Source organism: Variovorax sp. AC103, from assembly GCF_979254005.1.
This window is the reverse complement of the sequence record NZ_CEEDFC010000014.1, coordinates 56,643-171,985: the sequence shown is the minus strand read 5'-3', so window position 1 is coordinate 171,985 and position 115,343 is coordinate 56,643. Positions and strand designations below refer to the sequence as shown.

Annotated in this window: 94 protein-coding genes and 1 riboswitch (2 of these 95 cut by a window edge); of the genes, 46 read left to right on the top strand and 48 right to left on the bottom strand. The window is 67.6% G+C overall.

Going from position 1 to position 115,343, the window contains the following annotated elements:
• The 3 genes in view from AC0IYU_RS20955 to AC0IYU_RS20945 are tightly spaced (at most 37 nt apart) and all read left to right on the top strand, a layout consistent with a single transcriptional unit that may run on beyond the window.
• Positions 1-590: the 3' portion of an ABC transporter permease gene (locus AC0IYU_RS20955; protein WP_472120661.1), read on the top strand. It extends 406 nt beyond the left edge of the window; the window shows 590 of its 996 coding nt (coding positions 407-996); its start codon lies off the left edge, out of view; its stop codon occupies positions 588-590.
• Positions 591-627: 37 nt separating this feature from the next.
• Positions 628-1,569, top strand: coding sequence for an SMP-30/gluconolactonase/LRE family protein (locus AC0IYU_RS20950; RefSeq protein ID WP_435486357.1), 942 nt, complete (start codon positions 628-630; stop codon positions 1,567-1,569).
• 3 nt (positions 1,570-1,572) lie between these two features.
• Positions 1,573-2,634 carry a malate/lactate/ureidoglycolate dehydrogenase gene (locus tag AC0IYU_RS20945; RefSeq protein WP_472120659.1) on the top strand — a complete coding sequence of 354 codons (1,062 nt, stop codon included), beginning with the start codon at positions 1,573-1,575 and terminating at the stop codon, positions 2,632-2,634.
• A 194-nt stretch (positions 2,635-2,828) separates the two neighbouring features.
• On the opposite strand, the gene AC0IYU_RS20940 is transcribed toward AC0IYU_RS20945, so the two are convergent.
• The 3 genes from AC0IYU_RS20940 to AC0IYU_RS20930 form a co-directional block, all read right to left on the bottom strand.
• Positions 2,829-2,969 (bottom strand): hypothetical protein, encoded by a 141-nt coding sequence (locus AC0IYU_RS20940; protein ID WP_472120657.1) that lies wholly within the window; start codon positions 2,967-2,969, stop codon positions 2,829-2,831.
• 286 nt (positions 2,970-3,255) lie between these two features.
• The gene (locus AC0IYU_RS20935) at positions 3,256-4,311 is read right to left on the bottom strand and encodes a hypothetical protein (protein ID WP_472120655.1); all 1,056 of its coding nucleotides are present in this window, start codon (positions 4,309-4,311) and stop codon (positions 3,256-3,258) included.
• Positions 4,312-4,533: 222 nt separating this feature from the next.
• Positions 4,534-5,649, bottom strand: coding sequence for an acyltransferase family protein (locus tag AC0IYU_RS20930; protein ID WP_472120653.1), 1,116 nt, complete (start codon positions 5,647-5,649; stop codon positions 4,534-4,536).
• Between the two features lie 268 nt (positions 5,650-5,917).
• On the opposite strand from AC0IYU_RS20930, the gene AC0IYU_RS20925 reads away from it, so the two are divergent.
• On the top strand, positions 5,918-7,576 hold the full coding sequence (locus AC0IYU_RS20925; protein ID WP_472120652.1) for a hypothetical protein: 1,659 nt from the start codon (positions 5,918-5,920) through the stop codon (positions 7,574-7,576).
• A gap of 341 nt (positions 7,577-7,917) precedes the next feature.
• On the opposite strand, the gene AC0IYU_RS20920 is transcribed toward AC0IYU_RS20925, so the two are convergent.
• The 4 genes from AC0IYU_RS20920 to AC0IYU_RS20905 all read right to left on the bottom strand — a co-directional run bounded on the left by AC0IYU_RS20920 (position 7,918) and on the right by AC0IYU_RS20905 (position 11,771).
• Positions 7,918-8,529, bottom strand: a complete 612-nt coding sequence (locus AC0IYU_RS20920; protein WP_472120650.1) for a class I SAM-dependent methyltransferase — start codon at positions 8,527-8,529, stop codon at positions 7,918-7,920.
• Between the two features lie 453 nt (positions 8,530-8,982).
• Entirely contained in the window at positions 8,983-9,633 is a 651-nt protein-coding gene (gene slmA / locus AC0IYU_RS20915) for a nucleoid occlusion factor SlmA (RefSeq protein WP_435437917.1), read from the bottom strand.
• An 87-nt stretch (positions 9,634-9,720) separates the two neighbouring features.
• Entirely contained in the window at positions 9,721-10,614 is an 894-nt protein-coding gene (argB, locus tag AC0IYU_RS20910) for an acetylglutamate kinase (RefSeq protein WP_472120648.1), read from the bottom strand.
• 59 nt (positions 10,615-10,673) lie between these two features.
• A complete protein-coding gene (locus AC0IYU_RS20905) occupies positions 10,674-11,771 on the bottom strand; it encodes a glycosyltransferase family 4 protein (RefSeq protein WP_472120647.1) in 1,098 nt (365 codons plus the stop codon).
• Between the two features lie 45 nt (positions 11,772-11,816).
• Here AC0IYU_RS20905 and AC0IYU_RS20900 point away from each other — a divergent pair, with 45 nt between their 5' ends.
• Positions 11,817-12,575, top strand: a complete 759-nt coding sequence (locus AC0IYU_RS20900; protein WP_472120646.1) for a glycosyltransferase family 2 protein — start codon at positions 11,817-11,819, stop codon at positions 12,573-12,575.
• On the opposite strand, the gene AC0IYU_RS20895 is transcribed toward AC0IYU_RS20900, so the two are convergent.
• Together AC0IYU_RS20895 and AC0IYU_RS20890 are read right to left on the bottom strand one after the other, a co-directional pair.
• Positions 12,576-13,559: a glycosyltransferase family 2 protein gene (locus AC0IYU_RS20895; RefSeq protein WP_472120644.1), complete on the bottom strand. Its 984-nt coding sequence runs from the start codon at positions 13,557-13,559 to the stop codon at positions 12,576-12,578.
• Positions 13,559-15,421 carry a glycosyltransferase family 2 protein gene (locus AC0IYU_RS20890; RefSeq protein ID WP_472120642.1) on the bottom strand — a complete coding sequence of 621 codons (1,863 nt, stop codon included), beginning with the start codon at positions 15,419-15,421 and terminating at the stop codon, positions 13,559-13,561. Before AC0IYU_RS20890 ends, AC0IYU_RS20895 begins: the two co-directional genes overlap by 1 nt.
• 207 nt (positions 15,422-15,628) lie before the next feature.
• Here AC0IYU_RS20890 and AC0IYU_RS20885 point away from each other — a divergent pair, with 207 nt between their 5' ends.
• Genes AC0IYU_RS20885 through AC0IYU_RS20875 form a run of 3 tightly spaced genes read left to right on the top strand, consistent with a single transcriptional unit; the run spans position 15,629 to position 18,555 of the window.
• On the top strand, positions 15,629-17,047 hold the full coding sequence (locus AC0IYU_RS20885; protein WP_472120640.1) for a mannose-1-phosphate guanylyltransferase/mannose-6-phosphate isomerase: 1,419 nt from the start codon (positions 15,629-15,631) through the stop codon (positions 17,045-17,047).
• Entirely contained in the window at positions 17,044-17,847 is an 804-nt protein-coding gene (locus AC0IYU_RS20880) for an ABC transporter permease (RefSeq protein WP_472120638.1), read from the top strand. The genes AC0IYU_RS20885 and AC0IYU_RS20880 overlap by 4 nt, the downstream gene beginning before the upstream one ends.
• Before the next feature lie 3 nt (positions 17,848-17,850).
• A complete protein-coding gene (locus AC0IYU_RS20875; RefSeq protein ID WP_472120636.1) occupies positions 17,851-18,555 on the top strand; it encodes an ABC transporter ATP-binding protein in 705 nt (234 codons plus the stop codon).
• Between the two features lie 15 nt (positions 18,556-18,570).
• Here AC0IYU_RS20875 and AC0IYU_RS20870 read toward each other — a convergent pair whose 3' ends face one another.
• The 12 genes from AC0IYU_RS20870 to AC0IYU_RS20815 form a co-directional block, all read right to left on the bottom strand.
• Positions 18,571-22,530 carry a glycosyltransferase gene (locus AC0IYU_RS20870; RefSeq protein ID WP_472120634.1) on the bottom strand — a complete coding sequence of 1,320 codons (3,960 nt, stop codon included), beginning with the start codon at positions 22,528-22,530 and terminating at the stop codon, positions 18,571-18,573.
• Positions 22,531-22,610: 80 nt separating this feature from the next.
• Positions 22,611-25,151, bottom strand: a complete 2,541-nt coding sequence (locus AC0IYU_RS20865) for a glycosyltransferase (protein ID WP_472120633.1) — start codon at positions 25,149-25,151, stop codon at positions 22,611-22,613.
• 79 nt (positions 25,152-25,230) lie between these two features.
• A complete protein-coding gene (gene gmd / locus AC0IYU_RS20860; protein WP_472120631.1) occupies positions 25,231-26,268 on the bottom strand; it encodes a GDP-mannose 4,6-dehydratase in 1,038 nt (345 codons plus the stop codon).
• Between the two features lie 141 nt (positions 26,269-26,409).
• Complete coding sequence (gene rffA, locus AC0IYU_RS20855; RefSeq protein ID WP_472120629.1) at positions 26,410-27,552, bottom strand: dTDP-4-amino-4,6-dideoxygalactose transaminase; 1,143 nt, start codon at positions 27,550-27,552, stop codon at positions 26,410-26,412.
• 28 nt (positions 27,553-27,580) lie between these two features.
• Positions 27,581-28,030 carry a GtrA family protein gene (locus tag AC0IYU_RS20850; RefSeq protein WP_472120627.1) on the bottom strand — a complete coding sequence of 150 codons (450 nt, stop codon included), beginning with the start codon at positions 28,028-28,030 and terminating at the stop codon, positions 27,581-27,583.
• Positions 27,987-28,910 carry a hypothetical protein gene (locus AC0IYU_RS20845; protein ID WP_472120625.1) on the bottom strand — a complete coding sequence of 308 codons (924 nt, stop codon included), beginning with the start codon at positions 28,908-28,910 and terminating at the stop codon, positions 27,987-27,989. Before AC0IYU_RS20845 ends, AC0IYU_RS20850 begins: the two co-directional genes overlap by 44 nt.
• Positions 28,907-29,578 (bottom strand): acetyltransferase, encoded by a 672-nt coding sequence (locus tag AC0IYU_RS20840; protein ID WP_435445269.1) that lies wholly within the window; start codon positions 29,576-29,578, stop codon positions 28,907-28,909. Before AC0IYU_RS20840 ends, AC0IYU_RS20845 begins: the two co-directional genes overlap by 4 nt.
• Positions 29,575-30,213, bottom strand: coding sequence for a class I SAM-dependent methyltransferase (locus tag AC0IYU_RS20835; RefSeq protein WP_472120623.1), 639 nt, complete (start codon positions 30,211-30,213; stop codon positions 29,575-29,577). The genes AC0IYU_RS20840 and AC0IYU_RS20835 overlap by 4 nt, the downstream gene beginning before the upstream one ends.
• On the bottom strand, positions 30,210-31,007 hold the full coding sequence (locus AC0IYU_RS20830; RefSeq protein WP_472120621.1) for a class I SAM-dependent methyltransferase: 798 nt from the start codon (positions 31,005-31,007) through the stop codon (positions 30,210-30,212). The genes AC0IYU_RS20835 and AC0IYU_RS20830 overlap by 4 nt, the downstream gene beginning before the upstream one ends.
• Before the next feature lie 22 nt (positions 31,008-31,029).
• On the bottom strand, positions 31,030-31,866 hold the full coding sequence (locus AC0IYU_RS20825; protein ID WP_472120620.1) for a phytanoyl-CoA dioxygenase family protein: 837 nt from the start codon (positions 31,864-31,866) through the stop codon (positions 31,030-31,032).
• Complete coding sequence (locus AC0IYU_RS20820; protein WP_472120618.1) at positions 31,863-32,807, bottom strand: glycosyltransferase family 2 protein; 945 nt, start codon at positions 32,805-32,807, stop codon at positions 31,863-31,865. The genes AC0IYU_RS20825 and AC0IYU_RS20820 overlap by 4 nt, the downstream gene beginning before the upstream one ends.
• Positions 32,804-33,499 (bottom strand): WbqC family protein, encoded by a 696-nt coding sequence (locus AC0IYU_RS20815; protein ID WP_472120616.1) that lies wholly within the window; start codon positions 33,497-33,499, stop codon positions 32,804-32,806. Before AC0IYU_RS20815 ends, AC0IYU_RS20820 begins: the two co-directional genes overlap by 4 nt.
• 161 nt (positions 33,500-33,660) lie before the next feature.
• On the opposite strand from AC0IYU_RS20815, the gene AC0IYU_RS20810 reads away from it, so the two are divergent.
• From AC0IYU_RS20810 to AC0IYU_RS20795, 4 genes are all read left to right on the top strand, one after another.
• Positions 33,661-35,586 (top strand): hypothetical protein, encoded by a 1,926-nt coding sequence (locus AC0IYU_RS20810; protein ID WP_472120614.1) that lies wholly within the window; start codon positions 33,661-33,663, stop codon positions 35,584-35,586.
• 62 nt (positions 35,587-35,648) lie between these two features.
• Positions 35,649-36,632, top strand: coding sequence for a class I SAM-dependent methyltransferase (locus AC0IYU_RS20805; RefSeq protein WP_472120612.1), 984 nt, complete (start codon positions 35,649-35,651; stop codon positions 36,630-36,632).
• Positions 36,633-36,640: 8 nt separating this feature from the next.
• Positions 36,641-38,059, top strand: coding sequence for an MBOAT family O-acyltransferase (locus tag AC0IYU_RS20800; protein WP_472120611.1), 1,419 nt, complete (start codon positions 36,641-36,643; stop codon positions 38,057-38,059).
• Position 38,060: 1 nt separating this feature from the next.
• Positions 38,061-39,215 carry an alginate O-acetyltransferase AlgX-related protein gene (locus AC0IYU_RS20795; protein WP_472120609.1) on the top strand — a complete coding sequence of 385 codons (1,155 nt, stop codon included), beginning with the start codon at positions 38,061-38,063 and terminating at the stop codon, positions 39,213-39,215.
• 9 nt (positions 39,216-39,224) lie between these two features.
• Here the strand turns inward: AC0IYU_RS20795 and AC0IYU_RS20790 are convergent, their stop codons facing one another.
• From AC0IYU_RS20790 to rfbB, 14 genes are all read right to left on the bottom strand, one after another.
• Positions 39,225-39,992 (bottom strand): PIG-L deacetylase family protein, encoded by a 768-nt coding sequence (locus AC0IYU_RS20790; RefSeq protein ID WP_472120607.1) that lies wholly within the window; start codon positions 39,990-39,992, stop codon positions 39,225-39,227.
• A 17-nt stretch (positions 39,993-40,009) separates the two neighbouring features.
• The gene (locus tag AC0IYU_RS20785) at positions 40,010-41,356 is read right to left on the bottom strand and encodes an ANL family adenylate-forming protein (protein WP_472120605.1); all 1,347 of its coding nucleotides are present in this window, start codon (positions 41,354-41,356) and stop codon (positions 40,010-40,012) included.
• Between the two features lie 10 nt (positions 41,357-41,366).
• Positions 41,367-42,389 carry a 3-oxoacyl-ACP synthase III family protein gene (locus AC0IYU_RS20780; protein WP_472120603.1) on the bottom strand — a complete coding sequence of 341 codons (1,023 nt, stop codon included), beginning with the start codon at positions 42,387-42,389 and terminating at the stop codon, positions 41,367-41,369.
• Positions 42,379-43,041 carry an MBL fold metallo-hydrolase gene (locus AC0IYU_RS20775; protein ID WP_472120601.1) on the bottom strand — a complete coding sequence of 221 codons (663 nt, stop codon included), beginning with the start codon at positions 43,039-43,041 and terminating at the stop codon, positions 42,379-42,381. Before AC0IYU_RS20775 ends, AC0IYU_RS20780 begins: the two co-directional genes overlap by 11 nt.
• Positions 43,041-43,742, bottom strand: coding sequence for an SDR family NAD(P)-dependent oxidoreductase (locus AC0IYU_RS20770; protein WP_472120734.1), 702 nt, complete (start codon positions 43,740-43,742; stop codon positions 43,041-43,043). The genes AC0IYU_RS20775 and AC0IYU_RS20770 overlap by 1 nt, the downstream gene beginning before the upstream one ends.
• A gap of 2 nt (positions 43,743-43,744) precedes the next feature.
• Positions 43,745-44,032 (bottom strand): hypothetical protein, encoded by a 288-nt coding sequence (locus AC0IYU_RS20765; RefSeq protein WP_472120599.1) that lies wholly within the window; start codon positions 44,030-44,032, stop codon positions 43,745-43,747.
• A 15-nt stretch (positions 44,033-44,047) separates the two neighbouring features.
• Complete coding sequence (locus AC0IYU_RS20760; protein WP_472120597.1) at positions 44,048-45,205, bottom strand: hypothetical protein; 1,158 nt, start codon at positions 45,203-45,205, stop codon at positions 44,048-44,050.
• Positions 45,142-45,486: a hypothetical protein gene (locus AC0IYU_RS20755; protein ID WP_435445284.1), complete on the bottom strand. Its 345-nt coding sequence runs from the start codon at positions 45,484-45,486 to the stop codon at positions 45,142-45,144. The genes AC0IYU_RS20760 and AC0IYU_RS20755 overlap by 64 nt, the downstream gene beginning before the upstream one ends.
• A 59-nt stretch (positions 45,487-45,545) precedes the next feature.
• Positions 45,546-46,544 (bottom strand): glycosyltransferase, encoded by a 999-nt coding sequence (locus AC0IYU_RS20750; RefSeq protein ID WP_472120595.1) that lies wholly within the window; start codon positions 46,542-46,544, stop codon positions 45,546-45,548.
• Positions 46,541-48,964, bottom strand: coding sequence for a hypothetical protein (locus AC0IYU_RS20745; RefSeq protein WP_472120593.1), 2,424 nt, complete (start codon positions 48,962-48,964; stop codon positions 46,541-46,543). The genes AC0IYU_RS20750 and AC0IYU_RS20745 overlap by 4 nt, the downstream gene beginning before the upstream one ends.
• Positions 48,965-49,122: 158 nt before the next feature.
• Positions 49,123-49,671, bottom strand: a complete 549-nt coding sequence (gene rfbC / locus AC0IYU_RS20740) for a dTDP-4-dehydrorhamnose 3,5-epimerase (protein ID WP_472120591.1) — start codon at positions 49,669-49,671, stop codon at positions 49,123-49,125.
• Complete coding sequence (gene rfbA / locus AC0IYU_RS20735) at positions 49,668-50,564, bottom strand: glucose-1-phosphate thymidylyltransferase RfbA (protein WP_472120589.1); 897 nt, start codon at positions 50,562-50,564, stop codon at positions 49,668-49,670. Before rfbA ends, rfbC begins: the two co-directional genes overlap by 4 nt.
• A 27-nt stretch (positions 50,565-50,591) precedes the next feature.
• A complete protein-coding gene (rfbD, locus tag AC0IYU_RS20730; protein ID WP_472120587.1) occupies positions 50,592-51,482 on the bottom strand; it encodes a dTDP-4-dehydrorhamnose reductase in 891 nt (296 codons plus the stop codon).
• Positions 51,479-52,558, bottom strand: a complete 1,080-nt coding sequence (gene rfbB / locus AC0IYU_RS20725; RefSeq protein ID WP_472120585.1) for a dTDP-glucose 4,6-dehydratase — start codon at positions 52,556-52,558, stop codon at positions 51,479-51,481. Before rfbB ends, rfbD begins: the two co-directional genes overlap by 4 nt.
• 244 nt (positions 52,559-52,802) lie before the next feature.
• Positions 52,803-52,919, top strand: a riboswitch (glycine riboswitch).
• Between the two features lie 92 nt (positions 52,920-53,011).
• Here rfbB and AC0IYU_RS20720 point away from each other — a divergent pair.
• The gene (locus AC0IYU_RS20720; RefSeq protein WP_472120584.1) at positions 53,012-54,313 is read left to right on the top strand and encodes a D-amino acid dehydrogenase; all 1,302 of its coding nucleotides are present in this window, start codon (positions 53,012-53,014) and stop codon (positions 54,311-54,313) included.
• Positions 54,314-54,322: 9 nt separating this feature from the next.
• On the opposite strand, the gene AC0IYU_RS20715 is transcribed toward AC0IYU_RS20720, so the two are convergent.
• The 3 genes from AC0IYU_RS20715 to AC0IYU_RS20705 form a co-directional block, all read right to left on the bottom strand.
• Complete coding sequence (locus AC0IYU_RS20715) at positions 54,323-55,603, bottom strand: FIST signal transduction protein (protein WP_472120582.1); 1,281 nt, start codon at positions 55,601-55,603, stop codon at positions 54,323-54,325.
• 45 nt (positions 55,604-55,648) lie between these two features.
• Positions 55,649-56,386 (bottom strand): PhaM family polyhydroxyalkanoate granule multifunctional regulatory protein, encoded by a 738-nt coding sequence (locus tag AC0IYU_RS20710; protein WP_472120581.1) that lies wholly within the window; start codon positions 56,384-56,386, stop codon positions 55,649-55,651.
• 68 nt (positions 56,387-56,454) lie between these two features.
• Positions 56,455-57,900, bottom strand: a complete 1,446-nt coding sequence (locus AC0IYU_RS20705) for an aminotransferase-like domain-containing protein (RefSeq protein ID WP_472120579.1) — start codon at positions 57,898-57,900, stop codon at positions 56,455-56,457.
• Between the two features lie 134 nt (positions 57,901-58,034).
• Between AC0IYU_RS20705 and AC0IYU_RS20700 the strand changes: the two genes are divergently transcribed.
• The 10 genes from AC0IYU_RS20700 to AC0IYU_RS20655 are packed head-to-tail and all read left to right on the top strand — an operon-like array spanning position 58,035 to position 66,336.
• A complete protein-coding gene (locus AC0IYU_RS20700) occupies positions 58,035-58,634 on the top strand; it encodes a LysE family translocator (protein WP_435486393.1) in 600 nt (199 codons plus the stop codon).
• Complete coding sequence (locus AC0IYU_RS20695; RefSeq protein WP_472120578.1) at positions 58,631-59,614, top strand: DMT family transporter; 984 nt, start codon at positions 58,631-58,633, stop codon at positions 59,612-59,614. Before AC0IYU_RS20700 ends, AC0IYU_RS20695 begins: the two co-directional genes overlap by 4 nt.
• 51 nt (positions 59,615-59,665) lie before the next feature.
• On the top strand, positions 59,666-60,868 hold the full coding sequence (locus AC0IYU_RS20690) for an aminotransferase-like domain-containing protein (protein WP_472120576.1): 1,203 nt from the start codon (positions 59,666-59,668) through the stop codon (positions 60,866-60,868).
• Between the two features lie 40 nt (positions 60,869-60,908).
• A complete protein-coding gene (locus AC0IYU_RS20685; protein WP_472120574.1) occupies positions 60,909-61,547 on the top strand; it encodes a LysE family translocator in 639 nt (212 codons plus the stop codon).
• Between the two features lie 13 nt (positions 61,548-61,560).
• Complete coding sequence (locus AC0IYU_RS20680; protein WP_472120573.1) at positions 61,561-62,394, top strand: PhzF family phenazine biosynthesis protein; 834 nt, start codon at positions 61,561-61,563, stop codon at positions 62,392-62,394.
• Positions 62,395-62,423: 29 nt separating this feature from the next.
• On the top strand, positions 62,424-63,065 hold the full coding sequence (locus AC0IYU_RS20675) for a glutathione S-transferase family protein (RefSeq protein WP_472120571.1): 642 nt from the start codon (positions 62,424-62,426) through the stop codon (positions 63,063-63,065).
• A 5-nt stretch (positions 63,066-63,070) separates the two neighbouring features.
• Positions 63,071-63,994, top strand: coding sequence for a PhzF family phenazine biosynthesis protein (locus AC0IYU_RS20670; protein WP_472120569.1), 924 nt, complete (start codon positions 63,071-63,073; stop codon positions 63,992-63,994).
• A 26-nt stretch (positions 63,995-64,020) separates the two neighbouring features.
• A complete protein-coding gene (locus tag AC0IYU_RS20665) occupies positions 64,021-64,713 on the top strand; it encodes a VOC family protein (RefSeq protein WP_435486400.1) in 693 nt (230 codons plus the stop codon).
• A gap of 2 nt (positions 64,714-64,715) precedes the next feature.
• Positions 64,716-65,348 (top strand): LysE family translocator, encoded by a 633-nt coding sequence (locus AC0IYU_RS20660; protein WP_435486401.1) that lies wholly within the window; start codon positions 64,716-64,718, stop codon positions 65,346-65,348.
• 19 nt (positions 65,349-65,367) lie between these two features.
• Positions 65,368-66,336: a threonine dehydratase gene (locus AC0IYU_RS20655; RefSeq protein WP_472120567.1), complete on the top strand. Its 969-nt coding sequence runs from the start codon at positions 65,368-65,370 to the stop codon at positions 66,334-66,336.
• Here AC0IYU_RS20655 and AC0IYU_RS20650 read toward each other — a convergent pair.
• On the bottom strand, positions 66,333-67,160 hold the full coding sequence (locus AC0IYU_RS20650) for a creatininase family protein (protein ID WP_472120565.1): 828 nt from the start codon (positions 67,158-67,160) through the stop codon (positions 66,333-66,335). The two genes, AC0IYU_RS20655 and AC0IYU_RS20650, sit on opposite strands and share 4 nt — an antisense overlap.
• A gap of 453 nt (positions 67,161-67,613) precedes the next feature.
• Between AC0IYU_RS20650 and pgaA the strand changes: the two genes are divergently transcribed.
• The 5 genes from pgaA (at position 67,614) to AC0IYU_RS20625 (ending at position 74,865) form a co-directional block, all read left to right on the top strand.
• Positions 67,614-70,049 carry a poly-beta-1,6 N-acetyl-D-glucosamine export porin PgaA gene (pgaA, locus tag AC0IYU_RS20645; protein ID WP_472120563.1) on the top strand — a complete coding sequence of 812 codons (2,436 nt, stop codon included), beginning with the start codon at positions 67,614-67,616 and terminating at the stop codon, positions 70,047-70,049.
• A gap of 8 nt (positions 70,050-70,057) precedes the next feature.
• Positions 70,058-72,109 carry a poly-beta-1,6-N-acetyl-D-glucosamine N-deacetylase PgaB gene (pgaB, locus tag AC0IYU_RS20640; RefSeq protein WP_472120561.1) on the top strand — a complete coding sequence of 684 codons (2,052 nt, stop codon included), beginning with the start codon at positions 70,058-70,060 and terminating at the stop codon, positions 72,107-72,109.
• Positions 72,106-73,383 carry a poly-beta-1,6-N-acetyl-D-glucosamine synthase gene (pgaC, locus tag AC0IYU_RS20635; protein WP_472120559.1) on the top strand — a complete coding sequence of 426 codons (1,278 nt, stop codon included), beginning with the start codon at positions 72,106-72,108 and terminating at the stop codon, positions 73,381-73,383. The genes pgaB and pgaC overlap by 4 nt, the downstream gene beginning before the upstream one ends.
• Positions 73,373-73,954, top strand: a complete 582-nt coding sequence (locus tag AC0IYU_RS20630; RefSeq protein WP_472120557.1) for a PgaD family protein — start codon at positions 73,373-73,375, stop codon at positions 73,952-73,954. The genes pgaC and AC0IYU_RS20630 overlap by 11 nt, the downstream gene beginning before the upstream one ends.
• Before the next feature lie 113 nt (positions 73,955-74,067).
• Positions 74,068-74,865 carry an SDR family oxidoreductase gene (locus AC0IYU_RS20625; RefSeq protein WP_472120555.1) on the top strand — a complete coding sequence of 266 codons (798 nt, stop codon included), beginning with the start codon at positions 74,068-74,070 and terminating at the stop codon, positions 74,863-74,865.
• A gap of 387 nt (positions 74,866-75,252) precedes the next feature.
• Here AC0IYU_RS20625 and AC0IYU_RS20620 read toward each other — a convergent pair whose 3' ends face one another.
• Positions 75,253-76,167 carry a LysR family transcriptional regulator gene (locus tag AC0IYU_RS20620; protein WP_472120553.1) on the bottom strand — a complete coding sequence of 305 codons (915 nt, stop codon included), beginning with the start codon at positions 76,165-76,167 and terminating at the stop codon, positions 75,253-75,255.
• 85 nt (positions 76,168-76,252) lie between these two features.
• On the opposite strand from AC0IYU_RS20620, the gene AC0IYU_RS20615 reads away from it, so the two are divergent.
• Entirely contained in the window at positions 76,253-77,263 is a 1,011-nt protein-coding gene (locus AC0IYU_RS20615; RefSeq protein ID WP_472120551.1) for a zinc-binding alcohol dehydrogenase family protein, read from the top strand.
• An 18-nt stretch (positions 77,264-77,281) separates the two neighbouring features.
• A complete protein-coding gene (locus AC0IYU_RS20610; protein WP_472120549.1) occupies positions 77,282-77,854 on the top strand; it encodes a GNAT family N-acetyltransferase in 573 nt (190 codons plus the stop codon).
• A 19-nt stretch (positions 77,855-77,873) separates the two neighbouring features.
• On the opposite strand, the gene AC0IYU_RS20605 is transcribed toward AC0IYU_RS20610, so the two are convergent.
• Positions 77,874-79,247 (bottom strand): PQQ-dependent sugar dehydrogenase, encoded by a 1,374-nt coding sequence (locus AC0IYU_RS20605; RefSeq protein ID WP_472120547.1) that lies wholly within the window; start codon positions 79,245-79,247, stop codon positions 77,874-77,876.
• Positions 79,248-79,388: 141 nt separating this feature from the next.
• Between AC0IYU_RS20605 and AC0IYU_RS20600 the strand changes: the two genes are divergently transcribed.
• The 7 genes from AC0IYU_RS20600 (at position 79,389) to AC0IYU_RS20570 (ending at position 89,492) form a co-directional block, all read left to right on the top strand.
• Positions 79,389-80,156, top strand: a complete 768-nt coding sequence (locus AC0IYU_RS20600) for an alanyl-tRNA editing protein (RefSeq protein ID WP_472120545.1) — start codon at positions 79,389-79,391, stop codon at positions 80,154-80,156.
• Between the two features lie 43 nt (positions 80,157-80,199).
• Positions 80,200-82,437 carry a protein-disulfide reductase DsbD family protein gene (locus tag AC0IYU_RS20595; RefSeq protein ID WP_472120732.1) on the top strand — a complete coding sequence of 746 codons (2,238 nt, stop codon included), beginning with the start codon at positions 80,200-80,202 and terminating at the stop codon, positions 82,435-82,437.
• A 95-nt stretch (positions 82,438-82,532) separates the two neighbouring features.
• A complete protein-coding gene (locus tag AC0IYU_RS20590; RefSeq protein ID WP_472120543.1) occupies positions 82,533-83,225 on the top strand; it encodes a thioredoxin family protein in 693 nt (230 codons plus the stop codon).
• Positions 83,226-83,350: 125 nt separating this feature from the next.
• Positions 83,351-84,703, top strand: a complete 1,353-nt coding sequence (gene tcuC / locus AC0IYU_RS20585; protein WP_472120541.1) for a tricarballylate/proton symporter TcuC — start codon at positions 83,351-83,353, stop codon at positions 84,701-84,703.
• Between the two features lie 164 nt (positions 84,704-84,867).
• The gene (gene hemE / locus AC0IYU_RS20580; RefSeq protein ID WP_472120539.1) at positions 84,868-85,977 is read left to right on the top strand and encodes a uroporphyrinogen decarboxylase; all 1,110 of its coding nucleotides are present in this window, start codon (positions 84,868-84,870) and stop codon (positions 85,975-85,977) included.
• Between the two features lie 457 nt (positions 85,978-86,434).
• Positions 86,435-88,534: a primosomal protein N' gene (locus AC0IYU_RS20575; protein ID WP_472120730.1), complete on the top strand. Its 2,100-nt coding sequence runs from the start codon at positions 86,435-86,437 to the stop codon at positions 88,532-88,534.
• A 49-nt stretch (positions 88,535-88,583) separates the two neighbouring features.
• Positions 88,584-89,492 carry a hypothetical protein gene (locus tag AC0IYU_RS20570; RefSeq protein ID WP_472120537.1) on the top strand — a complete coding sequence of 303 codons (909 nt, stop codon included), beginning with the start codon at positions 88,584-88,586 and terminating at the stop codon, positions 89,490-89,492.
• An 11-nt stretch (positions 89,493-89,503) separates the two neighbouring features.
• Here AC0IYU_RS20570 and AC0IYU_RS20565 read toward each other — a convergent pair whose 3' ends face one another.
• Positions 89,504-89,713, bottom strand: a complete 210-nt coding sequence (locus tag AC0IYU_RS20565) for a hypothetical protein (protein WP_472120536.1) — start codon at positions 89,711-89,713, stop codon at positions 89,504-89,506.
• Positions 89,714-90,033: 320 nt separating this feature from the next.
• On the opposite strand from AC0IYU_RS20565, the gene AC0IYU_RS20560 reads away from it, so the two are divergent.
• On the top strand, positions 90,034-90,696 hold the full coding sequence (locus AC0IYU_RS20560; protein ID WP_472120534.1) for a hypothetical protein: 663 nt from the start codon (positions 90,034-90,036) through the stop codon (positions 90,694-90,696).
• A 15-nt stretch (positions 90,697-90,711) separates the two neighbouring features.
• Here AC0IYU_RS20560 and AC0IYU_RS20555 read toward each other — a convergent pair whose 3' ends face one another.
• A complete protein-coding gene (locus tag AC0IYU_RS20555) occupies positions 90,712-91,770 on the bottom strand; it encodes an AEC family transporter (RefSeq protein WP_472120532.1) in 1,059 nt (352 codons plus the stop codon).
• A gap of 166 nt (positions 91,771-91,936) precedes the next feature.
• Between AC0IYU_RS20555 and AC0IYU_RS20550 the strand changes: the two genes are divergently transcribed.
• Genes AC0IYU_RS20550 through AC0IYU_RS20530 form a run of 5 tightly spaced genes read left to right on the top strand, consistent with a single transcriptional unit; the run spans position 91,937 to position 97,996 of the window.
• Entirely contained in the window at positions 91,937-94,033 is a 2,097-nt protein-coding gene (locus AC0IYU_RS20550; protein ID WP_435437857.1) for an ATP-dependent helicase, read from the top strand.
• Complete coding sequence (locus AC0IYU_RS20545; protein ID WP_472120531.1) at positions 94,030-94,527, top strand: hypothetical protein; 498 nt, start codon at positions 94,030-94,032, stop codon at positions 94,525-94,527. Before AC0IYU_RS20550 ends, AC0IYU_RS20545 begins: the two co-directional genes overlap by 4 nt.
• Positions 94,524-95,696, top strand: a complete 1,173-nt coding sequence (locus AC0IYU_RS20540; protein ID WP_472120529.1) for a phospholipase A — start codon at positions 94,524-94,526, stop codon at positions 95,694-95,696. Before AC0IYU_RS20545 ends, AC0IYU_RS20540 begins: the two co-directional genes overlap by 4 nt.
• A 25-nt stretch (positions 95,697-95,721) precedes the next feature.
• Complete coding sequence (nadE, locus tag AC0IYU_RS20535; RefSeq protein WP_472120527.1) at positions 95,722-96,576, top strand: ammonia-dependent NAD(+) synthetase; 855 nt, start codon at positions 95,722-95,724, stop codon at positions 96,574-96,576.
• 4 nt (positions 96,577-96,580) lie between these two features.
• Positions 96,581-97,996 (top strand): coniferyl aldehyde dehydrogenase, encoded by a 1,416-nt coding sequence (locus AC0IYU_RS20530; RefSeq protein WP_472120525.1) that lies wholly within the window; start codon positions 96,581-96,583, stop codon positions 97,994-97,996.
• Between the two features lie 32 nt (positions 97,997-98,028).
• Here AC0IYU_RS20530 and AC0IYU_RS20525 read toward each other — a convergent pair whose 3' ends face one another.
• From AC0IYU_RS20525 to AC0IYU_RS20515, 3 genes are all read right to left on the bottom strand, one after another.
• Positions 98,029-99,393: a sigma-54-dependent transcriptional regulator gene (locus AC0IYU_RS20525; protein ID WP_472120523.1), complete on the bottom strand. Its 1,365-nt coding sequence runs from the start codon at positions 99,391-99,393 to the stop codon at positions 98,029-98,031.
• A complete protein-coding gene (locus tag AC0IYU_RS20520) occupies positions 99,390-101,255 on the bottom strand; it encodes a sensor histidine kinase (RefSeq protein WP_472120521.1) in 1,866 nt (621 codons plus the stop codon). Before AC0IYU_RS20520 ends, AC0IYU_RS20525 begins: the two co-directional genes overlap by 4 nt.
• A gap of 86 nt (positions 101,256-101,341) precedes the next feature.
• Complete coding sequence (locus AC0IYU_RS20515; protein ID WP_472120520.1) at positions 101,342-102,712, bottom strand: dicarboxylate/amino acid:cation symporter; 1,371 nt, start codon at positions 102,710-102,712, stop codon at positions 101,342-101,344.
• Positions 102,713-102,962: 250 nt separating this feature from the next.
• On the opposite strand from AC0IYU_RS20515, the gene AC0IYU_RS20510 reads away from it, so the two are divergent.
• From AC0IYU_RS20510 to AC0IYU_RS20500, 3 genes are all read left to right on the top strand, one after another.
• Positions 102,963-104,387: an MFS transporter gene (locus AC0IYU_RS20510; RefSeq protein ID WP_472120518.1), complete on the top strand. Its 1,425-nt coding sequence runs from the start codon at positions 102,963-102,965 to the stop codon at positions 104,385-104,387.
• A 188-nt stretch (positions 104,388-104,575) separates the two neighbouring features.
• Positions 104,576-104,824, top strand: coding sequence for a hypothetical protein (locus AC0IYU_RS20505; RefSeq protein WP_472120516.1), 249 nt, complete (start codon positions 104,576-104,578; stop codon positions 104,822-104,824).
• 62 nt (positions 104,825-104,886) lie between these two features.
• Positions 104,887-105,579, top strand: a complete 693-nt coding sequence (locus AC0IYU_RS20500) for an aspartate/glutamate racemase family protein (protein ID WP_435486434.1) — start codon at positions 104,887-104,889, stop codon at positions 105,577-105,579.
• Between the two features lie 36 nt (positions 105,580-105,615).
• Here AC0IYU_RS20500 and AC0IYU_RS20495 read toward each other — a convergent pair whose 3' ends face one another.
• Both AC0IYU_RS20495 and AC0IYU_RS20490 read right to left on the bottom strand, forming a co-directional pair.
• Positions 105,616-109,848 carry an OmpA family protein gene (locus AC0IYU_RS20495; protein WP_472120515.1) on the bottom strand — a complete coding sequence of 1,411 codons (4,233 nt, stop codon included), beginning with the start codon at positions 109,846-109,848 and terminating at the stop codon, positions 105,616-105,618.
• A gap of 38 nt (positions 109,849-109,886) precedes the next feature.
• Positions 109,887-115,343, bottom strand: the 3' portion of a protein-coding gene (locus AC0IYU_RS20490) for an SdrD B-like domain-containing protein (protein ID WP_472120513.1). 2,616 nt of this gene lie beyond the right edge of the window; the window shows 5,457 of its 8,073 coding nt (coding positions 2,617-8,073); the start codon falls outside the window, past its right edge; it ends in the stop codon at positions 109,887-109,889.

Genomic DNA, 115,343 nt, shown 5'->3' with positions numbered 1-115,343 from the left:
GCATTCCGCCGATCATCGCCACGCTGGCGGCCTCGCTGATCGTGATGTCGGTGGCCATCAACTTCGGACGCGGGCTCAAGGTGAAGCCGCCGGCGCTGTTCTCCGACCTGATGGCCCAGCGCATCCTCGGCGTGCCGCTGGTGGCGCTGGTGGCCGTGGTGGTCACCGTGCTGATCGCGGTGATGCTGGAGCGCACGGTGCTGGGCCGCTCGATTGCCGCGGTGGGCCAGAACCGCCGCGCCGCGCAGCTCGCGGGCCTGCGGGTGGAGCGCACGCGGCTGCTGGCCTATGTGATCTGCGCCGCGCTCGCGGGCTTCACGGGCGCGCTGATCGCGGGCTTCTCGGGCGGCAACTCGCTCGACCAGGGCGCCGAGTACCTGCTGATGACCATCGCGGTGGTCGTCATCGGCGGCACGGCGGTGGCGGGCGGGCGGCCGAGCGTGCCGGGCATCTGGGGCGCGGCCATGTTCATGTTCCTGCTGGTGGCGCTGCTCAACGCCGTCGGCGCCGGGCCGGGGCTGCGCACGCTGCTGACCGGCGTGATCATCATCGCGGTCATCGTGCTGGCAAGCTCCCGCCCCAGGCGCTGAGGCCGCACCCACATCTCACCCAAGGAAGACAACACCCATGGCCAACCGCCAAGACCTCCCCTTCGGCTTTCTGGACGGTACCGGTTTCGAACAGCTCGACCCGCGCTTCAAGGGCTGCATTCCCGGGCCCGAGCGCCTGGAGCGCCTGTGGACCGGCGCGCGCTGGTGCGAAGGCCCCGCGTGGTTCGGCGCGCACCGCACGCTGGTGTGGTCGGACATTCCGAACAACCGCATGCTGCGCTACGACGAGGTCAACGGCACGGTGGGCGTGTTCCGCGCGCCGGCCAACAACACCAACGGCCACACGGTGGACCGCCAGGGCCGGCTCGTGAGCTGCGAGCACCTCACGCGCCGGGTGACGCGCACCGAGCACGACGGCACCATCACCGTGCTGGCCTCGCACTGGCAGGGCAAGCGGCTGAACTCGCCGAACGACGTGGTGGTGCATTCGGACGGCGGCGTGTGGTTCACCGACCCGAGCTACGGCATCCTGTCGGACTACGAAGGCCTGCGCGCCGACAGCGAGATCGGCGCCTGCCATGTCTACCGCATCGACCCCGCGAGCGGCGAGGTGGCGCGCATGACCGACGACTTCGTCAAGCCCAACGGGCTGGCGTTCTCGCCCGACGAGTCGTTGCTGTACATCGCCGACACGGGCGCCAGCCATGCGGCGGACGGGCCGCGGCACATCCGCAGGTTCAAGGTGGGCGCCGACGGGCGCTCCCTGAGCGGCGGCGAGGTGTTTGCGGAATGCACGAACGGCCTGTTCGACGGCTTCCGGCTCGACACCGAAGGCCGCATCTGGACCAGCGCGGCGGACGGCGTGCACGCCTACCACCCCGACGGCACCTTGCTGGGCAAGATCCTCGTGCCGGAGCGCGTGGCCAATGTGTGCTTCGGCGGGCCGAAGCTCAACCGCCTTTTCATCTGCGCGACCTCGTCGCTCTATGCCATCACCTTGAACGCAAAGGGAGTCTGATCCATGTCCAGAACACTGCCGGCCGACAGCCTGCAAGCCACCGTCACCCGCATCCTCGAAGCCGCCGGCAGTTCGCCCGCCGAAGCCCAGCAGGTGGCGGCCAACCTGGTGCTGGCCAACCTGAGCGGCCACGACTCGCACGGCGTGGGCATGCTGCCGCGCTATGTCGATGCGGTAGCCGAAGGCGGGCTGAAACCCAACGCCGCCGTGCGCGTGAACCTCGACATCGGCACGCTGATGGGCCTGGACGGCCAGCACGGCTACGGACAGATCGTCGGCGTGCAGGCCATGGAGCTGGGCATTGCGCGCGCCAGGCAGCACGGCAGCTGCATCTTCACGCTCTCGCACGCGCACCACCTGGGGCGCATCGGCCACTTCGCCGAGATGGCGACGGCGCAGGGGCTGGTGGCCCTGCACTTCGTCAACGTGCTGTCTCGCCCCGTGGTGGCGCCCTGGGGCGGCGGCGACGGGCGCTTCGGCACCAACCCGTGCTGCATCGGCATTCCGCTGGCGGGCGCCGACCCCTTCGTGCTCGACTACGCGACCAGCCGCGTGGCGCAGGGAAAGATGCGCGTGGCCCACAACAAGGGCGAGCAGGTGCCCGACGGCTACCTGATCGACGAGAACGGCGCGCCCACCAACGACCCGGGCGTGGTGGTGGTGCCGCAGGGCAACGGGCTCTTCGGCGCGCTCATGACCTTCGGCGAGCACAAGGGCTACGGCATGGCGGTGGCGTGCGAGCTGCTGGGCGGTGCGCTGTCGGGCGGGGGCACCTGGCACCGGCCGGCGGACACGTCGCGCACGGTGCTCAACGGCATGCTGACCGTGCTGATCGACCCCGAGCGGCTGGGCACCCAAGCGTCGTTCGAACAGGAGGCGCGCGAGTTCGTCGATTGGCTGCGCCAGAGCCCGCCGGGACAGGGCTTCGAGGAAGTGCAGCTTGCGGGCGAGCCGGAGCGCAAGGCGCGTGCGGCGCGGCGCAAGGACGGGATCTGGGTGGACGACGCGACGTGGGGGGAGATCATGGCGGCGGGGGCCACGGTGGGTGTGAGCGTTTCGACCTGAGTGCGCCTAGTCCGATCGGGATAGGGGTCGGTCGACGAAGACCTGTCCCCTCCCACACCACCCCAGCATTCGGGTCCGCACCGGGCGGTTCGAGAAGTTGAGAAGTCAGCATCCGGGCCGGGCACGCCAAAGAGGTCGACGTACGCAACGGCGAGCATGCGGTTCAGCGCCAATGCTCAGCTGCACAACCAGCGTCAAACATTGGCCGCGATCCGCTCGGCCACATTGCGACTGACACACACGCCGCGCAGCTTACGCGACATGAGAATTGACCGCAGCACCGACCTGTCAGCGATTCGCTTGGTCAGCCGATCCATGAGGATGTCGTGGTTCACTCCGTCGAAGAATTTCTACAGATCAGGACATCCATGCTAAGGACCTGGCGCGCTTCCGAGGCGGCAAACCGGACTCTCGCAGGGTCTTCAAGTAGGCTTAGCCGCGGCGCTGAGTGATCCCGTCTTCGCTACGGCGCGGTCGGCGGGAACGCGACGCTTGCCACGACCGCGCTATGGAGGATGCGCTGCAGGTGCAGGGCCGCGTTGCTCCTTCTCCGACGCGCTGAGCTACTGAGGGTTCCGGGGTGCCCCCTGATTAGGGGTGAATCGGGACTAACTCCACGGACTACAAAAATGTGCCTATCGGCATGAGCAAGGCTGCCGAATACCAGATGGCCCCAAAGATCACGTGGAGCCCAAATGCCGCCCATGCCGGCCAAGCTCTACGCCAAGCCACAGCCGCAACTGCGATCGCGCTTTCGACATATAGCAAGAACGTCACGGTCTGCCCAGTCCACGCGAAATTTCCTTGCATCATGCGCCCGCCAGACTCAACGACGCAAATGCTGATCGTCATCCCAACAGCGTAGAGGAACCATGCGAACAGCAGCCGGTTGGCACCCGCGCGCTGGCGCCAGATGACCACGGCGGCCACAACTGGAAAAAGAAGCGAGCCCGGAAGCTTTTTGAGCAAGTCCGCCGCCCCGCCATAGACTACGAACGGTGCGAATCCGAGCCCTCCCCCCCCGGGGCTGCCGTTGAAGGTCATTCGGTACTGAAGCGCCAACACTATGCACGCTGGTATTGCGACCAACGTGAGGTTTCGCAGAGCCGCTTTCCAGGAGCCGGACAACGCACGATAAAACTCTACAGCGCACACGCACGGCAAGAACGCGATCAGGAATGATGGCTTCGCGATAGCGGAAAGGATCACGCCGACGGGCAGTATCACCACCCAAACTGCGCCCTTCTGTCCTTCGAAGACAACCCTAAAGTAGGCGAACAGAACCGCTATCGAGAGTGCCTTCGAGAGCACCTGAGTAGGGTTGTGGTAGACGGTTGGCGCGATGTAGCCATAGTAGAAGTTCAGCGCGAGCGCGGTCTGCACGAAGATGTGAGAGACCAGCAGTACCAAGACTGCGATGCTCAGTGCGCCCATCGGGCTCCCCCTCGGTGAAGACCGACGGATCTGGGCTCCGATCATCCCTGCCATACCTGCATAGCACAGCGACATCAGAACGATGGCCGCGGCCTCATAAGAAAGGCTGCTCGCCTTGGCGATCGCGATTATCAGCAGTTGGAACAGAAAGTGCGGCGAGACAACGTCGGACCACTGGTGGATCGACTTCGCATACTGGATGTGATTCCACAGGTCTGCCGGCTGCTGCAGGTAAGGGATCATGGGCATCGAGAACAACACAGCAGCAATCACTGCGGCCCAGCACACTACCGCCCATCGGCGATGCATCCCCCCCATTGCGTGGACTGAGGTGTCTGCGGCTACATTTTTCAATGTCTTCTCCTTCTTGCAACTTGCACCGCATTGTGACGGCAGCCAAAAAGCAGAAAATCTCCCAGCACAAACACGGACGAGACGGGTCGGACATTGAGTGGGAAAGATGCTTCACCGCGGGGTAGTACGGGCATCGTTCTTTGCTTGGCTTGGCGTCCCACTTGACCCCATCAGATATGCGCTGAAACGTTTCGCTGCCGCGATGCCCCAGCGATCTGTCGGGGCAAGCAATGTCGCACACGCGATGCTCACCGCAACCGTCGACAGGTTCAGCAACATCTTCTGCACATCCGTCGGCTCATCAATCCAGCGGTAGGCGTTGTTGCCGTAGGCGAGCATCAGCGGCCCGTGGATCAGATACAGCGGGAAGGATATTCGCCCGAGAAAGCGGCTAATGGGGCCGGAAAGAAGCCGTGCAGTGGGCGGGTTGAAGATGCAAGGTATGGTGAGCAGGATCGCGACCGTAAGGCTTGCGCCCCAAGGTTCCTCGCCAGCCTTGTGTAACAGGCTGGCGCCATACACACCTGGGATGAACAGTAGAAACGTGGCCGACGACCAGTTGCCCTTGCTGCGCTTCCACGAATCCGAGACGTAGATCTCTGCAAACACGAGGCCAACGATGAATGCCGTGTATATCGGGTGGACAAAGTACGATACGACCCCGACTGCGCTGTAGACGAGGAAGCGGCGCTCCAGCCGCCCAGCGACAAAAAGTACGCCTAGGACAAGACACGACCCCCAGAGCTCAAATCGCATGGTCCACAGAGGCGCAATCAGCGTAGTTGAGAAGCTGTAGTCGAAGAACGTGTCGAACAACGAGGATCTGAAGACCTGCCACAGGCTTGGGGCAACTGGCAGGAAAGTCTGAAAGGCGGGTAGCCGCTTTTCGGCAGGTAGAACCAAACCGACCGCGAAAAAGGCGTAAAGCACGAGCGTCACGCAGAGTACGGGGAGTGCTAGGCGGAAGTACCGTCCGAGGGCAATATTGGTCAGCCCGGCATAGTCAGGCCGCCGTAAGAACGCGATGGAGAGCGAGAAGCCGGAGACCAGAAAGAACACCCACACCGCAAGCACGCCATTGAACAGGAATATTGGTCGAAGGGTGTCGCTGACAGTTTGGTTGATCGAAAATCCGTCGAGAAACACGTGGTATAGCACCACTACAACCGCACCCCATCCGCGCAGGCCATCGAGGAAGTGCAGTCGGACGTCTGGAGCGGCTTTCATACACGTATTGTGCGCGGCCCGCGGTGGCCCAAATCAGCCTCCAGCGTGAACGCTGAGGGTGATTGATTAGCAGTAGCAAGACGTTGCCACGGCAGATGACCTGCAAGCGGCAGCCCGTGGTCGACCGGACCTAACCATCCCTCCATGGAAGGCTTCGCCGCACCTCGGCTTCGGGCAGACCCGGCGCTTGGCGCGTTTGGACGGTTACCATCCCCCCGCGCTCAACCTCGGCGGATTGCTCGCAACCGCCCCTCGATGCACGCGCTGCATGGCGTCGACCCATGCCATTCGTTTTTTGACTACATCACTGCGGGAATTGTTCATGGCTAGTTCAGCTCGGAATGACAGCGACGATTCGAGCTGGAAGGATCTTGCGATCGCGCTGCTCACAGCCGGGACAACGCTCATCCTGTTGTGCTGGCTCGCCGCCCCACGGTGGCAGACGAACGACGACGCATTCATGTCCATGGTGGCGCACGGCTACGGCGTCGTCTCTGGTGGCTCACCGCCCAACCTTATGTTCTCAAACCTGCTGTGGGGCTACTTCGTCCGCAGCTTACCGACACTGAACGGCACACCGGGCTATTCACTTGCTACGATGGCAGCGCTGCTGGTTTCAGGTTCGGCGATCGGCTTCGCGTTGCTGCGATTACGAGCTAGCGTTGCGGTTTGCGCCGCAGTGGTCGTTTTCGTCTTCACAGGACCAATCCTATTTCCGCAGTTCACGGTGAACGCTGGCTTGCTCATGGTCGCGTCCATCATGCTCTTGCGCGTGTATGCCAGAGACGGAAAGGCCAGTCTCTTGGCCGCCGCCTGCCTGCTCGCCTTTGCCAGCTACCTCATCCGCTCGCAAGAGTTTTTGTTTGTCTGCGCAGCGGGCTTGCCCTTCCTTCCAGTCGGCCAATTTCTCAGGGACCGACGGGCGCTGATGGGGGCTGGCGCTCTGGCTTGCGCCGTCGTTGCAAGTGCCGTTGTCGACTACCAGGCCTACCGAACACCAGAATGGCGCGATTTCAACGCCCTCAATCCCGTCCGTGCGCTGATGACGGATTTCGGCGCCGCTGAGCCCGTCAGAGCGCGTCCCGACGTGCTGTCCAAGCACGGCTTCAGCCTGAATGACGTCACGTTGATCGAAGGTTGGTTCTTCGTCGATCCGAAAGTGGCGAATCCTCCAGCACTTCAAGCGATGATCTTGGAAGCAGGCGGAAGCCCGATACAAGAGCACAAGTTCATCAATGCAGTGCTTGGCATTAAAGCTTTAGGTCAGCCATCCATCTGGCTGCTCACCTTGGTCGCGCTTGGGGTTTCCGCGACTGGCGCCAGACGCTCAACACTATGTGCTTGGGCGATTTTTCTCACCGGCATCGCCGCGATGGGATATCTTGGCCGACCTGGCGTTCTTCGCGTTTACGTTCCCGTGCTCGCCTTGCTCATCGTCGCGCCGTTGCCAGAATTCCGTTGGCGCCAACGATACAACGCCCTGTTCGCCAGCGTGCTCGGCATCGCAGCTGTAGTCAACATGGTCAACGTCGTTACTGAATCAAGAGCGCTCAGGAGCGCCGATGCACAAGTTCGCAAACAGGTCAGCGGCGTAGACGGCCAACCAGTCGTCCTGTGGGCCTCCAGCTTCCCGTTCGAAGCGGTCTACCCGGTGCTCGGAATTTCCGAGCGCGCAATGGCATACAGGCTGTACGGGCTGGGCGTGTCGACGTTGGCACCTTTTGCGGTCTCGCGATCAGAGAGCCTTGCCGGGCGCGACATGATTGTTCGCTTGCGCAGTCCGGAAGGCGTGCCCATATTTGCCACCAGCATTCAGATCAAGCTGCTGGAGGCCTACTGCCGTGAGCACTTTGCTGGGCAGCTCGAGGAGATCTCCACGCCACCCGCCGGATTGATCGCACCATCGTCGTATCGATGCAGCGCCTGACAAGACCGCAGGCCGAACGATAAACCGCCCCAGCCAGACGGCTTCGCTTGGTTAGCCGATTCATCAGGATGTCGCGGTTAATTCGGTCGAAGAAATATCTATCGATCAAGGTCAACCACCACGCGTCGCCCTTGCCCCAAACACTGCTTGGCTGATCGAACCGCTTGATACGCGCTGCGCCCCGGCTGAAGTCGTAGCTATGCTCGCCGAAGGTCGGATCGATGCGCGGCTTCAGCACCTGCAGCCGACCCTGTTAAATCGACCTGTCCACTGCGGAGTGAATTCCCAACTCCCGTGTCCCGGCGCCGGCTTGGGAATGCCCACGCGACGCACGTGCCTGATCACGCCCGCGTGTAAGGCTTCCTGGCCTCGAAGATCACCGTACCGGGGCCGATGATGCCGTGCGTCGGCTGGTCCAGGTCCCACTGCGTGGCCTCGAAGCCGAGCGCTCGCAGGCGGTCGAGCATGCTCAGGCCGAAGATCGTCCACACCAGCACGCCTTCGTCGGGCCGCACCGGGTCGCCGTGGAAGGCCTTCTCTTCGAGATAGACGATTTCGCCGTCGACGATCTTTGCGCGCACCTGGTCCTCGGCCAGCAGCGGGCTGTAGGGGACCGTGAAGATGTGTCGCCCGCCGGGCTTGAGCACGCGAAAGATTTCCGCATGCGCGGCATAGGGCTCGGGCATGTGCTCCATCACGTCGCTCGACATCACGAGGTCGAGCGAGCCGTCGGCGAAGGACAGCGCCTGAAGGTCTTCATGGCGACGCCCGTCGACCATCTGTCCGGAGGTGTACTCGTCGCCGAAGTACTCCGAGCACACATAGCCGGGCAGTTCGGCCAGCTGCAGGTGCAGCGCGCCCGTGGTCTCGGTGTTGTAGGTGACGAAGCCGGGGGGAAAGTGCCAGCCGCCGTCGTTCGGCAAGCCGAACTGCTGGCGAATCAGATAGGCCATCTGCCGCTGGCGGTTGAACGACTGGCAATTCGAGCACCGGCCCGATTCGCGCGGGTTGTCTGTGAACCCGGCAAACCGGCTGTGCATGCCGCAGACAGGGCAGACCCCTGAAAACACGGGGCCTTCATCGACGGGCTCGGCCATGGCTGGCGGCTCCACGACCGATGCGGACGTTGCGGAATGTGGCTGCGTTGCCGACGGCGTTGGCGACCCGGGTCGCGTGCGCCAACTCGATGCGGCCAGGCGCAATTTGCGCAAAGCCCTTTTCACGATGCTCATGTCCCTCGCTCCAATGTTTTTATGTTGGGAACCGCGCAGTCTAAGTCGTTGCGCGCAGCTTCGATACGGAAAAAAGGCGCGTCGTCGCCCTCTGCGCTCGCGCGGTGAGCCATGTCACCAAGGGCCCAACTGCCCGTCGGCTCGAAGCAGGCCGGCCGTGCCCTGCGATAGGCCTCAAACGATCAGCGCGATCGTCGCCTCGAGGTGTTCGGACGGCGCGCGCCGGAAGCCCGAACGCGCAAAGCGCTGCAGTTGCCCCACCACGAAGGCGGTGAGCGCCGCCGCGCGGACCTGCGCATCGACGCTGGGCGTGGCCGAGCCTTCGGCGGCGGCCGCGCCGCGCAGCACCTGGCGCAAGGTGGCTTCGATCTTGTCGAAGAACTGGTTCATGCGCTGCTGCAGGCGTTCGTTCTCGTAGACCAGCGCATCGCCCACCATGACGCGGGTCATGCCGGGGTTGCGCTCGGCGAACTGGACCAGCAGCGTGAGAATGCGGCCGGCCTGCTGGGCGCCGGTGGCACCCTCGCGCTCGAGGATCTGGTTGACCAGGGTGAAGACGCTCTGCTCGATGAAATCGATGAGCCCCTCGAACATCTGGGCCTTGCTGGCGAAGTGGCGGTACAGCGCCGCCTCGCTCACCTCGAGCCGCGCGGCCAGCGCCGCGGTGGTGACCCGCTCGGCGCCGGGCTGCTCGAGCATGGCGGCCAGCGCCTGCAGGATCTGCACGCGCCGCTCACCCGGTTTCGGGCGCTTGCGCGCCGGGGGGGTGGGCGGGTCTGCAGGGGTCTCTACGCCGGGAGCACTGGTCGTCTCTTCGTTCTGCATGGGAGCGCGTGCAAAGATGTAATCAATTGATTCTCGCACAGCGCAGTGAGCGCGCGCCCTCTGCGTTTCTTGCACGCGACCTGGGGCTCAGCGGGCCCGGATCATCGTCCCGTAGGCCTGGTCGGTCAGGATCTCGAGCAGCATCGCGTGCGGCACGCGGCCGTCGATGATGTGCACCGCATTCACGCCGCTCTTGGCCGCGTCCAGGGCGCCCTCGATCTTGGGCAGCATGCCGCCCGAGATGGTGCCGTCGGCGAACAGGTCGTCGATTTCGCGCGCGCTCAGGTTGGTAAGCAGCTTGCCGTTCTTGTCGAGCACGCCGGGCGTGTTGGTCAGCAGCATGAGCTTCTCGGCCTTGAGCACGATGGCCAGCTTGCCGGCCACGACGTCGGCGTTGATGTTGTAGCTCTCGTTGTCCTCGCCGAAGCCGATCGGGCTGACCACGGGAATGAACGCGTCGTCCTGCAGCGCCTTCACCACGCTGGGGTCGATGGAGACGATGTCGCCGACCTGGCCCACGTCGTGGAACACGGCGGGGTCGGTGCGGTCGGCCAGCTTGAGCTTCTGCGCGCGAATCAGGCCGCCGTCGCGCCCCGTGAGGCCCACGGCCTTGCCGCCGGCCTGGTTGATCAGGCCCACGATGTCCTGCTGCACCTCGCCGGCCAGCACCCATTCGACGACTTCCATGGTCTCGGCATCGGTCACGCGCATGCCCTGCACGAAGCTGCCCTTCTTGCCCAGCTTGTTCAGCGCGGCCTCGATCTGCGGCCCGCCGCCGTGCACCACCACCGGGTTCATGCCGACCAGCTTGAGCAGCACCACGTCTTCGGCAAAGTCGGCCTGCAGCGCGGGGTCGGTCATGGCATTGCCGCCGTACTTGATGACGATGGTCTTGCCGTGGAACTTGCGGATGTACGGCAGCGCCTGGGCCAGGATCTCGGCCTTGTCGCGCGGGGGAATGTTGAGGACGGGGTCGGTCATGGGCGGTCAGGCTCCGAAGCGTTGGACGATGAGGGGGAATTCTCGCAAGGCGGAGGCTGTCACGGGCGCAGCCAGCGGGGCACCTTGAAGCGCACGATCATGAGGTACGCACCCACATAGGTCGTGACAAACAGCAGGCAGAAGAACATCAGCACGAGCGTGTTGTTCCAGAACAGCACGGCCGGCACCACCGACATGGCGGCGAACATCCACAGGTAGGGCGAGGTGCGGTTGTTGCGGGCCAGCAGCTGGCGGGCCTCGTCATCGGCCAGCGCCACGCGCACGATGCGCCGGAAGATCAGCTGGTGGAAATGCAGCGCGTCGGCCGTGCCGGGCGACTGGCCGCGCGCCAGCTTGCGATAGATGGAAAACAGCGTCTCCCACACCGGGTAGATCAGCAACAGCATCGGGAACCAGGGCGAGACCACGCGGTGGCGCTGCACCAGCATGACCACGGCCACGGCAATCACCATGCCCCAGACGTAGGCGCCGCCGTCGCCCGCGAAGATCTTGCCGCGCGGGTAGTTCCACACCAGGAAACCCATGGTGGCGCCGACCAGGCAGACCATCATGGCCGCCAGTTGCCGGTCGCCCACCTGCAGCGCCACGTGCGAGATGGCCAGGCACACCAGCACGGCGACCGTGCCCGCCAGGCCGTTGTAGCCGTCGATGATGTTGAAGGCGTGCGGCAGGCCGCCGATGGCGAGCACCGCGAACAGCACGGTGGCGAAGGGAATCATCACCAGCCAGCCGTCGACGATCTCGAAGCCGGTGCGCGCCACGCCCAGCCCCAGCAGCCAGCACACCAGCAGCGCCGAGCCGATGGTCAGCCCGAGCCGGTAGCGCACCTTGACCTTCTGGGTGACGTCTTCGACGATGCCGCCCAGCACGGCGGGCAGGATGCACAGCAGCGTGAGCATCGAGGTCTTCGCGGGCCACGACACGTTGAACGGGTCGGTGCCGGTGATGCCGGCCGCCAGCCAGGCCACGCCCATGCCCAGCAGGATGCCCGCACCGCCCAGGCGCGGCACATGGCCCTTGTGGAAGCGTTGGGGCATGTCGGCGCCGTAGATGCGGGCATGCCTGCGCGCGCGGCGCATGAACACCTGGACCGAGAAGGCGGCGACGAAGAAACTGATGACGATCAGAGCAATCATGTGTGGGGGTTGGGGAACCCTAGAATTCCCGAGCGAAATTAGACCATGCCCACGCCCCCCTCCCCCTTCCCCACGCCGTTTCCCCCGATCACCATTTCAATCGTCAGCCACGGCCAGCTTGCGCTGGTGCTGCCGCTGCTCGATCAACTGGAGCGGCATTGCCGCGCCGCGATCGCCAAGGTCGTGCTCACGCAGAACATTCCGGAGCCTGACCTGCTCGCGGGGCGGAGCTGGGGTTTCGAGGTGGCGCGCATCACGAACGCAAGCCCCAAGGGCTTCGGCGCCAACCACAACCAGGCCTTCGCGCGCTGCAGCAGCCCGTGGTTCCTGGTGCTCAACCCCGACATCCGCCTCGACAGCGACGTGCTGACGCCCCTGCTCGCCCAGGCCGCGGCCGACGCCGGGCTGCTGACGCCGCGCATCCTGGAGCCGGGCAAGGCCGGGCCGGAGCCGCACCGGGCGCTGCTCACACCCTGCGAGATCGTCGGGCGCAAGAAGCCCGGCTACGTGCGGCCGAGGGTGCCGGCGTGGATTCCGGGGCTGTTCATGCTGTTTCGCAGCGAGGCCTACCGGCAGGTCGGCGGCTTCGACGAGCGCTTTTTCATGTACGGAGAAGATTTCGACATCTGCGCGCGCACCCGGCTCGCGGGCTGGAAACTGCAGGTGGGCGAAGACCTGGTGGCCCGGCACGACGCGCAACGCGACAGCCACCGGAGCAAGAAGTACCTGTACTGGCACGTCACCAGCCTGCTGAAGGTGTGGCTGTCGGGGTCGTTCTGGCGGTACTGGAAGCTGCGCCGCTAGTCAGCCGCGCTCGAGCAGGTCCTGCGCGATGGCATGCCCACCGCGGCCGAAGCGCGCATAGCGGCCGCGCGCCGCCTCCAGCAGGATCGGCAGCAGGCGCAAGGGCCGCGCCGCCGGCAGCTGCGCCCTGAACCGCTGGTGCGCGACCTTGGCTTGCTGTGCGTCCAGGTACCTGGCCGGCACACGCGCACCGAGCCGCTGCAGGCGCTGCAGCAGGGCCTCGGCCCGGCGCAGGCGAGCCACATGCTTGTCGCCGCGTTCGGCAAAGGCCTTGGCCACCTTCTCGGACAGCGTGAGCCGCCGGGCGCCGATCTGGTTGCTGGCGTGCTGACGGTAGTCGATGGTCGGCTCAGGCAGCACGTCCATGCGCCCGACGGCCGACGCCACCGCGGCCAGCCATTCGTCGTGCACCCACTCGGGCGCGAACGGCAGCGCCGCCTCGAGCAAGGTCTTGCGGAACACCGTGGTGGCGCCCGTCGCGAGGTTGCGCCGCAGCAGCACGCCGAAGGCCTCGCCGCCGGCGATGGCCGCCAGCTCGGCGGGCTGCACCTCCAGCGCATGGAACAGCGTGGAGCCCAGGGGTTTCAGTTCGGCGTTTACCAGGCGCGCATCGGTGTGCAGCAGCAGCAGGTCGGGACGCGCCTCGAACTGCGCCACCATGCGCGCGAGCCGGCCGGGGTGCCACACGTCGTCCTGGTCGCACAGGGCGATGAGTTCATGGCTGCAGGCGCTCACGGCCTGCTCGAAATTGCGCGTGACGCCCAGCGGCGGCACGTTGCTGAACACGCGCAGCGCGACCTGGTCGGCCATGCCGCATTGCACGAGGGTGTCACGCACCACGGCAACGGTGCCGTCGGTGGAGCCGTCGTCGGACAGCACGATCTCCCGCGGCAGCGGCGTCTGCGCGCAGATGCTGCGAACCTGCTCGGGGAGGTAGCGCGCGCCGTTGCGGGTGCACAGCGCGACGGACACGTCCAGGGCCATCAGACCGGCGCGAGGCGGGGCGGCCAGGCGTAGCTGAAGTCCTCGCGGGCCAGCATGAGGTTGGGGCTGTAGGCGGGGTCGTTCTGCAGGAGGTCGCCCCAGCGCTTGTGCATGTAGGCGGACTCTTCCTGGAACTGCGCCTGCCGTTTCGGGGACATGTTCTTCGAACGCGTCGCCGACTCGTAGTGGAAGAGTTCGGCGTACGGCGTCCAGACATTGCGCAGGCCGGCTTCGCGCAGGCGCAGGCAGAAATCGATGTCGTTGAACGACTCCCTCAGGTTCACCTCGTCCAGCCCGCCCACCGCCAGGTAATGCTGCTTCTGGATCACCAGGCAGGCCGCCGTGACGGCAGAGAACGACTGGATCAGCGCGGCACGGCCTGCGTAACCTTCGCGGCCGACCGGCATGCCGCGGTGCGCGTGCGCGGCGATGCCGCCAATGCCCAGGATCACGCCGGCGTGCTGCAGCGTCTTGTTGGGGTACCACAGCCGCGCGCCCACCGCGCCCACGCCCGGCTGCACGGCCAGGCTCACCATCTCGCTCAGCCAGTCCGGCGTGATGACCTCGATGTCGTTGTTGACCAGCGCCAGCAGCTCGCCCTTGGCCGAGGGAACCGCGCCGTTGTTCAGCGCCGAATAGTTGAAATCGCGATCGTCGCGCAGCACGCGCACGTTCGGCCTTTCAGCGGCAATCTGCTTGAACCAGGCCAGCGTGGCCGGGTCGTCGGAGCCGTTGTCGACGATGATGATTTCGTAGTTCGAGTAGGTGGTCTTCGAAAGAATCGACTCGACGCACTGGCGCGTGAGCTGCAGCGCATTGCGCGTGGGAATGATCACTGAAACCAGCGGCAAGACATCGGGCAAGGCGTAACGCACGCGATAGCCGAAGTCGAGGTGCTCGGCCGTGGCGCGCACGCCGGTGCGCTGGAAGTGCTCGTTCAGCGCCCGCTCGCCCGCGAGGGCCGCATACGGCTTGGCGCTCATCGAGCGCGCCGTGCTCTCGCTGTGCACGCGCCAGTGGTACAGCACGCGCGGAATGTGGCGGATCTGCCCGGCATCGATGCGCTCCATGCAACGCAGCACCAGGTCCCAGTCCTGCGAGCCTTCCATGCCCACGCGGAAGCCCCCGACCGAACGCATCAGTTCGGTCGACAGCACGCCCAGGTGGCTGAACATGTTCTGCGAGCGAAAGAGATCGACGTTCCAGTCGGGCTTGAAGTAGGGGCCGAAGCGGAAGCCGCTTTCGTCGGCCTTGTCCTCGTCCGAGTAGATCAGCTGCACGCCGGGGTTCGCTGCGATGCAGTCGGCCACCCAGAACAGCGCGTCGGCGGGCAGCAGGTCGTCGTGGTCCATGAGCGCCACCCAGGGGCCCGACACCAGCTCCAGCGCGCTGTTGGACGCGGCCGAAATGTGCCCGTTCTTCGGGCGGAAAAAGACCTTGATGCGCGGGTCGCTCTCGCTGTACGACTTGAGGACGTCGCGCACCTCGGTCGAGGGCGACGCGTCGTCGGCGATGCAGAGCTCCCAGTTCGGGTAGATCTGGGCGCGCACCGACTCGATGGCCTCGCGCAGCCACCCTGGGTTGGGGTTGTACGTGGGCATCACGACGGAGATCAGGGGCTGCTCTTTCAGGGCGGCCACGCGCTGCACGATGCGGTCGCGAATCTCGGGGGTCAGCGTGTCGTAGCGACGCACCCAGGTCGTGTAGTTGTTGTAGCCGCCGATGCGCCGTCCCATCTCCCAGCGGATGCCGGGCCAGCCCGACTTCTTGAACATGCGCCAGGCCCGCTGCAAGCGCCCCATCAGTCCGGGGCCTCGCCCGAAGGCGGCCAGTGCAAGAAGAAATCGGTAGAGAGCATGCATGGATTGCAGACCCGCAAGGCGGGTGGAACGAAACTTTGGGGCGGGAAAAGAAACAGACAGCGGCCATGCCGGGGAGATGGCGCCGACCGGGGATTATCTTCGCAACGGCCAGGGGCCAAGCCCCGTCGCCGCCAGCGCCGGGTGCCGCGCCGCCCGCGGAAGGGGCTGCCCGTAAAATTGGCCGGGTCAACAAGCAAAAGGAAAACAATGAGGTTGCTCTCAGTGGTGCTCTCGGGAGGCGCCGGCTCCAGGCTCTGGCCTGCGTCGCGTCAGGCGTTTCCCAAGCCGTTCATGAAGATCGGGGACTCCACGCTGCTCCAGCAAGCCATCGAACGCGGCCAGGCCTGCGGCACGGGCGACCTGATGATCGTGACCAACAAGGACCACCTGTTCCTGACGCGCGATGTGCTCCAGCAGATGTCGGACCCGCCGGCCACGTCCTTCCTGCTCGAGCCCAAGGGCCGCAACACGGGTCCGGCGATCGCGCTGGCCGCGCTTCAGTGCGCGCGCCAGTTCAGCGGTGACACGGTGATGCTGGTTCTCTCCGCCGACCATCTCGTGCCGGACGTGCACGCGTTCGTGGCCAGCGCCAGCGAAGCCTTCCGCCTGGCGCAGGAGGGCAAGCTCGTGGTGTTCGGCGTGAGCCCCACCAGTCCCGACACGGGGTTCGGCTACATCGAGGTCGAGCATGTCTCGCGCGAGAGCCAGGGCGTCAAGCGCTTCGTCGAGAAGCCCGATCTCGAAACGGCCCAGAGCTATCTGGCAACAGGTCGTTACTACTGGAACAGCGGCATGTTCGCCTTCACGGCGGACACCATCATTGCTGCGCTCGAAGAACACGCGCCCGAAGTCATCCGCGCGGCAAGGGCCGCGCTGGAAACCTCCAAGGCCACGGGCAACTGCATCAATTTCGAGCTGCACGCGTTCGGCCTGCAGCCGGACATCAGCATCGACTACGCCGTGATGGAGCGTGCCTCGAACGTTCACGTGGTGCCGGCGAAGTTCAGCTGGAGCGACGTGGGCTCCTGGCCCGCCGTGTCCAACGCGCTGATTCCCGACGCCAGCGGCAACACGCTGCCCGACGACGTGGTGGCGCTCGACACCACGGGCACGCACGTGCAGGTCGAGAGCTTCGGGCCCAAGGTGGTGGCGGTCGTCGGTGTGCACGACCTGGTCGTCGTCGACACGCCGGACGCGCTGCTGGTGCTGCACAAGGACAGCGCGCAAAAGGTGAAGCAGGTCGTGAACGCGCTCAAAGCCCGCAAGCACGATACGGTTCATCAGCCCACGCTGGTTCACCGCCCCTGGGGCACGTACACTTCGCTCAAGCAGGAAGAAGGCTACAAGGTCAAGCGCATCACGGTCAGGCCCGGTGAGGCGCTCTCCCTGCAATACCACCACGAACGTGCCGAGCATTGGGTGGTGGTACAGGGTCAAGGCCTCGTGCAGATCGGAGAGGTCGAGTACGAAACCTTCCCCGGGCAGTACCGCTACATTCCCTTGAAAGAAAAACACCGTCTCACCAACACCGGCGAAGATGAGCTCGTGCTCATCGAAGTCCAGTGCGGCGGCTATCTGGGCGAAGACGACATCGTCCGCCTTGCAGACACCTACGGGCGCACATGAGCCAAGTCCATTCCAATCTACATCGAAGCGCCCTGGCCGACTGGTGGCAGGGCACACGCCGCACCGACATCTGGCTGACCCTCGCATGGTTCGACATCGTGCTGCGCTACCGGCGCTCGATGCTCGGCCCCCTGTGGCTCACCCTGAGCATGGGCGTGATGATCGCCGGCATGGGGCCGCTTTACAGTTCGCTGTTCGGCACCGAACTGTCCCGGTTCTTTCCGCATCTGGCACTGGGCATCATCTTCTGGGCGTTCTTCTCCAGCGTAGTGACCGACGCCTGCAACGCATTCGTGGGGTCGTCCAACTACCTCAAGCAGGGCTACTTCCCGATCAGCCTGTTCGTCTGGCGCAGCCTGGCGCGCAACCTGATCCAGTTCGGCCACCAGATCGTGCTCTACATCCCGGTGGCGCTCTGGGCCGGGATTTCGCTGTCGTGGTCGGTGCTGCTCATCGTGCCCGCCTTCCTCATCCTCATCATCAACGCGCATGCGCTGGGGCTCCTTCTGGGGCTGATATGCACGCGCTACCGCGACGTCACGCAGATCGTCACCAGCGTGATGCAGATGCTGATGTTCCTGACCCCCGTGTTCTGGCTGCCCGAAAGCCTGCCGGGCCGCGCCAAGTACGTGCTGTGGAATCCGTTCGCGCAGATGCTGGACCTGCTTCGCACGCCGCTGATGGGCGGCGTCGCTCACCTGCACAGCTGGATCGGCATCATGGTCTGGACCGCGCTGTGCCTGGTCGCCGCCACCCTCCTGTTCTCGAAGTACCGCCGCCGCGTCGTCTACTGGCTCTGATCCATGGCATCCATTTCACTCAAAAACGTCGCCGTCAACTTTCCGATCTACGGTGCGGGCGCGGCCTCGCTGAAGAAGACGCTGGCGGCTTCCGTGACGGGCGGACGCTTCGGCAAGGAAACCGGCGTGACCGTCGTGCAGGCGCTCAGCGACATCAACCTCGAACTGAAAAGCGGCGACCGGCTCGGCCTGATCGGGCACAACGGCGCGGGCAAGTCGACATTGCTGCGCACGCTGGCTGGCGTGTACGAACCGTCGTCGGGCGAGTTCACGCGGCAAGGCTCGGTCGCCAGCCTGATCGACCCATCGCTGGGCATCGAAATGGATGCGACGGGCATCGAGAACATCATGCTGCGCGGACTCGTGATGGGCATGAGCAAGAAGGATCTCGACCGCCTCACGCCCGACATCTGCGAATTCAGCGGACTGGGCGAGTACGTCAACATGCCGGTGCGCACCTACTCGACCGGCATGATGATGCGCCTGGCGTTCTCGATCTCGACGAGCGTCGAAGCCGACATCCTGCTCATGGACGAGTGGCTGTCGGTGGGCGACGCCGAGTTCACGGAGAAGGCCGAGCAACGCATGCGCGACGTGGTGTCCAAGTCGGGCATCCTGGTGCTGGCCTCGCACTCGCCGGAACTCATCGCCAAGGAGTGCAACCGGGTGATCCACCTCGAGCATGGACGGATCGTCGAGGTCCCCTGACAGGGTGCGCGCCTGTCAGCGGCGCAGGCTGCGCCGCAGCGCTTGAATCTCGGCGAGCCGCCGTGCCACCTTCTCGCCCGCCACATCGACCGACAGCGCGGCCTGCGCGCTGGCCTTGGCCCGGCCCCCCAGTTCCGCGGCCCAGGCCTGGTTGTCGAACACACGCCGCATCAGTTCGGCCGCATGCGCCTCGGAGGGCTCGGCCCATTCGAAGTGCGCGTCGTAAGGCGGGATCGCCTTGCCGAGCTTGACGATCTCGTAGCGCACCGGAAGGCTGTTGCCTTCGTCCATGAAGTCGACGTTGCCCGAGAAGTCGGTGGCAATGACCGGCTTGCCCATCAGCATGGCTTCCGCCATCGTCAGGCCCAAGCCTTCGCTGCGATGCAGCGACACGTAGGCGTCGCAGGCGTCCATCAACGCCAGCACGTCGCCGGGGCTGTAGACCTCGTTGATGATCTTCACGTTGCCGACCTTGGCTGCCGCGTCCTTGAGCGCCTGGAACTGCTCCGGATGTCGCTCCGCGAACGAGGTCTTGAGCACGAGCTGCACCGGCTCGCCAGGCCGGAAAGCGCTTGCGAAAGCGCGGATCAGGCCGAGCGGATTCTTCCGCTCCATGACGCTCATCATGTGGAAGGTGAACAGGAACGTGTACGGCGCCGCCTCGAGGCCGAAATAGGCACGTGGGCGCCGCTCGAAGGGGCCGAGCTTCACGCCCGGGAAGAGCACGTGCACCGGCTTCGAAATCTTGGCACGCAGGCCACGCGCCACGAATTCGGTGGCGGCCCAGACCTCGTCGATCTCTTCGACATGCGGCAGCCAGGAATTCGGAATGACGTCGAACTCCCAATACCAGTAGGCGATGCGGTAGGTGCGCGGCGAGCGCTCGAAGAGGTCGCTGCGGCTGTAGGCCTCGCCGAAGAACGGCTCGGGCTGCACGTGGATCAGCGTGGTGTCGAAGTCCTCGAAACCCTGGAAGTCTGCATGCCGCGGGTCGTCCTTGCGGTCGGTCTTCAGGTCGCGCAGCGAGGTCTGCACGCCCACGCGTTGCGCACCTTCGACCAATGCCTCGATCGACACCCGCAGGCCCGAGGGGTAGGCGAAATGGCCGATCACGTTCAAGCCCGGCGCCACCAGTTCGGCCGCCACCTGCGCGACATCGAGCGCATCGACCCATTCCACGACCTCTGCAGGCTGCGCCGCCGCGGGCGTGGACAACCACTCGATCAGCGCCGAAGCGCGGCTTGCGTCGTCCAGCGCATGAGGATGAAGAAGGCGCCAGTCTTCACGCGCCCAGTAGGCACCGCGGATCTGGCGTGCGGGCGATGCATCCACCGGCCAGCATGCGGGATCGATCCAGCCCTCCTTCACGCGATAGGTCGCCGCCACCCATCCGGCGAAAGCGCGACGGCCGAAGACCGTGAGCCCGTCCGGGTAGAGCGCCTGCCAGGCCGGCGAGAAGGCATAGGCGCGCAACAGCTCGACGACCGGCTGTTCGGACGCCTCGCGAAACAGCCACCAGATCTCTTCGAGTCTCAGATTCGCCAGATGGCGACCGTTGCGCATGAACCAACCGAACAATGCAAGCTGCCCCATCGGCAAGAGGCCGTGCGGCAGCGCGTTCTTGATGTCTTCGTCGAACAGGTAGGCCTGCCGGGCGCGGGCGCCCAGGCCCGCGCCCAGGCAATGAGCCACCCATTCCCTTGCGCTTTCAGGCAACGCCAGCGCGGCGCCGCCTTCACCCGCGATCCAGCGGCCAAAGGCGCCGCCGGGGCCATCCGACAGCGCGGTGGGAAACCGCCGCGCGACATCGGGACAGGTTCGCAGCAGGTCCAGAACCCAGCGCGCGGCCGACCACGCGTCGACCACGCCGTGCGCGGGTTGCGGCATCCACAGCACGTCTTCGCGCGGCAAGCCTGCGGCCTCGAGGCAGGTGCGCTCCACCGAGAGATCGAGGGTCGACGAGGGCAGCATCATCGTGCCGAGCGCCCGCGTGTCGGCCTGGAGGCTTTCACGCGGGGAGCGGGCAGCGCCCACGCACAGCGTGGGAATCGGCCTGTGTCCGTCCAGCTCCGGATGCAGATAAGGGTCTTCGTCGATGCCCAGCAGGCGTACGTCATCGGCAAAGCGCTGCAGGTCCGGCGTGGGGTTGATGTCGCCCCGCGTGGCGCCTTCGTGATGCACCAGGCGGGCGTGCGGCGCATAGGCCGTGCGATATCCCGCACGCCAGGCCCGCAGGCACAACGCAACGTCGCTGAAGGCAAGCAGGTAGGCCTCGTCGAAGCCGCCGATCCGGTCGAAGGCTTCGCGCGACACCATCTGGCACGCCCCCATCACGGCCATCCAGTTGCGCGGATGCGCTGCCGAGCCGAACACGCCCCACGCATCGCTGTGATCGGCGTGGTACATCAGCCCGCAGAACGTTACTCCCAGCCCGACGCCGCCGTGCTGCAGTTCGCCGTCGGGATAGCGCAGCTGCGTGCCGACCACGCCCACGCCAGGGCGCTGCGCAAACCGCACCAGCTCCTGCAGCCAGTCCGCCGCAATCACCTCGGTGTCGTTGTTGAGAAACAGCAGCAGGTCGCCGCGCGCGAAGCCCGCACCGAAATTGCAGGCCGCGGAGTAGTTGAATTTCCTGCTGAAATGAACGATCGACACCTCGGGGCAGGCGCGCAGCTCTTCGTAGTACGCACGCGTGGCTTCCTCGCAAGACCCTGTATCCACAAGAATGATTTCCTTGTTGACGTAGTCGGTGCCTTGCAGTAGCCCTTGCACACACACCCGCAGCAGGTCGGCCTTGTCCTTGGTGGGGATGACAATCGACACCAGCGGCGGCGCCGCCAGCTCCCAGGTGGCGCGCTGCGTGCCGTCAAGTTGGGTTTCGACATTGGCCGCAATGCCCGCCCGCGCCCAGTGCGCCTGCAACGCCCTGCGATGGTCGGCAGCCGCCTCGGAGCCCGGCGCGGGCCGCTCGGACCCGCTGTCCGCGCTGCGGTGGCACAACACCTTTGGAATGCGCGTGACGATGCCGGCCCGATCGCTTGCGCGAAGATTCAGATCCCACTCCACGCCTTCGCCCATGGCAGCGTCGATACCGCCCGCGCCGACCACCAGGTCGCGCCGCAACAGCGTCAGGCGACCGAAATAGTTGAAGGCGTACAGCAGGTCGGGCGACCACCCCGGCTTGAAGTAAGGGCTCTGGCGCAACCCTTCACTCGAGAGCCGGTCCTCATCGCCATAAAAAATGTCACTGCTGGGCAAACGCCGAAGCGCGTGCGCCAGTTCGTTCAGCGCCCCGGCGGCCAGCATGTCGCCGGCGTCCAGCAATGCAACGAGTTCGCCGCGGGCCGATGCAAGGCACGCGGACAAGCCATCCGCACGCCCGCCGCCTGGCACAGGCACGCGCACGATGCGTGCGTCCTTCGCTACGCCGTCGAGCACCGACAGAACGGCGACTGGCGCGTCGGGCGACACCGCCACCAAGACTTCCCAAAGACCGACGGACTGGGAGCGCACCGATTTCAGTGTCTGCAGCAAAGCCTGCGAGCTGGCGCCCGCCGCAAGCAGAAACGACACACGCGTGCCGGGATAATCGGGCACAGCGGGCGAGCGGCGCTCGCGGGTTGCAATCCACACGCCGTAGGCATCGGAGGCGTCCAGCGTACCGCGCAGCGCCACCTCGTTCGGCGTGCGAAAGCGCATGGCGCGAAGCCGCGCAGGCATGCGCCATGGCGTCATTGCCCACCATGCGGCCTTGGCGACGCGGCGCAGGTTGGCGCGCAGGGGCTGCGGCACGGCGGTGGACACCTTGCGCAACGGCGCCGTGACGCGCCAGGACATCGAGGCGCGCATCGCACGCTCGCGCTCGAGCGCGGCTTGCGCACGCTGGTTGGCTGCGTCCAGCAGGACTTCGAACCCAGCGGTGTTTCCGCCTTGCGAAAACCCGGACTTGTCTGCGTCCGTCTCTGCGTGGGGCACGGAGCGATCCTGATCGGACCTGTCGTTGTTCATGGGACTCACCGTAGGGCCGGTAGAGAGAGCAAGGGGATGAGCTGCCCTCAGATGGGCGTCACCCGTTCGAATTCGCCGTTCTGCGCCATGATCTGCTCGAGCGAACGCCGGCACTGGAGCTCCTGCCGGGTCAACCAGGTTGCGTCGGCCACGTCCATCGCGCGCAGGCAGATTTTCGAGGTCGCGCTGCGCGAGTAGTTTTCCTCAACGTAAGACAGACCGGCTTCGCGCATCGCGTTCCAGGCCGCTTCGTCACGGTACAAGCGCAAGACCTCGGCCGCGAACTGCCGGGGATCGTCGGCCGTGGCCAGATGGCCGTCACCCGGATGCGCGATGCCTTCCGCCGCGATGGCCGTTGCCACGCTGGGCACACCGTGCGCCAACGCGGTGACGAGCTTGCCCTTGATGCCAGCGCCGTAGCGCAGCGGCGCCACAAACACGCGCGAAGTCTGGAAATACGGTGCCAGTTCTTCCACAAAGCCCGTGACCACGATGCGGTCCGACGCCAGGGACAGCACTTCGGGCGGCGGCTTGTTGCCCACCACCAGCAGCCTTGCGCCGGCAGGCAGTTCCCTCTCCAACTCAGGCCAGATCGACTTGACGAAGTAGAGAACCGAATCGACGTTCGGCGCGTGCGGGAAGTTGCCAAGGAACATGATGTCCGCGCGGCCGGCGAAGGCGGGCGTGTCGCGGTACACGTCGGCGATCCATGGCAGCACGACCATGTTGCCCAGCGGTGCCGGCAACGACTGCTGAATCACGTCGCGCTCGATCTCGGTGTGGACGAACGAAGCATCCGCCTGCGCGAACATCTCGAGCTCCAGCTTCTTCGTAACCTTGGCGGAGAACAGGGCCTCGGGTGTGTTCGAGGTCTCGGCGGCACGCGTCTCGCGCAGGAAATGCAGGTCGACGTTGGCGAAAAGGATGCGCGTGCTGGGCGCCTTCCTGCGCAGCATTGCATAGACAGGATGCGCAACGTTGTAGCGGTACAGCAGCGCGTAGTCGAACTGGCTGTCGATGTCGAGCAGCGCGTTCATTTCTTCGGCGTAAGGCTTGTAGTAGCAGCAGACACCGCGGCGCTGCAATGCCCCGGTGTACTTTTTCGACCAGTACGGCGAATGCAGCGGGAAGAAGCTCTCGCCAAAGCCGCACTCCCGGTAGGCGCTCATCACTTCATCGGTCACGATGGAGCCCGAGTCCTGGTCGGGGGTCGGCGTGAGCGCGTCCACCACCAGGATGTTGCGACGCACGCGCCAGCTGGCGGCGCGCATCGAACTCGTGCCCGGCTGCGGGTGCGCCTTGAGTTCGGCGCTGAAGCGCTTGGCGAACTTCTCGAGATTCGTCACCTGGTAGGCCTTGATGCCCTTGGTGGTGTCGCGCCCGTGGGTGATGCCTTCGTAGTGAATGGCACGCGAGGTCGGCACGAACCAGACCTCGTAGCCGACACGGCGCAAGCGAAACGCCAGGTCGGCGTCCTCGCAGTAGGCAGGCTTGTATTCGGGGTCGAAGCCGCCGAGCTCGTTCCACACCGTCTTGCGCAACGCGATGGACGCGCCGGAAATGAAATCGGCCTGGCGCGCGAAGCAGTACTGCGGCAGGTTCGGGTCCTGGTTGCGGCCGTAGTTGTGGGCCGAACCGTCGCGCCAGAAAATGCCGCCCGCTTCCTGCAAGGTGCCGTCGTCGTTGAAGAGCTTGGAGCCGACCATGCCGGCCTTGGGGAACAGCGTGAAGGCGTCGACCAGTTCGTCGAGCCAGCCTTCGACCACGCGGGTGTCGCTGTTCAGGAGAATGACGATCTCGCCGTTCGCCAGTTGCACCGCAGAGTTGCAGCACTCGAGGAACCCGCCGTTCTCGGCGCGCCGCTCGTAGCGGATCCACGGAATGACCTTCAGCACGTCCACGCGCGACGCCACCGGCGAGGCGTCGTCGGCGACGATGATTTCGACCGAGTGCTTCGAACGCAGCTTGGCGAGCGAGTCGAGGCAATTGAGCACGAAGTGCGTTTGCCCATAGACCGGAATGATGATCGACACCTTGGGCGCGGTGGTCGTCACCTGCAATGCAGGCGTCTTGGCGGCCATTGCCCTGGCGGCGGCCTCCACGGAGTCGCCCGCCTCGCGCTGCGCGAAGTCGAAACCCGCGCCGGAGAAGTAAGCCTTGCCGGCCATGAGTTCGAACTGCACCACGTCGTCGGGCAGCGGGAAGCGACGCCCCTCGTCATCTGACCAGAGCGGCTCGGCACGAGGCGCGCCGGGCAACACACGGCCTTCCTGGCGACCGAAGCGCACCCAATGCACGAGCGGATTCAGGTTCACCTTGCGCAGGTCGGGGTTCTCGGCCATGTAGGCCCGCACCGAAAAGTTGGGGGAAGGCTCGAGGCCGTCCTTCCAACCCTGCACCAGGTAGTGCTTGAGCGGATCCTTGCCACTCGACGCTACCGCAGGATATTCCTTGAGATAGAAGTCGGCATCGAAGAGGCGGCCCTCCTGGATCGCGCGGACGTCCGCCGCCGAGTGCCGCGCACTGATGCCGAGGACGCGCAGCGCCTTCTTGGAAAGCCGGACGGCCTGCTTGAGTTCGTTGATCAAATCTTCTCCACTGTGGGCGTCTTGGTGCGCCTGCTCCGTCCGATAAAAACTCGACGAGGCACGATCGGCGGTTAAGCCGTCAGAATGAGTAACCCAGCTTGTTGCGGCGAAGGTCCGCTTCGACCATCATCGCGCACAGTTCCTCGAGCGTGGTCTTGGGTTCCCAGCCGAGCTTTTCCTTGGCACGCGCCGGATTGCCGATCAGCAGTTCGACTTCGGCGGGCCGGTAGAACTTGGGGTTCACGCGCACCAATGTCTTGCCGGTGGCGATGTCGATGCCGACTTCGTTGTGCTCTTCACCCTCGAAACGCAGCTCGTAGCCCGCGGCCTTGAACGCCATGTCGACGAAGCGGCGCACCGTCTCGGTACGGTTCGTGGCAAGAATGAAGGTGTCGGCCACATCAGCCTGCAGCATGCGCCACATGCCTTCGACGTATTCTTGGGCAAAGCCCCAGTCGCGCTTGGCACCGAGGTTGCCGAGCTCGAGCACGTCGAGCTTGCCGAGCCTGATCTTGGCGGCGGCGTCGGTGATCTTGCGCGTGACGAACTCGCGTCCGCGCAACGGGCTTTCGTGGTTGAACAGGATGCCGCTGGCGCCGAAGATGTCGTAGCTCTCGCGGTAGTTGATCGTCATCCAGTGCGCGAACAGCTTGGCAACGCCGTAGGGGCTGCGCGGATAGAACGGCGTGTCCTCGACCTGCGGAATGGCCTGCACCTTGCCGAACATCTCGGAGGTCGAGGCCTGATAGAAGCGAATGCTTCGGTCGGTCAAGCGAATGGCTTCCAGCAGGTGCAGCGCGCCCATGCCGGTGATCTGCGCCGTGGCATCGGGCTGGTTGAAGCTCACGCCGACAAAGCTCTGGGCGGCAAGGTTGTACACCTCGTGCGGCTTGGCTTCCTTGATAAGGGTCAGGGAGCTGCCCAGGTCGGTCAGGTCATGCTCGACCAGCTTCAGGTCGGGGTGATCCTGGATTCCCAACTCTTCCATCCGCCAGAAGTTGACCGAGCTGGTGCGGCGGAACGTGCCGTGCACGACATAGCCCTTGTTCAGCAGGAGCTGCGCCAAATAGGCACCATCCTGACCAGTGACACCGGTGACAACTGCGATTTTCTTCATGGGTAATTGGAAATTTCTCTATATGGAAAACGTGCCGCGTAATTGTGCCGCAATGATTCAACCGACTTTTTATGGCAAACGCCTAAAAATCCCGCAATGGGCATTTACGCCACAGTTGTCCGCGACGCCCCGCGGGCAGAGTCACTTCAGCATGGCTTCCAGCACGGCAAGCACCCTGTCCTGCTGCTGCTCGGTCAGCCCCACCCACAGGGGAAGGCGGACCAGCCGCTCCGACTGTGAATCGGTAACGCGCAATGTGTCGCCATGGGTCCTCCCATAGCGCCGGCCGGCGGGCGACGAGTGCAATGGGACGTAGTGGAACACCGAATTGATGTCGTTCGCCTTGAATTCGTCGAGAAGTCGCTGCCGGTCGAAACCGTCTGCAAGCAGCACGTAATACATGTGTCCGTTGTGGACGCAATCCTTGGGCACGATCGGCCGGCGAAGCACGCCACGGCGCTCCAGCAGTTCGAGCATGGTGTTGTAGCGGTCCCATGCGGCCAGGCGCGCCTGCGTGACGCGGTCAGCCTCTTCGAACTGGGCCCACAAAAATGCGGCGATCAGTTCTCCTGGCAGAAACGACGAACCCACCTCCTGCCACGTGTATTTGTCGACCTCACCGCGGAAGAACCGGCTGCGATCGGTGCCCTTTTCACGGATGACCTCGGCCCGCAGCGCCGCCGCAGGATCGTTCACGAGCAGCGCACCGCCCTCACCCGCGATCACGTTCTTGGTCTCGTGGAAGCTGTAGGCGCCAAAGTGCCCGATGGAACCTAGCGCGCGACCCTTGTAGGTCGACATGACGCCCTGGGCCGCGTCCTCGACGACCCTGAGGTCGTGCCGAGCGGCAATCGCCATGATCTCGTCCATCTCGCAGGCGACGCCCGCGTAGTGCACCGGTGCAATCGCCTTCGTGCGCGGCGTGATGGCCGACTCGATGAGCTTCTCGTCGAGGTTCAGCGTGTCCTCGCGGATGTCGACGAACACCGGCACCCCGCCGCGCAGCACGAAAGCATTGGCCGTCGACACGAAGGTGTAGGACGGCATGATGACTTCGTCGCCGGGCTTGATGTCCAGCAGCAACGCGCCCATTTCCAACGCCGCAGTGCACGAGTGCGTGAGCAGCGCCTTCGAGCAGCCGGTGCGCTCTTCGAGCCAGGCGTGGCAACGCTTGGTGAACGGACCGTCTCCCGCAAGTCGGCCATTGAAGTGGGCCTCCGCGATATAGAAGAGTTCCTTGCCGGTCATGTGCGGCCAGTTGAAGGGGATGCGTTGGTCGTTCATACGGTCGATTTCCTTGCTGCCCCGCGCGTCATTCGCGCTCCGGGTTCTTGAAAACAAAAAACTTGAATGCGAGGAACAGGTAGCCGGCGACGATCAGGATCGCCCCTCCCTGAACCCATTGATGCGGATAGCCCAGCTTGCCGACGAAGACCAGAAGCAGCGACAGATTCAGGCAGTAGCCCACCGCATGCGCAAGCACGTAGCGCATGCCGCTCGCCAGCACACCGCCCTGGTGCGCGAACGTCAGGCGCTTGTTGCCCCAGAACCCCAGGATCGCGCCGATCACATAGAAGAAGCTCATGGTGGCCGCTGGCGGCGCCCCCAGGTGCGTCACAAGCAAATAGACAAGGAAGCCCGCAATGTTCGTGGCCAACCCCAGCAAGCCGTAGCGCAACAACTGCCCCGCCGATGTTCGGATCGCGGCCCACCGAAATTTATTCACGGCCTGCAACCGCAAGACCGAAGCCGCTGCGGCCATATCCATTGCCGTTGTAGAGCATGTAGCGCAGCCCGTCATGCTCGAACACGAAGGGATATTCGATCATTTCGGAATCCCAGTCGTCGCTCGACACGTCGATGCCCGTGTCCGCGAGCCGAAGCTCCCAACTGCCGCCCGCCGGGCAGAAGGCATACCCGATGCGATACGTCTGACCGACCTTGCCGCGATAGGAAAACCACATGTGAAGCCCTTGCGCATCGCGGACCACGGTCGGCCTCGAATAGGCCTGCGCCACGCCGATCTCGAAAGGCACCGCCAGCCCATCCTTTTCCCAGCGTTCGCCATCGGCGGAACTGGCATGTTGAATGACGTGAAGCATCTCGCCATTGCCGGCGTCCCAGTTCAGGGTGGAGCCGTACCACATGTCGAAACGCGCATCCTGGCCGGCTCGCATCACCCACGGGTAGGAGAGGCTCAGCGGATCGGTCGCGTCGGACGCTAGCAAAGGCGCCGCATCGACCATCGTCAGGCCGAAGTCTTCGCCGACCTGCAACCGCCCGATATCGCCGCGCCAATGAGCGTCCGAAGGGTTCTGCCAGCCCATGAAAAGCATGTGCTTGCAACCAGCGGTGTCGTAGCAGTTGCCAACGCTGACACCATCCGCATAGAAACTTCCTGCAGGCCCGTGTTCGAAAAACGGTTCCGCGTGCTCTTTCACCACCCGGCGCTGGACGATGTCGACATCCACCGCGCCCACCGAGGAACGCTGGAGCGCATCGCGTCCGCTGAAATAGACACGAAAGACATCTCCCTCCATGTGCACCGGCAGCGGATTGGCTGCGTGCGACAGGAGCTTGGGATGGCGCCGGTCGCCGGACGGGCAATAGAGCAGGCCGAGCTTTTGCCAGTGATGCGTCATATACCCCGCAGCCTCGTGCTAGGCACCTTCGAGCGCTCCGTCGCCGCGCCGATGTACACGCCCTCCGGCTCCGCGTCGGCCAGCAGCAGCGCGCCAGCGCCGATCACGCAACGCGCACCGACCTTGACGTGATCGCGCAGCGTCGCATTCACGCCGATGAAGCACTGCTCAGCAATCTCGACGCCGCCCGACACCACCACATGAGAAGCGATGAAACAGTGATCGCCGATCACCGAGTGGTGGCCGATGTGATTGCCGCTCCACAGCGTCACGTTGTTGCCGACCGTGACGAAGGGCTGGATCGTGTTGTCCTCGAAGATGAAGCAGTTCTCGCCGATGCGGCCCTCATTGAGCACCGTCGCGCGTGAGCTGATGAAGCTTGCCAACGGATATCCGAGCGCCTTGACTGCCAGGTACTTTTCTTTTCGCACCGCGTTGAGCTTGGAGTAGCTGAGCGCCACGAACACGTCGACATCGCCCGGCGAATGACGCTCGGTCAGTTCTTCGAACGGGACGACCGGGAGACCGCAAAACTCCGGCCCGGGCACGAAGGCCGCATCGACCGTGAAAGCCACGACCTCGTACCCGGAGTCCGAGCTGAAGTAATAGTGCGCGAGCTGCCCGATATCGCCGCAACCGAAGATGACGAGCTTTTTCGTTTTTTTCATGGTGTCTTCCGCACGATCATCGTGAATTCGTACAGGCCGTAGTCATGCATCAATGCGACGTTGCGCGAATACCGGCGCTTGCACAGGTCGAACAATGCCAGTGGGTCGGCGTAGTAGAGATCGGCGCGCATCCTGTCCTTGTCCGAATAGGAAGTCAGGCAGTTGAATGCGAAGCCCTTGGCGCTCGCTCGATCCAGCGTATCGAGCATCGCCTCCGCATAAGCCTGCCACTCGGCATCGGACCGGCCCATTCGCACATTGAAAATGCCGCTCGCCACGCTGTAGTCGGCCACCCGATCGGCTTCGCTTGCGCCGACAAAGCGCGCGTTCGGCTTGCCTTGGTAACGCCGCTCGGCCGCACGCACCATGGCTTCGGACACATCGATGCCTGTGTACTCGAACGCCTTGTACCGGGGCACCAGAAAGTCGCAAAGGGCGCCGTATCCGCAGCCCAGATCGTTGAGAGAAAACGGCCCGTCTCCGGCGATGACCTTGCACAGTTGCTCGAAGCGAAGCACCTGGCCTTCTTCACCGTTCCAGTCAACGCCACGCGGGCTTTCACCGTGCTCGGCCAGCTTGCCGGTGTAGTAGTCGGCAACTTCGGAGAGCAGAGCTTGGCGGGAGTCGGACGTCATTTGTCTTGCGCCCGTGTTGCAGGGCTTGCTTCGAAGTAAAGCACCAGCGCGCGTTCGGAGCGGGCGAAGAGCTTTTGAATGAGAAAGGCCGGGAACATGGTGACGGGATTCAACACCACACCGAGCAAGGAAGGAAAGTGCGTCTTGAACGCGACCTGCCGGCGACCCGACGCCTTGGTGCGATCGACCAGCGAGAGATTCAGCTTGGCGCGCTCCGCCCTGTTGACCAGGTAATTGGAAACAGGCAACAGGAAATTGGATATCGGGAAGGTGAGGCCCGCGACATGCTTGAGTTTCCAGCCACTCTCGGAAACCAGTTCCTTGATGGCCGTGCGGGTGTAGCGTCGGCAATGTCCCGCAATGTCATCCTCGATGCCCCAGTGCGCTGGCGATCCCGGCACGATGCCGATCATTGCACCCTGTGGCTGGAGCACCTGCAGAGCCTTGTGCATGAACGCATGCTGCCCCTGATCGTCCATGTGTTCCATCACCATGCATGAAATGACGAGATCGGCCTTTCCAACCTGGTCGGCCGGGGCCTGCAGGAAGTCATGGTTGACGGGCATGAAACGCCCGCCCGATATCTCCGACGAAAAGCGTTGCTTCAGGCTGTCGATCGTGCGGCTTTCAAGGTCGTACGACGAACCTGTCCATCCATGATCGAGCAACAGGCGCGTGATCTCGCCGCTGCCAGGGCCTATCTCGATGAATCGACCTGCCGGAACACTGCGCAAGCGTTCTTTCAGATACATCAACTGCAAAAGTGTTCCGGGAGGCAAGACGGCCATTTTCATGGTCCTCCGACGAGAAGATAGGTCATGATTTTTTTGACTCGCGGCTGGAGAGATAAGCACCCACCGAGGCCGGCTCCACGTACCCGAACCCGAGAATGTCCCGTGCCTCGGCAGACAGGTTCGCTCCATCGATGTTCGACGGGAGATTGATCTGCTGCTTGAAATACGGAATGTTGAAGACGTGATTCACAGCCCGGCGCGCAACATTCGTCTTGTTGAAACCACCCGCGTGAAACATCATGCAGTCGAGCAGGATGAACGAGCCCGCCTTGGCCTCGATCTGCGTGGCATTGCGCTCCACGTGGGAGCGAGAAGGAAAGGGCTCGGCCTTGTGCGACGCGGGAAGCACGAATGTGGCGCCGTTGTCGAAGGTGAAGTCGTCCACACAGAAGAGCGCATTGATCGCCAATGGCCTCGACGAAACGAAGTGCTGATAAGGCAAGTCTCGGTGCCATGCGCTCTGGTTGTAGCCCTCCTGCGGAGGGTTCACGATAGCGTTCTGCTGGTTGAGGATGAACTTACCCTGCATCAGCTGCTTCAACACCGCCATGAGATTCGGGTTGAGCGCGAGTGCGAGAAAGGTGTCTTTTCCCGCGGGCTGGGTCAGCAACGACCGGACGGTGTAGAACTCGTCCAGGCTGCGCAGCCGAGCCTCTCCGTGCGTTTCGATGTACGCCTTGCGCGCACTCTCGAAAGCATCGGAAATACCCCGAAGCTCTGCCGGCGCATAGCCTGCATCGAGCAGCGCATACCCGAGGTGGCGCACCTGCTCGGCCGCCTGGTCCACAGGGGAGCCTTCCGGCGTGCGGTCCAACAACCCGTAAGAAGCGGACGGGACGAAACGATCGACATTGCTCATATCTGCTTGCCTGCCCTGTCCGGATGAGCGAAGACCTGCCGCACGATGGTGTAGGGCCGGCGCTTCACCTCGGAGAATATTTTCGCGATGTAGATACCTTGAACCCCAAGGAAGAAAACGATGAGGCCCGAAAACAGCCAGATCGACGCAACGATCGAGGTGTAGCCGCTGGGCGGCGCCGCACCCAGGAGATAGCGCAAGAACAGATAGACGATGTAGAGCAGCGCCGAAGCCGAAATCAACAGCCCCGAATAGAAAGTGAAAACCAGCGGCAGGCTGCTGAACGAGGTGATCGCGTTCACGAGGTGACTGAACTTGCGCGACAGCGAGTAGGTTGTCGGGCTGGTCGCGTGCTTGCGAACGACCTGCTGCGATTGCCGGAAACCGGTGATCACCCACAGGCCGCCGATGTTCAGCTCGCGCTCTTCGTGCATCAGCAGTCCGTCGACGTAGCGGCGCGTCATCAACCGCGCAGTGACGATGTTGTTCGGCTGCACGATGCCGGTCAGCGTGCGGAAAAGCTTGTAGAACAGCGTGCCGGTCATCTGCTCGAAGGCTCCGCCACGGCGCTCGGCCTGCACGCCATAGACCACGTCGGACGCGTCGGCCTCCATCTGGGCCGCGAACGAGGTCAGCCATTCCGGCTCTTCCTCGAGGTCGCTGTCGATCAGGAAGACGCGCTCGCCGCGTGCCGCGGACAGGCCGGTCATCATGGCCTTGTGATGCCCGAAGTTGCGCGACAGGTCGACCACCACCACGTGGCTGTCGCGCTGCGTGAGTTGCACCGCGACATCGAGGCTGTTGTCCGGCGAACCGTCGTTCACGAGCACGATCTCGTAGTCGTCGCCGACGAGTTGCCGCGCGGCGACTCCCGTGCGGCTGCAGAACTCGTCGATGTAGGCCGCGGATTGGTACAGGGTTGCAACGATCGAGAGCTTCATAGGCCTGCATGCCTCATGAAGCGACCCGCATCCTTGCCGCAGTTGAACAGCAGATCGAGCACGGTCACGCCGTGCGCGAACTCGCCCCACAGCTGGGGGTATTCGGGATAGCCGGCGTAATCGAACCAAGTGAGCTGGATGCCGCTGCGCTCGAAGACGCTTTCGTCCACGTAGTCGCGGGCGGACGGGCCCGACACGTACTCGGTGCCGCCGGCCTGCGCGCACAGGTCCGCCAGGCGTTCGGTCTTGCCTTCGACCAGCGTGTAGTCGCTCGAATCGCTGATGACCGTATCGATCCTCAGATAAGCGCAGACCGCTTCGATGAACCGGCGATTGAGCTCGGACAGGTGGGTGTACGAAGCGGCCAAGTAGAGAGGTTCGAGCCAGGCGGCGATATCGGCAAAGTGCGGTGCGCGCGCGTAGTTCTGCGCGAGCGCTTTCCAATGGGCGGTGGCCCAATCACCGCCGTCGATCTCGGTGTCCCTGATTTTCTGGTCGTACTTGCCCTTGACGCGCACCGGCACCGTGAGCCACTGCACGCCCTGCGGCGTCTTGATCTGGTTGCGGTTGCGCCAGTCGCGGCGTGTGTACTGCATGTCGTCGTACAGGATGAACTCATCGACTGAGCCGATCAGGTCGAAGTAGCCTTTCCACGGGATGTAGTTCGACTGCAGGATCGCTACTTTTTTCAATGCTCTGGCCCTTCTGCGTTGTTGCCCTGATACGGGGCCGTACGTCGGAAGATTCAGCCCCGAAGTCCCCCAGGGGATTATCGGACACAATTTGGAGACAATTTAAACCTCGGGAGGCGCCTGGCCTCCACGCGGTTCCACGACCCAGCCAGCCGAAACAGATGCACGCGTCCATTCCTTCCACTAAAGCCCGGCTGCTTCCGATCCTCGCTATCTCCGCCCTGACGGCGCTCGCGCTTTTTCTTTGGGAAGGCGCCAAGGGCCTGAATCTCTGGGACGAAGGCTTCTTCTGGTACGGCGTGCAGCGCGTCATGCACGGCGAGGTCCCGTTGCGCGACTTCCAGGCCTATGACCCGTTCCGTTACTACTGGTCCGCCGCGCTGATGGGGCTCTGGGGCGGTGACACGGGCATGATCGGGTTGCGGGCCTCGGGCGCCGTGCTGCAGGTGGCGGGGCTCTTCTGCGGCCTGCTGGTCATTGCCCGAGGTGCCCGGCCGGACCGAAATCGCCTGTATCTCGCCGCCGCATCCATCGCCCTGGCCGTCTGGATGATTCCGCACTTCAAGATGGCGGACATGTGCGCGTCGATCCTGCTGATCGGCGCGCTGACGATGTTGATCGAGGCCCCCACCGCGCGCCGCTACGTTCTGGCGGGCGTGTGCGTGGGCTTTTCGGCCTTCATGGGCCGCAACCACGGCATGTACGGACTTGCCGCGGCGGGCGCGACCATCCTCTGGCTGAATCTCCACCGCACGCAGGGCCCCGCGTTCGTGCGCGCAGCGCTGCTGTTCGCCGCCGGCGTCGCGCTCGGGTTTTTGCCCGTTGTCGCGATGCTGCTGCTGGTTCCCGGGTTCGCATCGGCGTACTGGGAGGGCATTCGCTTCCTGTTCGAAATCAAGGCGACCAACATCGGCCTGCCCGTGCCCTGGCCCTGGCGCGCCGACTTTTCAGGGCCGGTAGCGGCCATCGTGCGCGACGTGATGCTCGGCGTGTTCTTCATTGCGACGCTCGCGTTCGGCATCGTTGCGATGATCTGGGTGGTCTGGAGCCGCTGGCAGCGCAAGCCGGTGGTGCCTGCGTTCGCCGCATCCGCGTTCCTTGCACTGCCGTATGCGCACTACGCCTTCTCGCGCGCAGACTTCTATCACCTGGCCTTCGGGATTTTCCCGCTGCTCGTCGGCTGCTTCGCGCTCGCGCTCGCAAAGCCGGGCGCAAGAACCCGCTGGGGGGTCGTGGGCGCCCTGCTCGCGGCCAGTGTCTTGACGATGTACGGCTATCACGCAGGCTGGCAATGCCGCTCCGCCGAGCGCTGCGTGGACGTCGAGGTGTCCACCAGCCGCATGCGCGTGGACCCGGCCACTGCCAAGGAAGTGGACGTCCTCCGCCGGATTGCCAGGCAGTACGCGGCGGGGGGACGAAACTTCGTCGCTGCGCCGCTATGGCCCGGGGCCTACGCGCTGCTGAACCAGAAGTCGCCGGTGTGGGAGATCTATGCGCTGTTCCCCCGCCCCGCCGCGTTCGAGGAGGTGGAAATCGCGCGAATCAAGGCCGCCGATCCGGGCTTTGCGCTGATCTACGACCTGGCACTCGATGGCGACGAACAGTTGCGCTTCAAGAACTCGCATCCACTGACCTACCGGTACTTTGCCGACAACTTCCAGCGCGTGCCCAATCCGCTGAAGCCCGAACTCGAGCTCTTCGTTGCCAAGGGCAACCCCGGGCTCGCCAGCAAGCCCGAATTCCTGCAGAAGAGCACCGAGGAACTCGCCAAGCTGGCCGCCGGTGCCGCAAGGATGCGCATCCTGAATTGGGGACCGCGCTCGGCACCTGCCGGTACGGTGCCGAACGCCCAACCGGACGGCAGCGCCGGCATCTGGGTGCAGGTTGCCGACGCGGACGACATCGGTGACGTCCGGATAACGCTGGACGGCAACCCCGCGTCGTCAACCGGCGTCTCCCCGGCCGCCATCACGGCAGCTTTCGCACCGGCGCTTTTCAGCGCTGAAGGCGAGCATGAAATCGCCATCGAGCAGCTTTTCACGGGCGCCGTGATCAAGGTCGGCCGCTTCTCGGTGACGCCGAAATAGCGCTTGCCGGGCCTGCTGCACAATCGAGCCCGCTTTTTCCAGCCACACACCAGCCAGAAACCATGATCTTCGACGCCGTCCAGCCCAACCTGGCCATGTTCATCCGCCCGCTTCGCCTGGTCTCCAGCGGCTGGACCGGGCATGTGCCCTTCGGCGCATGGCTCACCGCCGTGCAGCAGCCTCGCGTGCTGGTCGAACTGGGCTCGCACTTCGGCATGTCGTATGCGGCCTTCTGCCAGACCGTGCAGAACGAGGGCCTCAACACCAAGTGCTATGCGGTCGACACCTGGCAGGGCGACGAGCACGCGGGCTTCTATGGCGACAGCGTCTACAACGACCTGGCGGCGTTCAACGACAAGCATTTCGCGGGTTTTTCGCGTCTCATGCGCATGACCTTCGACGAGGCCACAACCTACTTCGAGGACGGCTCGGTCGACCTGCTGCACATCGACGGGCTCCACACCTACGAGGCCGTGAAGCATGACTTCGAGAGCTGGCTGCCCAAGCTGTCGGACCGCGCCATCGTGCTGTTCCACGACACCAACGTGCGCGAGCGCGACTTCGGCGTGTGGCAATACTGGGCCGAGATCACGAAGAAGTATCCCGGCTTCGAGTTCGATCACTCGGCAGGCCTGGGCGTGCTGGCCGTCGGCCCCAACCAGCCGGCGGAAGTGCGCAAGCTCCTGGACCTGCCCAAGGATCAGGCCGGCGCCAAGGCGGTGAAAGAGGTGTTCTCCAGCCTCGGCGAATCCGTGCTGCGCCGCTGGGAACTCGAGAGCACGCGCCAGGAACTGGCTTCCAAGGCGTCTGACGTCCAGCGTGTGCTCGCCCAACTGGCCAATGTCGACAAAGAGCTGAGCACCCTGCAGAAGGACCACCGTCACGCGGCCAGCGTGCTTTCGGAGCGCGACGTGCTTCTGAAGGAAAGCCAGCAGCGGGTCGCCGCGTTGTCCCAGGTAGAAGAGGCCCATCGCCAGGTGACCGGTTCGTTGTCGTGGCGCATCACCAAGCCGCTGCGCGCCGCGCGCCGCATGTTCAAGGGCTAGAACGCAAAGTGACTTTCAGTTCGCCCGGCTTCCTGTTCGGCTTCATGCCGATCGTGTTCCTGCTGTATTTCGTTCTTCCCGCACGCTCGCGCAACGCGTTCCTGATGTTGGCGAGCTTTGCGTTCTATTTCGTGGACGCCGGGCTGGTGTCGGTGGTTCTGCTGGGGTCGGTGGTCGTTAACGCGATCATCGGCAACGCGCTTTACCGCATGCCCGCCGACGGCCGAGCCCGCGCCTTGCTGGCGGTCGGCGTGGTCACCAACCTGGTGCCGTTGATCTACTACAAGTACTGGAACTTCATGCAGCGCGCGGCATTGGACGCGGCCGCCGCGCTCCAGATGCCCGCGTCATGGACGCTCAGCGATATCGTGCTCCCTGCGGGCATTTCGTTCTTCACGTTCCAGGGCATCTCGTACATCGTCGACATCTACCGGCGCGACGCGCCGCCCGCGCCCACGCTGGTCGACTTCGGCATGTACCACACGCTGTTTCCCCAGCTCATCGCCGGGCCGATCGTGCGCTACAGCGAGCTGGTGAGCCGCATCCAGCACCGCCCCGTTCGCCTGGAAGACGTGCATGCCGGGCTGCTGCGCTTCTGCCTCGGCCTGGCCAAGAAGATCGTCATTGCGGACAACGTGGGCGTGGTCGCCGACCGCATGTTCGGGCTGCCGGCCGACCAGCTCGGCACCGCCGCCGCCTGGATCGGCATCCTGGCGTACACGCTGCAGATCCTGTTCGACTTCTCGGGCTATTCCGACATGGCGATCGGCATGGGCCGGATGCTGGGGTTCAAGTTTCCGGAAAACTTCAACCAGCCCTACCGGTCGCACAGCATCACCGAGTTCTGGCGGCGCTGGCACATGACGCTGTCGCGCTGGTTCCGCGACTACCTGTACATCCCGCTGGGCGGCAACCGCGCGGGACCGGTGCGCACGTACCTCAATCTGCTCATCGTGTTCGTGCTGTGCGGCCTGTGGCACGGAGCGGCCTACACCTTCTTGCTGTGGGGGCTGTTCCATGGCGTGCTGCTGGTCATCGAGCGGCTGGCGCTGAACCGGTTCGGCTGGACGCCGCGCGGCTTCAGCGGCTGGCTGACCACGCTGCTGCTGGTGATGGTCGGCTGGGTGCTGTTCAGGGCGCCGTCGGCCGGCGTGGCCGGGCACTACCTGATGGCAATGGCCGGCGTGACCTCAGGCGAGACGCCCGCAGCCGCATGGTCCGTGCTGACATCCGACAAGCTGCTCTTTCTGGTGATCGGCAGCGTGGCGGTGCTGGTGCCCGAAAACTGGCGGCTCTCCGCCTGGCAACGCGCAGGCGACTCGATCGCCGCGCCGGTGCTATCGCTGGGTGCCCTTGTGCTCTTCGCCTACTCGGCCATGCTGATCGCAGCCAACGGATTCAATCCGTTCATCTATTTCCGCTTCTGAGATGCGCTCCACCGCCACCCGCCGGATCTTCATCGCGGCCTTCTTCGTCCTGACGCTGCTGCCGGGCCTGCAGATGGCCACGCGATGGCTGCCGGAGATGACCATCGACGAGCAGCGCACGCTCGCGGCCCCGCCGAGCATGGCGCACCCCGATCGCTACCTGCAGCAGGCCAACAGCTGGTTCTCGGACCACTTCGGGTTTCGGGCACTGCTGATCCGGCTCAAGGCCACGGTCGACTACCGCCTGTTCCGCGTGTCCGACAAGGTTCACGTGGGCCGGGACGGCTACCTGTTCTACCGCAGCACGCTCGACGTCGAAAAGCCGGCCGTCGACGCCTACCTCGGCACGCACGAGGCCGCCGTGGTCGAAGGCGTGCGGCGCTATGCCGAAGCCCTGCAGCAAAAGGGCATCGGCATGGTGATGGTCGTCAACCTGCTGGGCGACCGGTTCCTGCCCGACAAGTTGCCGGCCTCGGTTGCAGAGCGGCCACCCTTGCGGCGCATCGACAGCCTGCTCGACAAGCTGAAGCAGGTGCCCAACGTGACCTTCATCGACAGCACGGCCATCCTGAAGGACGTCGAGAAAACGCGGCCGATCTTCCATCGCACCGACTTTCACTGGAACGACCCCGCGGCCTACCCGGTGGCCAAGGGTGTCGTCGACGCGATGAGCCGTGCCGAAGGCCTTGCGGGCAGCACGTGGACGCATCCGCTGCACTACGAAACGCAGTCCTACAGCGGCGGCATCGCCCGCTTCATGCCGCTGCTGCGTTCGCCGTCCGAAAAGTCCCTCTTCGTGACACCGTCATGGCAATGGCCAGGGGGGTTCACCAGCGTGTCGGGGCCGGCACCGTATACCGACGTCAGCCACGTCGCTCCCGGCAGCAAGGGTTTGCTGCACCCGGTTCTGTTCGTGGGCGACAGCTTCATGGACGCCTGGATGCGCAACGGCATGGCGGCGTATTTCGAGTCGTCTTACCGTTTGCGTTGGGGCGAGGGCTTGCGCCTGTCGGCGATCACCTCGGCCATACCTTCGGATGCCCGGTGGGTCACGGTGCAGTTCATCGAAGTGCAGCAGCCTGCGCTACTGGCTTTCGCGGACGAGGCAGACGTCACGCGTGCGATCAAGCTGCTGGACGGGCGCTCTGCCCCCTGAGTCAAGAGGTCAAGCGTTCGAGCGCGTGAATGTGGCAACGCGCTCGCTGAGCGCCGCCCAAGTAGTGAATTGCCGCCGCTCATAGTAAAGCGCCCCTTCATGCGGCCTCGAGGCCAACCGCTCGGGAGCCACCGGCTGCATTGCATCCCGCCCGCCAAACACATAGTGCAGCAGCACGAACGGAAACAGGCCGATCCAGGTCTTGCGCTGCGTCGGGTAGCTGAGGCAATGGCGCATGAACGCGATACGGTGTCCCCACGGAACCGCGACGGGCTCCACCGGCCCGTTCATGGGCAGCGGCCGCATGACGTTGAACAATTGCCCCGGGCGCTTGTAGCCGTTGTACAGCGGCGATTGCCTTGCCAGGTGCAGCAGCCCCGCCTGCAGCGCGACGGTAACGCCCACGGCATGCAATGAATCATGGTCGGGATGGCCGCCCTCCCAGGCCGGCAGGTACAGCCCGCGCAGCGACGGGCAGGCGTCGATCCAGCCGCGCAACCAGGCCGCGGCATCGTCGAGGCGGTGCATCAACGCGCCGTCGTCGATCTGCAGCTGCTGCCCGGCAAAGATCACGTCGCCCGCCCCGACGCCGAGCTTTTCCAGCACGGCGAGCGACTCGCGATTGCGCGCCTCGGGAGACGCACCGCCCACAGTGCCCGTGGTCATGAACGCACAGACCACCCGCGCGCCGGCGGCCCGTTCATCGAGGATCTTCTGAAACACACCGAACTCGTCGTCCTGATGCGCAAAGAGAAAAAGTGCGGTGCCTGCGGTCATGCCACGACGGTTCGCGTTCAAGACTTGGCGCGTACACGCTTGAGCCGGTGCGACTGCGCGATTTCGGTCACGAACTTGATCTTGGCCGGGATCATGAACGGCTGCAGCCGCTCCTTGCCCAGCTTGCGGATGCCGCCGCGCGCCGCCGCCTCGTCGAAGCCCTCGCGCAGGATGACCTGCGCACAGACGATCTTGCCCAGCAGCGGGTTGGGCTCGCCGTACACCACGGCATCGGCCACTTCGGGGCAATCGAGCAGCACGGCCTCGACTTCGGCCGGGTACACCTTCTGGCCGCCGACATTGATGATGTCTGACTGCCGCCCCAGCACGCGGATCCATTCGCCGTCGGTTTCGACCAGGTCGCCCGTCATGAGGAAGCCGTCTTCCGTGAACGGACTCGGCGCATTGATGTACCCCAGCATGGCCGAATCGGCGCGGATCTGCAGCATGCCGTCGACCACGCGCACGTTGTAGCCTTCGCCGCCGAGCTTGACCCACAGCGAATCGGGCGAACGCGACTTGGCGCGCAGCACGCCGAGTTCGATCATTCCGTAGGTCTGGCGCAGCTCGATGCCGGGGAACACCTTGCGCAGGTTCCTCAGCGTCGTCTCGGGCATCGGCTCGGCGCCGTAGGTGATGAGCTTCAACGAGCCGAGGTCGTGCCCCAGGTAGGCCTTGCTGATCAGCAGCATGCTCAGGAAACTCGGCGTGGCCGGCAGCAGCTCGATGCGGTGTGCCGCCACAAGCGCGCACACCTGCTCGGGCGAGCGGCCGGCCGGCACGACGATGAGGCACAGGTTCGACAGGCAATGCAGCAGCGTGTTGAGGCCGCCCCAGTGGTCGAACAGCAGGAAGTTCAGGGTGATCATCGCGGGGCGAACCGCGTGGAACTTCTCCATGAGCTTGGAGAAATCGTGCACCACGGCCTTCGGCTTGCCCGACGAGCCGGAAGTGAAGAGCACCAGGCCGGGCGCGGCGCGCTCGATCACGATCTTGTACAGCTCGGGCAACGGACCCGCGGCGAGCTTCTCGAAGCTGGCCTCGGTCTTCGACACGTCGATCAGCCATTCGGGCGCCACGTCGTCGATCGAAGCGCCGAGGCTGTCGTAGGCCTCGGGCGTCAGCGGAATGATGATGCAGCAACGCTCGATGAGTGCGAGCAGCATGCTCACGGCCAGCGCCGAATAGTCGCCGCGCAGGATCACCGGCACGCCGGGCTGCACGCCTGCGGCTTCCAGCGCTTGCTGCTGCTGCGCAATGGCGGCCGACAGTTCGCCGTAATTGACGGAAGCGCCACGAAAGACAACCGCCGGGGCTTCTGGTTTCGACGCAAATCGGTCGAGAAGAAATTGGATCTGGCTCACGGTCTGGCCTTCAAACTTGAATGAGAACGGTGGCCCAGGACAAACCCACGCCAAAGCCGCAAAGAACGATGGTCTGGCCTTCGGCAACGACACCCTTGTCGATGAGCTTGGCCAGCACCACGGGAATGGAGGCCGAGACGAGATTGCCCGTGTCCTCCATGTCGACGACCATCTTCTGCTCGGGTATCTGCAGCGCACGCGAGATGCCGTCGAGCGCCAGCCGGCTGGCCTGGTGAAACACGAACAGCGAGATGTCGGAAACGGCGAGCGCATGCTTGCCGAGCATGTCGCGCACCGCCGTCGGCACGGCGTTGTTGAAGAAGCTCAGCAGGCCGATGCCGTCCATGCGGATGTGATCGTCGCTGTAGATGCGGCCGCTGCGGTCGGGTTCGGCGGGCGCACCGCCGGCGGTCGACGCATGGCGGGCGCCGCCGTTCTTCACAATGAAGCGCTCGGCGTTCTTTCCGGACGTGCCGAAGCTCGCGTCGATCACACGCAGCTTCGGCTGCTGCGCGGAAACAACCGTGGCCGCGGCGCCGTCGCCGAACAACGGCCGGATCGACCGGTCCAGCGGATGCACCAGGCGCGAATAGGTATCCGCGGTGACGACCAGCACACGGCGTGCGGTGCCGCTGATGACCAGGCTGCGCGCAATGCCCAGCGCGTAGACGAATCCCGAGCAGGCATGCGTGATGTCGAAGGCCATGACCGAGGGCAGCATGCCCAGCCTGCCGTGCAGCAGCACCGAGTTCGGCGGCAGCACATGGTCCGGTGTCTGCGTGCAGAAGATCAGGGCATCGATGTCGCCCGCGCCAATGTCGAGGCGTTGGAACACATCGGCGCTCGCCTGCATCGCGAGGTCGAGCGCAGTTTCTCCTTCGGCTGCGATCGGCCTGGAGGACACACCGGTTCGCTCGATGGTCTTGGACATGTCCCAGTGCGGGTTCTCGGCCTGCAGCTGGTCGTTGGTCACGGTCAGGGCGCCGAGGCTGTAGCCGATGCCCTCGATACCGACGACGGCGTTATTTGTCATCGAATTTGCTCCAGAACTCGCCGAGGGCGAACGGCTTGCCGTGGCCCGGATGCACGAGATAGCCCGCGTCCAACTGGCGCAGGTCTTCAAGCGTTTGCGCCAGCTTTTTCTTGTCGCCGCCGGGCAGGTCGGTCCTGCCGGGGGCTCCGGGCAGCAGTGTGTCGCCGCTGAAAAGGTTGTTGCCGACGATCAGGCAGGTGCTTCCGGGCGTGTGGCCCGGCGTGCGCACGACGCGCACGACGAACCCGTCGAGCGCCAGTTCGTCGCCCTCCAGCTCGGCCAGATTGCGGTCGAACTCCGGCACCTTGATGCTGGTCTTGCTCTCGAACAGGATTTTGTAGATGTTGGCCTGCTTCATCAGCTTGGCGTCGTCACCGTGCAGGTAGAACGGAATGCCGAACTTTTCCTGCACGGCGGTCACCGCGCCAATGTGATCGTAGTGCGCGTGCGTATTGACGATGGCCACCGGTGTCACGCCGAGCGTGTCGATAAGCGCGAGCAGGCCTTCTGCGTCGCTGCCCGGGTCGACGATCAGCGCCTTGCGCTGTGCATTGCCGACCACATAGCAGTTCTGCCGCCATTTGCCGTTGGTGAAGGTGGAGACGCTGTCAGCGTCGGTGCTGCTTTGGGTGTGGCTCGTGCTGGCGGTCATCACAGCCCCCCGAAATAGAGCGTCTGGCACGTCATGTTGCGCGCCAGGGGAGAAGCAAAGAAATTCACCGCGTGAAGAATCTCCTCCACCTCGAGCACCTTCGGCTTCAGCATGTTCGACTGCTTGGCGGACACGGCCTTTTCGCCGAGCGCCTCAAGCATGCCCGAGTTGTTCACGAGCGACAGGCCCAGCGTGTTGATCGTGATGTCGGCGTTGCCGCATTCCCTGGCGAGCACGTTCGAGAAAGCCTCGACCCCCGCCTTGCTGGCGTTGTAGAGGGAACTGCCGGCACTGCCCAACGGAACGTTGATGGACGAGAAGTTCACGATGCGGCCGTACTTCTGGCGCTGCATCAGTTTGAGCGCTTCCCGGGAAACGAAAAAGGTTCCAAGCAGGTTGGTGCGGATGATGGCCTCGGCATTGGCCGCCCGCGTCAGGATGCCCAGGCTGGCTTGGGAAACGCCCGCGTTGTTGACCAGCAGCGTCAACGGCACCTTGAGCGCCGCGATGTCCTTGAACATGGCGACGACGCTCGGCTCGTCGCTGATGTCGACGACGAAGTGCGTGTAGTTCGGATGCTCGATGTCGGACGACTGCCGCGAGCAACCCGACACGATGGCGCCGGCCGCGAGAAGCCGCTCGACCAGCCCTCGGCCCAGGCCCCTGCTGGCACCGGTGATCAGAATGCGGCCGTCCTGCATGTTCAAGCCAGCAGGTGGGTCACGTGCTGCAGCAGCGTGCCGACGGTGGCGAAGGGGCTCTGCTCGGTCTCGAAGGCGGTGTCGTCCACCACCGTGATGGCCTTGCCGGTCTTCTCTTCGATGATCCGCTCGACGGCCAGCAGCAGGCGCACCAGCGCGAGCGAGTCGACGTTGCTGCCTTCGCTGAGCAGCGCGGTCTGCGGCTCGTTCGCGATCTGCGCATCGGCGTCCTGGTCCGCGTTCACTTCGAGGATCGCCTCGTCGACGATCTGTTTTGCCAAGTCACTCATGATGTTCCTTCCAGTTTAAAAATAGTCCAGGTCTGCCAGCGAAAAGAACAGGTCCGCTCGCGCCATGGCGCCGCGCCTGCCCTCGACGGCATGAACGAATATCGGTGTCGGATGCGGCAGGTGGCGGTCGGGGATGCCGATGAACGGAAAGCCGCCCATCCATTTCAAGGCCGGGTTGTTCAGGTTCGCAATGGTGAACACCGCGTCGCAACCGGCGTCGGCCGCCACGCGCGCCGCCATCAGCTTCAGGTGCACCGATTCTCCGCCCGACAGCGGCCGCGACAACACCGAGTCCATGATGACCATGATCTTCAGCCCGGCCAGTTCGACCTGCTTGAACGCCAGGTAGCCCAGGCACTCCTGCTTTTTCCAGAGCCACTTCACGTCGCCGCGGAACAAGGTGCCTTGGGAAAACCGCCAGTCGACGAACGCATCGTCGCGCGCGAGGTGAGGGCCTGCATAGTCCCGAAAGCGCCGGAACACCTCGGCCCTTTCGGCTTCTTGCGGCACCGGACCGAACACCAGCCAGGTGCCCCATGCGCAGGCGCCCGCGGCCGCGCGGATCAGCAGCCGCCAGGGTGACGCCAGGAAATTGCCGAATGCGATGAGCACGCGGTTCGACACGAAGCGCCCAATCGCGCCGGCAACGCCGATCGGCAAGCCTGACGCCTGCAAGGAAAACGCCACCGGGAACTTGAACAGCTTGCGATAGAAGATGTCGCTCACCTCGTTCGAGGTGTGAAACACGACGTCGATGCCTTCGGGCGCACGCACCGCGCGCGTCATGGAGATCATGGTGGCGGCATTGCGCTCTTCGGGCTTCACCACGAGGTCGGTGACCGTGGCCCCTGCGCAAGTCTCTGCCGCACCCAGCGACACGCGCCGCGGCTGCAGGAATGAACGCCCCACCAGTTCACCCTGCGGGTTTCGAGCGCTGATGCTCGTGGACACGCCGCCCGGGTTGCCCAGGTGCTTCCAGCGAAGGTGCTCGCGGTCGGTGACTTCGGGGGTCGAATACACCGCGGCACCGACGGCGATCTGCTCGTCGAGTCCGTCCGCCTGCAGCGCCTCCAGTCGAATCTTGTTCATCGGAATTGCGACGCCCGCACTCAGATTTTCTTGTCGATCGAAAGAACGACGAGCCCGACCACGACCAGCGCCAAGCCCAGCCAATAGCTCCCGCTGGGCATGTTGCGCTGAATGATGGCCTGAAAAATGGCGGTGAAGAAAATCGCGGTCGAAGAAATGGGGTAGGCGTATTTGACGTCGAAACGCGACAGGATATAAACCCAGAAGATCATGGCAAAGCCATAGATGAAAATCCCGAGCCACAGCCATTTGCTGGTGAGCAAGGCATTGATCGACAAGCCTCCCAGCGCAAAAACTTCCTTCGATGCCTGGGACAGCACCAGCTGCCCCGAGCCCATGATCATTGCAAACAGCAATGTCAGCATGACATTAATCATTTGACCGCTTCGTCCATTGTTGGAGTAAATATTTTCCCGTGAATCGGTCACAGGACGCGTCGTGAAATCTTCTTGTGCAGGGGAGTGCGCGGAACTGCGGCAATGTCCTGGCCAAAGAATGAAAGAATCAGTTGAATCCCCATCAGGATTGGAAGCGCCGCGAGCATGACCGTGCCCGACGAGGTTTCAACGCCAGCGCGCATGGAATTGATCCAGTGGTAAATACCAAAAACACCGCCGCCGCAAAACAGCAGGAGCCCAACGGGCAACTCCAGCGAGCCGAGCGACATGTCGCGCAGGTAGTAGTTGTAGCCAATTCGCTTCATGAAATTTCTCGCGTGCTTGAAAAGAAATTCAGTCACGATCTTCGAGATTTTCAAATTGCTGACTTCGTCGCCGTATTGCGCCTCCATCGGCACATCCATGACCACAGCGCGCAGGGTGTTGAGCCGAAAAAGCACATCGGTTTCAAAGAAATAGCGGCGGCTCAGCTTTTCCATGGGCAGATGCTCGGCCACTCGCGCATGAATGGCCGTGTAGCCGTTGGTCGGGTCGAACAGGTCCCAGTAGCCGGACGAGAGCTTGGTCATCAGCGAAAGAACCGCGTTGCCGATGAGGCGGACCTTGGGCATGGCGCGAACCTTTTCCAGGTCGAAGAACCGGTTGCCCTTGGTGTAGTCGGCCTCGCCCGAAAGAATGGGATCTACAAAATTGGGAATGAGCGCCGGGTCCATCTGGCCGTCGCCGTCGATCTTCACGATGATCTGGGCCCCGTCCTTGATGGCAGCGCGATAGCCGGTCATGACCGCACCGCCGACGCCCTGGTTGACCTCATGGAAAACGATGGTGATTCGCGGATCGGTGCAGTTGGCCTTGACGAAATTGCCCGACTGGTCGGGACAGGCATCGTCCACCACGTAGATTTTCCAGACGTACGACGGGATCGATGCAATCAGCGGTGCGATGTGCCGGGTGACCTTGTAGGACGGGATCACGACCGCGATGCGGGCGCTCGACATCTGCGTTTCGTAGCTGGTGGAAGTCATTGTTTGAAAGATACTTCACTGAAGGTGACGGAAACGTCGGTCTGCCCCGAGGCGTAGACGACGGCAGTGGCTGCTTTCCGGGGCGCCCTGACTTCCATGGAATAGGTCGTGGCCTCGGCGGTGCATTCGAAGACCTGGATGTTCGTCCCGATGAATCGGCCCTTCGCATCCATCCAGTTCACCTGCAGGCGCCCCTGCGTCGGTTGCGGATCGCAGACGCTCTTTGCGCTGTTCTTGTAGCGGCGTCCGGCGACCACGGGAACCTGCTGCGTCGCCACGGCCGTCACATTGACCGAGATGCGGCCCGCGCGCCTGTCCGACATGCCGGGAGGCAGATACCAGCCGTCGTCCGCGGCGAAATCGGGGTTGCGCAGCAGCTCTTGCGCGAAGCGATATTGATCCTTGACGCGCCGCACGGCAATGGGCACGAACGCGGCCACCGGGTCGCTCGCCTCCTCGATCAGTTTTCGCTGCACGGGCGTGCCCCAGCCGCTGTCGAGAACGAGGTAGTCGCCGCCCGCCAGCACCAGCGCCTTGGCCATCGAGTCGGTCGACTCGGCAGCGGTCACGGCGCGCTCGAAGTTCAGGTTGTACCAGCTGGGGTACAGCGCATCGGCATGAAGGCCGGCACCCAGCGGCGAGGAGAAAACCGCGACCGGCGAGTCGTCGAGGTTGAGCTTGTTCACGACGTCGACCGCGCTGCGAATGGGCAGCCGGTCGCGCAGGAAAGCTTCCCTGCCCGTCTGGCTGAGCAGCGGCTGCGCCACGATGTCACCGTAGTGGGTCGCCGATTTCAGGAAGACCAGATTCAGCAGGACGACGACCGCACTGGCGATCCAGAGCGCCCGCTTGCCGATCGGCGAGGCGCTTTCCGGCTGTGAAAACGCGGCGGCGATCAACGCGACCATCAACACGAAGGCCGGGAAGATGTAGCGAAGGTAGGCGATGGACTGGAACGTCAGCACCGCCGAAGCCGCGCCCACGAAGAGAATCGCCAGCGCGCGCTGCTTTCCCTTTCGGGCCACCAGCACGACCGCAGGCAGCAGCAGCAGCAGCCACTGGAAGCCGCTCGCGCCCGGCCAGCTTTCCAGGAAGGTTTCGGTGTGGAAGGTCGCCTGGTAGAGAGTGTCCCACTTGAAGCCCTTGGTCCAGCGCGAGTCCTGGAAGTTGGCCAGAGGCCAGAGCTTCGAGCGGAAGATCTCGTTGAAATAGGGGAACAACGGATTTTTGGTGAGCACCCACGCGGTGAGGTAGGGAACGCAGCCCACCAGCGCAAAGAGCCCCAGCGCACGCCCGAAGCGCCCCGCCGATGCCTTGGTGGCCCATACGCGGAAACGCACCAGGAACACGATGAACAACCCCGGCAGGATCGCCAGCGTGATCGCTTTCGCGGCCAGTGCGCCGCCGAGCAGGATGGCGGCCGAGCGGATGTCGGCGGGCCGCTGCCCGTCGCGCTGCAACGCCCTGAAAAGCGACAGCCCGCCGGCGACCGCGAAGGCCGCCCAGATGGATTCGATGTAGAGGCTGCTGCTTTCGAGCAGCGCCAGCGGCGTGGTGAGCAACAGCAGCGCGCCCCACTTCGCACCGGCGCGGCTGCCGCCGGCCCACAGCACGAGTTCGCGCACCAGGCAGCAAGTGGCCAGCACGAAGCCCACATTGACGAGGCGCGCGCCTGTTTCGCCCGCCAGCATGTAGCCCAGCGAGAACAGCCAGTCGCCCATCATCGGCATCACCGCCCACGCATACAGGCTGACGTCGAAGCCCCAGGCGTGGCGCGCCGCGAGGTGCGCGGGAATGAACAGGTGCGACGCCAGGGCGTCGTGCCCGGTTTCCGGCATCAGCCCCACGACGAAGTGAGCCAGCGCCACGCCGACGATCAGCAGATCCAGCCAGGACGTCGACTTGCTGCGTGCGAAGGTCTTCATCGACAGCAGCGCCGTGCGAACCTGCCGCCAGCCGAATACGATCGGCAAGGCCAGCGCAATGGCATACAAGCCCGGGTAGTTGATGGGCCGGTGCGCGGCAAGGCCGATCAGCGACCCATAGACGACGGCGCCCACGAGCACCGAGATCAGGGCCGAGGGCGCTTCGCTGCGCTTGCTCCACACCGTCAGCACCGTCGAGCCCACCACATGGCTCGCGAGCGCGATCCACGCCACGACCAGCAAGGCGCCCGCCGCGCCCGTGGCCAAAGCAATGGCGGCTGCCACGGCCGCGCCGGCCGCGAGGCGGTGGATGCCGAGCCAGCGCGAAAAGATTTCGGCGGCGAACATGCCGCCCACCATCACCACGGCGTAGGGCTTGAGCGCGTCCCACTGGAGGGCGGCGATCGAATGCCAACTCAGCTGATGCAAGCCTGTCGCCGTTGCCACGCCGCCCAGGATGAGCAGGGCAAGCACGGTGGTCCATCTGAAATTCATTGGCGGCGCTTAGAAAAAATGCGAGACGGTGAGTTGTTCATTTTTGCCGTCGTCAGGAACCGGCCGAATGAATGTGGGCCGCAATACGCAGCCGCATGAGAGAGGAAAACCGAAGGGTGCGCCCGAGAAGCGCCCGTGCCGGCGCGCCGCGCACGGCGTCATTCAAATACTTCGGCGTCGGCCAGGCGTTTGCCCGTCTGGTCCTTGGCGGACAACACGAAATCGGCCTGAAGGTCGGGCCATGCGATGGCGATCGCCGGGTCGTTCCAGGCAATGCAGCGTTCGTTGGCCGGGGCGTAGTAGTCGGTGGTCTTGTACAGGAAGTCAGCTGTATCGCTCAGCACCAGGAATCCGTGCGCGAAGCCCGCGGGCACCCACAGTTGCTTGTGGTTTTCTTCGCTCAGTTCCTGCGACACCCATTTGCCGAAGGTCGGCGACTTGCGCCGGATGTCCACCGCCACGTCGAGCACCGCGCCCCGCACCACCCGCACCAGCTTGCCCTGCGGCTGCTGGATCTGATAGTGCAAGCCACGCAGCACGCCCTTGACCGAGCGCGAGTGATTGTCCTGAACGAAATCGACATGGTGGCCGACCGCTTCGTCGAAGGCCTTCTGGTTGAAGCTTTCGAAGAAGAAGCCCCGCGCGTCGCCGAACACCTTGGGTTCGATCACCAGCACATCGGGAATGGCCGTCGGCGTGGCCTTCATGACCGCACCTCGTCGTTCAGCAGGTGCCGCAGGTATTTGCCGTAGCCGCTCTTCTCCAGCGGCGCCGCGAGCTTTTCGAGCTGCTCGCTGGTGATGAAGCCGTTGCGCCAAGAGATTTCCTCGGGGCACGCAATCTTCAACCCCTGCCGATGCTCCAGCGTCGCGATGAACTGGCCCGCTTCCAGCAGGCTGTCGTGCGTGCCCGTGTCCAGCCATGCGTAGCCGCGCTGCATGATCTGCACGTTCAGCTGGTCGAGGTCGAGATACGCCTGGTTGACGGCGGTGATCTCCAGCTCGCCGCGCGCGCTCGGCTTCACGGCCTTGGCAATGTCCACCACCTGGTTGTCGTAGAAGTAGAGGCCGGTGACCGCGTAGCTGCTCTTGGGCTTCAAGGGCTTCTCCTCGATGCTGCTGGCCTTGCCCTTGGCGTCGAACGCGACCACGCCGTAGCGCTCCGGGTCCTGCACGTGGTACGCGAACACGGTGGCGCCCGACGGCTTCTTGTCGGCGTCGGCGAGCAGGTTCACGAGATCGTGGCCATAGAAGATGTTGTCGCCCAGCACCAGTGCGCTCGGCGAGTTGCCCACGAACTTGTCGCCGATGAGAAAGGCTTGCGCCAGGCCGTCGGGACTGGGCTGCACTGCGTACTGCAGGTTGATGCCCCACTGGCTGCCGTCGCCCAGCAATTGCTGGAAGCGCGGCGTATCTTGCGGCGTGCTGATGATCAGGATGTCGCGCATGCCGCCCAGCATCAGCGTGCTGAGCGGGTAGTAGATCATCGGCTTGTCATACACGGGCAGCAGCTGCTTGCTGAGCGCCAGGGTTGCCGGATGCAGGCGGGTGCCCGAGCCGCCGGCCAGGATGATGCCCTTGCGTTGAGTCGTCGTGGTCATGCTTTTCTTCTCGTGTGAATTCACGCGTCAGAGCGTTTCGCGCAGCATGCGCGCAACGCCGTCCTGCCAGGGGGGCAGGCGCAGCCCGAAGGTGGTCTGCAGCTTGGTGGTGTCCAGGCGCGAGTTGTGCGGGCGTTTCGCCGGGGTCGGGAAGGCGCTGGTCGGCACGGCCTCGACGGCATCGGGGCCGGCCTTGAGCTCGACGCCGGCCTGCTGCGCCAGGCCGAGCACGAAGCGCGCATAGCCGTGCCATGTGGTTTCACCGCCGGCAATCGCGTGATAGAGACCGGCTTTCGTGGGGTCCTGCAGCGTTGCCCGGATGGCGTGCGCCGTGACGTCGGCCAGCAGCTCGGCACCCGTGGGCGCGCCGAACTGGTCGTCGATCACCGTGAGCTTGTCGCGCTCCTTCGCCAGCCGCAGCATGGTCTTGGCGAAGTTGCCGCCGCGCGCCGCATACACCCAGCTCGTGCGAAAGATCAGGTGCCTTGCGCAGTACTGGGCCACCAGTTGCTCGCCCTCGAGCTTGGTCTGGCCGTACACGCTCAGCGGGCCGGTCGCGTCGTCTTCCTTCCAGGGTGCGCTGCCGCTGCCGTCGAAGACGTAGTCGGTCGAGTAATGCACCATCAGCGCGCCGATCTGCTGCGCCGCCTCGGCCACCACGCCGGGCGAGGTGGCGTTGAGCTTGCGCGCGAACTCGGGCTCGCTCTCGGCCTTGTCGACGGCCGTGTGGGCCGCCGCATTGACGATCACGTCGGGGCGCACCTTGAGCACCGTGTCTGCCAGCTGCTCGGGGCGGCTGAAGTCGGCATGAAAGTCGGTGCTGTCGAAATCGAGCGCCACCAATTCACCCAGCGGCGCCAGGCTGCGCTGCAGTTCCCAACCCACCTGCCCGCCCTTGCCCAGCAGCAGCAACTTCATGCCGCGGCCTTTGCCGGTGCGGCGTCGTACTGTTTTTCAACCCACTCGCGGTAGGCACCGCTTTGCACGTTGCGCACCCATTCGCTGTTCGCGAGGTACCACTCGACGGTCTTGCGAATGCCGGAGTCGAAAGTCTCGGCGGGCTTCCAGCCGAGTTCGCGTTCGAGCTTGCGCGCGTCGATGGCGTAGCGGCGGTCGTGGCCGGGGCGGTCGGTGACGTAGGTGATCTGTTCCTTGTAGGGCTTGCCGCCGGCCTTGGGGCTCAGTTCGTCGAGCAGCGCGCACACGGTGTTGACGATCTCGATGTTGGGCTTCTCGTTCCAGCCGCCCACGTTGTACGTTTCGCCGAGCTTGCCGGCTTCGAGCACGCGGCGGATGGCGCTGCAGTGGTCCTTCACGTAGAGCCAGTCGCGCACCTGCATGCCGTCGCCGTACACGGGCAGCGGCTTGCCGGCCAGGGCGTTGACGATCATCAGCGGAATGAGCTTCTCGGGGAAGTGGAACGGACCGTAGTTGTTCGAGCAGTTGGTGGTGACCACCGGCAGCCCGTAGGTGTGGTGCCAGGCGCGCACGAGGTGGTCGCTCGCGGCCTTGCTGGCCGAGTACGGGCTGTTGGGTTCGTACTTGTTCTCTTCGGTGAAGGCGGGGTCGGTCTTGGAGAGCGAGCCGTAGACCTCGTCGGTGGACACGTGCAGGAAGCGGAAGGCACTTTTCTGGTCGGCAGGCAGCGCGCTCCAGAAGCCGCGCACGGATTCGAGCAGGCGGAAGGTGCCGAGCACGTTGGTCTGCACGAAGTCTTCGGGGCCGTGAATGGAGCGGTCCACGTGCGATTCGGCGGCGAAGTTGACCACGGCGCGCGGCTTGTGCTCGGCCAGCAGGCGGTCGAGCAGCGCGCTGTCGCCGATGTCGCCCTGCACGAAGATGTGGTTCGGGTTGCCCTTGAGCGACGCGAGGGTCTCGAGGTTGCCCGCGTAGGTCAGCTTGTCGAGGTTCATGACCGGCTCGTCGCTGTTCGCGATCCAGTCGAGTACGAAATTGGCGCCAATGAAGCCAGCGCCGCCGGTAACCAAGATCATGGGGTCCCCTGTGTTTGAAGCAATTGCCCTGCGGCAAATCAACTGGTGATTATCCCATTGGGCCGACAGGCCGAAACACAAGGCGTTACCGTTCACTTCAGGCCGTGTTTACAATCGGCCACACTGCAGGAGAGCGGGCCACCCCGGTGGCCCTACCGAAGGCGCAAACTCCCATGAACGCTCAGGTCGGCCCGACGAGGTCTTCGAAGAAGATTTCGGCAAGGGGTCAGTACTGCATCAACTGACAACGCCGTCTGGAGAGTCATCGCACCACGCCCAGTGGCAACGATGCACCGAAGGAGCAAACCCGCTGCGGGCGCAGGGGGTGAATCTCTCAGGTACCGAGGACAGGGGGAGCGGCAACTTGGACCACGGCCGTCCGGTTGCCTGCTATTGATTCAATAGCACACCACGCCCGTCGTTCAAGCGCTTCAACCTCAAGAGGTACTTGAAATGCGCGTGATCGTTCTTGGCGCCGGCCTGCTCGGCGTGACTTCGGCCTACTACCTCCAGCAACTCGGCCACGAAGTGACCGTGATCGACCGGCAGGCCACCCCGGCCGCCGAGACCAGCTTTGCCAACGGCGGGCAGATTTCCGTCAGCCATGCCGAACCCTGGGCCAACCCGGGCGCGCCGCTCAAGGTGCTGCAATGGCTGGGCAAGGAAGACGCCCCGCTGCTGTTCCGCATCCGCGCCGACATACGCCAATGGCTCTGGGGCCTGCAGTTTCTGCGTGAATGCACGCCCGCGCGCACCCGCCACAACATCGCGCAGATCGTGCACCTGGGCACCTACAGCCGCGACACCTTGCAACAGTTGCGCCGCGACACGCGCATCGACTACGACCAGCGCACGCAGGGCATCCTGCACTTCTACACGACGCAGAAGGAATTCGACGGCGCCCTCGCCCCCGCCGAGCAGATGCGTGCCCTGGGCTGCGAGCGCCAGGTCATCTCGGCCGACGAGGCGGTGAAGATCGAGCCCGCCCTCGCCCACATCCGGCCCAAGCTGGCGGGCGCCACCTTCACGGCCGAAGACGAATCGGGCGACGCCAACCGCTTTGCACGCGAGCTTTCCAAGCTGGCGGCTGCGGCCGGCGTGAAGTTCCTCATGGGCCACACCGTCACCGCGCTGCGCGAGGCCGGTGGCCAGATCGACCACGTCGAGGTGACCGACCACGAGGGCCGCTTCCAGCGCATCCGCGGCGACTCCTTCGTCATGGCGATGGGCTCGCTGAGCCCGCTGCTGGCCGCGCCGCTGGGCATCCGGCTGCCGATCTACCCGGCCAAGGGCTACTCGGTGACGCTGCCCGTGAAGGACGCTTCCAAGGCCCACCAGGTCTCGCTGACCGACGACGAGTTCAAGCTGGTGTTCTCGCGCTACACGTCGGCGTCCGGCGACCGCCTGCGCATTGCCGGCACGGCCGAGCTCAATGGCTACGACCGCGACCTGAACCCGGTGCGCTGCGAAGCCATCGTGCGCCGCGTCGAAGAACTGTTCCCCGGCGCCGGCGACACCACGCAGGCGCAGTTCTGGACCGGCCTGCGCCCCGCCACGCCGAGCAACGTGCCGCTGATCGGCAAGACAAAGCTGCCGAACCTGTTCCTCAACACCGGCCACGGCACGCTCGGCTGGACGCACGCCTGCGGCTCGGGCAAGTCGATCGCGCGCATCGTGAGCGGGCTGGCGCCCGAGGTCGATTTCGCGTTCACCGGCATGCCTGCGCCCAGGCTGCGCGTGCTGCAGCCGGCGTGATCGCCAAGGTCAGTCGTTGCTGGTGAACACCGTCAATACGCCGGTGTAGCCATACAGATGGTGGCGGGCAATTTCGCCCGCCGCAAAGAACCCGACCAGCGGCACGTCGCCCAGCGCATGGCGCACGATCTGCAGCTCCGCGCCGGGCGCGCCGAAGTGCGGCCCGCCGCGTCCGGAGCAGCTCACGTACACAGCCCCGGCAATGCGCCGCGCCGGGTGCGGCGCGGCCTCGGCCTCGCCTGCGGCCACGGCGCGCGCGGTGGCCAGCGTCTGCTCTTCAGGTTCCAGCTCTTCGCGGATTTCGGCGCAGATGCGCATCAGGTCGGCCCGCGCGGCCTGCGCGTTGCGGCGGCAGAAGGTCAGGCGCATGCCGGCCTCGGCCGTGTCGGCAATGGCGATGCCGCGTCGCGTGGGGTCCAGGCCGATGATGTGGCGCACCAGCACGTCGGCGCCCAGGTCGCCGGTGCGGCGGATGCCGTCGCTGCCCGCGTCGGCCAGCCCCACCAGCGTGTTGCGCACCGCGTCGATGGCCTCCTGCGGACGCTCGAGCGACACCTGCAGGTCGGCCAGCAGCACGTCGAGCGCGGGTTCGCCGTCGAGCTTGAGCAGCAGGTTGCCGTCGGCCTCGGTGATCTCGCGCTCGCGCACCGCGCCCGAACGCAGCGGCTGGCAGCCCTGCGTGACGCGCGACACCACCCGCACGCCCTCGCCGAACACCACGCCCGACATGCCGCCCGAAAACACGCCGCCCGCCGCGCCGTGCCCGCGGATGTTGCCGTTGCCGCCGATGGCGAACTGCAGCGAGCCGTGGCGGCCCGACGACAGCCCGCCGAACAGGTAGCCGGTGTCGGTGCGCCCGGCCATCTCGCCGATGAGTTCGGTCAGGTCGGGCGTGGCGGGGTCGGCATGCACCAGCGCCGTGTGCGCCTCGAAGCCGCTCATTTCGGAGTTGCCCAGCGGCGCCACGCCCGAGAACACGCGGTACTGGTCGCTCGGCAGCGCGCACAGCATCAGGCTGATGCCGGGTTCGTCGAAGTACTCGGCGTTGTTGGCCGACACGCCGATGCCGACCGTGCCCGACCAGTCGGTCACCTCGGGCAGCTCGGCGCTCAGGTGGTCGAGGATGTCCTGCGCGTCGGTGGCGTAGTGGTCGGTGATGTAGAGCAGCCCCAGGGTGGGCGCCGACGCGTAGTCGGGAAGGGCCATCTGTGCGCGCAACTGCGCCAGCACGAGGCCGGCTGCCATGCGCCACTGCGGATGGGTGGCATGACCGGAGGGAAACAACTTCATGATGCGTGCCGACCCGTTCTCTTCAAAAAATATCCGTGTATGACGTCAGCGCCGCGCGGAGGTTCGCTTGCGGGCGGCGGTGGCGGGCTTCTTTTTGGCGGCCGGGGCCTTGCTTGCGGCGGCCTTCTTTGCGGCGGCGGGCTTGCGCGCGGCCGGCGTGCCCATCGCCTTGACGGCATCGGCCAGCGGCTGGGCCATGGCCGGCACCTTGAGCTGCGCCGCGTCCTGCAGCGCCGTGCTGGCGATCTGCTGGAACTGCTCGGTGAGCGCGCCCCACCACTGCATGGGGTCGACCACGCCGGCATTGCCGGCCTTCGGCCTGGCGCGCGACTTTGCCGGTGCCGCTTCTTCCTCGGGTGATCCGGCTTCGGCTTCTTCCGCTTCTTCCGCCTCTTCGGGCTCGGGTGCCGAGGCAGTTGCACCGGCTGCAGCCGCCGGCGCCATCGCGGCGGCCTGCTTGGTGAAGGCGCTGGCGATGTCTTCCATGCGCACGTTCATGCCGCGCAGCGTCGACAGGGTCATCTTCTGCACCTCGAGCGCCTGGATCGTGGCCTTGAGCGCATGGCCGTTCTGCTCGAGCCAGTACTGCACGGTCTTGAGTTCCTGGATGCGCTTGTCGACCTCTTCCACGCTCAGCGTGGGCGCCACCCAGCTCGCCAGGCTCGGAATGCCGGGCACCGCGCCGGCGCCGGCCCCTGCGGCCGCCCCCCCGGCAAGGTTCTTCAGGAAGTCGAATCCGGGGACGAACTGGCTGAAGTCGAAGGGCTTGTTGGCGTTGCTCATGGGGGGTCTCCAGGCTGGGTTTTCTTGTGTTGCCAGCTTACTCCAAGGCCCCGGGCTTTTCGCGGCCGTCAGAGCTCGCCGCGCACCTTGCTGAACACCTTCCAGAACGCCGCCTCCTGCGAGGTCGCGAAGTTGATCCGCATCATGGTGCTCGGCGGCCGGCGCGCATGGAACAGCGACCCCGGTGCCAGCAGATAGCCCTGGTCGAGCATGCGTTGCGTGAGCGCGTCGGTGTCCACGCCGGTATCGACCCAGCCGAACAGCCCCGCAGGCTCCGACGCGAAGGTGCAGCCGTGCGACATCGCGAGCTTCACCGACCGGCTGCGCGCACCGTCCAGCCGGACGCGCATGCGCTCGGCGTGGCGCCGCAGTTGCCCCTGGTCGATGCACCACGACAGCGCCCGCTCGAACAGCGTGGGCGAGGTCAGCGTGGCCAGCAGCTTGGTCTCCAGCAGCCGCTCCTTCAGCGCGGGCGCCGCGGCCAGGAAGCCGATGCGCCAGTTGGGCGCCAGGATCTTCGCGAAGCCGCTCACGTAGATGGTGCGCTGCAGCCCGTCGAGCGCGCTCAGGCGCGTGGCGTGCTCGGGCGCGAGGTGGCTGTAGGTGTCGTCCTCGACGATGTGGAAGTCGTGCTCGTTGGCCAGTTGCAGCACGCGGTGCGCGCTGCCGGGCGTGAGGCTGTAGCCCGTGGGGTTGTGCAGCACGCTCACGCTGACGAAGAGCTTGGGACTGTGCAGCCTGCAGTACTGCGCCATCACCTCCAGGTCGGGCCCGTCGGCGCGCCGCGGCACCGGCAGGATGCGCATGCCCAGCGCCTCCAGCCGCGCGAACTCCAGCGCCCAGCCCGGCTCCTCCACCATCACCGGGTCGCCCGCGCGCAGCAGCGTGCGGCTCACGATGTCCAGCGCATGCGTGGCACCGATGGTGGTCACGATCTGCTCGGGCGAGGCCGGCACGTTGATGCCCACCAGCTTCTGCGACAGGCTGCGCCGCAGCGCCATGTCGCCCGCAGGCTCTCCGTACTGCAGCGACAGCTCCTGCAGCACGGCTGTGCTGGTCATGCGCCGCACGGCGGTGGGCATGAAGGTCGACGCCATCCAGTCGGGCGGGAACACGCCCATGCCCGGCTGCGGCTTGTCGCTCGGGCGGTGGAACATGCTGCGGATCAGCGAGCTGGCGTCGGCCGGCACGCGCGAGGCCATCATCTGCACGGCCATCGCGGCAGGCATGCCGCTCACGGTGCCGGCATCCGGGCCATTGTTCGGGCGGCCGTCCTGTACCGGTGCCGAGTCCCGCACATAGAAGCCGCGTTGCCGGCGGGCCTCGACCAGCCCCTGCGCCAGCAACTGGTCGTAGGCCGCCACCACCGTGTACGGGCTCACGCCCTGCTGCCGCGCGCATTCGCGCACCGAGGGCAGGCGGGCGCCGGGCGGCAGCAGCCGGGTGCGGATGCGCTCGCCCAGGCGGTCGGCGAGCTGGCTGGTCAGCGACTGGGTGGAGGTGCGTGTCAGCATGCGTGGTTCACTCGCGGCAGGAGCGCCGCCTCTCTTGAAGGGGCGCTGTGTCGAAGGATTGACCAATACAGATTCCGGGATTGTTCGATCATCTGTATTGGCACTGTAATGGTCTGAAGTTTAGAGTGTGTGCCATGAACTGGCAAGAATTCACCGCGCTGCTGGTGCTGGCCACGGCGATGAGTTTCTCGCCCGGACCCAACACCACGCTCTCCACCGCCCTGGCCGCCAACGGCGGCCTGCCGCGCGCCATGCGCTTCATCGTGGCGGTGCCGGTCGGCTGGACCCTGCTGCTGGCGCTGTGCGCCGCGGGCATCGGCGCGCTGGTGGTGGCGGTGCCCCCGTTGCGCGTGGCCATCAAGGTGCTGGGCATCGGCTACCTGCTTTGGCTGGCCTACAAGCTCAGCGGCAGCGCCACGCTCGGCAAGGCCGATGGCGCCAGCCTGTCGGTGGGTTTCGGCCAGGGTGTGATGCTGCAGTTCGTGAACATCAAGGCCTGGCTGCTGGCGCTCACGCTGGTGGCGGGCTGGATCGCCGGCCAGCCCGACGCGCTGGGCCGCTTCGCCATCGTGGCGCCGGTGATGCTGTTCTTCGCCTTCACCAGCAACTTCACCTATGCGCTGGTCGGCGCGCTGCTGCGCGACTGGCTGGCCAGGGGCGCGCGGCTGCTGTGGTTCAACCGCGCGATGGGGCTGGTGCTGGTGCTCACGGCGTGGTGGATGGTGCGCGTATGAAGCTCGACATCAGGGACGAGACGCTGGGCATGTGGCTCGGCGTGGTTGGCGTGGCCATGTTCGCCGTCACGCTGCCGATGACGCGCCTGGCCACCGGCACGCAGGACGCACCGCAGCTGTCGCCGTGGTTCGTCACGCTCGGGCGCGCGGCGCTGGCGGGCTTGCTGTCGGCCGTGTTCCTGCTGGTCACGCGCTCGCGGCGTCCGGCCCCGCACCAGTGGAAGTCGCTGGGCATCGCGGTGCTGGGCAACTGCATCGGCTTTCCGCTCCTGCTGGCCTATGCGCTGCGCGTGGTCACGGCCAGCCATGCGGCGGTGGTGACGGCGCTGCTGCCGCTGGTCACGGCCGCGGTCGCGGCCTGGGTGCTGCACCAGCGCGCGCGGCTCGGCTTCTGGCTGTGCGCGGTCGCGGGCAGCCTGCTGGTGGTGGTGTTCTCGGTGCTGCGCGCGAGCCAGACGGGGCACGGCTTCGGCTTCGAGTGGGCCGACCTGCTGCTGGTGGGCGCCGTCATCGCCGCATCGTTCGGCTACATCTACGGCGCGCAGGTCACGCCCTCGCTGGGCGCCGAGCGCGTGATCTGCTGGGTCTGCGTGATGGCGCTGCCCTTCACGCTGCCGGCCACATTGGCGCTGTGGCCGACGCAACCCATCGCCACGGCGTCGTGGCTGGGCTTCGTGTACGTGGGCATGTTCTCGATGTGGATCGGCTTCTTCGCCTGGTACCGCGGCCTGGCCCTGGGCGGCGCGCTGCGCGTGAGCCAGACGCAGCTGCTGCAGCCCTTTCTGTCGATCCTCGCGTCGATCCCGATCCTGGGCGAGCCGCTGGACCTGGTGACGCTGGGCTTCGCCGTCGCCGTGGTGGCCACGGTGGTGGTCGGCAAGCGGCTGTCGCAGCCGGCGAACGCGTCCAACCCCATGAAGGCCGCCGCGCCGAAAATAGCGCCAGCCGCCGCCGGCGAGGCCGGCCCGCACGGACGCTGATCCGCCTGTACCCTCTCATTCGAATCTCACCTCACCGCCTGAAAGAACCCCATGAACTGGAAACTCGCCGCACGTGCCGCCAAGATGAATCCCTCGGTGCTGCGTGAAATCCTGAAGGTCACCGAGCGCCCCGGCATCATCAGCCTGGCCGGCGGCCTGCCCTCGCCCAAGACCTTCCCCATCCAGGCCTTTGCCGACGCCTGCGCAGAAGTGCTGCACACCGACGGCCAGGCCGCCCTGCAGTACGCCGCCAGCGAAGGCTACGCGCCGCTGCGCCAGGCCGTGGCCGACATGCTGCCCTGGGACGTCGATGCCTCGCAGGTGCTCATCACCACCGGCTCTCAGCAGGGCCTCGACCTGGTGGCCAAGGTGCTGATCGATCCGGGCAGCAAGGTGCTGGTCGAGACGCCCACCTACCTGGGCGCGCTGCAGGCCTTCGGCCCGATGGAGCCGAACCCCGTGGGCGTGGCCAGCGACGACGACGGCGTGATCGTCGAAGACCTGGTGGCCAAGGCCCGCGACGCGCGCTTCGTCTACCTGCTGCCCAACTTCCAGAACCCCACCGGCCGCACCATGACCGAGGAGCGCCGCGCCGCCGTGTCGGCAGCCGCCGCTGCAGCCGATTTGCCGATCGTCGAGGACAACCCCTACGGCGAACTCTGGTTCGACGAAGCCCCGCCGCTGCCGCTGGCCGCGCGCAACCCCGAAGGCGTGATCTACCTGGGCTCGTTCTCCAAGGTGCTGGCACCCGGCCTGCGCCTGGGCTTCCTGGTGGCGCCCAAGTCCATCTACCCGAAGCTGCTGCAGGCCAAGCAGGCCGTCGACCTGCACACGCCGATCTTCACGCAGCGCATGGTGTCCTCGGTGATGAAGGACGGCTTCCTCGAGCGCCATGTGCCCACCATCCGCGCGCTGTACAAGAGCCAGCGCGACGCGATGATCGCCGCGCTCAAGCGCGAAATGAAAGGCCTGGACGTGAAGTTCAACGCCCCCAAGGGCGGCATGTTCCTGTGGGCGCGCCTGCCCGAGGGCATCGACACCGTCACGCTGCTGCCCAAGGCGGTGGAACGCAACGTGGCCTTCGTGCCCGGCGCGCCGTTCTACGCGGGCGAAGGCGATCCGCGCACGCTGCGCCTGTCGTTCGTGACGGCCAGCGTCGAGCAGATCGACATCGCCATCGCCGCGCTGGCGCAAACGCTGCGCGAAGAGCTGGTGCTGCTCGGCGACAAGACGCTGGCGGCCGCGCAGATCTGAGGCAGCCGCCCACCCCCACCCCTCCCACCAGGAGCCTTCCTTGATCGGCCTCGCCACGCTCTCGCTCTTCCTGCTCGCCGTGCTGGCGCTGTTCCTGTCGCCGGGCCCGAACATGGCCTTCGTGCTCTCGCACGGCGTGGCCCATGGCCCGCGCGGCGGCTTCGCGGCGGCGCTGGGCATCTCGGCGGCCGACCTGGTGCACACGCTGTTCGCGGCCACGGGCGTCACCGCGCTGGTGGCCGCGTGGCCGCCCTCGTTCGACGTGCTGCGCTATGCGGGCGCGCTCTACCTGGTGTGGCTGGCGGTGCAGGCCCTGCGAAGTGGCGGCGGTCTGCGCATGGGTGCGCAGGCGCAGCCGGCAGGGTTCGGCCGCATCGTGCGCATGGCGCTGCTGAACAACCTGGTCAACCCGAAGGCGCTGCTGTTCTTCATGGTCTTCCTGCCGCAGTTCGTCGACCCCGCGCGCGGCAGCGTGCCGCTGCAGCTGGTGCAGCTGGGCGTGGTGCTGTCGCTGGCCGCGCTGGCGTTCAACACCTTGCTGGGCGCATGCAGCGGCCAGGTCGGCCGCTGGCTGCACCGCCGTCCCGGCGCGGCGCGGTTGCAGAGCAGCCTTCTGGCCGCCGTGATGCTGGGCCTGGCCGTGCGGCTGCTGTTCCTCGACCGGCCCGCGCCGCGCTGAGAAAGACACCCCCATGAATGTCCTGAAGATCGCAGCCTTCTCCGACGGCGAGACGGGCGGCAACCCCGCCGGCGTCGTCATCGGCGACGCATTGCCCGACGCGGCACGGATGCAGGCCGTCGCTGCGGAAGTCGGCTTCTCGGAGACCGCGTTCGCCGCCCGCACCGCCGACGGCTGGCGCGTGCGCTACTTCTCGCCGCAGTCCGAGGTGCCGTTCTGCGGCCACGCGACGATCGCATTGGGCGCCGCGCTCGCGCTGCAGCACGGCGACGGCGTGTTCGCGCTGGCACTCAACCATGCGCGGATCACCGTCGAAGGCCGGCGCGACGGCAACCTCGTGGCCGCGGCATTGCAGTCGCCACCCACGCGCAGCGCGGCTGCGGCGCCCGCGCTGGTGTCCGACGCGCTGGCCCTGTTCGGCTACGCGGCCGGCGACCTGGACCCGCGCATTGCGCCGGCCGTCGCGCACGCGGGTGCCGATCACCTGGTGCTGGCCTTGAAGAGCCGGGCCCTGCTGTCGGCCATGCACTACGAACTGGAAGCCGGGCGCGCGCTGATGAACGGCGCCGGCCTCACGACCGTGCTGTTGCTCCACGCCGAGACGGCGCAGCGCTTCCACACCCGCAACCCCTTCGCCTCCGGCGGCGTCCACGAAGACCCCGCGACCGGCGCGGCCACCGCCGCGCTGGCAGGCTACCTGCGCGACATCGGCTGGCCGCACGGCGGCGCCATCGACGTGGTGCAGGGCGAGGACATGGGCATGCTGTCGAAGCTGCATGCCGACATCGCGCCCGCCGCGGGCAGCTCGGTCCGCGTGTCGGGCACCGCGCGGCTCATGGCGGCCTGAATCCAGGAATCAACGAAAGAATCACGACCATGCTCAATATCTGGGGCCGCATCAGTTCGATCAATGTCCGCAAGGTGGTGTGGTGCGCGCAGGAGCTCGGCCTCGACTTCCAGCGCACCGAGGCCGGCGGCAGGTTCGGCGTGGTGCAGACGCCCGAATACCTGGCGCTCAATCCGAACGCCATGGTGCCCACCATCGACGACGGCGAGGGTGCCGAGCGCGTGACGCTGTGGGAGTCGAACGTGATCGTGCGCTACCTCTGCGCCAGGCACTCGCACGGCAGCTTCTACCCGAGCGAACTGCCCGCGCGCTTCGCCGCCGAGCGCTGGATGGACTGGCAGCAGACCACGCTCAACCGCGCGAGCCGCGACGCCTTCATCCAGTGGGTGCGCACGCCGCCGTCGGAGCGCCAGAACGCGCTCATCGATGCGTCGGTGCGCGAGAGCGAGGCGCTGTTCGCGATGCTCGACGCGCACCTCGGCAAGCACGCCTACATGGGCGGCGACAGCTTCACCATGGCCGACTTCCCGCTCGGCTGCGAAGCGCATCGCTGGTTCGGCCTGCCGGCCGCCGAATACCGCCGGCCGGCCTGGCCGAACGTCGAGCGCTGGTACGCCGACCTGCTTTCCCGTCCGGGCGCGCGCGGCGTGCTCGATCTGCCTCTCGAATGAATCCGATGAAATCTCGCCCCTTCAAGCAAGTCGACGTCTTCACCGCCACCGCGTACTACGGCAACCCGCTCGCCGTGGTGATCGACGGCCAGGACCTCGGCGACGAGGCCATGCAGCGCTTCGCGCAGTGGACCAACCTGTCCGAGACCACCTTCCTGCTGCCCCCGACCGACCCCGCCGCCGACTACCGCGTGCGCATCTTCACGCCCGGCGGCGAGCTGCCCTTTGCCGGCCACCCGACCATCGGCAGCTGCCATGCGTGGCTGCAGGCCGGCGGCAAGCCCAAGGCGGCCGGCCAGGTGGTGCAGCAGTGCGGCGCCGGGCTGGTGCCGCTGCGGCGAGACGGCGCTCGCCTGGCCTTCGCCGCGCCGCCGCTCAAGCGCAGCGCACCGAGCCCCGCGCTGCTGGCCAAGGTGGCGGGCGCGCTGGGCCTGAAGGCGCAGCAGATCGTTGCGGCGCAGGTGCTCGACAACGGCCCGGTCTGGTTCGGCCTGTTGGTCAACGACGCCGACGCCGTGCTGGCGCTGCAGCCCGACCACCGTGCGCTCAAGGAGCTGGGCGTGAAGGCCGGCGTGGCGGGCGTGCCCGCGGCGCACGACACCGCACTGCTCATCGGCCGTTCGAACCGCGAGGCGCGCGCCTTCGGCAACCGGCCCGCCACGCCGAACGAAGACGGCGCGAAGATCGACCTGGAAGTGCGCGCCTTCGCCGAGCCCATCGGCGTTCAGGAAGACCCCGTCACCGGCAGCCTCAATGCGAGCCTGGCCGAATGGCTGATCGCCGACGGCCACATGCCCGAGCGCTACCTGGCCGCGCAGGGCCAGTGCCTGGGCCGCGCGGGCCGTGTGTACATCGAGCGCGACGCCGCCGGAAAGATCTGGGTCGGCGGCGACGCCGTGACCTGCGTCGACGGCCACGTCACGCTGTAGCCCCGCCAAAAGGAGACCACCACGCCATGCACGCGCAACTCGACCACCTCGTGATTGCCGCCGCCTCGCTCGACGAGGGCGTGGCCTGGTGCGAAGCCACGCTCGGCGTCGCGCCCGGGCCGGGCGGCACGCACCCGCTGATGGGCACGCACAACCGCCTGCTGAACATCGCGAGCGACGACTTTCCGGCGGCCTACCTCGAAATCATCGCCATCGAGCCGGGCAAGCAGCCCTCGCGCCCCAAGACGCACCGCTGGTTCGACCTGGACGACGCCGCGCTGCAGGCCGGGCTCGCGCAGCGCGGGCCTCGGCTGATTCACTTCGTGGCCCGGGTGCCCGACGCGCAGGCCGCCGCGCGCGCCCTGGCGCACGAGGAGCATGCGCACATCGACCGCGGCACGCTGCTCGAGGCCTCGCGCGACACGCCGGCCGGCCGGCTCGAATGGCAGATCACGGTGCGCGACGACGGCCAGCGGCTTTTCTACGGCGCACTGCCCACGCTCATTCAGTGGGGGCCGGTGCATCCGACCGACGCCATGCCGAAGTCCGGCCTGGCAATGCGTGCGCTGCGCGCCGTGCATCCGCGCGCGCCGGCGCTGGCGGCCGCCCTGTCGGCCGTGGGCATGGCGGCCATGCCGGTGGATGCCGGCCCGCCGAACCTCATTGCCGTGCTCGACACGCCACGCGGCCCCGTCACGCTCGAATCCAAAGGACTCTGACCATGCTGAGCCTCACCGAAATCGCCTGGTTCGCCCTGGCCTCGCTGCTGCTGGCGCTCACGCCGGGGCCGAACATGATCTATTGCGTCTCGCGCACGCTGATCCAGGGCCGCCGCGCCGGGCTCATCTCGCTGGGCGGCGTGCTGACGGCGTTCCTGGTGCACCTGTTCGCCGCCGCGCTCGGGCTCACCGCGCTGTTGCTGGCGGTGCCGCTGGCCTTCGACGCGATCCGCCTGGCCGGCGCGGCCTACCTGCTGTGGCTCGCGTGGCAGGCGGTGAAGCCCGGCGGCAATGCGCCCTTCGAGGCGCGCGTGCTGCCGGCCGACCCGCCGGCCAGGCTGTTTCGCATGGGCTTTCTCACGAATCTGCTGAACCCGAAGGTGGCAATGTTCTACCTGTCGTTCTTTCCGCAGTTCATCCACCCCGAGCGCGGCTCGGTGCTGTTGCAGAGCATGCAGCTGGGCGTGGCGCAGATGGCGACCAGCGCCGCGGTCAACACGGCAATGATCCTCGGCGCCGCGAGCATCACGGCGGTGCTGTCGCAAAGCGCGGGCTGGCTGCGCGCGCAGCGCTATGTGATGGGCAGCGTGCTCGCCGCATTGGCGGTGCGCGTGGCGCTCACCGAACGCAAGTGAACATCGAACAAGGGCACCCGTGAAATTCACCCGCGAAGACATCGAAGCCGCACAGCGCACCGTGCGCGCGGCCATGCCGCCGACACCGCAGTACGCCTGGCCGCTGCTGTCGCAGCGCCTGGGCGCCACGGTGTGGGCCAAGCACGAGAACCACACGCCGGCCGGCGCCTTCAAGATCCGCGGCGGCCTGACGTACTTCGAAACGCTGGCGCGCGAGCATCCCGAGGTGCGCCATGCGGTCAGCGCCACGCGCGGCAACCACGGCCAGTCGGTCGGCTTCGCCACGCGGCGCCACGGGCTGGCCGCGACCATCGTGGTGCCGCACGGCAACTCGACCGAAAAGAACGCCGCGATGCGCGCGCTGGGCGTGACGCTGGTCGAGCACGGCGACGACTTCCAGGCGGCGTCCGAATATGCGGGCGTGCTGGCCGAACGCGACGGCCTGCACCGCGTGCCCTCGTTCCACCGCGAGCTGGTGCGCGGGGTGTCGACGGCGTATGTCGAATTTTTCGATGCGCTGTCGGGCACGCCACCCGACGTGCTGTTCGTGCCGATCGGCCTGGGCTCGGGCTTTGCCGCGGCGGCTGCGGCGCGTGCGCACTGCGGCGTGTCGACGAAGCTCATCGGCGTGGTGTCCGCCCATGCCACGGCGTACCGCGATTCCTTTCGCGCGGGCAAGCCGGTGGAAGCGCCGGTCAGCACGCGGCTGGCCGACGGCATGGCGTGCCGCACGCCGGTGCCCGAATCCGTGGAGGTGATCCTGCGCGAGGCCGACGACGTGGTCATGGTCACCGACGACGAGATCGCCAACGCGATGCGCATCCTCTTCAGCGACACGCACAACGTGGCAGAGGGAGCGGGGGCCGCGGCGCTGGCGGCGGCGCTTCAGCAGCAGGAACGCTGGCGCGGCAAGACGGTGGGCATCAGCGTGAGTGGCGGGAATGTCGACTCGGACATGTTCGCCGGGGTGCTGAGGGGCGCCGCCTAAGGCAGCGGCCCCGTGTGGGCCGTGCTCAGCGGCAGGCGCGACACCTCCGCCAGCAGCAGTGCCAGTTGCTGCGCGGCCGCATCGATCACGACCTGGCCGCTCTCGGCGGTTGCAGCGGCCGCATTGCCTGCGGCGCCGTGCGCGTTGTAGTCCTCCATGGCCCAGCCGAGCTTGGCGCTCTTGCCGTTGCCGAGGATCGCGTAGTCGGCCGCGCGCTGCTGCGAAGTCGAACTGAAGTTTTTCGCCTCGCCCATGCGCACCAGCTGCGGCGTGAGCGCCAGCATCATCGAGGTCTCGATCTCGCCCCCGTGCACGCCGAAGCGATGCTCCTGCGCGCTGAACCGTGCGTTCGCGTCGCCCAGCGGCAGGTTGAACCAGCTCACGCTGTAGACAATGAGCCCGTGCGCCGCGCGCAGCTCGCGCGCCACGATGTCCATCGCGCCCACATGGCCGCCGTGCGCGTTGAACAGCACCAGCTTCTTCACCCCGGCGCGCGCCACGCCCGCGCCGATTTCGTTCCATACACGGATGAGCGTCTCGGCCGACAGCGTGAGCGTGCCCGCGAAGCGCGCGTGCTCCGGGCTCAGCCCGATCTGCTGGGTCGGCAGGAACAGCACCGGCAATTCGGCCGGCAGCAGCGGCAGCGCGGCCGCGACGATGCCGTCGGCCAGCACCGTGTCCACGCCCAGCGGCAGGTGCGGGCCGTGCTGCTCGGTCGCGCCCAGCGGCAGCACCGCGACCGTGGCCGCCGCGTCGAGCGACGCGAAGTCGCGCGTGGTGAGCTGCGACCAGAAGCGGGGAAAGGAAGCCGAAGGAGCGTTCATCGCGCGATCTTAGTGGGCTCCCCGGGCGTGCGTTCCGAACGCCTTTGTCTGACATGGCGGCGGCCTGACCACGCCGAAAACGTAAACATGTTCACGTTTATAACGAGAACCTGGTACTAAGGTTTGCGTTTGTTAACCATTCTCCATAGAGTCCTTTCCAGAGTCACTTTTTAAGAACTACCAGCTTGCGGCATCGATCCGCACGGTAGTTCGGCTTTCATGCAGGCATTTCGCCGCATGAGAGATGCGGTTCAAGGGAGCAGTGTGCATATCCAGAAAAAAGCTGGAGGCACGGTCACGTTCGGGCGCCAATCGGCACCCGCAGGGTCGTTGTCTCATCGCCTCGCCAAAGCAGCACGAGGATTCCCCATCGTTTGCGTCCTGGCCCTCGACACGTCGGCGGCCCTTGCGCAGCCTTCGGTCACCCAGGCGCCCGCGTCCGACGCGAGCACGATGGCCTACAGCCCGCAACGCCACGATGCGCTGATCGCCGCGCGCCGCGAAGGCCGCGTGACACCGGCACAGGCGCTGCAGCAGCTCGAGGCATGGCTCGCATCGCCGCTGGGCGAGGCCGAACGGCGGCGCGCCGCGTCCGACGCCGTCGTCGTGGCGATCGCCGACGGGCGGTTCGCCGAAGCCGTGGCGCTGGCGCGCCGGTTCCCGCCGACAGGCCTGAGCGACTACGCGCTGGGCCCGCTCACCGTGGCCGCCCGGCGCACGAAGGATCTTTCGCTGCAGGGCGACACCGTCAAGCTCTGGCGCGCACGGCAGCCCGACGCCCGCGAGCCGCGCATCCACGAAGCCTACTGGCGGCTCGACAGCGGCGACGTCGCGGGTGCGAAGGCGATCTACACCGCCCTGGCCGCGCGGCCCTCGAAGCAGATCGACGACCGCATCTCGCTGCTGGAGCTGCGCGCCGCCGTGGCCCGCGCCGACAACGACCCGCTGCAGGCCCTGGCCGCCTACACCGAAGCCGGCGCCCTGCGGCCCGAGCGCCCCGACCTGCGCCGCGAGGCCGACTTTCTGCTCGCCGGCAGCGGCGCCGCATCGAGCGCCTTCGACGACGCCGAAGCGGCGGAGCGCGCCACGCCCGGCAGCTTCTCGCCGCTGGCGCTCTCCACGCTCCAGCAGGAGGCCCTGGGCCAGCAGTTGCGCTGGGCCATCCAGGAACGCGACCAGCGCCTGGGCGCGGAACGCGTGGTTGCACTCGACCGCGTGCTGGCCGCTCAAGAAGCCGCACTGGCCCGCGCCGACGCCGCGGCCCTGCAGGCCGACCCCGCGGATGCGCCGGCCTGGCGCGCCCTGCGCGTGCGGTTGCTGTGCGACCGCCTGCTGGCGCTGGTCGAGCGCGGCCGCCCCGCCGACACCATCGCGCTGTACGAGTCGATGCGCGCCGCGGGCACGGAATTGCCGTTCTACGGCCTGGGCGCCGCGGCCCGCGCCTATGCGCAGGAGCGCCGCTCGGCCGAGGCCGTGCCGTTGTTCGAGGCGGCGGTAAGCAAGGGCGGAGACGACCTGCCCATGCCCGACCCGCTCTACTTCGGCCTGGTCTACGCCTACCAGGACACCGGCCGCTTCGACGACGCGCAGGCGCTGCTCGCGCGGCTCGAAGGCGCCACCCCGACCTACCTGCGGCTGGCGCCCGAAGCACGCCGTCCCAACGAGCAGTACAGCGACGTGAGCGGCCTGCGCGGCCTGCTCACGCTGTACAGCGACCGGCATGCGCTGGCAGAGCAGCAGTTCGACGTGCTGACACGCGAGGCGCCGCTGAACGCCGGCTACGCCTACGGCGCGGCGCTGACCGAGCGGATGCGCGAGCACCCCGAGGCCGCCGTGGCGCGCTTCGAGGCGCTGGCGGCCGACCACCCCGACGACATCAGCGCGCGCACCGGCTACGTGGAAGCCCTGCTCGACGCCGACGAATTCGCCGAGGCCCGCCGCCGCGCCGAATCGGTGGTGGCCGATGCACCCGACACGGCCGAGGTGCGCGAGATGGAGCGCAAGCGGCGCGCCATCACCGGGCCCCGGCTGGACGTCGATGCCGAAGCCTCGCGCGGCGGCGCGGCCATTGCAAGCCGCGAATGGCGCGTCGACAGCCGGCTCAGTTCCGGCCTCGTCAACGACGAATGGCGGCTGTTCTACGACCAGTCGCTCGGCCGCGGCAACACCGACATCGGCAACGCCAACTGGGCGCGCGGCGGGCTGGGCCTGGCCTGGCAGCGCGGCCCCTGGCTGGCCGAAGGCGCACTGCAGCATTCCAACGGCGGCCCCTACCAGAACAGCGTGGCGGGCCGCGTGGACTACCGCGCCAGCGACGCCTGGCGGCTCTCGGCCACCTACGACGGCGACAGCAAGGACCTGCCGTGGAAGGCGCGCGTGGCCCGCATCGGCGCGCGCGAGACCGGCGCGAGCGTGGGCTACGTGGTGAACGAGTCGCGCCGCTTCGACCTGCAGTACCAGCGCATGGACTTCAGCGACGGCAACGTGCGCAACGGCCTGGAACTGGGCTGGCGCGAGCGCTGGATCAGCACGCCGACTTTCCAGCTCGAGACCCAGCTGACCACCGCCGCCGGCCGCGGGCGCGCCGTCGACGCGCCCTACTTCAACCCGTCGAGCGACAGCAGCACCGAGCTCGGTGTGCGCGCGCAATGGCTCAACTGGAAGCGCGACGACCGCCAGTTCTTCCAGGTGGTGGGACTGAGCGGCGGCACCTACCGGCAGGCCGGCTTCGGCAGCGGGCCGCTGTGGAGCCTGCGCTACGAGCACCGCTGGGAGCTCGGCCCCAAGCTCACGCTGCGCTACGGCCTGAGCATTTCCAGCCATCCCTACGACGGCGTGCGCGAGCGACAGCGCGGCGTCTTCCTGAACCTCTCGATGCCCCTGCCGTGATGCGAACGATGAAGAACTTCCTTTCCCTGTGGCGCACCGCCTTGCTGGGGCTGCTGCTGGCCGTGGCGCTGCCCGCGCCGGCACAGCCGCTGCCGCCGGCCGACCCCAGCGACGGCCTCACCTTTCGCGTGCTGTCCTTCCACGACGTGCGCACCAATGTGCGCGCCACCTTTGCGGACTCGCCCGACGAGACCGCCGTGGACGAGCGCACCTTCGCCGAGGTGTTCGCCTGGCTCGAGCACAGCGGCTACCGGCCGGTGAGCCTGCAGCAGATCGTCGACGCGCGCGCCGGCGGCAAGCCGCTGCCGGCGCAGGCCGTGCTGCTGACCTTCGACGACGGCTACCGCAGCGCCTACACCAAGGTGTTTCCGCTGCTCAAGCGCTACAACTACCCGGCGCTGATGGCGCTGGTGACCAGCTGGCTCGACGTACCCGCAGGCCAGCTGGTGCACTGGGGCGACAAGCCCGCGCCGCGCGAGAACTTCCTGCTGTGGTCCGAAGCCGCCGAGATGGCGCGCTCGGGCCTGGTCGAGTTCGCGAGCCACACCGATGCGATGCACACCGGCATCGCCGCCAACCCGCAGGGCAACCTGCTGCCTTCGGCCGCCACGCACCGCTACGACAGCGCCACCGGCCGCTACGAGAGCGACGACGCCTACGCACGCCGCGTGGAGACCGACCTGCGCCGCAGCCGCGAGATCATCGAGGCGCGCACCGGCGCCAAGGTGCGCGCCACGGTGTGGCCCTACGGCGCCTACAACACCGCGGCGCTGAAGGCCTCCGAGCGCGCGGGCATGCCCATCACCTTCACGCTGGACGACGGCCCCAACACCGGTGCCGTGCCGCTCAGCCGCATCCGCCGCGCGCTGGCCGCCTACGACAACCAGGCGCCCGAGTACGCCCGGCTGCTGCGCAGCCCCGTGGGCGGCGAGGTGCGCCCGGTCAACCGCGTGATGCACGTGGACCTGGACTACGTGTACGACCCCGACCCCGCGCAGCAGGAGCGCAACCTGTCGCTGCTGATCGACCGCGTGGCCGCCGTGCGCCCGCGCTCGGTGTTCCTGCAGGCCTATGCCGACCCCGACGGCGACGGCGTGGCCGACGCCATGTACTTTCCCAACCGCCACTTGCCGATGCGCGCCGACCTGTTCGCGCGCGCCGCCTGGCAGCTGCGCACCCGCACCGGGGTGAAGGTCTACGCGTGGATGCCGGTCACGGCCTTCCGCCTGCCCGAGGCCAACCCGCTCGCCACGCACACGGTGGCGACGCAGGCCGGCACGACGCCCGACGACCGCTACCACCGCCTCACGCCCTTCGACCCGGCCGTGCGCGCGCTGGTCGGCGACATCTACGAAGACCTGGGCAGCCATGCCTTCTTCGAGGGCCTGCTGTTCCACGACGACGCCATGCTCGCGGACGACGAGGACGCCAGCCCCGCCGCGCTGGCCACCTACGAACGCTGGGGCCTGCCGCGCGACGTGGCCGCGATCCGCGCCGACCCCGCGCTGATGGCGCGCTGGACCACGGCCAAGACGCGCTACCTGATCGACTTCACGCACGAGCTCGCCGCGCGCGCGGGCGCCTGGCGGCCCGCGCTGGAAACCGCGCGCAACCTGTATGCGCGCCCGCTGCTCGAGCCCCAGGCCGAGCAGTGGTTCGCGCAGAACTACGAGGCCTCGCTCGCCGCCTACGACTACGTGGCGCTGATGGCCATGCCGCGCATGGAAGGCGAAGCCGACGCACAGGCCTGGCTGGCGCGGCTCGCCAAGCGCGCGGCCGACACGCCGCGCGGCCTGGACGGCACCGTGTTCGAGCTGCAGGCGCGCGACTGGCGCACCGGCGAGCCCGTGCCCGACGCCGAGCTCACGCGCCAGTGGACGCTGCTGCAGCGCGCCGGCGTGCGCCACCTGGGCTACTACCCCGACGACTTCCTGAACGACCAGCCCTCGCTGGACACCGTGCGCCGGGCCATCTCGGTGCGCACCCTGCTGCCCCGCGCCCTGGGGCCGGCCTCCGCTGAAATTCCTCCGCAGTCCCCGCAAGGAGAACGCTCGCCATGAGCTCCAGTCATTTCCTCGCGCAGACGCTGCCGTCGCTGCTGTTCGGCTTCGTCTTCTACTACCCCTTCTTCATGGCCTACGTGTGGATGGCGGGCGGCCTCTCGCATGCGTGGGTGTTCGAGCGCAAGCGCGACATCGAGGGCAACCCGCTCGATCGGCTGCCCACGCGCCCGCTGGTCACGGTGGTGGTGCCCTGCTTCAACGAGGCGCCGCACCTGCGCGAGGTGATCGAGCAGCTCATGCGCACGCGCTACCCGAACTACGAGGTGATTGCGGTGAACGACGGCAGCACCGACGGCACCGGCGAGCTGCTCGACGAGATGACGCGCGAATACAGCCGCCTGCGCGTGGTCCACAACGCCAGCAACCAGGGCAAGGCGGTCGGCTTGAACACCGCCTGCCAACTGGCGCGCGGCGAATACATCCTGGGCATCGACGGCGACGCGCTGATCGACGAGGACGCCATTGCGTGGATGCTGCAGCCGATGCTGGCGTCTGAGCGCATCGGCGCCGTGACGGGCAACCCGCGCATCCGCACCCGCACCACGCTGCTGGGGCGCATGCAGGTGGGCGAGTTCTCCTCGATCATCGGGCTCATCAAGCGTTCGCAGCAGCTGGTGGGCACGCTGTTCACGGTGTCGGGCGTGATTGCCATGTTCCGCCGCCGCGCGGTGATCGACGTGGGCTTCTGGAGCCCCGACGTGCTCACCGAGGACATCGACATGAGCTGGAAGCTGCAGCTCGCCGGCTGGAAGCTGCGTTTCGAGCCGCGCGCGCTGTGCTGGATCCTGATGCCCGAGACCTTGCGCGGCCTGTGGAAGCAGCGCCTGCGCTGGGCCATGGGCGGCATCCAGACCATGCTGCGCTACACGCCGCGCATCCTGCGCCCGGGCAACTGGCGCATGTGGCTGGTCTATGCGGAGTACATGACGAGCGTGGTGTGGGCCTATGCCATGGCCGCGGTGCTGCTCGTGAGCCTGGTGCGCCCGCTGCTGCCGGTCGATTCGCTGTGGCACTCCGCGCTGCTGCCGCACTGGCAGGGCACGCTGCTGGCCATGACCTGCATCCTGCAGATGCTGCTGAGCCTGTGGATCGATCGCCGCTACGACCGCGACCTGCTGCGCTATTTCGCCGGAACGATCTGGTACCCGATCGCTTTCTGGACCCTGACGATGGCGACCACCGTCATCGCCCTTCCCAAGGTCCTGCTACGCCGCCGCGGCAAGCGCGCGGTATGGACCAGCCCTGACAGAGGAGTTTCCGATGCGCAATGAAAACCATGAGACACCCAGCCGTTTCCCGGAGTACGACGACACGCCGCCGCCGAGCCGCTCGCGCTCCTGGGGCCAGCCCGCGGTGGACGAGCCGATCATCGACGCCGCGCGCATTTCGCTGCGCGCCTTCGGCACCGGCCGCTCGCCGCGGCGCACGCTGGCCATGTACCTGTGGCTGCGCGTGGCGCGCCCGGCCCTCACCATCGCCATCTGGTTCTGCGCCGTCTGGTATGCCTGGCCCTACGTGCTGGGCGCGCGCTCGCAGCCCGAGGTGATGCACCTGCTGGGCCTGTATGCGGTGCTGATCGGCGTGATCGGGGTGGCGATGCTGGTGATGGCGCCTTGGCGCCGCCGCCAGAACAAGCGCGAGGCGCCGCCCGAAAAGGAGGAATCGTCGCTGTTCGCGCTGGCCTCCTTCATCGACGTGCCGCCGGCACGGCTGTCGGCCTGGCAGCGCACGCGCCAGCTGCTGGCGCACCACGACAACAACGGCCACCTGCGCGACGCCACCGACACCGCGCCGGGCGCGCTGGAGCCCGAGCCGATGCAGCGCGCGGGCGCAAGGCGCTGAGCCGGTAGCGATAGCGCTGGAGTTCGCGGCGCACGGCCGCGTCCGTGCAGGGGTTTCACGGCGGTGCTTCAATCGCCGGCGGATTCCCATTCATCACGGCCAAGGACTTTTTCATGGACCTCCAGCTCCAGGACCAGCACGTTCTCATCACCGGCGGCAGCAAGGGCATCGGCCTGGCCTGCGCGCTGGGCTTTCTGCGCGAGGGCACGCGCGTGAGCCTCGTCTCGCGCGAGATCGCCAACCTCGAGCAGGGCCGAAAGACGCTGCTCGAGGCGCATGCGCAGGCGGAAGGCCGCGTGTCGGTGCATGCGGCCGACCTCAAGGACCCGGCCAGCGCCGTGGCCGCGCTCGATGCGGCCGAGCAGGCCTTCGGCGCGGTCGACGTGCTCGTGAATTCGGCCGGCGCCGCGCGCCGCACCCCGCCCGACGACCTGACCGCGGCCTCCTGGCACGACGCGATGGACGCGAAGTACTTCACCTACATCCACATGATCGACCCGGTGGTCAAGCGCATGGGCCAGCGCGGCCGCGGCGCCATCGTCAACGTGATCGGCCAGGGCGGCAAGGTGGCCAGCCCCGTGCACATGGCCGGCGGCGCGGCCAATGCGGCGCTGATGCTGGTGAGCGCCGGCATGGCCGCGGCCTATGCCGGCAAGGGCGTGCGCGTGAACGCGGTGAACCCCGGCCTCACGCTGACCGAGCGCTTGCAGGAAGGCATGAAGGCCGACGCCAAGCTGGCGGGCATCGGCACCGACGAGGCGCTGGCACGCGCCAAGGCGAGGCTGCCGCTCGGGCGCATCGCGACGCCGGAGGAAATTGCCAACACGGTGGTGTTCCTGGCATCGGCGAAGGCGAGCTATGTGACGGGCGCGATCGTGGCGATGGATGGGGCGGTGACGCCGATGATCTGAGGGCAGGCACGCGGGACGTGGAAGCAAAGCGGCGTATCGAGCGCCGCCGCCCTCACCCCAGCCCTCTCCCCGAGGGGAGAGGGAGCAAAACCCAGGGCCGAGCGCAGCGAAGGCCCGTTCGAACTGCAAGGGCCGAGCGAAGCGATGGCCTGAACCGGCTCCCTCCCCTCTGGCCGCGCCGAGGAGCGCAGCGTTTCGCGGATCAGGGCTCGCCCTTGTTTGAGCGAAGCGAGTTTGGGCGAGACCCCGCGAAGCGCGAGCACCGCAGGTTGCCCGCAGCGAAGCGGAGGGACGCGGACAGTGGGGTCGCCTTTTCTTTGCTTACTTTCTTTTGGCGAAGCAAAAGAAAGTAAGTCGCCCGCCGGGGCGAGTCCCGGCCAGCCGCCCTCAAACATCAGCCAAAAGCAACAAGCCTTCGAACTTCAACGCCAGGAAATCGACAAACGCCCGAACCCGTGCCGGCACAAACCGCCCACTGGGCAGCAGCGCATGCAGCGGATAAGGCTCCGTGTCCCACGCCGGCAGCAGCCGCACCAGCCGCCCCTCGCGGATGTCGTCCCGCACATCGAGCGACGACTTCAGCGTGATCCCGTGGCCCGCCACCGCCCATTCGCGCGCAAGCGAAGCGTCGTCCGCGCTGCGGTTGCCGTTCACGCGCACGTCGGTCCACTGGCCCTTTTGCGCGAAACGCCAGACGCGGTTGGCGCGCCCGCCGCGGTTGAAGATCAGGCAGTTGTGCTGCGCCAGGTCTTGCGGCGTCTTCGGCGCGGGATGGCGGCGCAGGTAGTCGGGCGAGGCGATCAACAACGGATTGGTCATGGCGAAGTGCCGCGCCACCAGCCGCGAATCGGCCAGCGGGCCATAGCGCAGCGCCACGTCGACCTCGTCGCGCATCACGTCGAGCGGCCGGTCGCCGACCGACAGCGACAGCTGAACGCCGGCGTGCAGCGCCAGGAACTCGTCGAACCACGGCAGCAGCGTGCTGCGCGTGAGGTCCGATGGCGCCGCCACCCGCAAGGTGCCGACCAGTTCGCCCCGGTCGGCCGTGACCAGCGACTCGCCTTCGTCCAGCAGCTCGAAAGCGCGCACCGCGTAGTCGAGCAGCGTCTGGCCCTGCGGCGTGAGGCGCATGGCACGGGTGGAGCGCTCGAACAGGCGGGCGCCGAGCTGGGTTTCCAGCCGCTTGAGCGTGGCGCTGGCGGCGGCCGGCGTGATGCCCAGCGCATGCGCCGCCGCGGTGAGCGTGCCGCCGCGCGCGGTGTGCACCAGCACCTGCAGGTCAGAGAGATTTTCAATCTTCATTTGAAAGTGTTGCTGGTTTCGACGGTCTTATCAAACCAGCCTTGCCATCCTACAGTCGAGCCATCGTCACTGAAAGGTCCCCGCCATGAAAGCCGTCGGCTACTACCAGCCCCTTCCCATCGACAACCCCGAATCGCTGCAGGACATCGAGCTGCCCGCCCCCGTGGCCGGCGCGCGCGACCTGCTGGTGCGCGTGAAGGCGGTGTCCGTCAACCCGGTGGACACCAAGATCCGCAAGAACGCCGCCCCCGAGGCCGGCCAGGCCAAGGTGCTGGGCTGGGACGCCGTCGGCACGGTCGAGGCCATCGGCAGCGGCGTGCAGAACTTCAAGGTGGGCGACCGCGTGTACTACGCCGGCTCCATCATTCGCCCCGGTGCCAACGCCGAGCTGCACGCGGTGGACGAGCGCATCGCCGCCCTCGCGCCGAAAAGCCTGGACGACGCGCAGGCCGCCGCGCTGCCGCTGACCACCATCACCGCCTACGAGCTGCTGTTCGACCGGCTGCAGGTGCCCAAGGGTGGCGGCGAAGGCCAGACGCTGCTGATCACCGGCGGCGCGGGCGGCGTGGGCTCCATCCTGATCCAGCTGGCGCGCCAGCTCACCAAGCTGCGCATCGTTGCCACGGCGTCCCGCGCCGAAACGCGCGAGTGGTGCCTGGCACTGGGCGCGCACACGGTCGTCGACCATTCGAAGCCGCTCGCGGCCGAGCTCAAGGCCGCCGGCATCGGCGAGGTCGACATGGTCGCCAGCCTCACGCAGACCGAGCAGCACTACGCGCAGATCATCGAGAGCCTCAAGCCCCAGGGCCAGCTCGCGGTGATCGACGACATGAAGATGCTCGACGCGATGCCGCTGAAGACCAAGTGCATCTCGCTGCACTGGGAAATGATGTTTGCGCGCTCGCGCTTCGAGACGCCCGACATCGCCGAGCAGGGCAAGCTGCTGGCCGAGGTGGCGGCGCTGGTCGACGCGGGCCGCATCCGCACCACGGCGAACGCGAGCTTCGGCACCATCAACGCCGCGAACCTGAAGCGCGCGCATGCGCTCATCGAGAGCGGCAAGGCGCAGGGCAAGGTGGTGCTGGCCGGTTTCTGAGCCAGCACAATCGCCGGCATGACCGACGACGCCTGCGCACCCGCGCCCCTCATCGAATTCGACACTGAACGGCTGCGGCTGCGCCAATGGCGCGAGAGCGATCTCGCGCCATTTTTTGCGCTGGCTTGCGACCCGCAGGTGATGGAGTTCCTGCTGCCCCTGCCGACGCGCGCCGACAGCGATGCGTCGGCCGATCGTGCCAGGGCGCTCATCGCGAAGAACGGTTGGGGCTTCTGGGCCGTCGAGCACAAGGCGTCAGGGGAATTCATCGGCTTCACGGGACTGAATGCACCGCTGGCCACGCTGCCGTTCTCCCCGTGCGTCGAAATCGGCTGGCGCTTTGCGCGCCATGCGTGGGGCCAGGGTTTCGCGACCGAGGCCGCGCGCGGCGCGCTGCAGGTCGGCTTCGATCAGCTGGCGCTCGACGAGATCGTGGCCTTCACCGCCGTCGGCAACCTGCGCTCCGCAGCGGTGATGGAACGCATCGGCATGACCGAAGACCTCGCCGGCGCCTTCGACCATCCGCTGGTGCCCGAAGGGCATGCGCTGCGCCGGCACCGGCTCTTTCGCATCGGCCGGCCGCGGCGCTGACAGCACAACGGGCGGCGGCTTATTTGTCCTTCGACACCCGCCACACCGCATTGCCCACGTCGTCCGCCACGATCAGCGCGCCGCTCTTGTCGAGCGTCACGCCCACCGGGCGGCCCTGGGCCTTTTCGTCGGCGGTGAGGAAGCCGGTCAGCACGTCGACCGGCGGCCCGCTCGGCTTGCCGCTGATGAAGGGCACGAACACCACCTTGTAGCCCGATTTGGGCTTGCGGTTCCACGAGCCGTGCTCGCCGATGAACACGCCGCTGGCGAACTGCTCGGGCATGACGCCCGCGCGCGAAAACGCCATGCCCAGCGGCGCGACGTGCGAGCCCAGCGCGTAGTCGGGCGCGATGGCCTTGGCCGCCATCTCGGGGTTCTGCGGCGTGACGCGCGCGTCGACGATGCCGCCGTAGTAGGTCCAGGGCCACCCGTAGAAGGCGCCGTCCTTCACCGAGGTGAGGTAGTCGGGCACGAGGTCGCTGCCGATCTCGTCGCGCTCGTTCACCACGGTCCACAGGGCCTTGGTGTCGGGGTCCCAGCCCATGCCGTTGGGGTTGCGCAGGCCGCTGGCGAACATGCGCTTCTCGCCCGACTTCGTGTCGACTTCCCAGATGGCGGCGCGGCCTTCTTCGGCCGCGAGGCCGTTCTCGCCGATGTTGCTGTTGGAGCCGACCGTCACGTAGAGCTTGCTGCCGTCGGCATTGGCGATGACGTTCTTGGTCCAGTGGTGGTTGATGCCCGCGGGCAGCTGGGTCACCAGCGTGGGGTTCACGCTGATGGCGGTCTGGCCCTCGGTGTAGGGCACCTTCACCAGCGCGTCGGCGTTGGCGATGAAGAGCTCGTTGCCCACCAGCGCCATGCCGTAGGGAGACATCAGGTTGGTCATGAAGACCTGCTTGACCTCGGCCACGCCGTCGCCGTTGGCGTCGCGCAGCAGCGTGATGCGGTTGGCGCTGGGCACGCCGGCACCGGCGCGGCCCATGACCTTGCCCATGACCCAGTTGCGCACCTTGGCCACCACGCCGTCGCCGCCGTCGGTGGCGCTGCCTCCGGGCTTGGGCGGCTTGTTGCTCTCGGCCACGAGGATGTCGCCGTTGGGCAGGGTGTAGACCCAGCGCGGATGGTCCAGCCCGCGTGCCAGCGCCGTGACCTTCAGGCCTTCGGCGGGCGTGGGCGTGGCGGTGTCGGTCCAGCCGACGGCGGGGGCGACGTTGACGGTGGGAATCAGCGTCTTGTTGGGTTCGGCCAGCTTCGGGGTGGGGCCGGTGGTGGCCTCCGGCGTCAGCTTGGCGGCCTCGCCGCAGCCGGCGACGAGCAGCGCGACGGCCACGGCCACGGCGGGCGCCTGCCAGGGAAACGCGTTGCGGGTGGGGGCTTGCTGCGGTGCTTTCATGCGTGATCCTTTGAGCGGTGTTGGCGGTTCGGGCCACCTGTCGGCCGGATCATCCCCCGCGTGCGCGGGGCGGGGCTGTCGGTCGTGGGCGCTTTCTGGCGTGGGCGCACCTGATTCGGGCATCGCCGCTACCATCGCGGCATGACCGACGACCTGTTCCGCGCCGACGCCTACCTGCGCACCTGCGAAGCCCGCGTTCTGCGCATCGACGAGGCCGGCATCGTGCTCGACCGCACGGTGTTCTACCCCTTGGGCGGCGGGCAGGCCGGAGACAGCGGCGTGCTGGCCCTGGCCGACGGCCGCGAAGTGATCATTGCCGACACCCGCAAGGCGAAGAACGAAGAAGGCCAGCCGACGGACGAATTCGTCCATGTGCCCGCCCCGGAACAGGCCGGGTTGCTGGCCGCGCTGAAGCCCGGCGACACCGTGACCGCCCGCATCGACTGGGAGCGCCGCCACCGGCTGATGCGCTTCCACACCGCCTCCCACCTGCTGTGCCACCTGGTGCCGGTGCCGGTGAACGGCTGCTCCATCACCCCCGACTACGCGCGCATCGACTTCCACATGACCGATCCGCTGGACAAGGAGGCGCTGACGGCCGGGCTGGCCCGGCTGGTCGAGGCGGCCCATCCGCTGACCGTGGGCGCCATCACCGACGCCGAACTCGACGCCAATCCCGGCCTGGTCAAGAGCATGAGCGTGCAGCCGCCGCGCGGCCTGGGCACGGTGCGCACCATCCGCATCGGCGCCTCCGAAGCCGAGGGCGGCGTGCAGATCGACTTCCAGCCCTGCGGCGGCACGCATGTTGCAAACACCTCGGAGATCGGGGCGATGGTGGTCACCAAGATCGAGAAGAAGAGCGCCAACAGCCGGCGCGTGGTGCTGGGCTGGGCTCCCGTGGCCGCCTGAAGCGCCCGGAACTTCGCCCCCATCGATGGCTCCGACTGCAGGCATGATCTTTTCGCGCATTCATTTCGCTACGCTTCTGATAGCAACCGCCGCAGCCAGCATGCCGGCTGCCGCGCAATTGGCGTCCAAACCGGGCGCGGTGGTCACCACCCCCCACGTGCGCGCCGAACTGATCGCGCATGCGCCCGACGGCGTGGCGCCCGGCGCCCCGGTGTGGGTCGGCCTGCAGATCACGCACCAGCCCGATTGGCACACCTACTGGAAGAACGCCGGCGATTCGGGCCTGCCTACGGAAATGACGTGGACGCTGCCGCCCGGCGTGTCCACCGGCGAGATCGCCTGGCCGGTGCCCGAGAAGATCGCGGTGGGCAACCTCGCCAACTACGGCTACGAGAACACCGTGCTGCTGCCGGTGCCGCTGGAGGTGTCCACGCTGTACAAGCCGCCGGTGGCGCTGGGCGCCACGCCGGCCATGGACATCCAGCTCAAGGCCTCCTGGCTGGTGTGCCGCAAGGAATGCATTCCCGAGGAAGGCACCTTCTCGCTGTCGTTGCCGCTGCAGGGCTCGACCGCGCTGCACAAGGCCGATTTCGACACCGCCGCGGCAGCCCAGCCCCAGCCGCTGGCCCGGCCCGGCACCGTGGAGGTCGACGGCCACACGCTGAAGGTGCGCCTCGAAGGCCTGCCCGCCGCCGTGCAGGGCAAGACGCTGGGCTTCTTCCCCGAGACCCCCGAGGTGATCCGCACCGCGGCCGTCTCCGGCAAGGACTGGACCCAGGCCTGGCAGGACAACGGCACCTGGACCGCGACGATTCCGCTGGCCGACCAGCGCAGCGCCAGCCCCACGGCGCTGCCGCTGGTGGTGGCGCTGGCCGAGGCCGACCGGCAGGCCGGCCAGCCGATCGCCTGGCGCGCGGAGCCGCCGGTGTCGGGCACCTGGCCCGCCAATGCCGCGCCGCGCGCCGAGGTGTCGCCGGCGCTGCAGGCCGCCCTCACTGCCAATGCCGCCCTCGCCGTGAATGCGGCCGCGGCGGCACCGGCCGCGCTGAACGCGCCGTCGGCCACCACCTTCATCGCCGCCCTGTTCGGCGCGCTGCTCGGCGGCCTGCTGCTCAACCTGATGCCCTGCGTGTTCCCGATCCTGGCGATCAAGGTGCTGGGCTTCGCCCGCCAGGCGGGCAACGACAGCGCGCACCGCAAGGCCGGTCTCGCGTACACGGGCGGCGTGATGCTGTCCTTCCTCGCGCTGGGCGGCGCCATGCTGGCGCTGCGCGCGGCCGGCGCCGGGCTGGGCTGGGGCTTCCAGTTGCAGTCGCCGGGCGTGGTGGCGGCGCTGGCGGCGCTGTTCACGCTGATCGGGCTGAACCTGGTGGGCGTGTTCGAGTTCGGCCGCGCCGCACCGTCGTCGGTCTGCAGCGCGCAGGCCAAGCATCCGCTGGCCAACGACTTCCTCTCGGGCGTGCTGGCCGTGGTCATTGCCTCGCCGTGCACCGCGCCTTTCATGGGCGTGTCGCTGGGCTTCGCCATCGGCCTGCCGGCCGCGCAGGCGTTGCTGCTGTTCGCGGCGCTGGGCCTCGGGCTGGCGCTGCCCTACCTGGTGGCCAGCTTCGTGCCCGCCATCGCGCGGCTGCTGCCCAAGCCGGGCCCGTGGATGCACACGCTGCGCCGCCTGCTCGCATTCCCGATGTTCGCCACCGTGGCGTGGCTGGTGTGGGTGCTCGGCCAGCAAAGCGGCATCGACGGCGCGGGCACGCTGCTGGCGCTGCTGGTGTGCATGGCCGCCATCGTCTGGGCGCTCACGCTGCGCGGACGCACCCGCATGGTGATTGCGGGCGTGCTGATCGCCTTCACCGCGCTGCTGAGCGCCGCCATCGGGCGCAATGTGTTGCAGGCCGTGGAGCCCGCCACGCTCGCATCGGCGGGCCCCCAGGGTGCCGCCGGCCAGCGCTGGCAACCGTGGTCCGCCGAGCGCGTGGCCGAACTGTCGGGCGCCGGCCAGCCGGTGTTCATCGACTTCACCGCCGCCTGGTGCGTGACCTGCCAGTACAACAAGAAGGCCACCCTGGCCGACGCGCAGGTGCTGGCCGACTTCGATGCCAAGAAGGTCGCCATGTTGCGCGCCGACTGGACCCGCCGCGACCCCGCCATCACCGCCGCGCTCACCGCGCTGGGCCGCAGCGGCGTGCCGGTGTACGTGCTGCAGGCGCCGGGCAAGGCGCCGGTCGTGCTGACGGAAATACTGGGCAAGGACGAGGTTCGCGCCGCACTCGCCGCGCTTTGACCGCCGCTGTGACATGGGTTGTCACAAGCACTTGAAGAAACCGTTCTAAGCTGCAGTTGTTGTTTGGAATTTTTCTTTTGGAGTTCAAGCTGGCCATGTCTCTTTCGCCAACCGTCGACTCGCGTTCCCTGCGTGTCGCGCGCAATGCCCGCGCCGCCCTGAGCCGGGCCTCCCGCCGTGCCGTCGTCGCCGCCGCGGTGGCACTCGGCGCCACTTTCCTGATGGGCACCAATGCCGCCGCCGCCCCCGCCGTGGGCCAGCAGGCACCCGATTTCGTGGCCGTGGACACCACCGGCGCCAAGCACAAGCTGTCCGATTTCGCGGGCAAGTTCGTCGTGCTCGAGTGGACCAACCCCGGCTGCCCCTTCGTGCGCAAGCACTACGGCAGCGGCAACATGCCCGCCACGCAAAAAGCCGCCACCGACAAGGGCGTGGTGTGGCTGGCCATCAACTCCACCGAGCGCGCCGCCAGCGACTACCTGAAGGCCGACGCGCTCGACGCATGGATGAAGTCGCAAAAGGCCGCGCCCACCGCCGTGCTGATGGACGAGGACGGCGTGATCGGTCAGGTCTACGGCGCGCGCACCACACCGCACATCTTCATCATCGACCCCAAGGGCACGCTGGTGTACGCGGGCGGCATCGACAGCATCGCGTCGGCCCGGGCGGAGGACATCAAGACGGCCACCAACTACGTGAACCGGGCGCTGGGCGAGGCCTTCGGCGGCAAGCCGATCTCCACGGCCAGCACGCGGCCCTACGGCTGCTCGATCAAGTACAAGACCTGAGCGCCGAATCCCATGCCCCGCGCGACGGCGCCGGGGCGTGACAGCTACCTGACCGGCGCAGTCAGGCAGCGGTCGGGAAGCGCGGCTTACCCTCGGCGACCACATACGCCACAGGGGACAACAACATGAAGACCGCGCCCTCCACAGCGCCGCAAGGCGCGCCCGCCCGCGCCACCGTCGGCGCCTCCTCCTCATCGTCCTCCTCGAAAGTCGCCACCGTCCTGCGCGTGACCGGCGGCAACTTCATGGAGATGTTCGACTTCTTCCTGTTCGGCTTCTACGCCACGCAGATCTCGAAGGCCTTCTTCCCCTCGGGCAACGAGTTCGCCTCGCTGATGCTCACGTTCATGACCTTCGGCGCGGGCTTCCTGATGCGCCCGCTGGGCGCGATCTTCCTGGGCGCGTACGTCGACCGCGTGGGCCGCCGCAAGGGGCTGATCGTCACGCTGGCGCTGATGGCCACGGGCACGCTGCTCATCGCCTGCGTGCCGTCGTACGCCACCATCGGCCTGGTGGCGCCGCTGCTGGTGCTGATCGGCCGGCTGCTGCAGGGCTTCTCTGCCGGCGTGGAGCTGGGCGGGGTGTCGGTGTACCTGTCGGAGATGGCCACGCCGGGCCGCAAGGGCTTCTACGTGAGCTGGCAGTCGGCCAGCCAGCAGGTGGCCATCGTGGTGGCGGCCGCGCTGGGCTACTGGCTCAACGTGACCTTCACCTCGCAGGAGATCGGCGACTTCTACTGGCGCGTGCCCTTCTTCGTGGGCTGCCTGATCGTGCCGGTGCTGTTCATCATCCGCCGCTCCCTGCAGGAGACCGAGGAGTTCATGGCGCGCAAGCACCGTCCGGACGCCCGCGAGATCTTCCAGTCGATGATTGCGAACTGGGGCCTGGTGGTGGCCGGGATGATGCTGGTGTCGATGACCACCGTGTCGTTCTACCTGATCACCGTCTACACGCCCACCTTCGGCAAGGCCGTGCTGCACCTGAGCACCACCGACGCGCTGATCGTCACGCTGTGCGTGGCCGTCTCCAACTTCATCTGGCTGCCGATCATGGGTGCGCTGTCGGACCGCGTGGGGCGCAAGCCGCTGCTGATCCTGTTCACGGTGCTGACCATCCTCACGGCTTACCCGTCGCTGAAGTGGCTGGTGGGCGCGCCGAGTTTCGTGCGCATGCTCGAGGTGGAACTGTGGCTGTCGTTCCTCTACGCGAGCTACAACGGCGCGATGGTGGTGGCACTGACCGAGGTGATGCCGGTGAACGTGCGCACCGCGGGCTTCTCGCTGGCATACAGCCTGGCCACCGCGCTGTTCGGCGGGTTCACCCCGGCCATTGCGACGGGGCTGATCGAGATGACCGGCGACAAGGGCGCGCCGGGGCTGTGGATGACGGCGGCGGCCATCTGCGGGCTGATTGCGACGCTGGTGCTCTACCGGCGCAACGTGAGCGCGGCGGACTCGCGGCGCGTGCCGGTGGTTTGAGTTTTGCTGGGCGCCGGTTGGTTTTTTCAGGGCGGGTGCGCCCCGATCAACGACCGCTCTGCTCAAAGCTCACGCTGCTGGTGATTGGCGATCAACCACGGCTCTGACCACGCCCTGAACGACGACGACACCTCCGGGCACCGTCCCCCTGCGACAATCGCCGGATGCCTTTCGCCCCCCTGAAAAACGACACCTTCCTGCGGGCCTGCTGGCGCCAGGCCACCGACCACACGCCCGTCTGGCTCATGCGCCAGGCCGGGCGCTACCTGCCGGAGTACGTCGCCACCCGCGCCAAGGCCGGCAGCTTCATGGGGCTGGCCACCAACACCGACTACGCCACCGAGGTCACGCTGCAGCCGCTGGCGCGCTACCCGCTCGACGCGGCGATTCTGTTTTCCGACATCCTCACCGTGCCCGACGCCATGGGCCTGGGCCTGTCGTTCGAGGCCGGCGAAGGCCCGCGCTTCGCGCGCCCGGTGCGCGACGAAGCCGCGGTGGCCGCGCTCGAAGTGCCCGACATGGACAGGCTGCGCTACGTGTTCAGTGCCGTGGCGTCGATCCGCAAGGCGCTCGACGGCCGCGTGCCGCTCATCGGCTTCTCGGGCAGCCCGTGGACGCTGGCCTGCTACATGGTGGAAGGCGCGGGTTCCAGCGACTACCGCCTGGTGAAGAGCATGCTGTACAGCCGCCCCGACCTGATGCACCGCATCCTCGCGGTGAATGCCGATTCGGTGGCCGCCTACCTCAACGCGCAGATCGACGCCGGCGCGCAGGCCGTGATGGTCTTCGACAGCTGGGGCGGCGTGCTGGCCGACGGCGCGTTCCAGGAATTCAGCCTGGCCTGCACCGCGCGCGTGCTGGCCGGCCTGAAGCGCACCGGCGCCGACGGCGAGCCGGTGCCGCGCATCGTGTTCACCAAGGGCGGCGGCCTGTGGCTGGACGCCATGCGCGAGCTCGACTGCCAGGTGCTCGGCGTCGACTGGACGGTGAACCTGGCCGCCGCGCGCCAGCAGGTCGCCGAGGGCGCCGACGACAAGGCCAAGGCGCTGCAAGGCAACATCGATCCCAATGTGCTGTTCGCACCGCCCGCGCAGATCGAGGCCGAAGTGGCGAAGGTGCTGAATGCCTTCGGCAAGCCGCACGCCGACCGCAACGCCAAGGGCCCGACCCACATCTTCAACCTGGGCCACGGCATCAGCCAGTTCACGCCGCCGGACCACGTGGCGGCGCTGGTGCAGGCGGTGCACAGCCAGTCGCGTGCCCTGCGCGGTTGAAACTGTGAACTGGCGGGGGCGGACGGCGCGCAGGCGTCCGACCGCCCCCGAAAAGGCGGTCCGCAGCCGTTTGTCAAGCGCAAAAACGGTATATGGGTACTGACTTATGCACAAAACCCGTGCTGCACTGCGCAAGATTATCCGGGGGATCCGCCCCTTTGCTCCCAAAGCAATAGCACCGCCAAGTTGTTGATTTATATGGGATTTGAACTTTGCTTTTTTTCCGGGCAATCTGGCCGGAGCCTTGATTTACAAGGCTTGGCGGCGTGTAGCGCCCGGTTGTCAACAAAGTTATCCACAGAAACTCTGGATGGATTCCAAAGCTGTGAGAAATCAACGACTTAAGCGAATGTGCTCAAAGTCGCTTTAACAAACCTTGCCAAGAAGTATTCCCATCGCCGACGCCGCCCTCCCTCATGACGGGACCGTCCATCCGACGAACGGTAGCCCCTCGGGCCTGCCCTGGCGGCTCGACGTCGCGGTGCAGACCCCCGCGCATGCCGCCCTGGGCGACCTGCTGAGCTACGCCGGCGCCGAGCCCCTGCCGCCCGGCACGCTGGTGCGGGTGCCGCTGGGCAAGCGCGAGGTGCTGGGCGTGGTGTGGAACCCGCCCACCGCCCTGCAAGGCGCAGCGCCGGACATGGCGCTGAAGCCCGTGGGCGCCGCGCTGGACGCGCTCGAGCCCCTGGGCGTGGCCTGGCGAGACCTCGTGGCCTTTGCCGCGCGCTACTACCAGCGCTCGATCGGCGAGATCGCCCTGGCGGCTCTTCCGCCGCAGCTGCGCGACCTGAGCACCACGCAGCTGGCGCGCCGCCTCAAGCGCAAGACGACGGCCGGGCCGGTGGCCGAGACCGCCGAATCTTCGAATTTGATAGCACTGAGTGCAGAGCAGACGGCCGCATTGGCCCGAATCGATGCCGAAACCGGCACCTTCCTGCTCGTCGGCAGCACCGGCAGCGGCAAGACCGAGGTCTACCTGCGCTGCGTGGCGGACCTGCTGGCGCGCGACCCCGCCGCGCAGGCGCTGGTGATGGTGCCCGAGATCAACCTCACGCCGCAGCTCGAAGCCCGCTTCAAGGCCCGCTTCGGCGACGAGGCCGTCGTGTCGCTGCACAGCGGCATGACGAACCCGCAGCGCCTGGCGAGCTGGCTGGCGGCGCACGGCGGCGCGGCGCGCATCGTGCTGGGCACGCGCATGGCGGTGTTCGCGTCGATTCCGGGGTTGAAGCTCATCGTGGTCGACGAGGAACACGACCCCAGCTACAAGCAGCAGGAAGGCGCGCGCTACTCGGCGCGCGACCTCGCCGTATGGCGCGGCCAGCGCGAGAAGGCCAAGGTGATCCTGGGCTCGGCCACGCCTTCGCTCGAAAGCTGGCACCAGAGCCGCCCGCCAGAGGGCGACGACGCGGGCGGGCGCTATGTGCGCCTGGCCATGCCTTCGCGCATCGGCGCGGGCGAACTGCCCACGGTGCGCCTGGTCGACATGAACCTGCAGCCGCCGAAAACGGTCATTTCAGGCGCCCTGCTCGACGCCATCGGCCAGCGCATCGCACGCGGCGAGCAGAGCATGATCTTCCTGAACCGGCGCGGCTACGCCCCGGTGCTGGCCTGCGGCGACTGCGGCTGGAAGAGCGAATGCCCGCACTGCAGCGCCTACCGCGTGTTCCACAAGATCGACCGCACGCTGCGCTGCCACCATTGCGGCTTCACGGAACGCGTGCCGCGCGCCTGCCCAGCCTGCGGCAACCCCGACATCGCGCCGGTGGGCCGCGGCACCGAGCGGCTGGAGGAGCACCTGGCCGAGCTGTTCGCCACGGTGAAGCACCCGGACGGCAGCGCGGTGCGCATCGCGCGCATCGACGCCGACAGCACCAAGAAGCAGGGCGCGCTCGAATCGCAGCTCGCCGCAGTGCACGCGGGCGAGGTCGACGTGCTGGTCGGCACGCAGATGATCGCCAAGGGCCACGACTTCCGCCGCATCACGCTGGTGGCCGCGGTGAACCCCGACGGCGCGCTGTTCTCCAGCGACTTCCGTGCGCCCGAGCGCCTGTTCAGCCTGCTGATGCAGTCGGCCGGCCGCGCGGGCCGGGACGCGGCCTACCTCGCGGCGCAGGGCGCCAAGGCCGAGATGTGGATCCAGACCCACCACGCGCAGCACCCGCTGTTCACGGCGCTGCGCCAGCACGACTACGCCGCCTTCGCGCAGCAGCAGCTCGACGAACGCCGCGCCGCCGCCATGCCGCCCTTCGCCTACCAGGCGCTGCTGCGGGCCGACGCGCGCGAGCAGGCGGTGGCGCAGGGCTTCCTGAACCTGGCCGCCGACAAGGCCGAGGCGCTGCCGGGCGCCGACCTCGTCACGCGCTACCCGGCGGTGCCGCTGGCGATTCAGCGCGTGGCCAACGTCGAGCGCGCGCAGATGCTCATCGAAAGCCCCTCGCGCGCCGCGCTGCAGCGCCTGCTGGCGCTGTGGCAGCCGCTGCTGCACGAACTGCGGCGCACGCCCGAGGGCAAGGGCGTGATCCGCTGGCTGGTCGACGTCGATCCGCACAGCATCTGAGCCGCTTGTCCTGCAAGGCTAAAGCCGGGGCGTGGCGAAAGTGACTCGCATGACAACTGCCCCCACTCCCTTGGCGCGCCGCGCGTTCGCACCGTGGCTCCTGGCGGCCTGCGCGGCGCTGTGTGCGTTGCCGGCCGCGGCGCAGCAGCCTGCCCCTGCAGCCGCTGCCGCCGCTGCCAACGGCGGCGAGGCATTGCGCGCGAAGCTCGATGCGCTGAAACCGCAGCTGGCAAGCAACGCCTTCAAGCGCCCGCTGACCATCGAGTCGAACGAAAGCTCCGACCGGCTGAGCGGCGACGTCTATGCGCTCGTCGACCACCCCTTCAACCAGGTGAGCGGCGCGCTGCGCGAGCCGGCCGCCTGGTGCCAGGTGCTGATGCTGCACCTCAACACCAAGCACTGCGCGGTGAAGAGCGGCGGTGCAGCCCTGGCCGTGGCCGTCGGGCGCAAGTTCGACCAGCCGCTGTCGGACGCGCAAAACATCGACTTCGCCTACCGGGTGGGCAAGGCCGACGCCAACTACCTGAACGTGCGCCTGAGCGCGGCCACCGGGCCGCTGTCCACGCGCGACTACGCCATCGTGCTGGAGGCCACGCCGGCCGACAACGGCAAGACCGCCATCCACATGAGCTACGCCTACGCCTACGGCACCGCCGCGCGGCTGGCGATGAAGGGGTACCTCTCGACACTGGGCAGCGACAAGGTCGGGTTCACCTCGAAGGGACAGGGCGAGCACATCGGCGGCGTGCGCGGCGTGGTGGAGCGCAACACCATGCGCTACTACCTGGCCATCGACAGCTACCTGGATGCGCCGGCCGCGGGCCAGCTCGAACAGCGCCTGGGCGCGTGGTTCGACGCCACCGAGCAGTACGCGAAGCAGCTGCACGAGGTCGACCGCAACGACTACATGACCATGAAGCGCCACGAGTTCGAGCGCTTGCAGCAAGCGCCTTCCTGACACCGCGCTTGTCAGTGGTAGCCGGTCGGTTCCTTGCCCATGTCGACGTAGCGAAGCTCGTTGTGCCGGCGCCTCACCATGCTGCTCGGCCAGGCGAACACCACGAGACTCAGCGCGGCCAGCGCGATGGCGGTGGCCGTGCCGAACTTGCTGGCGTGCCAGCACCAGCCGACGCCGGCGAGCCACGAGAACCACAACAGGATGCGAACCAGAATTGCCATTGCGCGCCCCTATTCACACCTTTGACGTACAAGCACTGTAGCAGCGCAACTGCAAACGGAAGCATTCAACTGAAGTGATAGCGCTGCCTATGCCTTAAGGCCAGCCTTGGCTTACCCGAAAATTTGTGAAAAAACAGTTGACTGCCTCCCCCGGCGCTATTCAAGCTGTAACCGACGCGAACCCGTCGCGGGTTTCGTCTTCCAGGCAAGTTCGCCCGTCGAAAAGGCAAAGGCCCCCAGGGTCCGCAAAGGTCGCCATGAAACCGCCGTCCGCACCAGGTTGGGTTTTGTCACTTGCGACCTGCCTCGCGTGCCTGGCCTTGGCCGCCTCGCCCTCGGCCGGCGCGGCCGAGCTGGCGCTGCAGGGCAGCCGGCTGGTGGTCGCAGGCATGCTCGACGGCACCGCCGTCAAGGAATTCACCGACCATCTGGCCAGCGGCACGGTGCGCACCGTGGTTTTCGAGGACTCGTTCGGCGGCACCGCGGACGCGGCCGGCGCCTATGCCGAAGCCATCCGCGCGAGTGGCGTGCAGACCGAGGTGCGGGGCCAGTGCATGGCGGCCTGCGCCTACGCCTTCCTGGCGGGCAAGACGCACCGCTTCGGCTACGGCCCGCAGGTCAACGGCATCATGCTGCCGGTGGCGGTGCGGCCCACGGCCTCCGAGCTGGCAACGCGATGGCGCGGCGACGAAGCCCACAAGACGCTGGCCGACTTCACGCCGCCCGCAGGAGCGGCAGCCACCGCTGCTTCAACTTCCACCGCGGTTTCCACCACGGCCGGCGCCACGCCTGCGGACGCCGGTGCGCCGCCGCCCAAGGACAACTGGCAGCCCGACCACGGCGTGCTCTTCACCGCGAGCCCCACCCTCTTCGGCCGCGTCTACAACACCTACTACTGCGACGGCACGCAGGGCCGCGACTTCTCCAAGTGCGAACGGCTCTCCGACGCCGACCCGTACAAGCTGGGCGTGCTGACGCCGTAGCGCCACCCCGGCCGCTCAGTTCAGCGCGCCGACCATCAGCGGAAAGCTGAAGAACGCCACCACCGTCGTCCACAGGATGATGCGGGCGATGCGGCCGTTGTCGGCACCGAAGCGCTCGGCCAGCATGGCCACGTTGCTCGCGCTCGGCAGCGCCGCGACCAGCACGATCACCACCAGCGCCGCGTGCGACAGCGGCAGTCCCAGCGCCATGGCGCCCCGCCCCAGGCCCCACACCAGCAGCGGGTGCACCAGCAGCTTCACCGCCACCACCGGCAGCACGTCGCTCCACGGCGCTTTCGCCGCGTTGTGTGCGGCCTTCGGGCGCGTGCCCATCGCCTCGGCCACCGCCGCGCTGGCGTCGTGCTCGCGCGCCAGCAGCGCCGAACGCGCCAGCACCGCGCCGATGGTGAACAGCGCCACCGGCGACGCCGCGTCGGCCAGCATGGCGACGGTGCGCTCGAGGGGGCCCGGCAGCTGCCAGCGCGCGGCCGACAGCAGCACGCCCAGCAGGATCGACCACGGCATCGGGTTGACCAGGATGCCGCGCAGCGCCTTGCGCGCCGCCAGCGTGGCGCCCTGGCGCCCGGCCACCGCCACTCCCACTCCCGCTCCCACGGAGCCCACGGCAGCGTCCAGCCGCGAGAGCGCAATGCACAGCGACGAGGTCACCACCAGGTCGAACGCGATCGTGATGATCATCGGCCCCGCCGCCTGCGCGCCCAGCAGGGCCACCAGCAGCGGCACGCCCATGAAGCCGGTGTTGGGAAACGCCGCCACCAGCGCGCCGAAGGCCGCGTCGTTCCAGCCGATGCGCGCATTGCGGGTGGACATCACCACGCCCGCCACCACGGCCAGCGCGCAAACGCCCCAGACCAGTGCGACGCTGCCGTCCAGCAACTGCCCGATGGGCGTGCCCGCGCCGAAGCGCAGCAGCATGCACGGCAGCGCGAAATACAGCACGAAGGTGTTCAGGCCCGGAATCGCGTCCAGCGGCAGGACGCGCGCGCGGGCGGCGGCATAACCCGCCGCGATTAACGCGAAGAAAGGGAAAGTAACAAGGAATACAGGCAGCACCCGTCGATTGTCGTTGCCTGCCGCGATGGCCGCAGGGTCATTGCACAGGGGGGCGCGGCCTACAACCCCGCGCGGGGTCCGCCCCGTATCATTGCCCGCTTTTCTCGGCTTTCACGCTTTTTCGCCCGCGGCTGCGCAGGGCGACTTCCGGTTCTCTCCCATCCCCATGTCTCACGGTCTCAATCTCGCGCAGCAGGAAGCTGTCAACTACATGCACGGTCCCTGCCTGGTGCTTGCAGGCGCAGGCTCGGGCAAGACGCGGGTGATCACGCACAAGATCGGCCGCCTCATCCAGGCCGGCCTCGAGCCCAAGCGCATCGCGGCCATCACCTTCACCAACAAGGCCGCCGCGGAAATGCGCGAGCGTGCCAAGGACCTGATCGGCAAGGACGCGCGCAAGGTGGTGGTGTGCACCTTCCACGCGCTGGGCGTGCGCATGATGCGCGAGGACGGCGCCGTGCTCGGGCTGAAGCCCGCGTTCAGCATCCTGGACAGCGACGACGTCACCAAGATCCTGAAGGACGCCGGCGGCAGCACCGACGCGGCCACCGCCCGCATCTGGCAGTGGACCATCAGCAAGTGGAAGAACATGGGCCTGAACGCCGCCCAGGCCGAGGCCGCCGCGGTGGACGACAACGAGCGCATCACCGCCAAGATCATGGGCCGCTACGAAGAGCGCCTGCAGGCCTACCAGAGCGTGGACTTCGACGACCTGATCGGCATGCCGCTGAAGCTGCTGCACGAGTTTCCGGAGGTGCGCGCCAAGTGGCAGGCCGCGCTGGGCCACATCCTGGTGGACGAATACCAGGACACCAATGCCACCCAGTACGAGGTGCTCAAGGCCCTGGTCGGCGAGCACGGCCAGTTCACCGCGGTGGGCGACGACGACCAGTCGATCTATGGCTGGCGCGGCGCCACGCTGGACAACCTGCGCAAGCTGCCGATCGACTACCCCAAGCTCAAGGTCATCAAGCTGGAGCAGAACTACCGCTCCACCAGCGCCATCCTGCGCGCGGCCAACAACGTGATCGGGCCCAACCCCAAGCTGTTTCCCAAGACGCTGTTCTCCGAGCTCGGCGAGGGCGAACCGGTGCGCATCGTGGACGCCGACAGCGAGCTGCACGAGGCCGAGCGCGCGGTGGCGCGCATCGTGAGCATCCGCGCGGGCGACTCGCTCACGCAGGGCCAGCAGCACAAGGAGTTCCGCGACTTCGCCATCCTGTACCGCGCCAACCACATGGCGCGCGTGTTCGAGCAGGCGCTGCGCAAGGCGCAGATTCCGTACAAGGTGTCGGGCGGCCAGAGCTTCTTCGACCGCGCCGAGATCAAGGACCTGTGCGGCTGGTTCCGGCTGTGGGTCAACAACGACGACGACCCCGCGTTCCTGCGCGCCATCACCACGCCCAAGCGCGGCATCGGCCACACCACGCTGGCCAGCCTGGGCACCTTCGCGAGCCAGTACAAGCTCAGCCTGTTCGAGGCGCTGTTCAGCCCGTCGCTGCCCAGCGTGATGCCCAAGCGCACGCTCGAGGGCATCCACGAGTTCGGCCGCTACATCAACGACCTGGAGTACCGCGCGCGCCGCACCATGGGCGCGGAAGACTCGCGCACCTTCATGCTCGACTGGCTGAAGGAGATCGACTACGAGAAGCACCTGTACGACGGCGAGGACAGCGAGGCCGCCGCGGCCTCGCGCTGGACCAACGTGCTGGAGTTCGTCGACTGGATGTCCCAGCGCGCCGGCGGCACGCTGGACGACACCTCGGGCGCCGACAGCAACATCGAGGCCGAGCGCAAGAGCCTGCTCGAAGTGGCGCAGACCATCTCGCTGCTGTCGACCATCAGCGAGCGCGAGCAGGACCAGAACGTGGTCACGCTCTCCACGCTGCACGCCTCCAAGGGCCTCGAGTGGCCGCACGTGATGCTGGTCGGCGTGAGCGAGGGCCTGCTGCCCTTCAAGCTGGACGACGACAACGGCCGCCAGCAGGTGATCAGCGACGAGACGCTGCAGCGCCTGCAGGAAGAGCGCCGCCTGATGTACGTGGGCATCACCCGCGCCCAGCGCAGCCTGGCCGTGAGCTGGACCAAGAAGCGCAAGCAGGGCCGCGAGATGGTGCCCTGCGTGCCCAGCCGCTTCATCGCCGAGATGGGCCTGAGCAAGGAGACCATCAAGGAAGACCCGCGCGAAAAGCTCAAGGCGCTGCGCGCCGAGTTCGCGCGCAAGGCGCAGGACAGCGCGGCCAAGGCAGCGGCCACCCCATGACGAAGACCCGTACCCCCCGTTCCCCCTTCACCGCGGCGCTGCTGGCCGCCACCGTGCTCGCAAGCACCGCGCTCGCGGGCTGCGCCATCGGCCGCGGCGACCCCGACTGCCCCACCGACGCGCGCGAGCTGCCGCTGCCATCGCTGTACGGCCGCTGGGAGGCGCGCTTCGACGGCCTGCCCGCCGTGGCCGCCGTGCAGCTGGGCAAGCACCCCGACTACGACGGCGTGCGCGGCACCATCACGCGCAACCCGGACAACCCCGCCAAGGCCACGGTCGCGCAGCTCGCGGGCGACGTGGACGACGAAGGCGCGCTCTCCATCGACGAATCGCAGGACGGCCGCGCCATCAGCGGCGTGTGGTCCGGCAAGCTCCAGGCCCGCTCGTGCGGCCGCGAGTTCAGGGGCACGTGGCGCAACGCCGCCGACGAAAGCATTCACCCGTTCGTGCTCAGCAAGACAGCCGCGCCGGCGGCGGCGCAAGGAAAGCCATGAAGAAACCTCCACCCTCCTTCAAGTTCGCCACGCTCGCCACGCTGGCCGCCTGCCTCGGTGGCGCGACCGCCGTGCATGCGCAGGCCGTCGACAAGCCGGCCAGCCCGCTGGCCGACGCGCAGCTCACCTGGCAGCAATGCAGCGCGCTGGGCGCCAACAACGAGGCACGCCTGGCCTGCTTCGACCGCTGGGCGCAGCAGCAGACGCTGCCCTCGGTGTCGGTGCCCGTGGCGCCGCCGGTGCTCGCCAGCACGCAGGCGCCACCGGTGGACGCCACCATCCCGGCCACGCGCGTGGTCTCGGTGGCCACCACCGAAGGCTGCCGCGACCGCCAGTACTCGACGCTGTCGCGCTTCTGGGAACTGGAGAACGCCACCGACTGCGGCACCTTCGGCTTTCGCGGCTACCGCCCGCTGAACGTGTCGGTCTCGGCCGCCACCAAGAAGCCCGAGACGCCCACCTCGCCCTCGGCAGACCACACCGGCACGCCGATCGCCTACCAGGCCAACGAAATGCGCATCGGCCTGTCGGTGCGCACCAAGCTCGCGCAGGGCATGCTCACGCAGGACGACCCGACGAAGAAAGACTCGCTGTGGTTCGCCTATACGCAGCAGTCGACCTGGCAGCTGTTCAACGGCGATATCTCGCGGCCGTTTCGCACCACCGACCACGAGCCCGAGCTGATGTACGTCTACCCGACCGACTTCAAGCTGCCCGGCGGCTGGCGCTGGCGCTATGCGGGCCTGGGGCTGGTGCATCAGTCGAACGGCCAGACGCTGCCGCTGTCGCGCAGCTGGAACCGCGTGTACCTGATGGGCGGCGCCGAGCTGGACGACCGCTTCACCATCACCGGGCGCATCTGGAAGCGCATTGCCGAAAGCGCCGCCAAGGACGACAACCCCGACATCGCCGACTACATCGGCCGCGCCGAAGTCACCGGCCGCTGGAACTTCAACCGCGACAACCAGTTCGGCATCACGGTGCGCAACAACCTGCGCGACAGCGGACGCGGCTCGATCCGCCTCGAATGGCTCAAGGCCATCGGCGACCCGACCAAGAGCAACCTGCGCTTTCACACGCAGCTGTTCTCGGGCTACGGCGACACGCTGGTGGACTACAACCGCAAGCGCACCGTGCTCAGCATCGGCCTCAGCCTGGTGGATTTCTGACCTTCCCCCACTCCCGACAAAACCCATGAGCGCAGACCTTTCTCCCGTCGACGCCACGCAGCGCGAGATCATCGCGGCGCTGCATGTCGCACCCGTGTTCGATGCCGCCCGCGAACTGGCGCGCCGCGTCGACTTTCTCGCGAGCTACCTGAAGCAGACCGGCCTGAAGACGCTGGTGCTGGGCATCAGCGGCGGCGTCGATTCGCTGACCGCCGGCTGCCTGGCGCAGCGCGCCGTGGAGAAGCTGCGCGCCGAAGGCCGCGACGCCACCTTCATCGCCATGCGCCTGCCGTACGGCGTGCAGAAGGACGAGGCCGAGGCGCAGGCCTCGCTCGCCGTCATCCGGCCCGACCGCACCATCACGGTGGACATCCGCCCCGCGGCCGACGGCATGCTGGCCGCGCTGAAGGCCGGCGACCTGAAGTTCCGCGACGCGGCACACGAAGACTTCGTGCTCGGCAACATCAAGGCGCGCGAGCGCATGGTGGCGCAGTTCGCGGTGGCCGGCGCGCACGACGGCATCGTCATCGGCACCGACCATGCGGCCGAGGCGCTGATGGGCTTCTTCACCAAGTTCGGCGACGGCGCGGCCGACATCACGCCGCTCACCGGCCTGAACAAGCGCCGCGTGCGCGCGGTGGCGCAGCTGCTGGGCGCGCCCGACGCGCTGGTCTACAAGGTGCCCACGGCCGACCTCGAGTCGCTGGTGCCGGGCAAGCCCGACGAAGACGCCTTCGGCGTCACCTACGAGCAGATCGACGACTTCCTCGAGGGCAAGCCGGTGTCGGCCAAGGCGCGCGAGATCATCGTCTCGACGCACCGCAAGAGCGCCCACAAGCGCGCGTTGCCGGTCGAGCCCGCACCCTCCACCGAAAGCTGACGCCATGGCGCCCGAAGCCCTGACGCAGCAAGACATGCGGCAGCGCTTCGACGCCCTGCGCGCCGCGAGCCTGCGCGCACAGACCCCGCCCTGGCGCGAGCGCGCCGACCGGCTGAAGCGCCTGCGCGCGCTGGTCGTCGACCACCGCGCCGCCATCGCCGCGGCCATCAGCGCCGACTTCCACCACCGCGCCGCGCAGGAGACCGAACTGGCCGAGGTGTTTCCCAGCGTCGAGGGCATCGACCACGCGCTGCGCCACGGCCAGCGATGGATGCGCGTGAAGCGCCGCGCCACCGGCCTGTGGTTCAAGCCCGCCTCGTCGCGCGTCATGCCGCAGCCGCTGGGCGTGGTCGGCATCGTGGTGCCGTGGAACTACCCGCTGTACCTGGCGGTGGGCCCGATGACCGCGGCGCTGGCCGCGGGCAACCGCGTGATGGTGAAGCAGTCGGAGTTCACGCCGCGCTTCGCCGAGCTGTTCGCCGCGCTGGTGCGCAAGGCCTTCGCCGAAGAAGAGATGGCCATCGTCAACGGCGACGCCGAAGCGGCGCGCGCGTTCTCCGCCCTGCCCTTCGACCACCTGCTGTTCACCGGCTCCACCGCCGTGGGCCACCAGGTGATGCGCGCCGCGAGCGAGAACCTCACGCCGGTGACGCTGGAGCTCGGCGGCAAGTCGCCCGCGATCATCGGGCCCGGCGCGAACTTCGAGAAGGCCGTGGAGCGCATCCTCGTGGGCAAGACGCTGAACGCGGGCCAGACCTGCATCGCGCCCGACTACGTGCTGCTGCCCGAAGGCAGGCAGCAGCACTTCATCGATGCGGCGCGGCGCGTGTTCTCGCAGATGTACCCGCGCCTGGAAAGCAGCACCGACTACACCAGCATCGTGAGCCCGCGCCACTTCGCGCGGCTGCAGGATCTGTCGGCCGCGGCGCAGCAGCAAGGCGCCACCGCGGTGCCCCTGTGCGGCACGCCACCCGACGAGGCGACGCGCCGCTTTCCGCCCGTGCTGCTGACCGGCGTGCACGACGGCATGCGCGTGATGCGCGAGGAAATCTTCGGCCCGCTGCTGCCGGTGATGGCGTACCGCGCCATCGACGAAGCCATTGCCTACGTCAACGCGCACCCGCGCCCGCTGGCGCTCTACCTGTTCGAGAAAGACCGCGCCACCATCGAGCGCGTGATGCACGAGACGGTGGCCGGCGGCGTGTCGATCAACGAAACGCTGATGCACGTCGCGCAGGACGACCTGCCCTTCGGCGGCGTCGGCGCGAGCGGCATGGGGGCGTACCACGGCGAGCACGGCTTCCAGACCTTCTCGAAGATGAAGCCGATCTTTCACCAGTCGGCGTTCAACGGCGTGGGCCTGTTCAGGCCGCCCTACGGCAAGACCTTCGCGCGGATGATGAAGCTGCTGCTGCGCTGACCGCGCGCCGCCGGGGGCCTGCCGGCCCCCGGCTACTTGAACTCGTCCACCGCCACGCCCAGCTTGCGCAGCTTGTCGTGCAGCGTCTGGCGCGCGATGCCCAGCGCGGTGGCCGTGGCCGGCTGGTCGCCGCGCTGGCGGCGCAGCTCTTCGACGATGACCGCGCGCTCGAACGACTCCACCTGCTGCGGCAGCCCGCGCGGCAAGGCCGGCACCCCGTCTGCACTGCCGCCGCGCGCCTGCGTGAGCCGCTCGCCGAGCAGGCCCAGCACGAAGCGGTCGGCCACGTTGCGCAGCTCGCGCACGTTGCCGGGCCAGGCGTAGGCCATCAGGTCGGCCAGCTGCGCATGGCTCGGCAGCGGCGCGGCGCGCTCGTAGCGGCTCGCGGCCTGCAGGGTGAAGTGCTCGAACAGCAGTGGAATGTCTTCGCGCCGCTCGCGCAGCGGCGGCAGCTCGATGAAGGCCACGCCCAGGCGGTAGTACAGGTCGGCCCTGAACTTCTTCTGGTCGCTCATTTCCTTCAGGTCGTCCTTGCTCGCGGCCACCACGCGGCAGTCGAAGGGAATGGTCTTGTTGGAGCCGATGCGCTCGATGCTGCGCTCCTGCAGCGCGCGCAGCAGCTTGATCTGCACGGCCATGGGCATGCTCTCGATCTCGTCGAGAAACAGCGTGCCGCCGCTGGCGTACTCGAACTTGCCCACGCGCACCCGGTTGGCGCCGGTGAACGCGCCGGCCTCGTGGCCGAACAGTTCGCTCTCGGCCAGCGCCTCGGGCAGCCCGCCGCAGTTGAGCGGCACGAAATGCTGGCGGCGGCGCGCGCTGTGGTCGTGCAGGCAGCGCGCCACCAGCTCCTTGCCGGTGCCGGTCTCGCCGTAGACCAGCACGTCGGCCGAGGTCTCGGCCAGCGTCTTCACGGTCTGGCGCACCTGCTGCATCTGCGCCGAGCGGCCGATCAGCACCGACTGGATGCCCTGCCAGTTCTCCAGCGCCTCGCGCAGCGCGCGCACCTGCAGCGTGAGCTGGCGCCGCTCGATGGCGTGGCGCACGATGGCCACCAGCCGTTCGGAGCTGAAGGGCTTCTCGATGAAGTCGTAGGCGCCCTCGCGCATGGCCTGCACGGCCATGGCGATGTGGCCGTGGCCGGTGACCAGGATCACCGGCAGCTCGGCGTCGGTCTGGCGCAGCTCGGGCAGCCACTCGGTGCCGCTCATGCCCGGCAGGCGCACGTCGCTGATGACGATGGCGGGCACGCCGAGATCGATGTGCGCACGCGCGCGCTCGACGCTGGGAAACGCGTCGACCTCGAAACCGGCCAGGGTCAGCACCTGGGTCGTGCTGACGCGGACGTCTTCGTCGTCCTCGACCAGCAGCACCCGGATGGCAGGGGCTTCGCTCACGGGGGGTCACTCCTGTTGTGCAAGGGGGAAGGGAAAGAAGGGGAAGAAAGGAGAGAAAGGGGGTCCGCGGCCATCGCCGCGGGCAGGTCGACCACGAAGCACGCACCGCCGCCCGCGAGGTTGGCCGCGCGCAGCGTGCCGTCCATCGCCCGCACCAATTGTGCCGAGATGACGAGCCCCAGGCCCAGGCCCGACCCTGCCGGCTTGCGGGTCACGAAAGGCTCGAACAGGCGCGGCAGCACGTCGGGGTGGATGCCGGGGCCGGTGTCGCTCACGCTCAGCACCGCGCGGCCGTCCTTCGCGCGCGCCTCCAGGCGCAGCGTGCGCACGGGCGCGTCCTGCATGGCGTCGATGGCGTTGCGCATCAGGTTGGCGAGCACGCTGCCCAGCGCGGCCTCCTCGGCCATGACGCTCAGCGCGGCGGGCTGCACGTCGACCTCGACCGTCACGCGCTGCTTCTTCGAGGCCTCGGCCACGATCACCTGCGCGTCGGCAATGGCCTGCGACAGCCGCAGCGGCGCCAGCGGCAGCTCGCTCTTGTGGGCGAAGGTCTTCAGTTGCGTGGTCAGGCGCGCCAGCCGGTCGACCATGTGGCGGATGCGCTCCAGGTTGCCGCGCACGTCGTCCAGGCGGTTCCTGTCGAGCAGGATGCCGGCGCTCTCCGACAGCGTGCGCATGGCCGTGAGCGGCTGGTTGAGCTCGTGCACCACGCCGGCCGACATCTGGCCCAGCGCGGCCATCTTGCCGGCGTGCACCAGCTCGCCCTGCGCGGCGCGCAGCTGCGCGGTGCGCGCCACCACGGTCGACTCGAGCGTGTCGTGCGCCGCCTGCAGCGCGGCCTGGCTGGCCAGCTTCTGTCGCACCGCGCGGCGGCGCAGCCACAGCGCCACGGCCACCAGCACCAGCACCGCCATCGCCAGGCTGGCCGTGGTGGCCGCGTTGCGCGCCGCCACGCGCACCGGCGCCAGCTCGTCGAGCACCACCAGTTGCCAGGGCGCGCCGCGCAGGGTGCGTGCGGTGGCGAGCTGGTCGCGGCCGTCCAGCGAGATCACCTGCACGTCGCGGTCCAGCGCCTCCTTGGGCGTCCACCGCAGCGGCAGCAGGCCGGCCTCGCCGTAGGGGCGCGAGCGCAGCACCTCGGCGCGCTGCAACGCATCGAGCGGCAGCAGCGGCCTGAACTTCAGGTCCTCGCGGGTGGCCAGGATCACCACGCCGCGCTGGTCGATCAGCGCCACGTCGCCGGGCAGCTTGCGCCAGGCGAGCTCGGCCTCTTCGAGGTTGACCTTCACCGCCACCACGCCGCGCTGCGGCTGCCCGCGCCGCAGCGCATACGACAGGTAGTAGCCCGGCCGCTTGCTGGTGATGCCCACGCCGTAGAAGCGGCCCCGGCCCTGGCCCAGCGCGTCGATCACGTAGGGGCGGAACGACAGGTCCTGGCCCAGCGTGGTGCCGGGCTTGTCCCAGTCGGAGGCGGCCAGCGAGGTGCCGGCGGCGTCCAGCACGTAGAGCATCTCGGCGCCGGCCGCGGCGTTGACGCCGTTCAGGTAGCGGTTGACGGCGTCGCGCAGCTGCGTGTCGGCGGGCGCGCCAAGCAGCGCCGGCACGATGGGCGTCATCTCCAGCAGCGCGGGCAGGTAGTCGAAGCGGGCCAGGTCGGCGTCCAGGCCGGTCGCGAGCATGTCCAGGCGATGGTCGGCCGCCTCGCGCAGGCGTGCCAGGCCGGCCTGCATGGCGAACTGGTGGCCGGCGAAAGCAGCCACCGCCACCAGGGCCAGCGCGCCGCACCAGCGCGGCAATGCGCGCCAGCGCCGCGCACTGTCGGCGGGCGGATCGGCGCGGCGAACGGACTCCCTAGAAATCATGGGAGCGTTATTGCACAGGGGCGCAGCGCCCGCATCGGTGGCAGCCCGATGACCCCTGGCCGGCCGGCCGGGGGTGGGTTCGGGGCTCAGGCCCGGCGCGGCGTCCCGGTGGGCATGTGCGTGTCGGTGGCGTCGAGCACGCGCTCGGGCGCGTCGGCCTCCGCCGCGGTTTCCTGGTTCAGGTGTTGGTGCATGCGCACGGTGTCCAGGTCGCCGGTCCACTTGGCCACGACGAGGGTGGCCACGCCGTTGCCGATCAGGTTGGTCAGCGCGCGGGCCTCCGACATGAAGCGGTCGATGCCCAGGATGAGCGCCAGCCCCGCCACCGGCACATGGCCCACCGCCGACAGCGTGGCGGCCAGCACGATGAAGCCGCTGCCCGTGACGCCCGCCGCGCCCTTCGAGGTGAGCAGCAGCACCGCCAGCAGCGTGAGCTGCTGCGTGAGCGTCATGTCGGTGTTGGTCGCCTGCGCGATGAACACCGCCGCCATCGTCAGGTAGATCGAGGTGCCGTCCAGGTTGAACGAGTAGCCCGTGGGCACCACCAGGCCCACCACCGACTTCTTCGCGCCCAGGTTCTCCAGCTTGGCCATCATGCGCGGCAGCACCGACTCGCTGGACGAGGTGCCCAGCACGATGAGCAGCTCTTCCTTGATGTACTTGATGAACTTCCAGATGCTGAAGCCGTGGAACCTGGCAATGAGCCCCAGCACCACGAAGATGAACAGCAGGCACGTCAGGTAGAAGGTGGCCATCAGCTGGCCCAGCTGCAGCAGCGAGCTCACGCCGTACTTGCCGATGGTGAAGGCCATGGCACCGAACGCGCCCACGGGCGCCACCTTCATGATGTAGCCCACGATCACGAAGAGCACGTGCGAGCCCTTCTCGATCACGTCGAACACCAGCGTGCCGCGCCCGCCGAACTTGTGCAGCGCAAAGCCGAACATCACCGCGATCAGCAGCACCTGCAGGATCTCGCCCTTGGCGAAGGCGTCCACCAGCGTGTTGGGAATGATGTTGAGCACGAAGTCGGTGGTGCTCTGCATCTTGCCGGGGCCGGTGTAGGCCGCGATGCCCTTGGTGTCGAGCTGGCTCACGTCCACGTTCATGCCCACGCCGGGCCGCACGATGTTGATGATGACCAGGCCCACCACCAGCGCGATGCTGCTGACCACCTCGAAATACAGCAGCGCCAGGCCGCCGGTCTTGCCGACCTTCTTCATGTCTTCCATGCCGGCGATGCCCACCACCACCGTGCAGAAGATGATGGGCGCGATGATCATCTTGATCAGCTTGATGAAGCCGTCGCCCAGCGGCTTCATCGCCGCGCCGGTGTCGGGCCAGAAATGCCCCAGCAGCACACCCAGCACGATGGCCGTGATGACCTGGAAGTACAGGGACTTGTAGATGGGTTGGGAGGTCGGGGCTTGGGGTGGGTGTTCCACGGGGGTGCTCATTGGTGTGTCTCCAGTCGCAAGGCGGCGCGCCGCATCGGGCGATGCGGTCGGCCGGTTGACTGAGCAATCGATATGCCACGGGCTGCGAGGCGTGCCGCGCGCGCTAAGTGGTTGATTTCATGGACCTTCGCAGCGGGGCGTGCGGCACGGCGCGCCGACGATCCGGATGGCGCCGACCCCGCCCGTCCGATCCACCGGACCGATACCCGAGGGGAAACCCTAGCTAAGACAGCGGTGTCAGACTTCGCGCATGACCGACACCGCAGCACCGGCCCCGGCACAGGCGAGCGACACCGCCTCCAGGCGCATTGCCCTCACCGTGGCCGCCGCCTTCTTCATGGAAACGCTGGACGCCACCGTCATCGTCACGGCGCTGCCGGCCATCGGCGCGGGCTTCGGCATCGGCGCGCTGGACGCGAGCCTGGGCGTGACCATCTACCTGATCGCCATGGCGGCGCTGGTGCCCGCGGCGGGCTGGTGCGCCGGGCGCTTCGGCGCGCGGCGGGTGTTCGCGCTGGCGGTCGGCACCTTCACCGTGGCCTCGCTCCTGTGCGGGCTCGCGCCGACCTTCGGGATGTTCGTGGCGGCCCGTGTGCTGCAGGGCGCGGCGGCAGCCTTCATGTCCCCGGTGGGGCGGCTGGTGGTGCTGCGCGAGACGCCCCGGCACCGGCTGATCGAGGCCATCGGCACCATCACCTGGCCCGGCCTCATTGCGCCGGTGCTCGGGCCGCCGCTGGGCGGGCTCATCGCCACGCATGCGTCGTGGCGCTGGATCTTCCTGCTGAACGTGCCGCTGGGGCTGGTGGGGCTGCTGCTGATCCTGCGGCTGTTTCCGCGCCGCACCGACGTGGCACCCACGCGCTTCGACGCGCCCGGCTTCGTGCTGACGGCCGTGGCGCTGGCCGCGCTGGTCGAAGGCCTCACGCGCCTGGGCGGACCGCATCCGGGCTCGGCCACCACGCTGGGCCTGCTGGCCGTGGGCGCCATCGCCGCCGCCGCCGCGGTGCGCCATGCGCGGCGGGCCGCCGCGCCCATGCTCGACCTGCGCGCGCTGGCCGTGCCGACCTATGCCATCGCCACCGCCACGGCGGGCTTCGTCTCCCGCGTGGCCATCAACGCCTCGCCCTTCCTGCTGCCGCTGATGTTCCAGATCGGCTTCGGCATGACGGCGTTCCAGGCGGGCTCGATGCTGCTGGTGTACATGGGCGGCAACCTCGTGATGAAGAGCGCCACCACCGCGGTGCTGCGCCGCTTCGGCTTTCGCAAGGTGCTGACGGTGAACGGCGCCATCTGCGCCGCCACGCTGTTCGCCTGCGGCTTCCTCGCGCCCGGCGACCCGCTGCCGTGGGTGTGCGTGCTGCTGTTCGTGGCCGGCATGGCGCGCTCGATGAACTACACCGCCATCAACACGCTGGCCTTCGCCGACGTGCCCGACACCGCGCGCGCCGGTGCCAGCACGCTGGGCACGATGCTGCAGCAGGTGTCGCTCGCGCTGGGCGTGGCGCTGGGCGCGATGGTGCTCGGCGCGTCGAAGGCGCTGCGCGACGCGCCGGCGGTGGAGCTGTTGGACTTTCACCACGCCTGGTACGTGGTGGCCGCGCTGATGGCCGCCGCGACGCTGATGTCGCTGCGGCTGGACCGCGAGGCGGGCATGGCGGTGTCCAGCAAGCGCTAGCCGGTGCAGGCCGAAGCGAAAATCCGCGCCATGGACACCGCCATTTTTTCCACGCCGAAGATCGTCCAGCTGCGCGATAAGCAGGGCACGGATAGAAACTCCATCTTGCCCGCGTGAATCTATCTGACGCGGTGGGTCCTGCAAGGTCTATGCTGGCCGTTTCCGCCACCGCATCGCAAAGGCCCTCCTTGGACACAGATCTCGCCGCGGAATGCAACCCGCGGCTGCCGGTCGGATGGACCTTCGAACTGCACATGAGCCGGAGCGCCGAAGACGACTTCAGCGGCGTGGGCGTGCTGCTGCGCCACGGCTTGCCCATGTGCCACCTGACCCTGCCCGGCCTTGGCGGCGACCGTGCGCAAGCGCTGGGATCGGTCAAGCGGCGCGTGGAAGAATGGCTCGCCGAATGGCAGTCGCGCGCCCAGTCGCCGGCATAGCCGTTTCAGCCGGCGCCGGAGAACCGGCCCCCGCTCTTTCCTGACGTTCCGGAGAAATTGTCATGTCCTTGCACATTGGCGTGGTCGGCTGCTCGGCCGAAGGCGCCGCGCTCTGCTACCGCACGCTGTGCGTGGAAGGTGCCTCGTACCTGGGCACGCCCCACGCGCACCCCGAGGTGTCGATGCACACCCATTCGCTGGCCGCCTATGTCGAGTGCCTCGAGCGCAACGACGTGGAAGGCGTGGCGCAGCTGATGCTGTCGTCGGCAGGCAAGCTGGCCGCGGCCGGCGCGGATTTTCTGGTCTGCCCCGACAACACCATCCACCAGGCGATGCACCTGGTGCGGCCGCGCTCGCCGCTGCCGTGGCTGCACATCGCCGAGGTGGTGGCGGCCGAAGCGGCGTCGCGCGGGTTCCGCCGGGTGGGCGTGCTGGGCACGCGCTGGCTGGTCGACAGCGAGGTCTATCCGCAGGCGCTCGCCGCGGCAGGCCTGCAGGCCGTGAAGCCCGATGCGCAGGAGCGCGCCGAGCTGGGCCGCATCATCATGGACGAGCTGGTGCGCGGCGTGCTGCGCCCCGAATCCACCGCGGTGCTGCAACGCATGATCGACGGCCTGAAGGCGCGCGGCTGCGACGCCGTGGCGCTGGGCTGCACCGAGCTGCCGCTGGTGCTGAACGACGGCAACTCGGCGCTGCCCACGCTGGATTCCACGCGCCTGCTGGCGCGCGCGGCGCTGCGGCACGCCACGGCCTGAGCGCGGCGGCACCGCCGTTCGCCGAGGCGCCGCCCGTCAGAACTTGCCGAGCACGTTCAGGAACCAGCCCTTGCTGCGGTAGCTCATGTCGGTGAGGTTGTCGGAGTAGTCGGTGAAGTTGTAGCCCACGCCCACCTTCAGGTTCTCGTTGACGTGGTAGTACGCGGCGGTGACCCAGCCGCTCTTGCGGTCCTGGAGTTCGCGCGCGCGCAGCGTGCGCCACTCGACCATCCAGTCCCAGTTGCGCACCAGCTTCCAGTCCACGCGCAGCACCGCGAGTTCGGCCGAGCTCTTGAACCACGGCGCGCTGCTGTCGCGGCTGGCGCGCAGCTCGCCGCGGCGCCAGGCGTACTTGCCGCCCAGCGTCCAGCGCTCGTTCAGGTCCCAGGTGGCGTCGATGGCGAACACGTGGCTGCGCTGCTGGTAGTCGATGCCGGTGGTCGACACGGTGCCCAGGCTCGAATCGACCCCGCCCGACACCACCTGGCCCGGTGACGACAGGTCGTACAGGTAGGTGTACTTGAACAGCAGGTTCAGCCGGTCGTTGAAGGCCGGGCGCAGCGCGTAGCCGAGCATGGCTTCGGTGTACTTGGCCGCGGCCAGCGTGCCTGTGGTGCTGTCGCTGTCGGCCCAGTTGAACTTGCCGACCCAGCGCGCGTCGTCGTCCACCTTCCAGCTCAGCGAATTCTTCACCAGCCAGCTGGTGCGCGTCTCGGCCGCGGTGCGGTCCTTGCGGTATTCCAGGCCGCCGCTGTACTTGAGCCGTTCGCTCGAATAGCCGGTGGTGAAGGCCACGGCCTCGCGGCGCGTGGCGCCCAGCGTCTCGGCGCCGACCCAGCCGTTCTCGAAGTTGACGCCGAAGGTCCAGCGCGTGTCGGGCGCGTACTGCACGCCGTAGGCATGCGTGAGGCCCGGCTGCGCGCCGGTGGCCTGGCGGTGCTCGGTGAACATCGTGAGCCCGTCTCCCACGCGCGAGCGCACGCCGGTCACCAGGCTGCCGCCGCGGCCGATGAGGTTCTCGTCGGTGCGGCCGGTGTCGGCCGCATAGGTCATGTACAGGTTGGAGCGGTCGTCGTACTGGTAGTCGACGCCGGCCTTGCCGGCCAGCCCGCCGTCGCCGGTGGAGACTTCGCCGCGCAGCGCGAGCTTGTCGCTCACGCGGTAACGCCCGCCCAGGCCCAGCCGGTCGTTCTCCAGCCGCGTGCCGGTGCGCCGCAGCGTCTTCTGCGCGAAGCCGTAGGCGCTCCAGGTGTCGCTGCCGGTGTACTCCAGCTGCACCACGGCGTCGGCGCGCTCGCCCGACACGGCCTGCGTGGTGGGCAGCGACGGGCTGGTGATGAGCGCGTCGCCGGTCTTGTCGTCGTAGCGCATGCCCAGGCCGAGCTTCCACGCGGGCGACAGGGCCAGGGCGTACTGCGCGTCGAGCACGCTGGCGTTGTAGCCGTCGCGCTCGTCGCGGCGGTCGGCCTTCAGGCGCAGCTCGCCGTTCTCGCCCTTCTCGCCGAAGGGCACGGTGGCCTGCACGCCGACCTGGCGCGTGGCGTTGCTCGCGTACTGCCCCGGCGCGGAGAAGCCGGCGTCGCGCGACTGCGCATAGGCGCTCACGCGCCCGCCGCCGCGGATGTCGTAGTCGCCCAGGTCGGCCTGGCCTTCCAGGCGCCAGGCGCTGGCGTTGCCGGTGGGGCCGTTGCCCAGGCGGTTGCCCAGCGAGCCGTTGCGCCCGGTGAAGCTGAAGCCGCCGTCCAGCGAGTCGAGCTGGCCGGTGCCCGGGCCCTTGCTGCGCGCGAACTCGCCCTTGACGTAGGTGTTCTCGGTCTTGCGCAGCGTGAGGTCGGCGCCGGCCAGGCGCTGGTCGCCACCGATCTGGTCCTGGCGCGACGCGGTCACGCCCACGCCCACGTGGTCGTTGGCCCACCACGACACGCGTCCGCCCACGGCGAGCGTGTCGAGCGAAGTCGCCAGCGGCGTGTATTCGTAGTCCACCACCAGGTAGGCCGGCATGCCGGTCAAGCCGCCGGCACGCACCAGCGCACCGTCGTCCGACAGGCTGGGCAGCGGCGCGGACAGCAGCACGCGGCCCTGCAGGTAGTCGATCTCGTAGTCGGAGCTGGGCACGAGCTGCGTGCGCTTGAGCACGAAGCCCGAGTCGCGGTCGCGGATTTCCAGCGTCACGCGCTCGGCGCCGCGCGTGATGTCCTGGTTGTGCAGGTAGTACAGCGAGCCGCCGGTGCCGCGGAATTCCTCGCGCGCGGCCAGCGTGCCGGGCTCGGCCGCGAAGGCGTCGACCTTCAGGCGCGCCTCGCCGAACGAGGTCGACTCCTCGCCCAGGTAGCGGCCATGAAAGCCGTAGAGCCCGCGGCTCACGCGGGTGAGTTCGGTGTCGCCGAAGTTGAGCTTGAAGTTGCCCCACATGGCCTGCGAGCGGCCGTCGTCCACGCGCAGGTAGAAGCGGCCCTGCGTGGGCGCGTCCTCGATGGTGGTGGAGTCGTCGCCGAAGGTGCTCCACGAGTCCTCGGGGTCGAAGCGGCGGAACAGCGAGGTCGGGTCCTTGCGCTCGAGGTTGCGAAACAGCTCCTTCAGCGGGCGCTCTTCGGTGTCGACGCTTGCCGTGAGCGTCCAGCGGTCGTTCAGCTGGCCCTTGGCATAGCCGGCGATGCGGCCTTCGCTCCAGCCGCCACCGCCGTAGCGGTTCTTGTCGTTGGTCATGATCGCGGCCGGCCCGCTCACGCTGTTGCTGCCCACGGTGAGGTCGGCCTGGCCCACGAAGAACCAGTCGCTGGCGGGCAGGTCGAAGTCGCGGCGGTAGGCGCGCGTGGCGCCCTGCGCGTCGGTGACGGCAATTTCGCCGGTCTGCACGCGGCGCGGCACCAGCTGCTGGAACACGAAGCGCCCGTTCTCGTCCACCGGCACCGCGAAGCCGAGCGCGCGCACGCTCTCGCCCGGGCGAATGGCCGCACCGCTGGCGGTGACGGTGCCGGCGGTGAGCGGAATGTTGGCAATGGCGATGTTGTTGTTGCCGTAGCCGCGCAGCAGTTCGCGCGCGGGGTCCGGCGGCAGGCCGGTCTCGGGCCGGTGGCGCTGGGCCAGCGTGAGCGAGAGGTCGTCGGTTTCGTCGAAGCGGCCCTGGCGGTCGTACACGCGCACGCGGTAGTACAGCTTGCCGCTCGCTCCCTCGGCAAGGCGGTTCAGCAGCCCTTCGGGCACCTGCCATTCGCCGCGCAATGCGGCGTCCAGCGGCACGGTCGCGACCAGGCGGCGCTGCATCGCCTCGTTGGCGGTGAACACGCGCAGCTCGGCCTTCGCGGTGAACAGCAGGTAGTTGCTGTAGCCGGCGAAGCGCACGGTGTCGCCGGCCACCACGGTGGTGGGCCAGGCGCTGGCGCTCAGGCGGCGCGGCTGCGAGAGGTTGTCGTACTGCAGGCGCAGCTGGTTGCGCTCGAGCTGCACGTCGACGCAGCGCTGGCGGTCGGCGCTGGTGGCGCCGTCGCCGGCCGCGGCCTTGCCGTCGGCCGTGAGCAGCTGGCCGTCCACGCTCAGGCGCAGCGGCGCATCGTCGGTGCCGAAGGCGGTGAAGGTGCGGCACACGCCGGGCTCGGCCGCTGCCGGCGCGGGTGCGACAGCGACGGGCGCGTCGCGCCAGTACACGCGCACCTCGACGCGGCGGTTGGCGGCCCAGTTGGCGGGGTCGGTGGCGGGCGTGGCCACGGGCACGTCGGGTCCGCGAGAGCTCGCGGCCGCGGCGTCTTCGGGCAGGCCGAGGCTGCGCGTGAGGTAGCGCGCCACTTGCTGCGCGCGCGCCAGCCCCAGCGCCTGGTTGTCGGCGAAGCGTTCGCGCGACTTCGCGCTCAGCGCCTGCGTGTCGGTGTGCCCGACGATCTCGAAGCGCAGGCCGTCGCGGCCCTTCACCTGCTCGGCGATGCGGTCGAGCTGCACGCGGTCGGCGGGCGCGAGCCCGTCGGCGCCCGATGCGAAATGCGGCACTCCGGTGTGGCTGCGCTCGGCGCCCGGCACGGGCGTCGGCGTCGGGCTGGCGGTGACTGCCGGCGCGCTCGCGTCACCCAGCACGAAGGTGGCCTTGGGCAGCTCGCGCTCGCTGCTGCGCGGCAAGTGGCGCGCGCCGTCGATGTCCACGGCGCGCGGATCGGCCGCGGCCTGGTCGTGCATGCGGCCGCGCACGACCGACTCCTGCGCGGCCGCGAGCCCCATGCCCATGCAGGCGGCGGTGACGGCGCCCGCGAGGGCGATGCGCTTGGGTAGCTTTCTTTTCATGTCGGCTCGCTGGCTCGGGTTCTGTGCGAAGGGGCGGGTCATGGCTTGCTGCCCTCCTGCGTGGCGGCGGGCACCAGTTCGACCTCGACGTCGAGGTTGAACAGCGGCGGCGCGTTGCCGTCGGCGCGGGCGCGTTGCTCGCCCAGCTGCTTCCAGCGCGCGAGCACCGCGGCCTTCACCGCGTCCATGCGCTGGCGGCCCAGCGACCCGGCCTCGCCGGGGGCCGCCTTGTAGGCCAGCCGCAGCACCGAGGTCTTCTCGGCCAGCACGGCCACCGTGCGGTCGAGCTCGCCCGTGAAGCCGGCGCGCAGCGCGGCCGCGCCGTCCTCGAAGGCCGTGCCCTGCAGCGCGAGCCGCACCACGCGGTGCACGGTGGCGCCGAAGTTGATCTTCAGCACCTTGCCGCGCGTGGCGCGCTCGGCCGCCGGGTTCTCGCTGGTGGTGCGGTAGCCCGAAGGCAGCGTGCGCTCGTCCAGCTTCAACACCAGGTTGCTGCCGGTGCCTTCCTTCGGAATGGCGGCGCAGGCGATGTGGTAGCGGCCCTGCGCGTCGGTGGTCACCAGCACGCCGTTGACGGTGGCGATGCGCACGTTGGCCAGGCCGGGCTCGCCCTCGTCCTGGTAGCCGTTGGCGTTCCTGTCGTCGTAGACCTTGCCGATCACGTCGGTGCAGTCGAACAGCGCGTCGGGCACCACGCGCACGGTGGCGGTGGCCAGGTTGGACAGCGTGCGGCCGCCCACGCCCTGCAGCGCGATGACCTGGTTGACGAACTCGCCCTCGCCCACGCCGACCCCCACGCCCGCGACCATCAGGTATTCCTTGGTCTCGTTGGGCGCGAAGTTCTGTCCGGGCACCACCACCTGGCGCCCGCTGACCTGCGGCACCACCGGCAGCGCCACGCCGCCGGGCAGCGTGCGCACGGTGAGCGAGCCCTGGATGTAGCGGAACCCCGGCGGCAGCGTGTCGGTCACGGCCACGCCCGGCACCGGGTTGCCGCGCGTGTTGCGCGCCGTGATGCGGTACGGCAGCAGCTCGGCCTTCTTCACGGTCAGCTTCGAGGTGGTCTTGCGCAGCTCGATGAGCGTGGCGTCCGACGGGTCGAGCGGGATGTTGTTGGCCACCACGTGCTGGCCGCCGCCGCCCGGCATCATGAACACCAGGTAGTAGCCGGCGCCGGCCACCAGGGCCGCCCCGGGGCTCACCACGCAGGGGTTGGTCTGCGCGGGCGCCGGGCCGTTGGCGGGCGCCGCGCACGACTGCGTGCCCAGCGCGCCGGCCGCGGCCGGGTAGATGGACGACGGCAGGTAGGCGCCCGGCGGCGTGATGGCCAGGCGGTATTCGCCGGCCGGCGCGCCCGGCAGCACGAAGAAGTCGTAGTAGCCGTTGGGACCGGTGGTGTAGGTGTCGCGCCCGTCCAGCAGGTGCTGCGCGGGGTCGAAGCCCGGGGGCCCCACCAGGCGCACCACGGCGCCGGGCACGGGGGTGCCGCTCACGCTGTCGTACACCACGCCGCCCGGGTCGTACGGCAGGTCCTGCTTCTGCACGTTGGCGCCCGCGCCCACGCGCACCTTGATGGTGAAGCGCGGATCGCTCGCCGGCGGCGTCGGGTACGGGCCGTTGGCGCCGTTCTGCGCCGCGTCGGTCGGCCACACGCCGCCCACCACGCGCCCGTCGGGCGAGCGGAAGCGCACGCGGTACTCGCCGGGCGTGAGGTCGCCGAAGCGGTAGCTGCCGTCGGCGCCGGTGGTCACGGTGTAGAGCACGGTGGCCGCGGTTTCCGGGCAGGCGTTGGCGCCGTCGGCGCAGCGCAGCAGCTCGACCGTCCAGCCTTCGCCGTGGCCTTCGCCCGATTCGCGGGTGCGGTTGTGGTTCTGGTCGAACCACACGGTGCCGGTGAGCGAGGCGGGCTGGTTGCTGTGCTCGCTGAAGTCGTAGCCGGTGCCGTGCGCGTCCAGCCCGGTGAAGTTCACGCGGATCTGGTTCGGGCCCTGCGCGGTGCCGCCCAGGGTGCCGGGCACGGCCATGCCTTCGTCGTAGCCGGAGGGCTGCGTCTCGGTGACGGTGTAGCCGCCGCTGCCGGGCAAGGGCAGGCCGGGCAGCTCGTAGCGGCCGTTCGCGTCGGTGACGGCGGTGCGCGTCACGGGCTGGCCCGCGGCGTCGGTGCCGGTGAGCGTGAGGGTGACCCCCGCGATCGGCAGGTCCTGCGGCTCGCGCGTGCCGTTGCGGTTGGCGTCGTTGTAGACGGTGCCCGCCAGCGACGCGCCGCGCTCGCCGAAGTTGTAGTTGTCGCCGTTGCCGCCTCGGTAGGCGATGGCACTGAGGATGTCGTTGCCCAGCGTGCCGCTGGGCACGCCGTCGAGCGTGCCCACGGCGTCGATGCCGTCGGCATAGGTCGCGGGCTGCGTCTCGCGCAGGGTGTAGCCCGCGGCGTCGGCCGGCAACAGGCCGGTGAAGACATAGCGCCCGCTGGCGTCGGTGACCACGGTGGCGTTCACCGCCAGGCCGCCGGCCGAGCGGCCGGTGAGCGTGACGGTGACGCCGGCAATGCCGGCCTCGCCGGCCTGGCGGATGCCGTCGTTGTTGGTGTCGACGTACACCCAGCCGGCGATCTGCCCGCCGCGCTCGCCGAAGTTGTAGTCGATGCCCACGTCTTCCGACACCAGCGCCAGCCCGCCGAAGCGGTCGTTCACGGCGCCGGGGTTGACGGTGCCGCGCGGTGCGCCGCCCACCGTGCCGAGCGACTCGGGGCCGTCGGCCACGCCGGCGGGCTGGGTCTCGTCGATCTGGTAGGTGCCGGGGGTCAGGGTGTCGACCAGGTAGCGGCCGTCGGCGGCGGTCTGCACCGTGTGCGTGACGGCGTTGCCCAGGAAGTCGGTGCCGGTGATGCGCACCGTGGTGCCGCCGATGCCGGGCTCGGCGGCGTCGCGCGTGCCGTTGGACGGCGCCACGTCGGCGTACACGTAGCCCGACAGGCTGGCCGGCTTCACGGCCGAGAAGTTGTTGCCGGCCGAGCCCGCGCCCGCGGCGCCGAGCACGATGTTCTGGATGACGTTGGCGCTCGAGCCGTTGGGGCCGCTGGCCCCGCCGCCGCCGCTGGCCGCCACCGTGCCGGGCGTGCTGCCCGCGCCGCTGACGTTGCCTGCGTGCGTGAGGCCCGGCAGGTAGCCCGCGGGGCGCGTCTCGGTCACGGTGTAGCTGCCCGGCGCGAGGTTGGGAAAGCTGTAGTCGCCGGCGGCGTCGGTGGTGGTGGTGCGCGTCACCGGCTGGCCGTTGACGTCGGTGCCCGTGAGCGTGATGGTCACGCCCGCCAGGCCCGGCTCGGTGGCCGTGGCGCCCTGCGCGCCGTTGCCGTCGCGGTCGTAGTACACGCGCCCCGAGATGCCGCCCGGCAGCAGTTCGCCGAAGTAGTACTCGCCCTGCACGAGCGGCACCGTGGTGCCCGAGACGGTGACACCGGTGATGGTGTTGCCGCCGCCTTGCGGCGTGCCGGGCTGGCCGTTGTTGTTGGCCTTGCCCGGCGCGTAGGTGGCCGGTTGGGTTTCGGTGAGGGTGTAGCCGCCCGCGCCCGACGGGGGCACGTTGCGGAACTCGTAGCTGCCGGCCGGGCCAGTGGGCACGGCCAGGATGTTCACCGGGTTGCCCGCGGCGTCGGTGCCCGTGAGGCGCACCTCCACGCCCGCGATGCCGGTGTCGCCGGCCTGCGGAACGCCGTCGTTGTTGGCGTCGACGAACACGCGCACCGACACGCGGGTGAGCAGTTCGCCGAAGTCGTAGCCGGTGCCGGCCTTGTTGGAGGCCAGCGCAATGGCGCTGACCACGTCGTTGGCCGGGGTGCCGCCTTCGGTGCCGGCCGCGTCGCTGCCGTCGGCGAAGGCCGCCGGCTGCGTTTCGCTCAGCGTGTAGCTGCCGGGCGTGAGCGCGGCGAAGCTGTAGTTGCCGGTGCTGGCGGCGGTGGTGGTGGTTCGGGACACCGGGTTGCCGAACATGTCGGTGCCGGTGAGCGTGACGGTGACGCCCGCGATGCCGGGGTCGCCCGCGCTCGCGGCGCCGTTGTAGTCGGCGTCCTGGTACACGCGCCCGGCCAGGCTGGACGCGCGCACTTCGCCGAAGTTGTTGGCGCTCGACGTACCGCCCGTGCCCAGCACGATGGCGTTGATGGTGTTGGCGTTGGAGCCGTTCGGCCCGTTCGACGTACCCGCCGGCACGGTGCCGGGCGTGCTGCCCACGCCGCTGACGGTGCCGGCCCTGGTGATGCCGGGCAGGTAGGCCGCGGGTTGGTCCTCGGCCACGCTGTAGGTGCCCGCGGGCACGGTGAAGCCCCAGTTGCCGTTGGCGTCGGTGGTGGTGGTCAGCAACACCGCGTTGCCCACGCTGTCGGTGCCGGTCAGGCGCAGCGTGACGCCCGCGATGCCGGGTTCGCCGGCGTCGATGGCGCCGCTGCCGTTGAGGTCTTCGAACACGCGCCCGGACAGCGCGCTGTTCTGCACCGTGACCTTGCCCTCGTTGAAGTTGTTGCCGGCGTTGGGGTTGGCCCCGCCGTTGGTGTCGCCCGAGCCGGTGGTGACGATGGTCGCGCGGTTGGTGATCTCGGTGCCGTTGGCCGGCACTGCGCCGCTGAAGCGCACCGGAATGCGCACGGTGGCGTCGGCGTTGGCCGGCATCGAGGTGATGGCGCAGCTCACGGCCGAGCCGCCGGCAGCGCCGGTGCACGAGGGTGCGGCGGGCACGAAGGTGCCGCTGTTCACGGTGAACACCGGCGCACCGGCCAGCACCAGCGAGGCGGGCAGCGTGTCGGCGAAGGTGGTGGTCTCGGCGCTGTCGGGGCCGTTGTTGCGCACGTGCACCAGCCAGTCGAAGGTCTGCGCCGTCGACACGGTGGCCAGCGGCGTGCTGCCGCCGGCCGACACGGCGCCCTTGGAGACCACCTGCACGTCGGCCTTGAAGCGGAAGGTGGTGTTCTCGGCCACCGTGTTGTTGCCCTGCACGGTGTCGTACACGTTGCGCGCGGCGTCGAAGAAGTCGACCTTGGCGTTGTTCTGGAAGGTGCCGCGCGAGGTGCCCTTGAGCACGACCTGGAACTGCAGCGAATTGGGCTCGCCGGTCGCGGTGGCGCCGGCGCCGCCCAGCGTGGGAATGGTGAACACGATCTGCCCGCCGGCCGCACCCACTGCCGCGCCGCTGGCCAGCGAGAAGCTGGTGCCCGCGGGCGTGCTGACCGACACCAGCGTGGGCGGCGCCTCGCCGCCCGGCAGCGCCAGCGGCAGCAGCTCGGTCATGCGCACGTCTTCGGCGGTCGAGGCGCTGTTGTTCGACACGGTGATGGTGTAGGTGACGTTGTCGCCCACGTTCACGGGGTCGACGTCGTCGCGCTTGGTCACCACCAGGTCGTATTCGGGCGCGGTGACGTTGGCCGGGGCGCTGGCGTCGTTGTTGGCCGTGGTGACCTCGGGCGTGGCGGTGCTCGCGTGCACGTTGTTGGTCACCGTGGTGCCGTT

Coding starts and splice junctions, on each gene's coding strand:
- AC0IYU_RS20530 (WP_472120525.1), top strand. CDS start 96,581: ATGGCGCCCGAAGCCCTGACGCAGCAAGACATGCGGCAGCGCTTCGAC.
- AC0IYU_RS20630 (WP_472120557.1), top strand. CDS start 73,373: ATGCGCAATGAAAACCATGAGACACCCAGCCGTTTCCCGGAGTACGAC.
- AC0IYU_RS20595 (WP_472120732.1), top strand. CDS start 80,200: ATGATCTTTTCGCGCATTCATTTCGCTACGCTTCTGATAGCAACCGCC.
- AC0IYU_RS20590 (WP_472120543.1), top strand. CDS start 82,533: ATGTCTCTTTCGCCAACCGTCGACTCGCGTTCCCTGCGTGTCGCGCGC.
- pgaA (WP_472120563.1), top strand. CDS start 67,614: ATGGCCTACAGCCCGCAACGCCACGATGCGCTGATCGCCGCGCGCCGC.
- AC0IYU_RS20695 (WP_472120578.1), top strand. CDS start 58,631: ATGAAGCTCGACATCAGGGACGAGACGCTGGGCATGTGGCTCGGCGTG.
- rfbC (WP_472120591.1), bottom strand. CDS start 49,671: ATGAAGGCCACGCCGACGGCCATTCCCGATGTGCTGGTGATCGAACCC.
- AC0IYU_RS20510 (WP_472120518.1), top strand. CDS start 102,963: ATGACCGACACCGCAGCACCGGCCCCGGCACAGGCGAGCGACACCGCC.
- AC0IYU_RS20770 (WP_472120734.1), bottom strand. CDS start 43,742: ATGCAGGACGGCCGCATTCTGATCACCGGTGCCAGCAGGGGCCTGGGC.
- AC0IYU_RS20600 (WP_472120545.1), top strand. CDS start 79,389: ATGACCGACGACCTGTTCCGCGCCGACGCCTACCTGCGCACCTGCGAA.
- AC0IYU_RS20750 (WP_472120595.1), bottom strand. CDS start 46,544: ATGACTTCCACCAGCTACGAAACGCAGATGTCGAGCGCCCGCATCGCG.
- tcuC (WP_472120541.1), top strand. CDS start 83,351: ATGAAGACCGCGCCCTCCACAGCGCCGCAAGGCGCGCCCGCCCGCGCC.
- hemE (WP_472120539.1), top strand. CDS start 84,868: ATGCCTTTCGCCCCCCTGAAAAACGACACCTTCCTGCGGGCCTGCTGG.
- rfbB (WP_472120585.1), bottom strand. CDS start 52,558: ATGATCTTGGTTACCGGCGGCGCTGGCTTCATTGGCGCCAATTTCGTA.
- AC0IYU_RS20950 (WP_435486357.1), top strand. CDS start 628: ATGGCCAACCGCCAAGACCTCCCCTTCGGCTTTCTGGACGGTACCGGT.
- pgaC (WP_472120559.1), top strand. CDS start 72,106: ATGAGCTCCAGTCATTTCCTCGCGCAGACGCTGCCGTCGCTGCTGTTC.
- pgaB (WP_472120561.1), top strand. CDS start 70,058: ATGAAGAACTTCCTTTCCCTGTGGCGCACCGCCTTGCTGGGGCTGCTG.
- AC0IYU_RS20905 (WP_472120647.1), bottom strand. CDS start 11,771: ATGATTGCTCTGATCGTCATCAGTTTCTTCGTCGCCGCCTTCTCGGTC.
- AC0IYU_RS20920 (WP_472120650.1), bottom strand. CDS start 8,529: ATGGCCTATCTGATTCGCCAGCAGTTCGGCTTGCCGAACGACGGCGGC.
- AC0IYU_RS20775 (WP_472120601.1), bottom strand. CDS start 43,041: ATGACCGCCAGCACGAGCCACACCCAAAGCAGCACCGACGCTGACAGC.
- AC0IYU_RS20745 (WP_472120593.1), bottom strand. CDS start 48,964: ATGAATTTCAGATGGACCACCGTGCTTGCCCTGCTCATCCTGGGCGGC.
- rfbA (WP_472120589.1), bottom strand. CDS start 50,564: ATGACCACGACGACTCAACGCAAGGGCATCATCCTGGCCGGCGGCTCG.
- AC0IYU_RS20605 (WP_472120547.1), bottom strand. CDS start 79,247: ATGAAAGCACCGCAGCAAGCCCCCACCCGCAACGCGTTTCCCTGGCAG.
- AC0IYU_RS20570 (WP_472120537.1), top strand. CDS start 88,584: ATGACAACTGCCCCCACTCCCTTGGCGCGCCGCGCGTTCGCACCGTGG.
- AC0IYU_RS20790 (WP_472120607.1), bottom strand. CDS start 39,992: ATGACCGCAGGCACCGCACTTTTTCTCTTTGCGCATCAGGACGACGAG.
- AC0IYU_RS20710 (WP_472120581.1), bottom strand. CDS start 56,386: ATGAGCAACGCCAACAAGCCCTTCGACTTCAGCCAGTTCGTCCCCGGA.
- AC0IYU_RS20945 (WP_472120659.1), top strand. CDS start 1,573: ATGTCCAGAACACTGCCGGCCGACAGCCTGCAAGCCACCGTCACCCGC.
- AC0IYU_RS20935 (WP_472120655.1), bottom strand. CDS start 4,311: ATGATCCCTTACCTGCAGCAGCCGGCAGACCTGTGGAATCACATCCAG.
- AC0IYU_RS20720 (WP_472120584.1), top strand. CDS start 53,012: ATGCGCGTGATCGTTCTTGGCGCCGGCCTGCTCGGCGTGACTTCGGCC.
- AC0IYU_RS20550 (WP_435437857.1), top strand. CDS start 91,937: ATGTCTCACGGTCTCAATCTCGCGCAGCAGGAAGCTGTCAACTACATG.
- AC0IYU_RS20930 (WP_472120653.1), bottom strand. CDS start 5,649: ATGAAAGCCGCTCCAGACGTCCGACTGCACTTCCTCGATGGCCTGCGC.
- AC0IYU_RS20610 (WP_472120549.1), top strand. CDS start 77,282: ATGACCGACGACGCCTGCGCACCCGCGCCCCTCATCGAATTCGACACT.
- rffA (WP_472120629.1), bottom strand. CDS start 27,552: ATGAACGACCAACGCATCCCCTTCAACTGGCCGCACATGACCGGCAAG.
- AC0IYU_RS20660 (WP_435486401.1), top strand. CDS start 64,716: ATGCTGAGCCTCACCGAAATCGCCTGGTTCGCCCTGGCCTCGCTGCTG.
- rfbD (WP_472120587.1), bottom strand. CDS start 51,482: ATGAAGTTGCTGCTGCTGGGCAAGGGCGGGCAGGTGGGTTGGGAACTG.
- AC0IYU_RS20925 (WP_472120652.1), top strand. CDS start 5,918: ATGGCGTCGACCCATGCCATTCGTTTTTTGACTACATCACTGCGGGAA.
- argB (WP_472120648.1), bottom strand. CDS start 10,614: ATGACCGACCCCGTCCTCAACATTCCCCCGCGCGACAAGGCCGAGATC.
- AC0IYU_RS20650 (WP_472120565.1), bottom strand. CDS start 67,160: ATGAACGCTCCTTCGGCTTCCTTTCCCCGCTTCTGGTCGCAGCTCACC.
- AC0IYU_RS20665 (WP_435486400.1), top strand. CDS start 64,021: ATGCACGCGCAACTCGACCACCTCGTGATTGCCGCCGCCTCGCTCGAC.
- AC0IYU_RS20880 (WP_472120638.1), top strand. CDS start 17,044: ATGAGCCAAGTCCATTCCAATCTACATCGAAGCGCCCTGGCCGACTGG.
- AC0IYU_RS20675 (WP_472120571.1), top strand. CDS start 62,424: ATGCTCAATATCTGGGGCCGCATCAGTTCGATCAATGTCCGCAAGGTG.
- AC0IYU_RS20495 (WP_472120515.1), bottom strand. CDS start 109,848: ATGAAAAGAAAGCTACCCAAGCGCATCGCCCTCGCGGGCGCCGTCACC.
- AC0IYU_RS20690 (WP_472120576.1), top strand. CDS start 59,666: ATGAACTGGAAACTCGCCGCACGTGCCGCCAAGATGAATCCCTCGGTG.
- nadE (WP_472120527.1), top strand. CDS start 95,722: ATGAGCGCAGACCTTTCTCCCGTCGACGCCACGCAGCGCGAGATCATC.
- AC0IYU_RS20840 (WP_435445269.1), bottom strand. CDS start 29,578: ATGAAAAAAACGAAAAAGCTCGTCATCTTCGGTTGCGGCGATATCGGG.
- AC0IYU_RS20625 (WP_472120555.1), top strand. CDS start 74,068: ATGGACCTCCAGCTCCAGGACCAGCACGTTCTCATCACCGGCGGCAGC.
- AC0IYU_RS20805 (WP_472120612.1), top strand. CDS start 35,649: ATGATCTTCGACGCCGTCCAGCCCAACCTGGCCATGTTCATCCGCCCG.
- AC0IYU_RS20845 (WP_472120625.1), bottom strand. CDS start 28,910: ATGACGCATCACTGGCAAAAGCTCGGCCTGCTCTATTGCCCGTCCGGC.
- AC0IYU_RS20670 (WP_472120569.1), top strand. CDS start 63,071: ATGAAATCTCGCCCCTTCAAGCAAGTCGACGTCTTCACCGCCACCGCG.
- AC0IYU_RS20820 (WP_472120618.1), bottom strand. CDS start 32,807: ATGAAGCTCTCGATCGTTGCAACCCTGTACCAATCCGCGGCCTACATC.
- AC0IYU_RS20890 (WP_472120642.1), bottom strand. CDS start 15,421: ATGCATGCTCTCTACCGATTTCTTCTTGCACTGGCCGCCTTCGGGCGA.
- AC0IYU_RS20780 (WP_472120603.1), bottom strand. CDS start 42,389: ATGACAAATAACGCCGTCGTCGGTATCGAGGGCATCGGCTACAGCCTC.
- AC0IYU_RS20500 (WP_435486434.1), top strand. CDS start 104,887: ATGTCCTTGCACATTGGCGTGGTCGGCTGCTCGGCCGAAGGCGCCGCG.
- AC0IYU_RS20515 (WP_472120520.1), bottom strand. CDS start 102,712: ATGAGCACCCCCGTGGAACACCCACCCCAAGCCCCGACCTCCCAACCC.
- AC0IYU_RS20885 (WP_472120640.1), top strand. CDS start 15,629: ATGAGGTTGCTCTCAGTGGTGCTCTCGGGAGGCGCCGGCTCCAGGCTC.
- AC0IYU_RS20765 (WP_472120599.1), bottom strand. CDS start 44,032: ATGAGTGACTTGGCAAAACAGATCGTCGACGAGGCGATCCTCGAAGTG.
- AC0IYU_RS20700 (WP_435486393.1), top strand. CDS start 58,035: ATGAACTGGCAAGAATTCACCGCGCTGCTGGTGCTGGCCACGGCGATG.
- AC0IYU_RS20875 (WP_472120636.1), top strand. CDS start 17,851: ATGGCATCCATTTCACTCAAAAACGTCGCCGTCAACTTTCCGATCTAC.
- AC0IYU_RS20565 (WP_472120536.1), bottom strand. CDS start 89,713: ATGGCAATTCTGGTTCGCATCCTGTTGTGGTTCTCGTGGCTCGCCGGC.
- AC0IYU_RS20900 (WP_472120646.1), top strand. CDS start 11,817: ATGCCCACGCCCCCCTCCCCCTTCCCCACGCCGTTTCCCCCGATCACC.
- slmA (WP_435437917.1), bottom strand. CDS start 9,633: ATGCAGAACGAAGAGACGACCAGTGCTCCCGGCGTAGAGACCCCTGCA.
- AC0IYU_RS20680 (WP_472120573.1), top strand. CDS start 61,561: ATGAATGTCCTGAAGATCGCAGCCTTCTCCGACGGCGAGACGGGCGGC.
- AC0IYU_RS20620 (WP_472120553.1), bottom strand. CDS start 76,167: ATGAAGATTGAAAATCTCTCTGACCTGCAGGTGCTGGTGCACACCGCG.
- AC0IYU_RS20830 (WP_472120621.1), bottom strand. CDS start 31,007: ATGAAAATGGCCGTCTTGCCTCCCGGAACACTTTTGCAGTTGATGTAT.
- AC0IYU_RS20755 (WP_435445284.1), bottom strand. CDS start 45,486: ATGCTGACATTGCTGTTTGCAATGATCATGGGCTCGGGGCAGCTGGTG.
- AC0IYU_RS20520 (WP_472120521.1), bottom strand. CDS start 101,255: ATGATTTCTAGGGAGTCCGTTCGCCGCGCCGATCCGCCCGCCGACAGT.
- AC0IYU_RS20850 (WP_472120627.1), bottom strand. CDS start 28,030: ATGGCCGCAGCGGCTTCGGTCTTGCGGTTGCAGGCCGTGAATAAATTT.
- AC0IYU_RS20705 (WP_472120579.1), bottom strand. CDS start 57,900: ATGCTGACACGCACCTCCACCCAGTCGCTGACCAGCCAGCTCGCCGAC.
- AC0IYU_RS20615 (WP_472120551.1), top strand. CDS start 76,253: ATGAAAGCCGTCGGCTACTACCAGCCCCTTCCCATCGACAACCCCGAA.
- AC0IYU_RS20795 (WP_472120609.1), top strand. CDS start 38,061: ATGCGCTCCACCGCCACCCGCCGGATCTTCATCGCGGCCTTCTTCGTC.
- AC0IYU_RS20835 (WP_472120623.1), bottom strand. CDS start 30,213: ATGACGTCCGACTCCCGCCAAGCTCTGCTCTCCGAAGTTGCCGACTAC.
- AC0IYU_RS20825 (WP_472120620.1), bottom strand. CDS start 31,866: ATGAGCAATGTCGATCGTTTCGTCCCGTCCGCTTCTTACGGGTTGTTG.
- AC0IYU_RS20810 (WP_472120614.1), top strand. CDS start 33,661: ATGCACGCGTCCATTCCTTCCACTAAAGCCCGGCTGCTTCCGATCCTC.
- gmd (WP_472120631.1), bottom strand. CDS start 26,268: ATGAAGAAAATCGCAGTTGTCACCGGTGTCACTGGTCAGGATGGTGCC.
- AC0IYU_RS20715 (WP_472120582.1), bottom strand. CDS start 55,603: ATGAAGTTGTTTCCCTCCGGTCATGCCACCCATCCGCAGTGGCGCATG.
- AC0IYU_RS20895 (WP_472120644.1), bottom strand. CDS start 13,559: ATGGCCCTGGACGTGTCCGTCGCGCTGTGCACCCGCAACGGCGCGCGC.
- AC0IYU_RS20545 (WP_472120531.1), top strand. CDS start 94,030: ATGACGAAGACCCGTACCCCCCGTTCCCCCTTCACCGCGGCGCTGCTG.
- AC0IYU_RS20540 (WP_472120529.1), top strand. CDS start 94,524: ATGAAGAAACCTCCACCCTCCTTCAAGTTCGCCACGCTCGCCACGCTG.